This window comes from Maribacter orientalis, from assembly GCF_900109345.1.
GTDB lineage: Bacteria > Bacteroidota > Bacteroidia > Flavobacteriales > Flavobacteriaceae > Maribacter > Maribacter orientalis.
In genome coordinates, this window is the sequence record NZ_FNZN01000002.1 from 173015 (window position 1) to 288357 (window position 115343).

Annotated in this window: 105 protein-coding genes, 1 tRNA gene and 1 pseudogene (2 of these 107 running past the window's edge); 63 read left to right on the forward strand and 44 right to left on the reverse strand. The window is 35.0% G+C overall.

Annotated elements, in window-relative coordinates; all coding sequences use genetic code 11:
- Both BMY56_RS04350 and BMY56_RS04355 read right to left on the reverse strand, forming a co-directional pair.
- On the reverse strand, positions 1-378 hold the start of the coding sequence (locus tag BMY56_RS04350) for an LVIVD repeat-containing protein (protein ID WP_091620449.1). The gene continues 894 nt to the left of window position 1, outside the view; only the first 378 of its 1272 coding nucleotides appear in the window; it begins with the start codon at positions 376-378; the stop codon falls past the left edge of the window.
- A 73-nt stretch (positions 379-451) separates the two neighbouring features.
- Entirely contained in the window at positions 452-1180 is a 729-nt protein-coding gene (locus BMY56_RS04355; RefSeq protein WP_091620451.1) for a hypothetical protein, read from the reverse strand.
- A gap of 150 nt (positions 1181-1330) precedes the next feature.
- On the opposite strand from BMY56_RS04355, the gene miaB reads away from it, so the two are divergent.
- The 7 genes from miaB (at position 1331) to groL (ending at position 8109) form a co-directional block, all read left to right on the forward strand.
- On the forward strand, positions 1331-2776 hold the full coding sequence (gene miaB, locus BMY56_RS04360) for a tRNA (N6-isopentenyl adenosine(37)-C2)-methylthiotransferase MiaB (protein WP_091620454.1): 1446 nt from the start codon (positions 1331-1333) through the stop codon (positions 2774-2776).
- Between the two features lie 20 nt (positions 2777-2796).
- A complete protein-coding gene (locus BMY56_RS04365) occupies positions 2797-4083 on the forward strand; it encodes a sigma-54 interaction domain-containing protein (RefSeq protein WP_091620456.1) in 1287 nt (428 codons plus the stop codon).
- A gap of 21 nt (positions 4084-4104) precedes the next feature.
- The gene (locus tag BMY56_RS04370) at positions 4105-4626 is read left to right on the forward strand and encodes an LptE family protein (protein ID WP_091620459.1); all 522 of its coding nucleotides are present in this window, start codon (positions 4105-4107) and stop codon (positions 4624-4626) included.
- Positions 4627-4630: 4 nt separating this feature from the next.
- Positions 4631-5575, forward strand: a complete 945-nt coding sequence (locus BMY56_RS04375) for a hypothetical protein (protein ID WP_091620462.1) — start codon at positions 4631-4633, stop codon at positions 5573-5575.
- 6 nt (positions 5576-5581) lie between these two features.
- On the forward strand, positions 5582-5941 hold the full coding sequence (gene secG / locus BMY56_RS04380) for a preprotein translocase subunit SecG (RefSeq protein ID WP_091620463.1): 360 nt from the start codon (positions 5582-5584) through the stop codon (positions 5939-5941).
- Positions 5942-6083: 142 nt separating this feature from the next.
- Entirely contained in the window at positions 6084-6362 is a 279-nt protein-coding gene (locus BMY56_RS04385; RefSeq protein WP_079514159.1) for a co-chaperone GroES, read from the forward strand.
- Between the two features lie 118 nt (positions 6363-6480).
- Complete coding sequence (gene groL, locus BMY56_RS04390) at positions 6481-8109, forward strand: chaperonin GroEL (protein WP_091620466.1); 1629 nt, start codon at positions 6481-6483, stop codon at positions 8107-8109.
- A 419-nt stretch (positions 8110-8528) separates the two neighbouring features.
- Here groL and BMY56_RS04395 read toward each other — a convergent pair whose 3' ends face one another.
- From BMY56_RS04395 to BMY56_RS04425, 7 genes are all read right to left on the reverse strand, one after another.
- Positions 8529-8891 (reverse strand): heavy-metal-associated domain-containing protein, encoded by a 363-nt coding sequence (locus tag BMY56_RS04395; protein ID WP_091620469.1) that lies wholly within the window; start codon positions 8889-8891, stop codon positions 8529-8531.
- 17 nt (positions 8892-8908) lie between these two features.
- Complete coding sequence (locus tag BMY56_RS04400) at positions 8909-11149, reverse strand: TonB-dependent receptor (protein WP_091620473.1); 2241 nt, start codon at positions 11147-11149, stop codon at positions 8909-8911.
- A gap of 31 nt (positions 11150-11180) precedes the next feature.
- Entirely contained in the window at positions 11181-13676 is a 2496-nt protein-coding gene (locus BMY56_RS04405) for a heavy metal translocating P-type ATPase (protein WP_091620476.1), read from the reverse strand.
- A 60-nt stretch (positions 13677-13736) separates the two neighbouring features.
- Entirely contained in the window at positions 13737-14570 is an 834-nt protein-coding gene (locus BMY56_RS04410; protein WP_091621776.1) for an NHL repeat-containing protein, read from the reverse strand.
- Positions 14571-14572: 2 nt separating this feature from the next.
- Positions 14573-15199, reverse strand: coding sequence for a heavy-metal-associated domain-containing protein (locus BMY56_RS04415; protein WP_091620479.1), 627 nt, complete (start codon positions 15197-15199; stop codon positions 14573-14575).
- Between the two features lie 22 nt (positions 15200-15221).
- Positions 15222-15992, reverse strand: a complete 771-nt coding sequence (locus BMY56_RS04420; protein WP_091620481.1) for a hypothetical protein — start codon at positions 15990-15992, stop codon at positions 15222-15224.
- A gap of 63 nt (positions 15993-16055) precedes the next feature.
- Positions 16056-16469 carry an HYC_CC_PP family protein gene (locus BMY56_RS04425; protein WP_245737136.1) on the reverse strand — a complete coding sequence of 138 codons (414 nt, stop codon included), beginning with the start codon at positions 16467-16469 and terminating at the stop codon, positions 16056-16058.
- Between the two features lie 199 nt (positions 16470-16668).
- Between BMY56_RS04425 and BMY56_RS04430 the strand changes: the two genes are divergently transcribed.
- Positions 16669-16866, forward strand: coding sequence for a hypothetical protein (locus BMY56_RS04430; protein WP_091620484.1), 198 nt, complete (start codon positions 16669-16671; stop codon positions 16864-16866).
- 79 nt (positions 16867-16945) lie between these two features.
- Positions 16946-17188 (forward strand): hypothetical protein, encoded by a 243-nt coding sequence (locus BMY56_RS04435; protein ID WP_091620486.1) that lies wholly within the window; start codon positions 16946-16948, stop codon positions 17186-17188.
- Here BMY56_RS04435 and BMY56_RS18975 read toward each other — a convergent pair.
- Complete coding sequence (locus tag BMY56_RS18975; protein WP_262493773.1) at positions 17178-17300, reverse strand: hypothetical protein; 123 nt, start codon at positions 17298-17300, stop codon at positions 17178-17180. The genes BMY56_RS04435 and BMY56_RS18975 overlap by 11 nt on opposite strands.
- A gap of 229 nt (positions 17301-17529) precedes the next feature.
- On the opposite strand from BMY56_RS18975, the gene BMY56_RS04440 reads away from it, so the two are divergent.
- The 7 genes from BMY56_RS04440 to rodA all read left to right on the forward strand — a co-directional run bounded on the left by BMY56_RS04440 (position 17530) and on the right by rodA (position 25566).
- Positions 17530-17766: a hypothetical protein gene (locus BMY56_RS04440; protein ID WP_091620489.1), complete on the forward strand. Its 237-nt coding sequence runs from the start codon at positions 17530-17532 to the stop codon at positions 17764-17766.
- A 121-nt stretch (positions 17767-17887) separates the two neighbouring features.
- A complete protein-coding gene (locus tag BMY56_RS04445) occupies positions 17888-18337 on the forward strand; it encodes a GAF domain-containing protein (protein WP_091620490.1) in 450 nt (149 codons plus the stop codon).
- A gap of 92 nt (positions 18338-18429) precedes the next feature.
- Positions 18430-19962: a bifunctional phosphoribosylaminoimidazolecarboxamide formyltransferase/IMP cyclohydrolase gene (gene purH / locus BMY56_RS04450; protein WP_091620493.1), complete on the forward strand. Its 1533-nt coding sequence runs from the start codon at positions 18430-18432 to the stop codon at positions 19960-19962.
- A 56-nt stretch (positions 19963-20018) separates the two neighbouring features.
- Positions 20019-21047 (forward strand): rod shape-determining protein, encoded by a 1029-nt coding sequence (locus BMY56_RS04455; protein ID WP_091620496.1) that lies wholly within the window; start codon positions 20019-20021, stop codon positions 21045-21047.
- 51 nt (positions 21048-21098) lie between these two features.
- The gene (mreC, locus tag BMY56_RS04460; protein WP_091620499.1) at positions 21099-21923 is read left to right on the forward strand and encodes a rod shape-determining protein MreC; all 825 of its coding nucleotides are present in this window, start codon (positions 21099-21101) and stop codon (positions 21921-21923) included.
- A gap of 495 nt (positions 21924-22418) precedes the next feature.
- On the forward strand, positions 22419-24293 hold the full coding sequence (mrdA, locus tag BMY56_RS04470; protein WP_091620504.1) for a penicillin-binding protein 2: 1875 nt from the start codon (positions 22419-22421) through the stop codon (positions 24291-24293).
- Positions 24283-25566: a rod shape-determining protein RodA gene (gene rodA / locus BMY56_RS04475; protein WP_091620506.1), complete on the forward strand. Its 1284-nt coding sequence runs from the start codon at positions 24283-24285 to the stop codon at positions 25564-25566. Before mrdA ends, rodA begins: the two co-directional genes overlap by 11 nt.
- Here the strand turns inward: rodA and BMY56_RS04480 are convergent.
- Complete coding sequence (locus BMY56_RS04480) at positions 25563-26375, reverse strand: DNA/RNA non-specific endonuclease (protein ID WP_091620509.1); 813 nt, start codon at positions 26373-26375, stop codon at positions 25563-25565. The two genes, rodA and BMY56_RS04480, sit on opposite strands and share 4 nt — an antisense overlap.
- 90 nt (positions 26376-26465) lie before the next feature.
- Between BMY56_RS04480 and msrB the strand changes: the two genes are divergently transcribed.
- The 3 genes from msrB (at position 26466) to BMY56_RS04495 (ending at position 27986) form a co-directional block, all read left to right on the forward strand.
- A complete protein-coding gene (msrB, locus tag BMY56_RS04485; protein WP_091621782.1) occupies positions 26466-26924 on the forward strand; it encodes a peptide-methionine (R)-S-oxide reductase MsrB in 459 nt (152 codons plus the stop codon).
- Positions 26917-27459 carry a peptide-methionine (S)-S-oxide reductase MsrA gene (gene msrA / locus BMY56_RS04490; protein ID WP_091620511.1) on the forward strand — a complete coding sequence of 181 codons (543 nt, stop codon included), beginning with the start codon at positions 26917-26919 and terminating at the stop codon, positions 27457-27459. Before msrB ends, msrA begins: the two co-directional genes overlap by 8 nt.
- Positions 27460-27587: 128 nt before the next feature.
- The gene (locus BMY56_RS04495; protein ID WP_091620514.1) at positions 27588-27986 is read left to right on the forward strand and encodes a DoxX family protein; all 399 of its coding nucleotides are present in this window, start codon (positions 27588-27590) and stop codon (positions 27984-27986) included.
- A 67-nt stretch (positions 27987-28053) separates the two neighbouring features.
- On the opposite strand, the gene BMY56_RS04500 is transcribed toward BMY56_RS04495, so the two are convergent.
- Positions 28054-30192, reverse strand: a complete 2139-nt coding sequence (locus tag BMY56_RS04500; protein ID WP_091621784.1) for a carboxy terminal-processing peptidase — start codon at positions 30190-30192, stop codon at positions 28054-28056.
- Between the two features lie 189 nt (positions 30193-30381).
- Here BMY56_RS04500 and surE point away from each other — a divergent pair, with 189 nt between their 5' ends.
- From surE to BMY56_RS04525, 5 genes are all read left to right on the forward strand, one after another.
- Positions 30382-31155 (forward strand): 5'/3'-nucleotidase SurE, encoded by a 774-nt coding sequence (surE, locus tag BMY56_RS04505; RefSeq protein ID WP_091620517.1) that lies wholly within the window; start codon positions 30382-30384, stop codon positions 31153-31155.
- A 35-nt stretch (positions 31156-31190) separates the two neighbouring features.
- Positions 31191-31475, forward strand: coding sequence for a hypothetical protein (locus tag BMY56_RS04510; protein ID WP_091620519.1), 285 nt, complete (start codon positions 31191-31193; stop codon positions 31473-31475).
- A gap of 1 nt (position 31476) precedes the next feature.
- A complete protein-coding gene (lpxB, locus tag BMY56_RS04515; protein ID WP_091620522.1) occupies positions 31477-32598 on the forward strand; it encodes a lipid-A-disaccharide synthase in 1122 nt (373 codons plus the stop codon).
- Between the two features lie 68 nt (positions 32599-32666).
- Complete coding sequence (locus tag BMY56_RS04520) at positions 32667-33233, forward strand: C40 family peptidase (RefSeq protein ID WP_091620525.1); 567 nt, start codon at positions 32667-32669, stop codon at positions 33231-33233.
- A gap of 1 nt (position 33234) precedes the next feature.
- Positions 33235-35250 carry a ComEC/Rec2 family competence protein gene (locus BMY56_RS04525; RefSeq protein WP_091620527.1) on the forward strand — a complete coding sequence of 672 codons (2016 nt, stop codon included), beginning with the start codon at positions 33235-33237 and terminating at the stop codon, positions 35248-35250.
- An 11-nt stretch (positions 35251-35261) separates the two neighbouring features.
- On the opposite strand, the gene BMY56_RS04530 is transcribed toward BMY56_RS04525, so the two are convergent.
- Together BMY56_RS04530 and BMY56_RS04535 are read right to left on the reverse strand one after the other, a co-directional pair.
- Positions 35262-36794: a peptide MFS transporter gene (locus tag BMY56_RS04530; RefSeq protein ID WP_091620530.1), complete on the reverse strand. Its 1533-nt coding sequence runs from the start codon at positions 36792-36794 to the stop codon at positions 35262-35264.
- Between the two features lie 17 nt (positions 36795-36811).
- Entirely contained in the window at positions 36812-38977 is a 2166-nt protein-coding gene (locus BMY56_RS04535) for a S9 family peptidase (RefSeq protein WP_091620534.1), read from the reverse strand.
- A gap of 209 nt (positions 38978-39186) precedes the next feature.
- On the opposite strand from BMY56_RS04535, the gene BMY56_RS04540 reads away from it, so the two are divergent.
- Together BMY56_RS04540 and BMY56_RS04545 are read left to right on the forward strand one after the other, a co-directional pair.
- Positions 39187-40503 (forward strand): hydroxymethylglutaryl-CoA reductase, degradative, encoded by a 1317-nt coding sequence (locus BMY56_RS04540; protein ID WP_091620537.1) that lies wholly within the window; start codon positions 39187-39189, stop codon positions 40501-40503.
- A gap of 10 nt (positions 40504-40513) precedes the next feature.
- Positions 40514-41425, forward strand: a complete 912-nt coding sequence (locus BMY56_RS04545; protein ID WP_091620539.1) for a GYDIA family GHMP kinase — start codon at positions 40514-40516, stop codon at positions 41423-41425.
- Positions 41426-41478: 53 nt separating this feature from the next.
- On the opposite strand, the gene BMY56_RS04550 is transcribed toward BMY56_RS04545, so the two are convergent.
- The 7 genes from BMY56_RS04550 to BMY56_RS04580 form a co-directional block, all read right to left on the reverse strand.
- The gene (locus BMY56_RS04550; RefSeq protein WP_091620542.1) at positions 41479-43596 is read right to left on the reverse strand and encodes a peptidylprolyl isomerase; all 2118 of its coding nucleotides are present in this window, start codon (positions 43594-43596) and stop codon (positions 41479-41481) included.
- A gap of 110 nt (positions 43597-43706) precedes the next feature.
- Complete coding sequence (locus BMY56_RS04555; protein ID WP_091620545.1) at positions 43707-44993, reverse strand: hemolysin family protein; 1287 nt, start codon at positions 44991-44993, stop codon at positions 43707-43709.
- Positions 44993-45202: a hypothetical protein gene (locus BMY56_RS04560; RefSeq protein WP_091620548.1), complete on the reverse strand. Its 210-nt coding sequence runs from the start codon at positions 45200-45202 to the stop codon at positions 44993-44995. Before BMY56_RS04560 ends, BMY56_RS04555 begins: the two co-directional genes overlap by 1 nt.
- Positions 45195-45797 carry an LPS export ABC transporter periplasmic protein LptC gene (lptC, locus tag BMY56_RS04565; RefSeq protein ID WP_091620553.1) on the reverse strand — a complete coding sequence of 201 codons (603 nt, stop codon included), beginning with the start codon at positions 45795-45797 and terminating at the stop codon, positions 45195-45197. Before lptC ends, BMY56_RS04560 begins: the two co-directional genes overlap by 8 nt.
- A gap of 5 nt (positions 45798-45802) precedes the next feature.
- Complete coding sequence (locus BMY56_RS04570; RefSeq protein ID WP_177170919.1) at positions 45803-47176, reverse strand: hypothetical protein; 1374 nt, start codon at positions 47174-47176, stop codon at positions 45803-45805.
- Between the two features lie 39 nt (positions 47177-47215).
- Positions 47216-48502: a BamG family beta-barrel-assembly machinery protein gene (locus BMY56_RS04575; protein WP_091620555.1), complete on the reverse strand. Its 1287-nt coding sequence runs from the start codon at positions 48500-48502 to the stop codon at positions 47216-47218.
- The gene (locus BMY56_RS04580) at positions 48503-49231 is read right to left on the reverse strand and encodes a type III pantothenate kinase (RefSeq protein WP_091620558.1); all 729 of its coding nucleotides are present in this window, start codon (positions 49229-49231) and stop codon (positions 48503-48505) included.
- Positions 49232-49331: 100 nt separating this feature from the next.
- On the opposite strand from BMY56_RS04580, the gene BMY56_RS04585 reads away from it, so the two are divergent.
- The 3 genes from BMY56_RS04585 to BMY56_RS04595 all read left to right on the forward strand — a co-directional run bounded on the left by BMY56_RS04585 (position 49332) and on the right by BMY56_RS04595 (position 51723).
- Positions 49332-49404: transfer RNA gene (locus BMY56_RS04585), tRNA-Phe, on the forward strand.
- Positions 49405-49477: 73 nt separating this feature from the next.
- On the forward strand, positions 49478-50449 hold the full coding sequence (locus tag BMY56_RS04590) for a phosphotransferase (RefSeq protein WP_245737137.1): 972 nt from the start codon (positions 49478-49480) through the stop codon (positions 50447-50449).
- Positions 50446-51723 (forward strand): ADP-ribosylglycohydrolase family protein, encoded by a 1278-nt coding sequence (locus BMY56_RS04595; protein WP_091620564.1) that lies wholly within the window; start codon positions 50446-50448, stop codon positions 51721-51723. Before BMY56_RS04590 ends, BMY56_RS04595 begins: the two co-directional genes overlap by 4 nt.
- Before the next feature lie 2 nt (positions 51724-51725).
- Here BMY56_RS04595 and BMY56_RS04600 read toward each other — a convergent pair whose 3' ends face one another.
- Positions 51726-53309, reverse strand: a complete 1584-nt coding sequence (locus tag BMY56_RS04600) for a glycoside hydrolase family 32 protein (protein ID WP_091621790.1) — start codon at positions 53307-53309, stop codon at positions 51726-51728.
- Between the two features lie 49 nt (positions 53310-53358).
- On the opposite strand from BMY56_RS04600, the gene BMY56_RS04605 reads away from it, so the two are divergent.
- The 4 genes from BMY56_RS04605 to BMY56_RS04620 are packed head-to-tail and all read left to right on the forward strand — an operon-like array spanning position 53359 to position 56134.
- A complete protein-coding gene (locus BMY56_RS04605) occupies positions 53359-53871 on the forward strand; it encodes a rhodanese-like domain-containing protein (protein ID WP_245737138.1) in 513 nt (170 codons plus the stop codon).
- A gap of 30 nt (positions 53872-53901) precedes the next feature.
- Positions 53902-54573 carry a TIGR04282 family arsenosugar biosynthesis glycosyltransferase gene (locus BMY56_RS04610; protein WP_245737164.1) on the forward strand — a complete coding sequence of 224 codons (672 nt, stop codon included), beginning with the start codon at positions 53902-53904 and terminating at the stop codon, positions 54571-54573.
- Positions 54570-55385: a purine-nucleoside phosphorylase gene (locus BMY56_RS04615; RefSeq protein WP_091620570.1), complete on the forward strand. Its 816-nt coding sequence runs from the start codon at positions 54570-54572 to the stop codon at positions 55383-55385. Before BMY56_RS04610 ends, BMY56_RS04615 begins: the two co-directional genes overlap by 4 nt.
- A 44-nt stretch (positions 55386-55429) precedes the next feature.
- Positions 55430-56134 (forward strand): TIGR04283 family arsenosugar biosynthesis glycosyltransferase, encoded by a 705-nt coding sequence (locus BMY56_RS04620; RefSeq protein ID WP_091620572.1) that lies wholly within the window; start codon positions 55430-55432, stop codon positions 56132-56134.
- Positions 56135-56137: 3 nt separating this feature from the next.
- Here the strand turns inward: BMY56_RS04620 and BMY56_RS04625 are convergent, their stop codons facing one another.
- The 3 genes from BMY56_RS04625 to BMY56_RS04635 all read right to left on the reverse strand — a co-directional run bounded on the left by BMY56_RS04625 (position 56138) and on the right by BMY56_RS04635 (position 59073).
- Positions 56138-57163, reverse strand: a complete 1026-nt coding sequence (locus BMY56_RS04625) for an N-acetylmuramoyl-L-alanine amidase family protein (protein ID WP_091620575.1) — start codon at positions 57161-57163, stop codon at positions 56138-56140.
- Between the two features lie 62 nt (positions 57164-57225).
- Positions 57226-58233, reverse strand: coding sequence for a glycoside hydrolase family 113 (locus tag BMY56_RS04630; RefSeq protein WP_091620578.1), 1008 nt, complete (start codon positions 58231-58233; stop codon positions 57226-57228).
- Between the two features lie 129 nt (positions 58234-58362).
- Positions 58363-59073 (reverse strand): DUF547 domain-containing protein, encoded by a 711-nt coding sequence (locus tag BMY56_RS04635; RefSeq protein ID WP_091620580.1) that lies wholly within the window; start codon positions 59071-59073, stop codon positions 58363-58365.
- Positions 59074-59303: 230 nt separating this feature from the next.
- On the opposite strand from BMY56_RS04635, the gene BMY56_RS04640 reads away from it, so the two are divergent.
- The 5 genes from BMY56_RS04640 to BMY56_RS04660 all read left to right on the forward strand — a co-directional run bounded on the left by BMY56_RS04640 (position 59304) and on the right by BMY56_RS04660 (position 65111).
- Entirely contained in the window at positions 59304-60650 is a 1347-nt protein-coding gene (locus BMY56_RS04640; protein ID WP_091620582.1) for an NAD(P)/FAD-dependent oxidoreductase, read from the forward strand.
- Between the two features lie 11 nt (positions 60651-60661).
- Positions 60662-62242 carry a 4Fe-4S binding protein gene (locus BMY56_RS04645; protein WP_091620585.1) on the forward strand — a complete coding sequence of 527 codons (1581 nt, stop codon included), beginning with the start codon at positions 60662-60664 and terminating at the stop codon, positions 62240-62242.
- Positions 62243-62444: 202 nt separating this feature from the next.
- A complete protein-coding gene (locus tag BMY56_RS04650) occupies positions 62445-62936 on the forward strand; it encodes a toxin-antitoxin system YwqK family antitoxin (RefSeq protein ID WP_091620587.1) in 492 nt (163 codons plus the stop codon).
- Entirely contained in the window at positions 62936-63625 is a 690-nt protein-coding gene (locus BMY56_RS04655) for a glycosyltransferase family 2 protein (protein WP_091620590.1), read from the forward strand. The genes BMY56_RS04650 and BMY56_RS04655 overlap by 1 nt, the downstream gene beginning before the upstream one ends.
- Before the next feature lies 1 nt (position 63626).
- A complete protein-coding gene (locus BMY56_RS04660) occupies positions 63627-65111 on the forward strand; it encodes a cellulose synthase family protein (RefSeq protein WP_091620593.1) in 1485 nt (494 codons plus the stop codon).
- A gap of 558 nt (positions 65112-65669) precedes the next feature.
- On the opposite strand, the gene BMY56_RS04665 is transcribed toward BMY56_RS04660, so the two are convergent.
- Positions 65670-66173 (reverse strand): YqhA family protein, encoded by a 504-nt coding sequence (locus tag BMY56_RS04665; RefSeq protein WP_177170920.1) that lies wholly within the window; start codon positions 66171-66173, stop codon positions 65670-65672.
- A 229-nt stretch (positions 66174-66402) separates the two neighbouring features.
- Here BMY56_RS04665 and BMY56_RS04670 point away from each other — a divergent pair.
- From BMY56_RS04670 to BMY56_RS04685, 4 genes and pseudogenes are all read left to right on the forward strand, one after another.
- Positions 66403-66693 (forward strand): annotated as a pseudogene (locus tag BMY56_RS04670) (glycosyl transferase family 2); the annotation flags it as partial.
- A 306-nt stretch (positions 66694-66999) separates the two neighbouring features.
- Positions 67000-67179: a hypothetical protein gene (locus tag BMY56_RS04675; protein WP_091620598.1), complete on the forward strand. Its 180-nt coding sequence runs from the start codon at positions 67000-67002 to the stop codon at positions 67177-67179.
- 26 nt (positions 67180-67205) lie between these two features.
- A complete protein-coding gene (locus BMY56_RS04680) occupies positions 67206-67481 on the forward strand; it encodes a hypothetical protein (RefSeq protein WP_091620601.1) in 276 nt (91 codons plus the stop codon).
- A gap of 170 nt (positions 67482-67651) precedes the next feature.
- Complete coding sequence (locus tag BMY56_RS04685) at positions 67652-67849, forward strand: hypothetical protein (RefSeq protein WP_091620603.1); 198 nt, start codon at positions 67652-67654, stop codon at positions 67847-67849.
- Between the two features lie 120 nt (positions 67850-67969).
- On the opposite strand, the gene BMY56_RS04690 is transcribed toward BMY56_RS04685, so the two are convergent.
- The 3 genes from BMY56_RS04690 to BMY56_RS04700 all read right to left on the reverse strand — a co-directional run bounded on the left by BMY56_RS04690 (position 67970) and on the right by BMY56_RS04700 (position 71205).
- Positions 67970-68386, reverse strand: coding sequence for a hypothetical protein (locus BMY56_RS04690; protein WP_091620606.1), 417 nt, complete (start codon positions 68384-68386; stop codon positions 67970-67972).
- 227 nt (positions 68387-68613) lie between these two features.
- Positions 68614-69291, reverse strand: a complete 678-nt coding sequence (locus BMY56_RS04695) for a class I SAM-dependent methyltransferase (RefSeq protein WP_091620609.1) — start codon at positions 69289-69291, stop codon at positions 68614-68616.
- A 111-nt stretch (positions 69292-69402) separates the two neighbouring features.
- Positions 69403-71205 carry a DUF885 domain-containing protein gene (locus tag BMY56_RS04700; RefSeq protein WP_091621795.1) on the reverse strand — a complete coding sequence of 601 codons (1803 nt, stop codon included), beginning with the start codon at positions 71203-71205 and terminating at the stop codon, positions 69403-69405.
- A gap of 298 nt (positions 71206-71503) precedes the next feature.
- Here BMY56_RS04700 and BMY56_RS04705 point away from each other — a divergent pair, with 298 nt between their 5' ends.
- Positions 71504-73030: a carboxylesterase/lipase family protein gene (locus BMY56_RS04705; protein WP_091620613.1), complete on the forward strand. Its 1527-nt coding sequence runs from the start codon at positions 71504-71506 to the stop codon at positions 73028-73030.
- A 122-nt stretch (positions 73031-73152) separates the two neighbouring features.
- Entirely contained in the window at positions 73153-73869 is a 717-nt protein-coding gene (locus tag BMY56_RS04710; protein WP_091620616.1) for an SGNH/GDSL hydrolase family protein, read from the forward strand.
- Positions 73870-74060: 191 nt separating this feature from the next.
- On the opposite strand, the gene BMY56_RS04715 is transcribed toward BMY56_RS04710, so the two are convergent.
- Positions 74061-74351, reverse strand: coding sequence for a Dabb family protein (locus BMY56_RS04715; protein WP_091620618.1), 291 nt, complete (start codon positions 74349-74351; stop codon positions 74061-74063).
- Between the two features lie 50 nt (positions 74352-74401).
- Between BMY56_RS04715 and BMY56_RS04720 the strand changes: the two genes are divergently transcribed.
- The 15 genes from BMY56_RS04720 (at position 74402) to argH (ending at position 89279) form a co-directional block, all read left to right on the forward strand.
- Complete coding sequence (locus BMY56_RS04720) at positions 74402-74779, forward strand: nuclear transport factor 2 family protein (protein ID WP_091620621.1); 378 nt, start codon at positions 74402-74404, stop codon at positions 74777-74779.
- 52 nt (positions 74780-74831) lie between these two features.
- Positions 74832-75614: an agmatinase gene (gene speB / locus BMY56_RS04725; protein WP_091620624.1), complete on the forward strand. Its 783-nt coding sequence runs from the start codon at positions 74832-74834 to the stop codon at positions 75612-75614.
- A gap of 53 nt (positions 75615-75667) precedes the next feature.
- A complete protein-coding gene (locus tag BMY56_RS04730; RefSeq protein ID WP_091620627.1) occupies positions 75668-77011 on the forward strand; it encodes an MptA/MptB family glycosyltransferase in 1344 nt (447 codons plus the stop codon).
- 239 nt (positions 77012-77250) lie between these two features.
- Positions 77251-77883 (forward strand): GNAT family N-acetyltransferase, encoded by a 633-nt coding sequence (locus tag BMY56_RS04735; RefSeq protein WP_091620630.1) that lies wholly within the window; start codon positions 77251-77253, stop codon positions 77881-77883.
- Positions 77884-78027: 144 nt separating this feature from the next.
- Positions 78028-79215 (forward strand): argininosuccinate synthase, encoded by a 1188-nt coding sequence (argG, locus tag BMY56_RS04740; RefSeq protein ID WP_091620631.1) that lies wholly within the window; start codon positions 78028-78030, stop codon positions 79213-79215.
- Positions 79216-79277: 62 nt separating this feature from the next.
- Positions 79278-80252: an N-acetyl-gamma-glutamyl-phosphate reductase gene (gene argC, locus BMY56_RS04745; protein WP_091620633.1), complete on the forward strand. Its 975-nt coding sequence runs from the start codon at positions 79278-79280 to the stop codon at positions 80250-80252.
- A 148-nt stretch (positions 80253-80400) separates the two neighbouring features.
- The gene (gene proC / locus BMY56_RS04750) at positions 80401-81195 is read left to right on the forward strand and encodes a pyrroline-5-carboxylate reductase (protein WP_091620635.1); all 795 of its coding nucleotides are present in this window, start codon (positions 80401-80403) and stop codon (positions 81193-81195) included.
- A 47-nt stretch (positions 81196-81242) separates the two neighbouring features.
- Positions 81243-82370 (forward strand): aspartate aminotransferase family protein, encoded by a 1128-nt coding sequence (locus BMY56_RS04755; RefSeq protein WP_091620638.1) that lies wholly within the window; start codon positions 81243-81245, stop codon positions 82368-82370.
- Positions 82367-83563 (forward strand): glutamate-5-semialdehyde dehydrogenase, encoded by a 1197-nt coding sequence (locus BMY56_RS04760; RefSeq protein ID WP_091620641.1) that lies wholly within the window; start codon positions 82367-82369, stop codon positions 83561-83563. Before BMY56_RS04755 ends, BMY56_RS04760 begins: the two co-directional genes overlap by 4 nt.
- Positions 83564-83628: 65 nt before the next feature.
- Positions 83629-84396, forward strand: a complete 768-nt coding sequence (gene proB, locus BMY56_RS04765; RefSeq protein ID WP_091620644.1) for a glutamate 5-kinase — start codon at positions 83629-83631, stop codon at positions 84394-84396.
- A complete protein-coding gene (locus tag BMY56_RS04770) occupies positions 84393-85325 on the forward strand; it encodes a Rossmann-fold NAD(P)-binding domain-containing protein (RefSeq protein ID WP_091620647.1) in 933 nt (310 codons plus the stop codon). Before proB ends, BMY56_RS04770 begins: the two co-directional genes overlap by 4 nt.
- A 13-nt stretch (positions 85326-85338) precedes the next feature.
- Positions 85339-86091: an SDR family NAD(P)-dependent oxidoreductase gene (locus tag BMY56_RS04775; RefSeq protein WP_091621797.1), complete on the forward strand. Its 753-nt coding sequence runs from the start codon at positions 85339-85341 to the stop codon at positions 86089-86091.
- Position 86092: 1 nt separating this feature from the next.
- Positions 86093-86872 (forward strand): acetylglutamate kinase, encoded by a 780-nt coding sequence (gene argB, locus BMY56_RS04780; protein WP_091621800.1) that lies wholly within the window; start codon positions 86093-86095, stop codon positions 86870-86872.
- Position 86873: 1 nt separating this feature from the next.
- A complete protein-coding gene (locus BMY56_RS04785; protein WP_091620650.1) occupies positions 86874-87938 on the forward strand; it encodes a M20 family metallo-hydrolase in 1065 nt (354 codons plus the stop codon).
- A 63-nt stretch (positions 87939-88001) separates the two neighbouring features.
- Positions 88002-89279: an argininosuccinate lyase gene (gene argH / locus BMY56_RS04790; protein ID WP_091620653.1), complete on the forward strand. Its 1278-nt coding sequence runs from the start codon at positions 88002-88004 to the stop codon at positions 89277-89279.
- Positions 89280-89286: 7 nt separating this feature from the next.
- Here the strand turns inward: argH and BMY56_RS04795 are convergent, their stop codons facing one another.
- From BMY56_RS04795 to BMY56_RS04820, 6 genes are all read right to left on the reverse strand, one after another.
- Entirely contained in the window at positions 89287-90171 is an 885-nt protein-coding gene (locus BMY56_RS04795) for a YihY/virulence factor BrkB family protein (RefSeq protein WP_091620656.1), read from the reverse strand.
- Between the two features lie 128 nt (positions 90172-90299).
- Positions 90300-91361 (reverse strand): zinc-binding metallopeptidase family protein, encoded by a 1062-nt coding sequence (locus tag BMY56_RS04800; RefSeq protein ID WP_091620659.1) that lies wholly within the window; start codon positions 91359-91361, stop codon positions 90300-90302.
- A gap of 36 nt (positions 91362-91397) precedes the next feature.
- Positions 91398-92240 carry a pseudouridine synthase gene (locus tag BMY56_RS04805; protein ID WP_091620662.1) on the reverse strand — a complete coding sequence of 281 codons (843 nt, stop codon included), beginning with the start codon at positions 92238-92240 and terminating at the stop codon, positions 91398-91400.
- Between the two features lie 75 nt (positions 92241-92315).
- Entirely contained in the window at positions 92316-93221 is a 906-nt protein-coding gene (locus BMY56_RS04810; protein WP_091620665.1) for a geranylgeranylglycerol-phosphate geranylgeranyltransferase, read from the reverse strand.
- A 12-nt stretch (positions 93222-93233) separates the two neighbouring features.
- Positions 93234-94172, reverse strand: a complete 939-nt coding sequence (locus tag BMY56_RS04815) for a mevalonate kinase family protein (RefSeq protein ID WP_091620668.1) — start codon at positions 94170-94172, stop codon at positions 93234-93236.
- Between the two features lie 135 nt (positions 94173-94307).
- A complete protein-coding gene (locus tag BMY56_RS04820) occupies positions 94308-95390 on the reverse strand; it encodes a diphosphomevalonate decarboxylase (protein ID WP_091620671.1) in 1083 nt (360 codons plus the stop codon).
- Between the two features lie 81 nt (positions 95391-95471).
- On the opposite strand from BMY56_RS04820, the gene BMY56_RS04825 reads away from it, so the two are divergent.
- Positions 95472-95945, forward strand: coding sequence for a TspO/MBR family protein (locus BMY56_RS04825; RefSeq protein WP_091620673.1), 474 nt, complete (start codon positions 95472-95474; stop codon positions 95943-95945).
- 17 nt (positions 95946-95962) lie between these two features.
- Here BMY56_RS04825 and BMY56_RS04830 read toward each other — a convergent pair whose 3' ends face one another.
- The 7 genes from BMY56_RS04830 to BMY56_RS04860 are packed head-to-tail and all read right to left on the reverse strand — an operon-like array spanning position 95963 to position 104421.
- The gene (locus BMY56_RS04830) at positions 95963-96508 is read right to left on the reverse strand and encodes a DUF1697 domain-containing protein (protein ID WP_091620676.1); all 546 of its coding nucleotides are present in this window, start codon (positions 96506-96508) and stop codon (positions 95963-95965) included.
- Positions 96508-97785, reverse strand: a complete 1278-nt coding sequence (locus tag BMY56_RS04835; RefSeq protein WP_091620678.1) for a BaiN/RdsA family NAD(P)/FAD-dependent oxidoreductase — start codon at positions 97783-97785, stop codon at positions 96508-96510. Before BMY56_RS04835 ends, BMY56_RS04830 begins: the two co-directional genes overlap by 1 nt.
- Positions 97785-98474 (reverse strand): glycerophosphodiester phosphodiesterase, encoded by a 690-nt coding sequence (locus BMY56_RS04840; RefSeq protein ID WP_245737139.1) that lies wholly within the window; start codon positions 98472-98474, stop codon positions 97785-97787. Before BMY56_RS04840 ends, BMY56_RS04835 begins: the two co-directional genes overlap by 1 nt.
- A 58-nt stretch (positions 98475-98532) precedes the next feature.
- Entirely contained in the window at positions 98533-100308 is a 1776-nt protein-coding gene (locus BMY56_RS04845) for an alpha-amylase family glycosyl hydrolase (protein WP_091620684.1), read from the reverse strand.
- Between the two features lie 48 nt (positions 100309-100356).
- Positions 100357-102660, reverse strand: coding sequence for a glycoside hydrolase family 65 protein (locus BMY56_RS04850; RefSeq protein ID WP_091620688.1), 2304 nt, complete (start codon positions 102658-102660; stop codon positions 100357-100359).
- A gap of 56 nt (positions 102661-102716) precedes the next feature.
- Positions 102717-103385 carry a beta-phosphoglucomutase gene (gene pgmB, locus BMY56_RS04855; protein WP_091620691.1) on the reverse strand — a complete coding sequence of 223 codons (669 nt, stop codon included), beginning with the start codon at positions 103383-103385 and terminating at the stop codon, positions 102717-102719.
- A 13-nt stretch (positions 103386-103398) separates the two neighbouring features.
- Complete coding sequence (locus tag BMY56_RS04860) at positions 103399-104421, reverse strand: LacI family DNA-binding transcriptional regulator (protein ID WP_091620694.1); 1023 nt, start codon at positions 104419-104421, stop codon at positions 103399-103401.
- Between the two features lie 323 nt (positions 104422-104744).
- On the opposite strand from BMY56_RS04860, the gene BMY56_RS04865 reads away from it, so the two are divergent.
- Positions 104745-107867, forward strand: coding sequence for a SusC/RagA family TonB-linked outer membrane protein (locus BMY56_RS04865; RefSeq protein ID WP_091620697.1), 3123 nt, complete (start codon positions 104745-104747; stop codon positions 107865-107867).
- Positions 107868-107887: 20 nt separating this feature from the next.
- Positions 107888-109498: a RagB/SusD family nutrient uptake outer membrane protein gene (locus tag BMY56_RS04870; protein WP_091620700.1), complete on the forward strand. Its 1611-nt coding sequence runs from the start codon at positions 107888-107890 to the stop codon at positions 109496-109498.
- A 512-nt stretch (positions 109499-110010) separates the two neighbouring features.
- On the opposite strand, the gene BMY56_RS04875 is transcribed toward BMY56_RS04870, so the two are convergent.
- Positions 110011-111663: a solute:sodium symporter family transporter gene (locus BMY56_RS04875; protein WP_091620702.1), complete on the reverse strand. Its 1653-nt coding sequence runs from the start codon at positions 111661-111663 to the stop codon at positions 110011-110013.
- Positions 111664-112052: 389 nt separating this feature from the next.
- Here BMY56_RS04875 and BMY56_RS04880 point away from each other — a divergent pair, with 389 nt between their 5' ends.
- Positions 112053-115343: the 5' portion of a VCBS repeat-containing protein gene (locus BMY56_RS04880; protein ID WP_091621803.1), read on the forward strand. It continues 66 nt past the right edge of the window; the window shows 3291 of its 3357 coding nt (coding positions 1-3291); it begins with the start codon at positions 112053-112055; the stop codon falls past the right edge of the window.

The following is a 115343-nucleotide window of genomic DNA, read 5'->3' on the forward strand; positions in this document are numbered from 1 at the left end:
TGTAATGTCGGATATATCAAAAATCACTAAGTCACCATAACTATCAGCATACAGTTTTTTGTCTTTTATAGAAATATCATAATTACCCTCAAGCTTAATAAATGCAATACTTTCAGGTGATGATGGATTTTGATTGTTGATTACATGAAAACCCAGATTTACATCATTTATAAAAATATAATTCTGATAGGTATAAATTTTACCCGATGAAACAATTGGTGTAGGATCAACAATATCGATTGCTTCAGCTTTAAACGATATAGCGTCTTGCAATATAGGTCGCGCTACCAAATAGTCTCCATATGGCCCATCATCATCATCGCAGGAAATAAAGATGGATACTATTATAGTTAACAACAAAAAAACATTCTTTCTCATGGTTTATAATTTACTGGTTGTTGTTAATAGATGAGAGATACAACTTTTAGTTGCGTACCTTAACTAATATTGTCTATTCAATCTCATTGAAACCTATACCATCTTTATACATATAATAGGTAGGAACTTTGCTTAACATAGCCGTAAATAATACACCTACACAGCATAAAAGGAAGCCTAATTCAGCAACAATACCCGTTACCAAGACTAATCCGAAAATAACAAGCCAATTTTTATTTCCAAGTGCAAAACTTGCCTTAACCATTTCTAATGGCGAAAGTTCATTAGAAAAAGCCAAGAAAGCTGGTATTAATGAAAGAGGAACGATAACGTAAATAAGACCAACACCACAAGCAAGAAGCCCTAGTATGGATAACACGAGGGTATACAGTGCTAATATAAAAACCTTTCCTAAACGACCTTCTTTAAAAAAATAGAAATAATCATCGCTCGTTTCTTCTCCTATATCTTTTTGTCTACAAATCTTTAAGAATGCCGCATTTAAGGCCAAAGCAAAGGTTGAGACACCAATGGCAACCACTGGCGCAAGAATACCCATTGCCATAGCAACCATTGGTGGCAACTCATTATTTCGAATAGCCTCTGGATCTGTTATACCAACGGCTATCATTGGTATATAAAGAATAATATAAAATGGCAAAATAACAACGAAGGTCAACAACAATAGAATAAAGCCTTGCAGCCAGACTTTTTTAAACAATTCAATAGATTTACTGAAAATATCTCCAAAAGATAAATCTGCATTCGATTTTATACGTTCTGTAATGATTTCTAAATTCATAACTAAGGGTGGTTATATTTTAAGATAAAACTAAATAATATTTATGGTCAAAGCCTAAACATTACCTAAAAAATCATGTCATCTTGTCATATTTTTGATTATAGTAGTATCTTTGCAACCCTAATATTTTATTACAACGAATTACACAAAATGGAGAAAACCATAGACGAAAATGTGCAGGGCACCACTTTGGCGGTTGAAGGTAAAGAGACTAACAAACGTAATTTATATATAGAGAGTTATGGGTGCGCAATGAATTTCGCAGATAGTGAAATTGTTGCCTCTATATTAGCAACCGAAGGTTTTAACACCACCCAAACTTTAGAGGATGCCGATTTAATTCTTGTAAATACATGTTCTATTAGAGATAAAGCCGAACAGACGATACGAAAACGACTAACGGAGTATAATAAGGTAAAGAAATCTAGACCACATTTAAAGGTAGGAGTTTTGGGCTGTATGGCAGAACGCTTGAAGGACAAACTTTTAGACGAGGAAAAAATTGTGGATATGGTGGTAGGGCCAGATGCCTATAAAGATTTACCCAACCTAATTAAAGAAGTTGATTCTGGTCGAGATGCCGTTAATGTTATTTTATCGAAAGATGAAACGTATGGCGATATTGCTCCTGTAAGACTAAACACAAATGGCGTTACCGCCTTTGTTTCAATTACTAGAGGTTGCGATAACATGTGTACCTTTTGTGTTGTGCCGTTTACTAGAGGCCGTGAACGAAGTAGGGATCCACAGTCAATTTTGGAAGAAGTAAATGAACTTAAGAGAAATGGATTTAAAGAAATTACACTTTTAGGACAAAATGTAGATAGCTATTTATGGTATGGCGGCGGACTCAAGAAAAATTTTGAGAATGCATCTGAAATGCAGAAAGCGACAGCTACCAGTTTTTCAAAACTTTTAGAAACAGTTGCATTGGCGAATCCAAAAATGCGAATCAGATTCTCCACATCTAATCCTCAAGACATGACCTTAGATGTTATCGAGACCATGGCCAAACATAAGAATATTTGTAATCATATTCATTTACCCGTTCAAAGTGGCAGTAATCGTATCTTAAAGGAAATGAACAGATTGCACACCATTGAAGAATATTTTGAACTCATTGATAATATTAGACAGATTCTTCCTGATTGTTCAATATCACAAGATATTATTAGTGGTTTTCCAACGGAAACCGAAGAAGACCATGCTGCCACATTAAAAGCATTGGAATATGTGAAGTATGATTTTGGTTATATGTATGCCTATTCTGAAAGACCAGGCACCTTGGCCGGAAGAAAGATGGATGACGATGTTCCAGAAAAAACTAAGAAGAGACGATTATCAGAAATCATAGCTTTACAACGCCAACACTGCCAGTATAGAACAGAAAAGCACGTTGGAAAAGTTCAAGAGGTTTTAATTGAAGGAACATCTAAAAAATCTGAAAACGAATGGATGGGAAGAAACTCTCAAAGCACGGTTGTAGTATTTCCAAAAGAAAATTATAAAGTTGGTGACTTTGTAAATGTTCAAATAAACGATTGTACTTCGGCTACCTTAAAAGGTATCGCCCAAGGATATTCAGACAATAATTAATTTTATAGTACCCATTTGATATGGAAAGCATACAAAGCATAAAACAACGTTTTGAAATTATAGGACAAGATCCAAAACTTAATCGAGCTTTGGAAAAAGCCATGCAGGTTGCCCCTACCGATATTTCGGTTTTGGTAACTGGTGAAAGTGGAGTCGGTAAAGAGGCCATTCCCAAAATCATACACGCATTATCTCATAGAAAGCATGCTAAATATATTGCCGTAAACTGTGGCGCCATACCGGAAGGCACAATAGACAGCGAGCTTTTTGGTCATGAAAAAGGAGCATTTACTGGAGCTACCCAAACCAGAAGCGGTTATTTTGAAGTTGCTGATGGTGGTACTATATTTTTAGATGAGGTAGGTGAATTACCCTTAACCACACAAGTTCGACTATTGAGGGTTTTAGAAAATGGTGAATTTTTAAAAGTTGGTTCTTCTCAAGTTCAAAAAACAGATGTACGTATTGTTGCCGCTACCAATGTAAATATGTTCGAGGCGATTAAAAAAGAACGTTTTCGTGAAGACCTATATTATCGTTTAAGTACGATAGAAATTAATATTCCACCATTGAGGGAGCGTTCAGAGGATATTCATTTACTTTTTAGAAAATTCGCTTCCGATTTTAGTCAGAAATATAAAATGCCTACTATTCGATTAGATGACCAAGCGGTCTCCCTTTTAATAAAATATAGATGGCCAGGTAACATCCGTCAGCTACGAAATATAGCAGAGCAAATTTCGGTGCTTGAGGAAAATAGAACTATAACAGCAGCAACTCTTAGTGGCTATTTACCGAATAACACATCAAGGAATTTACCCGCAGTCGTATCAAATTCTAAATCCGATAGTGATTTCAGCAATGAAAGAGAGATTCTTTACAAGGTACTATTCGATATGAAAGGCGACCTCAACGACCTTAAAAAATTAACGATGGAGCTCTTGAAGAATAATGACTCCCAAAAAGTTCAAAAAGACAATGAGAATCTGATTCGTAAAATCTACGGAAACGAAGATGAAGAAGACATTGATACGGAGCAAGAAACTCAAGAAGAATCTAACATGAAACTATTGCATTTACCAGAACCTAAACAGGAAGATGCATCATACATTCAAGATTCTTACGAGGACAAATATCATTTTGCAGAAGAAATTCAAGAAGAAGAAACCCTATCTTTACAAGAGAAAGAAGTGGAATTGATAAAAAAATCACTTGAGCGTAATCGAGGTAAAAGAAAGGCCGCTGCTTCAGAATTAGGAATTTCTGAAAGAACTCTTTACCGTAAAATAAAACAGTATGATCTTTAACAAAAGATGAATTCCATTTCAATGAGATACGTTAAAAAAATAATACTTTTCATACAACCCATAATCATGCTTATGGGTTGTGGTATTTATAATTTTACCGGTGGTAATGTTGGCGATGCCAAAACTTTTCAGGTAAATTATTTCCAGAATTATGCTACCCAAAGTCCGGGTTCAACATTCGAGCCTGGTGTTGATAGAGATTTTACATTGGCATTACAAGATAGAATTTTGAATCAAACAAGCTTAGATCTCATAACCTCTGGCAATCCAGACTTATTATATGAAGGTGAGATAACAGAATATAAAATTTCACCAATGTCTGCAACGTCAAATCAAACTGCTGCGCAAAATAGATTATCAATGCGCGTAAAAGTTCGATTTTACAATCGATTAAAAGAAGATGCAGCATTTGACCAGAGTTTTTCATTCTTTTATGACTATCCTGCAGATACTCAGTTATCAGCCATAAAAAGTGAAGCTCACGAAATAATTTTTGAAAGACTCACGCAAGATATTTTCAACGCCTCATTGGCAGATTGGTAATTAAATGAACGTAAAGGAGTTTACCTATTTTCTAGAACATCCTACCAAAGTGGTAGAACCCATTCACACCAAACATCTAGAAGATATTATTGCTGAATACCCCTTTTTTCAGGCTGCTAGAGCCTTACACCTTAAAGGTCTTAAAAACCTAAATAGCTACAAATACAATAAGGCGCTTAAAACCACTGCCGCCTTTACCACAGATAGAGATGTGCTTTTTGATTTCATCACTTCAAAAGATTTTTTACAGTATAATTCTTCAAATGAAAAACCTGGTACAACGATTTTTGTAGAAGAGGAAGTTATAGAAGTAGAATCGGTTTCAGTGATTGAAGAGGCAGAAAACAAACCGCTACCCGAAAATAAAAAGGTGGAGCCCGCCCCTTTAATAGTGGTATCTGAAGATAAGCCCCTTCCTCAAGATGAGAATGATGCTGAGCATATTTTAGATCCCGAACTTTTTCAGTCAAAAAAACCAGAAGTCTCTAAAGAGGAAGAAAAATTAGATATTGGAAAGCCATTGGCTTTTGATGCCAAAGAAAAATATTCTTTTTCAGAGTGGTTGAATTTAGCTTCTAGCAAACCAGTAGAAAAAATCATCGAAAAAACTGAAGAAAAGAAAGTAGTTGTAAAAACAAAAAGAACCATCTCACTAAAAGATGATGCAATTAAAAAGAAGAAATTTGACCGCATCGATAGGTTTATTGCTAACAATCCTAAAATAGTACCTACAGAAGAAAGGAATACAAGTATCGATATTTCGAGTTCTTGGAAAATTGATAAAAATGAATTGATGACCGAAACTTTGGCCAGGGTTTATTTAGAGCAAAAACAGTATAAAAAGGCCATTCAAGCATTCAAAATTTTAAGTTTGAAATATCCGGAAAAAAGTAGTTTCTTTGCAGACCGAATTAGGGCAGTAGAAAAAATTCAAAAAGATAATAAATAATATAGAATGAGTACATTTTCAATATTCTTGATACTTATCATCGTCGTTTGCTTATTATTAGTATTGGTGATCATGGTACAAAATCCAAAAGGCGGCGGACTTTCTTCTTCTTTTGGTGGCGGAGGAACGCAAGTTGCAGGCGGAGTAAAAAAAACAGGTGACTTTTTAGATAAGAGCACATGGACCTTAGCTGGATTACTAATAGTTTTAATCTTAGCTTCTAACATTGCCCTTAAAGGTAATTTTGGTGATGCAGATTCTAAATTATTGCAAGGTGATGACATTGAAACTACGGTTCCAGAGACCTTACCAGAAGAAGTTACACCTCCGGTAACTAACGAAGCAACTCCTTCAGATAGTTTATAAAACATTTCAACATAATTCACACAAATGCCAGCTTATGACAAGCTGGCATTTTTTGTTTCCAATCTGTCATGAAATAGGCAATGGCATAATTTCTGCCTTTGTATACCCACGAAACTAAAAATCAATTTAAAAATTAATAATTATGGCTAAAGTTAATATCAAACCATTGGCAGATCGAGTTCTTATAGAGCCAATGGCAGCTGAAACTAAAACTGCGTCTGGACTTTACATTCCTGATACTGCAAAAGAAAAACCACAGAAAGGTAAAGTTGTAGCGGTAGGTCCTGGTACAAAAGATGACAAAGTTACCGTTAAGGTTGGTGATACTGTTCTATATGGTAAATATGCTGGAACTGAATTGAAACTAGAAGGTTCAGATTACTTAATGATGAGAGAAAGTGATATTCTTGCTATTATCTAGATAGCCTTTAGCTTATGGTATTTAGCCATTTGCAAAGTTCACAATCACAGAAAAATAAATAATAATTTTCTTGACCAACGCAAATAGCTCAAGGTCAAAAATCAAAACTAAATTAAAAATGGCAAAAGATATAAGATTTGATATCGATGCAAGAGACGGTCTTAAAAGAGGCGTTGATGCATTGGCAAATGCTGTAAAAGTAACATTAGGCCCAAAGGGTAGAAATGTAATCATCAGTAAATCATTTGGTGCTCCACAGGTAACTAAAGATGGTGTTACTGTTGCAAAAGAAATTGAATTAGCTGATCCATTAGAAAACATGGGCGCGCAAATGGTTAAAGAAGTTGCTTCTAAAACCAATGATTTGGCAGGTGACGGTACAACTACTGCAACTGTTCTAGCGCAAGCAATCGTTAAAGAAGGTTTGAAAAACGTTGCTGCAGGTGCAAACCCAATGGACTTAAAAAGAGGTATCGATAAAGCTGTAGAAGCAATTGTTAAAGATTTAGCAAAACAAGCTAAAAAAGTTGGTGATTCTTCTGAAAAAATTAAGCAAGTTGCTTCTATTTCAGCTAACAATGACGAAACAATTGGTGAATTAATCGCTCAAGCTTTCGGTAAAGTTGGTAAAGAAGGTGTAATTACTGTAGAAGAAGCTAAAGGAACTGATACTTACGTTGATGTTGTAGAAGGTATGCAATTCGACAGGGGTTACCTTTCTCCATATTTTGTTACCGATTCAGAAAAGATGGTAGCACAATTAGAAAATCCTTACATCTTGTTGTTTGACAAGAAGATTTCTTCAATGAAAGATTTGTTACCTGTATTGGAGCCAGTTGCTCAATCAGGAAAACCTCTTTTAATTATTGCAGAAGATGTTGATGGTGAAGCATTAGCTACTTTAGTTGTAAACAAATTAAGAGGTTCTTTAAAAATTGCTGCCGTTAAGGCACCAGGATTTGGTGACCGTAGAAAAGCAATGTTAGAAGATATCGCAATCTTAACCGGTGGTACCGTTATTTCTGAAGAAAGAGGATTCTCTTTAGATAACACTACTCTTGATATGTTAGGTACTTGTGAAAAAGTACAAATCGATAAAGACAACACTACAATTGTAAACGGTGGTGGTGTTGCAAAAGATATCAAAACAAGAGTTAATCAGATTAAATCTCAAATCGAGACTACTACTTCTGATTACGATAAAGAAAAACTTCAAGAGCGTTTAGCTAAGTTAGCTGGTGGTGTTGCCGTACTTTATGTTGGTGCTGCTTCTGAAGTTGAAATGAAAGAGAAAAAAGACCGTGTTGATGATGCTTTACATGCAACGAGAGCTGCAGTTGAAGAAGGTATTGTTGCTGGTGGTGGTGTAGCATTGGTTAGAGCAAAATCCGTTCTTTCTAAAGTAGCTACCGAAAACGAAGATGAAGCAACAGGTTTACAGATTGTTGCCCGCGCCATTGAAGCTCCTTTAAGAACTATCGTTTCTAACGCTGGTGGTGAAGGTTCTGTTGTAATCGCTAAAATACTTGAAGGTAAAGGTGATTATGGTTATGACGCTAAATCTGAAAAATATGTTGATATGATGAAAGCTGGTATTATTGATCCTGCTAAAGTAACTAGAGTAGCATTGGAAAATGCAGCATCTGTTGCTGGTATGATCCTTACTACTGAATGTGCTTTGACAGACATTAAAGAAGACAGCCCTGCTGGCCCACCAATGGGTGGCGGTATGCCAGGAATGATGTAAACCGTAACACAGTTAGGCAATTATTAGTCTGATTGCTACATCAATCATATTTAAAACCGCTCTTGAAATTTCAAGAGCGGTTTTTTTATGCTTGAATACCGGAATCAAAAAAACCACCTTCTTTTTACAAAAGGTGGTTTTTATGTCCAAGTGGTAAGCCTACCCGTAGGCCAATACCAAACTACTTCTTCTTAGGAGCAGCCTTTGGAGCAGCCTTTTTACCAGCTTTTGCTGGAGAAGGCTTCGCAGCTGGTTTCCCTGCTGATTTTGCTTGTGCCATGAGTATCGAATTTAAAATAAATCTATGCTAATGTATTTCAGATTTTGATTCGTGATAATCACGTTGGCAAAAAATTAACTAAAACTTTCTATGTATTTTTCAACAGCAAAAAGAACCCAAATAAAAGTAGTTATTCTGACTAATTTTTATGGTGTTCTCCATCATCTGAATTATCTTCTCTGTACAGACAACAAGGGTGTACACTATTATAAGCTTCATCTGTCGCCTTCAATTCTTTGGTGTCATGACCAACGGCAACAATAGCGGTTTTAATTTTCATGGCATCAGTTTTACGTTCATCCATAATAACAGCTAATTGATGAGTAGGAATATCCCAATTTGCATATTTTACTCCCTTCACATTTAATGCAGCCTCTTCAATACGCTCTTTACACATTGCGCATTTACCGTTTACATCAAAAGTCATTTTTTTGTTTTTATCCTGCGCATAGGTTACCACAGCAATCAACATCATCGCTATTGACAAAATAGTTGTTTTCATAATTATAAATTAACGTGTTACAAAATTTTATATCTAAAGCCGCCATAAAACATTCTTCCCATTATTGGCGCATACACAATGGTTGTATCAAAATTAGGACCAAAAGGATTATCTGCACCCAAAACTGGATTATTTTGTTGTTCTCCGGTTAGGTTCTCCCCTCCTACATACATTTCAAACGTATTAGAAAACACTTTTGTTATTTGAGCATTCATGAGATTATATGGCGATGAATACGCACCTAATTGATATTGTGCTGAATTAGAGCTAGTGTCAGGTAATCTCATTTTTCCTAAACTATGCAGTGTATAATCGAATTTCCATTGAGAACCATTTTCCTTAGCTTCTGTTTCATAGCCTAAATTAATGAAAAAACGATGTTGTGCTTGTAATGGCTTTTGCAGGTTTCCACTTTTATAATCGGTTGAAACGTCATAGAATTTATACGCTGTTCTAAAATTTAACCGAGTTAATAATTCATAATTCATCTCAATTTGAAAACTATGTGCACTGCTTTTTCCTTCTAAATTATAAAATGAAACTTCCTGCGGATTTTCCCAATCGACTACTATTTGATTTTTAAAATCAGTGACATAATAATCAATCGATACATCTCCTTTTTTGTTAAGGAAATTAAATCCCTGTAAAAAACTTACTCCGTAGTTCCAAGCATCCTCAGGTTCTAAACCATACACACTACCACCTATATTCAAAATCTTAATTTCTCTTGCAGATGCAAACAATTGCTGATTTTCAGCAAATATATTCGCTGCTCTTTTACCTCTTCCAAACGAACCACGTAAACTTCCTTTTTCCCATGGTGTATAGCGAATATGAAAACGTGGAGTTACAAAAGTCCCCAATCGATTATGGTTATCTACACGAAGACCCGCAGTTAAACTAACTTTCTCTAAATTTTCATAACTATATTCTATAAAAGCACCGACCGAAGAATCTTCTCGAGAATAATCTGTAGCCGTTACTACCTCATCATACCCGTCATATGCAAATGAAATTCCCGTTTTAAACTTGTTTCTTGTATCTCCAATTATAGAATTAAAAAGTAAGCTCGTAAAAATACTTTCGTGATTGATATCGTATGTTCTAAACCCAAAATAGGAATCTTGCTTATGTAGACTATACGCAGTTTGAAAACCAAAGCTTTGAAAGGGCAATTCTGGAAAAACATACCCTAATTTCAAAGAAGTATCAAAACGACGGGTATTTATCTCACTACCCCATGCGTTGGTCGTAAATCTATCAGTATTAGGATTAAAATCTATCTGCCCTACTTGTTTTTCATCATTCAAAAATCGAACATTTAAAAAACTGACCCATCCTTTTTCAGCATCTTGATATTGCCAACGGTTCATCACATTTATTTGATTACCTAAAGGAGCATCCAAAAATCCGTCTTTATTATTATCCTCTTTCTGTGCACGCATATTTCCGTGAATATAAAGTCCGGCACTCAACTTATCCGTAAGCTTTCTATTAAAATGAGTATTCATTTCATAGCGCCCATTTTCATTGGCATAACCATTTACAAAAACAGCATTATCTGTTAATGGCTTCACCAATTCAGTATTTATCTGACCCGAAATACTTTCATAACCATTGACCACACTACCAGCTCCTTTGGTGATTTGGATACTCTCTATCCAAGTACCTGGCGTAAAGGTCAACCCGTAAGCCTGTGAGGCGCCACGGACCATAGGAATATTTTCTTGAGTAATTAATAAATACGGACTGGTCAACCCCAGCATTTGAATTTGCTTGGTTCCGGTAAGACCATCGGATAGATTAACATCTATCGCCGGATTGGTTTCAAAACTTTCTGCCAGATTACAACATGCCGCCTTCAATAGTTCTGCGCTATTTACCGTTATAACATTCTGCGGACTGAAATACGTTTTCTGTATAGCATCGCGTTCTTGCTGCACCACCACCTCATCTAACTCGTTGGTCGGTTTTAAACTAAGCCGAATAGTCTTTGGCTGATTTATCGTTAGTGTATCCGATTCGTACCCAACATAACTAATAATCAGTTTGTTGAATTCCTTTAGAAAGGGTATAGAAAATTTACCATCATAATCGGTCACTACTCCCGTTTGCGAATCTTGCCAATAGACATTAGCACCCGAAAGACTTAAAGCGTTAGCACCGTCAGAATCTAGAACTACTCCTTCAACCATTTCCTGAGAATAACTGAACCAAGGCAACAGGATTAATACAATTAGCACTATAAATTTATTCATGTATATTTTATGTATTGTACGTTCAATTGCATTAACCAATTTTGGCTGCCCGCAAGCGTAATGCGTTGGCAATAACCGAAACTGAACTAAAACTCATAGCTAAAGCCGCAATCATAGGAGATAATAAAATTCCGAAATATGGAAACAATACTCCCGCAGCAACCGGAATACCAACAGTATTATAGATTAATGCAAAAAATAAATTCTGCTTGATATTTTTCATGACCGAATGACTAAGCTTATAAGCTTTTACAATACCATGTAAATCACCTTTCACCAAGGTAATTGAAGCACTCTCGATAGCAACATCGGTACCTGTGCCCATGGCGATACCAACATCACTCTTAGCCAATGCAGGCGCGTCATTAATACCATCACCAGCAACAGCTACCTTTCTACCTTCTGCCTGTAATCGCCCTACTTCTGCCAACTTATCTTGTGGGAGCATACTTGCCTTAAAGTCGGCCAAATTCAATTGACCTGCCACAGCCTTAGCCGTATCATGATTATCTCCCGTGAGCATAATGACCGCTATACCAGATTTTTGAAGCTCTTCTATTGCTTTTTTACTTGTCGCTTTTATTTTATCCCCGATAGCGACATAACCAACCGCTTTACCATTGACCGCTAGATAAGAAACCGTTCTGCCATTTTTTTGCTGAGATTCTACTTCAGATTTCAATTCATCTGAAATACTAGCGTTCTCCTCTTGCATCATTTTCTCGTTACCTAAAGAAATAGCCTTGTCATTTATTTTTCCCTTGACACCCATACCTGTCACGGAATAAAAATTATCTACTTTTAAAATACCCACCTTTTCTGCTTTTCCATATTTTACGGTAGCATCGGCCAATGGATGTTCGCTAAATTGATTTAAGGACACAATATACTGAAGCACTTTTTCTGAATCATAATCAGCAATACTACCTACTTTTTCTACGGATGGTTTTCCTTCGGTAATGGTTCCTGTTTTATCAATAATCAATGTATCGATTTTATCCATACGCTCTAAAGCTTCGGCATTTTTTATCAACACTCCAGATTGCGCACCTTTACCCACACCAACCATAACCGACATTGGGGTTGCTAACCCTAAAGCACATGGGCAAGCGATAATTAATACGGCAATGGCATTTACCAGCGCATACACATATACCGGTTCCGGGCCAAAAATGACCCAAACAATAAAAGTGATTACAGAAATAAGCACCACAGCAGGTACAAAATAACCAGAGATTTTATCAGCCAGTTTTTGAATGGGAGCCTGACTACGACTTGCCTTGTTCACCATATCAATAATCTGTGACAGCAACGTATCTGAACCGACCTTTTCTGCTTTCATTACAAAAGAACGTTTGCCATTTATGGTACCAGAACTAACATTATCACCAACAACCTTTTGCACCGGAACCGGTTCACCTGTAATCATAGATTCATCGACCGTACTTTCACCGTCTGTCAAAACCCCGTCAACCGGAATTTTGTCACCTGGTTTTACACGCAACAAATCGCCTTTTGAAATATTATCGATTGAAATGGTTTCTTCGTTTCCGTTTACAATACGAATCGCTTTATTGGGAGCAAGTTTTAAAAGTTCCTTTACAGCAGAATTGGTTTTACTGTGTGCACGAGCCTCTAACAATTGGCCAAAAAGCACTAAGGTTAAAATAACCGTAGCTGCTTCAAAATAGACATGTACAGTACCTTGATCGGTTTTAAATTGTGGTGGAAAAAAATCGGGCACCAAAATGGCAAAAACACTAAATAACCAGGCTACCCCTGCTCCAATACCTATTAAGGTAAACATGTTTAAATTCCATGATTTTACGGAACGATACGCACGCTCAAAGAACATCCATGTTGCATAAAATACTACAGGAATAGACAACACAAACTGAACCCAGTTCCAATATTTTAAGGGTAACCAATTATGAAGCGGATTGTTCGGTATCATCTCAGACATCGCAATGATAAAGATGGGCAATGTAAATGCAACGGCTATCTTAAACTTGTTCAATAGCTTATTGTAACTTTTTTCCTCTGCTGAAACATCCGCCTGTTTTGGCACTAAATCCATACCACAAATAGGACAATCACCAGGTTCATCTCGCACCACTTCTGGGTGCATGGGACATGTATACTCCTGACCTTTATGGCTAGCGACACTCGCTTCTTCCACCAAATCCATACCACAAACAGGGCAATCGCCGGGCTCAGAATAGGTTTTATCACCTTCGCAATGCATCGGACAATAGAAAACACCATTTCCGTTTTCTACTTCCTTGGACTTGACATCCGCATGATGATGATGCGACCCTAATTCATGAATGGAATAATGTCCGCCATCTACTTTCATGGCGGTTTGCAACGATTTTAATGGAATATGTTTATCCATTTCCAAAATCGCCTCAGCTTTTTGTAAATCTACTGAAGCACTAGTTACACCTTCAACATTCGCTAATGTTTTCTCAACATGGGCTCTGCATCCATTACAGGTCATACCAACTATAGTATATGTATGTTTCATACGTTGTATTATAAATATTATATGAATCTGGATAACCAATTAGACCTCCAGATAGACCTATTATTTCTTCGCAAAAATTGGCTGTTTATGAAAAAGATTGAGTTTGCCATTTCTGTAATTAATTACATACAGCGTATCATCTTTTATCATCATATCCGTAGGCTTTTCTATTTGGTCTTTTAAAACCTGTAATAGCACACCGGTCTTATCAAAAACCAAAACACGATTGTTTTCAAAATCAGTTACAAACACTTCATCCTCCGAAACAAAAATTCCTGTTGCCGCATTCATCCTTTGATCCTGGCCCATCATTTGAAGGAATGTTCCCTTTTTGTCAAAAGCCTGTACTCGATTGTTATAGGCGTCTGCTACCCAAATCTTGTCCTTTGTAATTTGAACGTCAGTTGGATAATAAAACTCCCCTTGCGCTTTTCCTTCCTTACCGAAAGAGATCCAGTTAGCTCCATCAAAATAAAGAATTCGGTTATTATAGAAATCTGCAATAGCCCTTTCATTTTCATAAACAGAAACGCCTGCAGGTGCATCTAATGAATCGGATACCTTCATGATGAACCTTCCCTTTTTATCAACCGTTTCAATGGCATCTTTTCCATATTCGGGAATAAATATCGTTTCCTTTATAGCATCAATATGCATTGGTCTGTCTAGAGAATCTATTGTTTCGGTGATTTTACCCTCTTTATCAATCTTGACTAAACGGTTATGATCACCATCAGAAAGCCAAATTGAACCATTTACTTGGGTTAAACCAATGGGATTCACCTCATCTAACTGAATAGTTTTAGACAATACCCATTCTTTAGGAACGGCTACTTTTTCCTTACAGGCCGATGCTAAAATTAAAACGACTATTATAAAAATGCTTTTTCTCATCATTAGTAGCTTAAACGTTCGTACTTACAACATGCAGGTAAATTTCCGTAATCATCAGAATGTGCTTGATGATTTTTAGTGTCATGACCTGCAACTGCTACTTCCTTTTCTATTTTCTCAAGAGAAGTTAACCCCGCATCAAATGAAACATTCATGATTTTAGTATCCTTATCCCAAGAAACTGCAGAAACACCTTTTACCGATTTTGCAGCTTTGGTGATCCTAGCTTCACACATAGCACAGTTTCCTGCTACCATTACATTTTTACTTACCGTTCCCTCTGATTTATTAGCCAATTCATTTGCTGAAGATTCTTCAACCGTACCATTGGCGCGCTCTACCTTTGCTGTTATTGGGGTATATCCTGCCTTTTCGACTTGCTTCTCCACATCAGTAAGGGTTAATGCTTTTTCCGCTGGATATGAAAAACTAAAATCACCTGTTTCTATATCTATTTTAACATTTTTTATCCCTTTAAATTCCTTGAATTTCTTCTCAAGTCCGTATGCACAAAACGGACAACCTAATCCGTCTACTTGCACCATAAATTTATCCTTACCTTCTTGTGCCACCGCACTAAAAACTACCATTAGCATTAATAACGCCGATACTATTATTGATTTTTTCATAATTATATTTTTAAAAAATTTATTAAAATGAATATCTAGAGCCTAAAAACAGGCTATATTTTAATTTACGCCCTGCTTCAATATCGTTCACTATGGGCACTTGAACTGCAAAATCGAACGTTACATTCTTTTGTGCATACTGTATGCCTTGGGCATATAATAACTGGTACCAATCGCGTTCTACTAACCATGCATTGGTATATTCAAAATATAGATTGACCTGTTTGTTAGGATACTGAGGTTTTAACAATGGTAACCCAAACCCAATTTTATGCATAAGAGCATCCATTGTACCGTCTGGCATCCAGTTATAACCAAGTTCATTTGAGATTCCATACTTTAATGATTCATAACCCGCAACAATACCGTAGTATCCAGCATATTTACCTGTGCTTAAATCCATAACATCTAAATCCTTACCCGTTGGTAGTGTCTGTAATGTTTTGGCAACCATTCTGAAAGTTTTACCCGTACCATCTTTTCTGAAGAACTGATATTTACCCATGATTTTAATATCTGCCAAACTGCTACCGCTTGGTCCGTTTTTGATATCATAGTTTATATATGGTAAATGAACTGCCACCAATGAATTAGAGGTGGGCAAATAATGTAGCATTATTGGAACATAGGTAAAATCACCTCTTTCGGTATGTCTTATTTCTGTTAAGGTTTTTACGGTAAAACTACCGCCACCAAGCATAATTGGTTTATCGGCAGTAATCGGAGGGCCTTGGGCCTCAGCAAATTGTATCCCAAAAAGGATAATGGCTAAAAGCCAAGTAGTATTTTTCATTGAATGTTAGATTTGATTAAAAAATGTGTGAACGCAAAAAAGCGACGTAAAACACGTTTTAAATCAAATCAAGAATACTTGGTGAAGTATATTCAAATCCTCATCCAGTATGGGCGGGGGATAGGAATCGAAAACAATATTCTTATCTACAGACTCTTGAAATAAGCCTAAATAAGTTGTTGTAATGGAAATTAAGAATACTTGTTGAGAAAAATCAAAATGAAAAATATCAAGATTTAAAGTGTCTTGACCTTGCAAGGTAAAAGATTCATTATCACAACAGTGCTTTTTCACTGTAGATGTTTCATCCAATAAAGCCAAGCTGGCTTCCATACCACAATCTTCTGCGTGATCAAACAACGCGATATCCATAACACGCCCCATACATAAATGTTTTTCAACCGTCCACGAAATAGTGGACAGCAACAATAGCAATGCCATTGAAACAGAAAATAATTTATGAAGCAAATTTTTCATCATTGCGAATTTACGAAATATCCAATGTTTAAGATCCTACACATCATTTCTTTAACGAAATATTGGCGCACCTAGTACTTATTCTTTTATTCTCGCCAAAAAAAACAGATTCAGAGTATAGGATTACATGTGTTTTTAAATAAAATGAGTGACACAAATTATTAACATTTTTAAACACTAATTATTTAAATTAAAAATTATGAGAAAACATTTAAAATATACCTTTTTAATATGCACTACAACCCTTTTTATTGGTAGCTGTAGCTCAGACGACGGTTCCGTTTTTGACACACCTTTACCGGATAATACTGGCGGAGAGGATGATGGCGATACTGAAGAGCCGGTAGTTGCCACCTTAATTTTCAACAAAACCGATCCATCTAGCAACCAAATTTAAGCTTCTACTAACTGCGAGGTCGGCACAAGTATTCCTGGTAGAGTTATTTTTTACTTCAGATGCAACTACCCAACGTAGAATGTACAATACACAAAATGTTTCTGGACAAGGTGAAATGCCTTTTAGCGCTTTTGACTTGTTTAGTGATGATTTAAGTAAAGTTTTAAAAGCAAATGGTGCTATTGATTTAGATGGAGCAACAAAAAAGGCAATTGACTTTACCTTTGCACTTCCTGTACCAGACATTGATAACAGTGAAATTGTCTATACTTTTTGGACTACAACTGGTAAAGGTGACTTTAGGGATATTTCTAAAAATTAGCTCTTGGAGCAGGGCAAATTACCGTAACTGTTGGCACAGGTATAAACCCTGCAGCATCAGTTAGAGAATTTACAGGAGTAAAATTGTTTGCCCCAGATGTAAATGGAAACACAGAAACTTTCTTTTCATTATTAAACGAAACCGTTTACAAGGTTAACATAGGACGTGAATTTAGAGCATTCTGGGATTCTGGATATTACTAAGGTGCTTTTGGAGTTTCAGCAGATGACAATGCCTCATTCGCTTCTACAGCGTATTATGATGCATCTTTCGAATTTCCAGTAAAAGGTCTTCAGCCAGGTACTGATGAAGAAAACGCAGAAACAGAAACATTGAACCAAATGTTTTACGCTACTTCTACTAGCATAGACGCTACCGCATTTGATGCCATTACATTATCTGGTGAATTAGATTTTTTAGCAAGTTCTGATGCTCAAAAAATCACCAACGTATGTGTAGGTGATGTTATTGAGTTCGTTGATAATTACGGTAAGAAAGGCTTAATAAAAGTCACTGCAATTCAACCAGGATTTGATAATGATGACTTTATTGAATTCGATGTTAAAATTCAACCATAATTAGTATTCATACTTTTTACCATTAAAAAAGCGGATGTATTAATAGACATCGGCTTTTTTATTTTTATAGCCCAGTTTACACCGCGCAATATCAACAATTCTTACTTTTGTAAAAAAAGTTATGTTTAGCGCACTACGCCCACTAGTAAGTACTATAATTGATTCCAATAAAACTCCTGAAGCTAAAATGCAAGCCATTTGTGAGCTTTTAAAAGCTGAAGTTCCACACTATGATTGGGTAGGATTTTATTTTAAAAATGGAGATAAACGAGAATTAAAGCTAGGTTCATACGCAGGCGCACCAACTGATCATACAATTATCCCTTATGGAAAAGGCATTTGCGGCCAAGTAGCAGAAAGCAACCAGAACTTTGTAGTACCTGATGTTCAAGCACAAGACAACTATATAGCTTGTAGCATAACGGTTAAAGCCGAAATAGTAGTTCCTTTATTCGTTGATGGTGAAAACATTGGTCAAATAGACATAGACTCTAACACTCCAGACCCATTTACCAAGGCAGATGAGCGATTTTTAGAATTCGTAAATTTTGAAGTAGCCAAAATTCTTTAAAACTTTAGGCTTTTTGTTGATAAACAAGCTCATTTAATAGCTGCAAAAAAATTACTTTTGCTTGCTTATTAAAAACATTTAAGCATCATACAATGAGTAGTGTAAAAAAAGCGTCTTCAGCCTTAATTTCAGTTTTCCATAAAGATGGTTTAGAGCCTATAGTAAAGAAATTTCAAGAATTAGGAATTACTATTTATTCTACCGGTGGTACGGAAAAATTCATCAAAGATTTAGGAATCGATGTGGTACCTGTTGAAGATGTAACCAGCTACCCTTCTATACTAGGTGGCAGAGTTAAGACATTACACCCCAAAGTATTTGGTGGAATTTTAAACAGACAAGACAATGAAAGTGATGTTGCCCAATTGGCTGAATTCGAAATTCCACAAATTGATATCGTTATTGTTGATCTGTATCCGTTCGAAAAAACGGTTGCAAGTGGTGCTTCTGAACAAGATATTATAGAAAAAATTGATATCGGCGGAATTTCATTGATTCGTGCCGCTGCCAAAAACTTCAAAGATGTTACCTGTGTGTCTTCCATGGAAGACTATGCCGACTTTCTTTCTGTAATTTCAGCAGACAACGGGAATATCAGCTTAGAGGATAGAAAGCGATTTGCCGCTAAATCATTCAACGTTTCTTCTCATTATGACACCGCTATTTTTAACTACTTTAACAAAAACCACGATCTAACAGCCCTTAAAGTAAGTGAGACTAATGGGAAGGTTTTACGTTATGGTGAAAATCCACATCAAAAAGGATTCTTTTTTGGAGATTTCGATGCTATGTTCTCTAAATTACATGGAAAGGAATTATCATACAACAACTTATTAGATGTTGATGCTGCGGTTAACTTGATGTTAGAATTTAAAAACGACGCACCTACTTTTGCGATTCTTAAACATAACAATGCTTGTGGTCTTTCGCAAAGAGACACTTTGCACCAAGCATATGTAGACGCTTTGGCAGGTGATCCTGTTTCAGCATTTGGCGGTGTTCTTATTAGCAATAAAGAAATTGACAAAGCTACTGCCGAAGAAATTCATAAACTTTTTTGTGAAGTAGTCATCGCGCCAAGTTACAATGCTGAGGCTTTAGAAGTTTTAAAAGGCAAGAAAAACAGGATTATTCTAAAACAGAATGAAGTTGAAATGCCAGAAATGTTGGTAAGAACTTGCTTAAATGGTATGCTTCTTCAAGAAAAAGACCATAAAACTGATACTATTGCCGATCTTTTATATGCAACAACCACCAAGCCTACCGAGCAAGAAATAGAAGATTTGATATTTGCATCAAAATTATGCAAGCACACAAAATCGAATACAATTGTTCTTGCTAAGAATAAACAACTTTGTGCAAGCGGAACTGGCCAGACTAGTAGAGTTGATGCATTAAACCAGGCAATTCATAAAGCACAAACCTTTAATTTCGACCTAAAAGGCGCAGTTATGGCGAGTGATGCTTTCTTCCCTTTCCCTGATTGTGTGGAGATTGCCGACAAAGCTGGCATCACCAGTGTAATACAACCAGGTGGTTCCATAAAAGACCAATTAAGTGTTGATTATTGCAACGAACACAAAATTTCAATGGTGATGACGGGCACACGTCATTTCAAGCATTAATTTCATTACTTTTGTCGGTAAAATATACCCTTTTATCTAAAATTTAAACATCACATATGGGATTTTTTGATTTCTTGACCGAGGAAATAGCTATAGATTTAGGTACAGCGAACACCCTTATTATTCATAATGACAAGGTAGTTGTCGATAGTCCATCCATCGTTGCTAGGGATAGAATTAGTGGAAAAATTATTGCAGTTGGCAAAGAAGCCAATATGATGCAAGGTAAAACCCATGAAAATATAAAAACGATTAGACCATTGAAAGATGGTGTAATTGCAGATTTTGATGCTTCTGAAAAAATGTTGATGATGTTTATTAAAAACATTCCTGCATTAAAGAAGAAATGGTTTCCACCAGCATTAAGACTGGTTATCTGTATTCCTTCTGGTATTACCGAAGTGGAAATGAGAGCTGTAAAAGAATCTGCAGAACGAGTAAATGGGAAAGAGGTATATCTAATTCACGAACCTATGGCAGCTGCAATAGGTATTGGCTTAGACATTATGCAACCTAAAGGAAATATGATCGTTGATATAGGAGGTGGCACTACCGAAATTGCTATAATTGCGTTAGGTGGAATCGTATGTGACAAATCTGTGAAAATTGCAGGCGATGTATTCACCAATGATATTATTTATTACATGCGTACCCAGCATAATCTATATGTAGGTGAAACCACAGCTGAGGCAATTAAAATTGAAATTGGATCAGCTACCGAAGATTTACAGTCACCACCAGATGAAAAATCGGTACAAGGGCGTGATTTATTGACGGGTAAGCCTAAGCAAGTACAAATTTCTTACAGGGAAATAGCAAAAGCTTTGGACAAATCGATTCTTCGTGTTGAAGATGCAGTAATGGAAACATTATCTCAGACACCACCAGAATTAGCAGCAGACATCTATAATACCGGTATTTACCTTGCTGGTGGTGGTTCTATGTTACGAGGACTGGACAGAAGATTGTCTCAAAAAACAGACTTGCCTGTTTATATTGCCGAAGACCCATTACGTGCGGTAGTGCGTGGTACAGGTATTGCATTAAAAAATCTAGAACGTTATAAGAGCATATTGATCAAGTAATAAAGCCATTTTGCTTGGCTTATTTATATGATTTTAAAAATTTAGGGGTGAATGCAGCAGATCATAAATTTTCTAATTAGGTATAAAACCTTTCTTCTATACCTATCTCTGTTATTAATATCCTTCATTTTTACATTTCAATCACACTCTTACCATCAGTCTAAATTTTTAAATTCTTCAAATTATATAACAGGAAGCATATATTCATTTTCTGATAATATTACATCGTACTTCAATCTAAGAGAAGAAAACAATAGACTAGTTGAAGAAAATAAAAAGCTAAGAGATAAGCTATTTAATAACATACAACTTTTTGGAATATCAATTGACACCTCTTCTGTTGACTATGAAGTAATAAGAGGTCGCGTAATTAATAACAGTTATGCTGACCAGCGTAATTATATTACCATTAATAAAGGTCAAAATGATAGTATCGCGCAAGATATGGGCGTGATTACCGATAAGGGAATCTTAGGAATTGTTGAAAACACATCAGCAAATTATTCTACAGTACAAAGTATATTGAGCGAGAAATCTAATATCAACGCTAAAATCAAAAACTCCAATCATTTTGGTTCTTTGGTATGGGAAAATACCACAGATTACAATGTGGTTCAACTCATTGATATACCTAGATTGGTACCGCTTACTATTGGTGATACTATTGTTACGGGAGCCATGAGTAGCATCTTTCCAGAGAATATTCCTATTGGCACAATTAAAAGATTTGATTTAGACAATTCTAAAAGTTTCTATTTTATAGATGTAGAATTATTTAACGACATGACCAATATTGGAAATGTGTACATTATTAGAAATTTAAACCGTAAAGAAGTTTTGGAACTAGAAGCAGAAACAGAAGCTAATGATCAATAGTACTTCATTTTTAATAGTGCTCCGATTTATTTTATTGGTTCTAGTGCAGGTACTAGTATTTAATAATTTGAATTTCTTCGGTTATATAAATCCGGTGGTTTATATTCTGTTTTTATATTGGTACCCAATCAAGCAAAATAGAACTACTTTTATGGTTCTATGTTTTCTCTTAGGACTTTGCGTAGATATATTTTCTGACACATTAGCCATAAACGCAGCGGCCACAGTTACGATAGCTTATTTAAGACCAACCATTATGCGTTTTGTTTTTGGCGTCAACTATGAATTTCAAAGTTTTAAGTTAAACAACAGTACTAAGGCACAACAATTTACATTTTTAGCGTTATTGATTATAATACATCACTTGGTATACTTTACTTTAGAAATTTTCAGCTTCACAAATAGCTTGTTAATTTTACAAAAAACCTTTATAGTTGGTATCGCCACATTGATATTATGCATATTGTTCAGCACATTATTCAGCAGTAAAAAAGAATGAGAAAAATTCTTTTATCATCTATTATCATTGTTATCGCAATTACTTTTTTGGGAAGGCTATCCTATTTGCAAATTTTTAGCTTTTCTACCGATCAGGTTTTAGAAGACCCTGCAATAAAAGCTATTTATGATTACCCCGAACGTGGTTATATTTATGACAGAAACGGTAAACTTTTAGTTGGGAATGATCCCGCGTACGATGTAATGGTAATTCCTAGAGAAGTAAAACCATTAGATACTCTTGAATTTTGTGGCTTATTAGGGATTGATAAAGAAAAATTCATAGAAAAACTTGGAAAAGCAAGAGTTTATTCTCCAAGACTTCCATCTGTTTTAGTACCTCAACTCTCTAAGCAAGATTATGCCAAGCTACAGGAGAAGATGCGCAAGTACAAAGGCTTTTACATTCAAAAAAGGTCTTTACGTTATTATGATACCCCTAGTGCAGCCAATGTTCTCGGATATATTAGCGAAGTAAACGAGGGAGACCTTGCCGTGAATAAATATTATGTTCAAGGTGAGCTTAAAGGGCGAACCGGGGTAGAAAGATATTACGAAGATTTGCTCAGAGGTAGAAAAGGTGTACAGTACATTCAAAAAGACAGATTCAATAGAGACATAGGCCCATATAAAAATGGCACTATTGACACTCTACCTGAACAAGGAAAGCAAATTAGTATCACTATCGACAAAACATTACAAGAGTATGGCGAGCTACTAATGCATGGAAAAAGGGGTGGCATAGTCGCATTAGAGCCTGCTACAGGTGAAATTCTCTCTATGATTTCAGGGCCCACATACGATCCTGCTCTTTTAGTTGGTAGAGAACGTTCAAAAAATTACACGAAATTATATAATGATACAATTGCGAACCCTACTTGGGATCGATCTATACATGCTCAGCAACCCCCTGGATCACCTTTCAAAACCCTTAATGCACTTATAGCATTACAGGAAGGAGTAATGGATGAATCAAGCACTATTCAATGTTTTCATGGATTTTATGTTGGCAAGACAAAAAGAGGCTGTCACTGTGGTGGTGGTATGCGAGATATGAATAAAGGTATTTACATGTCCTGTAATGCTTATTTTGCTGGTACTTTTCGTAAAATATTTGAACATTTTGATACTACTGATGAAGCCATGGATGTTTGGGAAAAGCACATGCGTAGTTTTGGTCTAGGTGACTATTTGGGTTACGATTTACCATTCGGACAAAAAGGTCGTATTCCAAGTAAAGAATATTATGACAAATGGTATGGAGACAATAGATGGAGTTCATCTTACATCATTTCAAATTCCATTGGACAAGGTGAAATATTAGCTACACCTGTACAGCTTGCTAACATGACTGCCGCCATAGCCAATAGAGGTCATTATTTTACACCACATATCCTTAAGAAAATCGAAGGTAAGAATATTACCGAACCAAAATTTACAGAAGCAAAACATACCACTATAGATCCTAAATATTTTGAACCTGTTGTTCAGGGTATGGCAGATGTATATAGAAAAAAAGGAGGTACAGCATATTGGCTTCAAATACCGGATATCGAAATAGCAGGAAAAACAGGTACTGCTGAAAATTTCACCAAAATAGATGGTGTTCGAACGCAACTAACAGATCACTCTGTTTTTGTGGCCTTTGCACCGGTGGATAACCCAAAAATAGCTATTGCCGTATACATTGAAAATGGTTATTTCGGCTCTAGATATGCTGGTCATATTGCAACTCTAATGATTGAAAAATATTTGAAAGGTGAAATTACCAGAAAGGATTTAGAAAAAAGAATGCTAGAAAAAACGTTAGAAGCAGAATATGCTAAACCCTACAGTGGGGAGGAGTTTAAAATAAACGAGCGTGTCTGGTAGAAGTATTCTTAAACGTATAGATTGGCTAAGTGTTTTCATTTATTTCGCACTTGTTTTTATTGGATGGATTAATATTTACTCCAGTACATTTACTAACGAACACAGTTCAATTTTTGATTTCGGTACCCTATATGGCAAACAACTGTTTTTCATTGGAGTTAGCCTGGTTACCATTGTTATCATACTTGCTCTGGAAGTAAACTTTTACGAAAGATTCGCAAGCCTACTCTACATAATTTCAATGATCTCTCTATTGGGCCTGTTTGTATTTGGTAAAACGATAGCTGGGGCTACCTCATGGTACGACCTAGGATTTTTCAACTTACAACCCTCTGAATTAGCGAAAGTAGCAACAGCATTGGCCCTTGCTAAATATTTAAGCGACATACAAACGGATATTAAACGAAGGAAAGACCAACTTTATGCTTTGCTGATTTTACTAATTCCTGCCTTATTAATAATTCCGCAACCGGATCCTGGTAGTGCCCTCGTATTTTTTGCACTCATTTTTGTCATATTTAGAGAGGGTCTTCCCTTATTCTATTTGGCAATCGTTCTAAGTCTTATTCTAATTTTTATTGTCACCTTAATGTTCGGTACTATTTGGCTTATAATAGGCTTGGCATTACTAGTTATTCTATTATTTGGGTTTAAACGAAAAACACTCAAAATTCCAGTTATACCCTTAACTTTAATTAGCGTAGCTGTCATTCTCTTTTCTTTATCTGTGAATTTTGTTTATAATAATGTTTTTGAACAACGCCACAGAGATCGTTTTGGATTATGGTTACGACTAGAAAAAGACCCTAATAAATTAGAACAGATTAGAAAATCAATAGGTTACAACACCTATCAATCTGAAAAAGCAATCGAATCTGGTGGATTTTTTGGAAAAGGATTTTTGGAAGGTACACGTACCAAAGGTGATTTCGTACCTGAACAACATACGGATTATATCTTTAGTACCGTGGGTGAAGAATGGGGGTTCTTTGGAACTGCCACTGTCATTATTCTATTCACGGTTCTATTTTTACGCCTCATTTCTCTCGCCGAACGACAGAAAAATGCTTTTGCCCGAATGTATGGCTACGGGGTAATATCTATACTCTTAATTCATTACTTCATAAACATTGGAATGGTAATAGGTATTCTACCCACCATTGGTATTCCGCTACCCTTTTTTAGTTACGGTGGATCCGGATTATTGTTTTTTACAATTTTGCTCTTTATCTTCCTAAGACAAGATACGAATCGATTAAAAGAAAGTTTCTAGAATTTCCATCCAGTAGTGTTTTTACTACTTTCAAAAGCACTTTGTTTATTTTCTGGTAATTCAGAAAAAAAATCTATTCCTGTTATTTTTTCAATATCATCAACAGATACCACAAAATTTCGAAGTGGTACAAACTGAGGCTTGTTCTCCATTAGAAAGGCGATTGAATAAATTTTATCACCTTTTCTACGTGCAATAATCTTATAAAATGAATCTGGTACATCAACGTCTTCTTGGCCTATCTCTTCTAATCCACTTTCCAAAACTCCTCCAGTATACACATACAAAGTTCCATACTTCTTAGCCCAACGTCTAGTTTGCTGTTCTAAATCATTCCAAATACCTGCATTAAACTCTCTATCTTGCGGACTTATGTTACTTGTATAGAAGGTCTCATTATATGCCTGCAAAGAGAACCTTCGATCTCCTGCAGGTACCAAATGGCCTTGGTCATAACCCGAGCCTTTGTAATTTCTATAATCAGCAGATTTAGTTGAGACAAAGGGATCCTCTATAAAATATGGGCGTTTTCTATCATCGTAGGTAAGGTGTTTTTTATCGAGCACATATGCTACCCATTCTGCCTGTTCAAATGGCTCATTATAGGATAATGAAAAATAGGAATGGTTAACAATTTCGCCGGTAGTTGAAGAAGGTAAAAGTTTTTTTGGAAATTCATTGATGCTCGAACTTTCATCATTATATGAATAGGTAGCTGGCGTATAAAAATTCTCGAATAACCAAAAACCTACTATGCAAACAAGAATTAAAACACTATAAACAGTTCCATTTCTTCTAGGGTATGCCATACGCCAAAATTACCGTAATTTTGTAAGATATATAGGAATTTCTCGACCAATAAACCGGGTATAAAAAGTATGAACGAAAGAAAAATTATGATGCTAACTTGGAAAGATGTGATTCATTTTTCAGTGAACGGTAACCCTGAACCTGATAAACGAGTTGAAAAGACCGAACAGGAATGGAAAGAAATTTTAACGCCCGAACAGTTTAGAATAGCTCGTAAAAAAGGAACGGAAGCCCCACATTCCGGTGCACTATGCAGTGCTCACGAGGCGGGTAAATATGAATGTATATGTTGTGGCACATCTTTGTTCGATTCAACTATTAAGTTTGAATCTGGTACTGGATGGCCTAGTTTCACCCAACCTATTAAAGAGAACGCTATTAAATACCATAAAGATGTTTCTTATGGAATGGTACGTGTAGAAGTAATGTGCAATACTTGTGATGCCCATTTAGGTCATGTATTCCCAGACGGACCCGAACCTAGTGGGTTACGCTATTGTATTAACTCTGAATCTATGCAATTAGAAAAGGAGGAATCTCATGGCTAATACTAATTTAGAAATCGCCACTATTGGCGGTGGATGTTTTTGGTGTACCGAAGCGGTCTTTCAAGAAGTGAAAGGTATTCAAAAAGTTGTTTCTGGTTATACCGGCGGCAATGCACCTGGCAGACCAACATATAGGGAAATCTGTTCTGGACTTACCGGTCATGCCGAAGTAGTGCAGGTTACTTTTGACCCTGCAATCATTTCTTATGAAGATATCCTCCTTATTTTCATGACAACACATGACCCTACTACTTTAAACCAACAAGGTGCAGATGCAGGTACACAGTATCGCTCTGTTATATATTATCATAATGATATTCAAGAGAGAAAGGCTAAGATGGTATTAAAAGAAATGTCAGCTATCTATGAAAAACCTATTGTCACTGAATTAAGCCCTCTTGGAGTTTTTTATAATGCTGAAGAACAGCATCAAGATTATTACAAGAATAATTCTGAACAGGGTTATTGTCAGGTAGTAATCAACCCTAAATTGGCAAAACTTAGAAAGTTACATGCTGATAAGCTTTTAAACTAAGTTTCATTTTTTATTTAAAAGAATAAATATATCGATTCGACTACAGCTACTTTCCATTCACCTATAGAATTTATTGAATTCCATAGGTGTATGTATTTTTGTGAGGTAATAATTTAAAACCAAAAACTATGATTTCACAAAAAAAAATATACTATATAGTTTTAGGCCTTTTCACCACTGCTGTATTAGGGTCAATATTGAATTCATTCATAAACTACGAAGCAGTTTCATTGACCTTTTTAAAACTAGGCTATCCTATTTACTTAATTCAATTATTAGGTCTATTTCAAATAATCGGCTTATCATTAATATGGTTTAATAAATCTCATTGGTCACTTGAATGGGCATTTGCGGGTTTCTTTATGAATTATTCTTTAGGTGCTATTTCACATTTGGTTATAAAAGATGGAAATGGTGCATCTGCCGTTATTTGTATTATTCTTTTATTCGTTACCTATATTCAAAGTAAAAAAATAAGAGAATCAAATAATCAAATATCCCAATTCGGAAAACCAAAATACCTATAAAATAAGAAATATAAAAAACCGCTGTACTACGTACAAGCGGTTTTTTTATGTAATAATAATTATGTTATTAATTCTTTACACTAGCCAGTTTGCCCTGCTTTATATTATTGATTTTCAAATCTTCTAATACATTTACCGCCTCTTCAACATAAACATCTTTCGCTAAATTTTTATGCCACCTGTTTCTCTTTTCACGTAATACCGAATCTTTAGTAAACAATTGCTCTTCATAGCCTAACGATTTAAAGGTAAGTTTAGAATCATAATCTGTTAACCTTTTAAAGTAATCAGATTGTTCTTTGTCCTTTTCTTTTTCTTCCTTATAGGTATCAAAATTAAGAGAGATTTCAGTTTCATCTTGCTCAGCTTTTAACCACTTAGCATTTTCTTCAATCAGTTTAATTTGCTGACTGGTTTGCATTCTTTTCTCACTATCAGCGATTGTCTTCTCATAGTTAATATAACCATCCCATGGCTTGTAATCGGCTGGTGAAATCTTATCCCATCCTAAAGGATTAGATTGATCTCTTTCACCCAAATCGATATAACTGTATCTGTCCGGAACTACAATATCACTTTTTACACCTTCTAATTGTGTTGAACCTCCATTAATTCTATAAAATTTCTGGGTAGTAATTTTAATTGCACCTAAATCTCCATGCTCGTTACTACGTAACATGTTATTTAATGGTATCACATTTTGTACGGTTCCTTTACCAAAAGTTTGCTTACTACCTATAACAATGGCTCTTTTATAATCTTGCATAGCAGCCGCTAAAATTTCAGAAGCTGATGCAGATAATTCGTTTACTAAAATTACCAGTGGACCGTCCCATTGAATTCTTTCATCCTTATCATCATATACATCTTTACCCTTATCCTTAGATTGAACCTGAACAATTGGCCCATCTTTTATGAAAAGTCCTGCCATTTCGACGACAGTTTTCAATGATCCACCACCATTATCACGTAAATCTAGAATAAGACCTTCAACACCCTCCTCTTTTAATCGCTCTACTTCTTTAGCAACATCAGTAGCTGCATTTCTCTCACTATAATCATTAAAATCAACATAGAATTTAGGAAGATTAATAATTCCGAATTTATCCTGACCTCTTATAATAGTTGCAGATTTAGCATATGACTCTTCAAGTTCAACCACATCTCTGGTTAATGAAACTACATCTAAAGAACCATCTACTTTTCTAACAGTTAAATCTACAATGGTACCTTGAGCACCTTTTATTAATTTGATGGCATCGTCTAAACGCATACCTACAATATTAATAGGCTCTTGCCCGTTTTGACCAACTTTAATGATTTCATCACCAACTTCTAATCGTTGATCTCTCCAAACGGGACCACCAGAAATAATCTCTACAATTTTTGCTCCTTCGGCCTTCTTTTGAAGTCTTGCACCGATTCCTTCAAATTTACCTGACATACTAGTATCAAATTTTTCTTTCTCTTCTGGTGCAAAATAAAATGTGTGTGGGTCAAATTCGTCAACAATCGTATTAATATATTGTACGAACCAATCTTTACGTTCCAAATCATTAATAAAATCAAAGAACTCATCTAATGTAGTTTCAGTAGATTTTCTAGATTCCGATTCAGCTTCTTTTGGTGTATGTGCAGCATGATCATGCTCATCAGTAACTTCTAAATCTTTATTGTCCATATGAACAATCTTAGAATCATATGTTCCTAAAGTGGCATACTTCAATTGCTTTCTCCATCGCTCTTTAAGCTCATCTCTATTTGCCGCAAACGGCTCTTCATCATATTTGATACTGATACTTTCGTTTTCAGAATAATCAAAAGGAGTTGCTAAAACTTCCTTATATATGTCCTTCGCATCACTCATACGTTGCATCAATCTTTCATAAACAACATTAAAGAAAGTGATATCCGTATTTTTAATTTCGTCATCAATTTGATATTTATACTTTTCAAATTCTGCAATATCAGATGCTACAAAATATCTTTTTGTTGGGTCAATTACATCAATAAAATCTTCGAATACATTTACCGAAAATTCATCATTGAGTACTTTTGGCTCGTAATGTCCTTTTTCTAGTACATAAGTAATCAAATCTAATAACAATTTATCTTTGTCATCGTTTTCAAAAGTCTTATTGGTAAAACTGCACGAAGCAACTGCAACGAGCATTAAAAGCAGTACATAAGCTAAATTTCTCTTCATAAAATTATCTTTTACCTTCTTTTTCAATATCTCTTAATTTAGTGATTCTTTGTAGCGATAAAGCTACATAAATGTCTAAGATAAAGAAAAAACCATGCCAATAATGGAGCTAGGAATTAATTTTTTGTTAAACGACGCTTCGGCCATATCACTTATAAAAACGTATTTTTACTGTAGAAAGTATATGCTATGGGAAAACCATTGATCTTAGTTACCAATGACGACGGAATTACAGCCCCAGGGCTGCGTATGCTAGTTTCAATAATGAAAACATTAGGTGAAGTTGTAGTTGTTGCTCCCGACAGTCCGCAATCTGGTATGGGCCATGCCATAACTTTAGACAGTACGCTATACTCAAAAAAACTAACTATCGATTTAGATAGTGAAGGTATTGATGAATATAGCTGTAGTGGCACACCTGCAGACTGCGTTAAATTAGCATTGCAAGAACTACTGCCCAAAAAACCAGACATCTGTGTAAGCGGTATAAATCACGGTTCTAATTCTTCAATAAATGTGATTTATTCAGGTACGATGAGTGCGGCGATAGAGGCTGGTATTGAGGGTATACCTGCCATCGGTTTTTCACTTTGTGATTATACTTGGGAAGCAGATTTTTCACAAGCAAAAGACTTCATTTTTACTATTGTCACAGAAGCTTTAAAAAATGGCATTCCTAAAGGCACTGTTTTAAATGTCAACATTCCTAAACTTAAGAAAAATAAGATAAAAGGTATTAAAATCTGTAGACAAGCAAAGGCAAATTGGAAAGAGAAATTCGATAAACGTACCAACCCAATGGGTAAGGATTATTACTGGTTAACAGGTGAATTCGAATTGCTGGATAAAGGTGAAGATACAGATGAATGGGCATTGGCAAATGGCTACATCTCTGTTGTGCCAACTCATTTCGATTTAACCGCCCATCATGTAATTTCAGAACTGAATACCTGGAAACTATAATACATAAGTTTAATTTTTAAGTTCAAATTTCATACATGAACACGAAAAAAGAAATTCTAATAGGACTAATAGTAGGCATTATAGCCAACACCATAGGCACGTTGCTCTATATACTCATATTTTCAGATTTAAGTGTCTCTGAAACGTATAAAGCTGCAGTTGCACAAGAGCATGTTGGCAGTCTTTTAGCCTTAGGAGCCGTTTTAAACCTAATCGCTTTCTTCGGATTTTTACGAATAAAAAGAGACAATAGAGCAAAAGGGGTATTGTTGGCAACCATATTAACCGCTTTTATAATTCTTTACTACAAAGTCTTTTAAAATGAAGTATTACATCATTGCTGGAGAAGCGTCGGGTGACTTACATGGATCGAATTTAATAAAAGCATTAAAAGACCAAGATAAGAATGCGGATATACAATGTTGGGGCGGCGATCTAATGCAAAAAGCTGGCGGTATTTTGGTTAAACATTACAAAGAATTGGCCTTTATGGGTTTTTTAGAAGTTGTTTTAAACCTGAACGCTATTTTTAAGAATATAAAATTCTGCAAAAAGAATATTGCAACCTTTCAACCTGACGCTATTATATTTATCGATTATTCTGGGTTTAATTTAAGAATCGCAAAATGGGCCAAAAAGCATAATTTTCGTACAAATTATTATATCTCTCCTCAAATATGGGCATCACGCGAAGGTAGAATCGAGAAAATAAAAGCGACGATAGACCACATGTATGTTATTCTTCCATTCGAGAAAGAGTTTTATGAAACGAAACATAATTTTCCTGTCAATTTTGTAGGCCACCCATTACTTGATGCGATATCCAACAGACCCGTATTAAATGAAGCTACATTTCGGTCGTCCAATAATATAGATTCAAAGAAGCCAATTATTGCACTTTTACCAGGTAGCCGCAAGCAAGAAGTTCAAAAAATGCTATCGTTGATGCTTTCGTTAACCAGTGATTTTTCGGAGTATGAATTTATAATCGCCGGTGCACCTAGTTTAGACAAAGAATTTTATGCTACGTTTCTGAAGGATGCCAATGTTAATTTTATTCAAAATAAAACTTATGATTTGCTTTCCATTTCAACCGCCGCATTAGTTACTAGTGGTACGGCCACTTTAGAAACTGCCTTATTTAAAGTACCACAAGTAGTTTGCTATAAAGCCAATTGGATCTCTTATCAAATAGCGAAACGCATTATTACTTTAGAATATATTTCTTTGGTTAATTTAATAATGCAGAAAGAGGTAGTAAAAGAATTGATTCAAGATGATTTTACGAAGCAGAATTTAAAAAAGGAATTAACTTCAATTCTTGATGGAGAAGCAAGGGCTAAACAATTGGCTCACTACGATGAACTTATTACCAAATTGGGTGGTTCTGGAGCAAGTGCAATAGCCGCTTCATTAATTATTGAAAATACCAAAAACAATTAGGTTTCTTATTTTTATAAAATAATTCTATAATTTTGAAGTTCACATACTAAAGGGTACACCTTATATTTATGCGTATACTACCATATTTTCTTATAGTCTGTTTTTTAACGAGTTGTGGCTCAAGTAAAAAAATAAGTAGTTCTGATAAGGAACGAAAAATTTCAGTGGCCGCTGCTAACAATGCGCGAACTGGTAATATTACCGAAACAAAAACACCGACAGAACCGAGAGTAGTTACAAACCACAACTTAAATATAGCCGACCAAATTATTAACACCGCACTTTCATTCTCTGGTGTTCGCTATAAATTTGGAGGAACTACCACAAAAGGCATGGACTGCTCTGGTTTACTGTACGTGTCTTTTGGAGAACATGATGTTCAACTACCAAGAACTTCTTTTCATATGGCCGAAGAAGGCCATCGCGTTACTGTGAAAAATGTAGAAAAAGGCGATCTTTTGTTTTTCAAAACAAGTAGAGGTTCTAAACGAATTAACCACGTCGGCATGGTCGTCGGAACCGACAATGATGAAATAACCTTTATACATGCATCTACGTCGCGAGGCGTAACTGTTTCTTCTTTGAGAGATGGATTCTGGAACCAAGCCTTTGTAAAGGCAACAAGAATTTTATAGCATGAAGCTCTTAGCGTTTATTCCTATAAAATTAACGCTATTACTCATTCTCGGAATTTTAATAGGTCACTTTTTCTCTTTCAATCCGGTTCATCTTCTTATAAACACTATTACCCTTTTTATTTTACTTTCCGCAGTATTTATATTAGAAAGGAAAACTAACACAAGACTATTTGGCTTTATTGCGGCCATAGCTTTCATTTCGCTAGGCATCTATTCTTACACATCTGCACAACTACAAAATCGTGCTAACCATTACACTAAGATAACCTCACAAGAAGGTGGCGCTTGGACTTTAAAAATTAATGAAGTACTAAAACCCAATCACTATTCACATCGCTATTTTGCAACGGTCAAGAGTATTGGTGATAAAAAAATTTCTGGATCTCTTTTAATTACGATTCCTAACGATTCCACTAATACCACATTACAAGTTGATGATGAATTCTTGACCTTTGCTAATATTCAAGCTATCAACGAACCTTTAAATCCTCATCAGTTTAACTATAAAAAATATTTAGAGAATATAGGTGTTTATCATCAGCTAAGAATTAGTTCAAGTCAATTTATAAAAGTAGAAAAACCAAAAACAACATTATTCGGAATTGCCTCAAAAGTTAGAAATCACATTATTGATAAACTTAAAAAAGAAAATTTCGGTACTGATGAACTTGGTGTTATACAGGCTCTATTGTTAGGTCAACGCTCTGATATTTCAGAGGAAACTTATACCAATTACCAAAAAGCAGGCGCTGTACACATATTAGCCGTTTCAGGCCTCCATATCGGTATTCTATTGCTCTTAATTCAATTCTTGTTAAGTCCACTGAGACATATTCCAAAGGGCAGAACAATCATTTTAATACTGTCTGTTCTATTTCTTTGGGGCTTCGCTTTTCTTGCGGGTTTATCTGCTAGCATTATTCGCGCAACCACAATGTTCACATTCGTAGCCTATGCCTTATACTTAAACAGGCCTAGCAACTCCTTTAATATACTGGCCTTATCGATATTATTCATTCTTCTTTTCATTAACCCTAATTTATTATTTCAGGTTGGCTTTCAAATGAGTTATGCGGCCGTATTCGCTATTCTATGGATTTTTCCATTGCTCAAAAAATTATGGTTCCCAAAGAATAAATTCGTAAGATATTTTTGGCAACTTCTATGTGTAAGCATAGCTGCTCAATTGGGCGTATTGCCAATAAGTCTTTTTTATTTTCACCAATTTCCAGGGTTATTCTTTATTTCCAATTTAATAATAGTTCCTGCTTTAGGTATTATTTTAGGTATGGGCATCTTAGTAATTTTCCTTTCATTACTAAATTGGCTTCCCACACAACTTGCTTGGTTTTACAATGGAATAATAAACGTAATGAACAATTTAATAGGTTGGGTTGCGAAACAAGAAAGTTTTATTTTCAGTTCTATTTCGTTTGATTTCGGGCAACTTATTCTGTCTATTATAATGATCGTTTTGTTTATTAAAGCCTGCTCTCTTATTTCCTACAAACGCATCGCCTTATTTTTGATCAGTTTAATTTGTTTTCAAAGCTATACTTCTTTTCAAAAACTTGAAGCTTCCAAAGCAACGGAAGCAATTGTTCTACATCAAACCAAAAATAGTATCCTATTCAATAGAAGCGGCAGGCACTTATCCATCTTATCGAATTCGACGGATATGGCTAACAATCTGATTTTAGATTATCAAACGGCTGAACGAATAAAATCGATTCGCTTCGATTCATTGAAGAATAGCTACTCTTTGAAAAATGGAACATTACTGATTTTAGATAGTACAGGTATTTATTTTAAAAGTGAATCAATAGAGAAAATTCTATTGACCCAATCACCAAGAATTAATCTCAAAAGATTTATAGACAGCATCAAACCAAAAGAAATCATTGCTGATGGCAGTAATTACAGAAGCTATATCGAACGTTGGAGATTGACCTGTCTAAAAAATAAAATCCCTTTTCATTATACTGGTGAAAAGGGAGCTTATTATTTTGAATAAAAACATATTTATTAGTGAACGTTGCCCATTAATTTTTTGATTAATGGTGATGCCAATAGTACCAAGACACCTGCAGCTATAGAATATTTTGCAATTAAATCAAAACCATCAGTATATATCAATAAGGTATCAAAACCACCAATGTTTTTATCTGTACTTTCTATGGCTAATTGCTTACCAATAAAGCCTACCACTTGAAAAGCAAATGCAGACGACAAGAACCAAACACCCATCATAAATGCTACAATACGTTTTGGTGACAAATCAGTAATTTTAGAAAGACCTACTGGAGACATAAATAGCTCACCTATTGAAAGCAAGAAGTACATCAATAGTAAATAGCCAAATGGAACTAGGCCATTGTCATTTGCACTCGCGCCACTCAATGCAAGAACATAAAAACTAATACCTGCGAATAGCAATCCGAATCCAAATTTATATGGTGTTCTTGGATTGTTATTTTTCTTGCTTAAATATGTCCACATCATTGAAATAGGAATAGCTAAAATGATAATGAACATTGAGTTTAAAGAATTTGTTTGAGAAGCGGACATGATGGTCAACTCAACATTTCTTGAAGCAAATAATGTAATTACACTTCCAGACAATTCATGAAAGCCCCAGAAAATGGTCATAAAGAAAGTAATCAATATAGCAACGAATAATTTCTTACGTTCATCTATAGTAGCCTTATACATGATGTTCCCTAAATAAACAAGAATAGAGACACCTATTAATTTAAAAATCACATTTACGATATTCTGATCTCCAAAAAATGTTCCTTCAGCGCCCAAAGATTTATAAGCGGAAAGTAAATAAGCAATTAATGGCGCAGATAAAACTGCCAGTACCGGAATTAAAACGCCTTGCTTTATCCCCATTATTTTTTTATCCATTACTTCTGTATTCGGAGGAAGTCCTTTATCTCCAAATACATTTTTTCTGATACCACTCCAGAATACAATTAGTCCTGTCAACATACCTATACCCGCTAGGGCAAAACCATAGTGCCAGCCATATTTATAAGCCAACCAACCACATAATAATGGTGCTATCCATCCACCAATATTAATTCCCATGTAGAATATGGTAAATCCCGAATCCTTTTTAGGATCTCCGTATGGATATAAGGTTCCTACAAAGGTGGATATATTAGGTTTGAAAAATCCGTTACCAACAATAATCAATGCCAATGCCAAGAAGAATGCTATATCATTCTCGATAGCTAATACGAAATGACCGATAGCCATTAAAATTCCACCTAAGAAAATAGAATTACGCATACCTAAAATCTTATCGGAAATTTGACCCCCAATAACAGTAGACGCATATACTAAAGACCCGTATGATGCATAAACTGCCGCTGTAGCAAAATCACGCTCAACTAGTTTTTCAAAAATCACATTTACCATGTAAAGCGTAAGTAACGCCCGCATGCCATAGAAGCTAAAGCGTTCCCATAGTTCTGCAAAGAATAAATAAAATAATCCTATAGGGTGCCCAAATAATTGTTTTTGGTCTGAAAATTCATTGCTTTCAGTCATAATTTAGTCTGTTTTATTTAAAGATTTTCCTTTATGAAATTGGTCATTTTAGTAAACAAATGGATTCTGGTATTACCACCAGAAATACCATGATTTTTATCTGGATAGATTCCCCAATCGAATTGCTTGTTTGCCTGAATCAAAGCTTCTATCATACGCATAGAATTTTGAACATGAACATTATCGTCACCTGAACCATGAATTAACAAATAATTTCCTTCTAACAATTCAGGATAATTAAATGGAGAATTATCATCATACCCACTTGGGTTTTCGGCTGGTGTACGCATAAAACGCTCGGTGTAAATTGTATCATAAAAACGCCATGAAGTAACTGGTGCCACCGCAATAGCGGTTTCAAAAACATCGTTACCCTTAAGAATACAATTGGTTGCCATATGACCACCAAAGCTCCATCCCCAAATTCCTGTCCTATTTTCATCAATATAATCGAGTTCGCTTAATTTTTTGGCGGCCGCTATTTGGTCTTCCGTTTCATACTTCACCAGATTCATATACGTAATCTTCTTAAAATCATTTCCTTTAAAACCAGTTCCCCGACCATCAACACAGGCAATGATATATCCTTCAGATACCAACATTTGATGCCAATAATCATTTGAACCCATCCAGCTATTCGATACATTCTGTGAACCCGGACCGCTATATTGATACATTAATAAAGGGTATTTCTTTGATGGATCAAAATCTTTCGGCTTAATCATATACATATTAAGTTCATTGCCATTAATGGAAATTGTGGAGAACTCTTTCGAACTCAACTCATAGTCTTCTAGCTTTTGAAGTAATTGCTGATTATTCTTTATGTCTTTAATCTTCTTACCATTTTCTGCTTGATGTAACGTATAAATCGGCGGCATTTCTGCGCTAGAATAGGTATTAATAAAATAGGTGAAATCTGTACTGAACGAAGCATTGTTCGTTCCTTTGGTTACTGCCAACGCTTTCTTGTCATCGCCGCCACTGCTAATGTTATACACTCCACGATTTATAGAACCATTTTCGGTAGATTGATAGTAAATCTTATCTTCATTCTGATCATACCCATAATAATTGGTCACTTCCCATTCACCTTTGGTTATTTGGTTCATCAATCTACCATCTTCATTATACAAGTAAATATGATTCCAGCCATCTTTTTCACTTGACCAGATAAAACTATCATCCTCTAAAAAAGTTAAATTGTCTGTAATATCTACGTAAGCATCATCTTTCTCTTCTAATAAGATTGAAACTTTTTCGGTTTTAGCATTTACCGAATACATGGTTAAATGATTTTGATGTCTGTTCAAAGTCTGTACACTCAACATATCTTTATTATTCTTCCACTTAATTCGAGGCACATAATAAGCATCATTTAAGTCTACCGAAGCTATTTTACCACTGGCTACATCTAAAAGATGTAAAGTCACCAATGAATTGTTCTCACCTGCCTTTGGGTATTTAAAAACATGTGGCTGTTGGTATAATCCTGTGCCATATACATCCATAGAAAATTCTGGAACATTGGTTTCATCAAAACGAAGAAAAGCTATTTTGCTTCCATCAGCATTCCATTCAAAAGCACGAACAAATGCAAATTCTTCTTCATAGACCCAATCGGTAACGCCATTTATTATTTTATTCTTTACTCCGTCCGTGGTAACTTGTTTGGTTTGACCAGTTACTATATTAAATAGGTAAATATTATTATCATTGACGTATGCAACCTGATTTCCGTCTGGTGAAAGCGTTGGCTCTTGTATTTTAGTATCACTTATTCGCAATACCTTTTTAGAGTCTACATCATACACATAAAAAACACCTAAAGTAGATCGTCTGAATATAGGTTCTACTTCAGTTGACAGTAATATCTTTTTTTCATCGGCACTAAAACTGTATGCTGAAAAATAAGGAATGTCATTTAAATCTTCCGATGATACTATTGTAGAAACCTTGTTTAAAGTTTTATAATCATATTTCTCAATCGATGTAGATCGATTCATTCTATTCATATTAAGAACCGTATACTGTTTGCCATTATTCATTGAGCGTAAAGCATCCATTCCTTCGGTACTAAAAGTGCCTTGATATATATCCGTTACCTCAATTTTTCTCTCCTGTGCCCAAGTAAATACGTTGAAAGCAATTACAATCAATGTAAATAAGAGTGTTTTTCGCATAAAAATTAGAATTTTGTTAAATCTCTCAAGTTTACCACTATTTCCTCAAAAAAACACAATTTACACGTAAAAAGAAACTGCTTTCAATGTATTAATCCACATATAAAGGTTCGTGCCAATATGCTTATATTTACTCCCATAAAAAATACAAGGCCTTTTATATAAATGCCGTATAGTTATATCAACCTTTAGAAGAAAGTTATACCTAAATGACTGAGCCGATTAGTGGTTTTTCCAAACTTACGAAAGAAGAGAAAATAGATTGGGTAACCTCCCATTACACACAAAACAAAGAACAATCAATAAATATTCTGCAAACCTATTGGAACCAGAATTCCAATATTCAGCGGTTGCATGATGAATTTATAGAAAATACCCTCACCAATTTATACCTGCCATTAGGTATTGCTCCAAATTTTTTAATTAACGGCAACCTCTACGCGATACCTATGGCGATTGAAGAAAGTTCTGTTATTGCGGCAGCAAGCAAATCAGCTAAGTTTTGGCTAAAAAGAGGTGGGTTCAAAACTGAAGTTTTGGGTACAGAAAAAGTAGGTCAAGTACACTTTTTATTTAAAGGAAGCTTTGAAAAGCTTAGTAGTTTTTTTACTTATTTAAAACCGAAATTATTTAGTGAAAGCGCTTCACTTACCATTAGTATGGAAAAAAGAGGTGGTGGTATCAGTGATATCGTTTTAAAAAATAAGACAGCTGCACTAAAAAACTATTATCAACTACATGCTACCTTTCAGACAAAGAACGCCATGGGGGCAAACTTCATAAATAGTTGTTTAGAGCAATTTGCGGCAACTCTGAAAAAAGAAGCTGTTTCTTACCATGGTTTTTCTGAAAAGGAAAAGAATGTTGAAATAATCATGAGTATTTTGTCTAACTATGTTCCTAATTGTACAGTACGTGCTCAAGTTAGTTGCCCTGTAGAAGAGCTAAACTTAAGTTCAGACTTATCTCCACAACATACGGCAGAAAAAATAATACAAGCCATTAAAATAGCCCAGATTGAACCTTACCGTGCGGTTACACACAACAAGGGTATCATGAACGGAATCGATGCCGTTGTTTTGGCGACCGGTAATGACTTTAGGGCCGTGGAAGCAGGTGTTCATGCCTATGCATGCAGAAATGGCCAATATAGCAGTCTAACACATGCTGAAATTGACAATGGCATTTTTAAATTTTGGATAGAACTACCCCTGGCATTAGGAACAGTAGGCGGACTAACCAACCTACACCCACTGGTTCAGTTAAATTTAGAAATACTTCAAAATCCTTCAGCAGAAGAACTCATGCAAATTATTGCGGTTGCAGGGCTTGCCCAGAATTTTGCAGCAGTTAGCTCATTGATAACAACAGGTATTCAAAAAGGTCATATGAAAATGCACCTATTAAACATCTTAAATCAACTTGGAGCATCAGACATTGAAAAAGGGAAGTTAGTCACCCATTTTAAAACGAATACCATTACTCATCACGAAGTTGAACTACAGTTGAATGCATTAAGGAACTAAGTATTTCGAGATGATGAAAGAACTCTATAGCAATGGAAAATTACTACTCACTGCAGAGTACGCCATTTTAGATGGCGCTAAAGGTTTGGCCTTACCTACCAAATTCGGACAGTCTTTGAAATTAGAAACATCTAACTCAAAAGCACTCTTATGGAAGAGTTTAGATTATAATGGCACTATATGGTTTAGCGCTCAATTCTCTAAAATTGATATAAAAACCATTCATACTTCAGATGCTGATATTTCTCAAAGATTAGCACAAATTTTATTAAAAGCAAAACAATTAAATCCTGCCTTTTTATCAAGAAAAACCGATTATAATTCAATAGAAGCAAGACTTAATTTTCCTAGAGATTGGGGCCTTGGCACTTCATCTACCTTAATCACTAATATCGCACAATGGGCAAATGTAAACCCTTATCAATTATTAGCAGCGACCTTTGGTGGAAGTGGTTATGATATTGCTTGTGCTCAACACAATACCCCTATTCTATACCAAAGAAATGAGTACACACCAATAGTAAGTGAAGTTCCTTTTCACCCCAACTTTTCTGACCAACTCTACTTTGTTTATCTCAACCAAAAGAAAAATAGTCGTGAAGCTATTAACAGTTATAGAAATTTAGATTTTGATAAAACTGCTTTAATCTCAAAAATTGATACTATTACAGACAAAATTTTAACATGTCTTGATTTAAAAGAATTTGCTGCACTCTTAAATAAACATGAAGCAATTATATCGGAAACTCTAAAAATACCTACTATAAAAGATATCCTATTTTCAGATTATTCGGGTACTATTAAAAGCTTAGGAGCATGGGGAGGCGACTTTGTTTTAGTTACAGGAACAGCATCTGAAATGAATTACTTTAAAGACAAAGGGTATTCAATTATTCTGCCCTACAAAGAAATGATACTATAAAAAAAAGAACACCCAAAATGGATGCTCTTTTTTATAAATATCATAACATTCTACTAGTAAAAAGTAGCTCTATTATCTTCAATTTTCGCAGCGTCTTTTAATGCGTTATATACTGAAGTATTCACACGACTTGCAGCACTAGTCTTTAATTGATTTGCGTAAACACTGTAATTATCCAGTTGTGGAGCTTCTGTTTTCTTAACGATTTCGATTTTGAAAATCCCGGTATTCCCTTCAATCAATCCTGAAGTCGCTCCTTCAGCCATACCGTAAGCTGTACCTACAACAACTGGTTCGCTACCTGCACCAGGTATAGTTGGTGACTTTACCGTAAGTGCTGAGGCATTAGAAATAGAAACGCTATTATCTGAAGCAATAGTACTCATGTCTTTCCCCTTATTAGCTGCAATAATTTTGGCTGCCTTACGCTCTTTTCTAATTATAGGTAAAACTAATACAGACGCATCTTCTGCGCTCATAACACCTTCTGCATAACTACCTGTCAATTGAACAACCGCATAACCATTGTTGATATTGAAACGTTTAACATCGCCAACTTCAGTATCTCCATTGAAAGCCCACTGAACAATATTTCTCTGATTAGTTAAACCAGGAAGGTTTTCATCCAAAGCTTTGATTTTATTCACAGGTCGTACAACAAATTCTTCTTTTTTAGCTATTGCCGAAAAAGCACTTTCATCATCAGTAGTTTCCATTTCAAATTTTGTCGCCTTTGTAAACAATGTGTTTATTGTCTGCTCGGATGCAACAATTTCTCTAGCAATAGTAGCTATCTGAACTACATCTTCCTTATCATCAACTTTAATTATATGGAATCCGAAATCAGTTTCCACCAAACCGATAGCACCTATATTATTATTAAATGCAAAATCATTGAATTCAGGAACCATAACTCCTCTTTGGAAATACCCTAAATCACCACCTTGTGGTGCTGAAGGACCATCTGAATTATCTCTTGCCAATTCTGAAAATACAACTCCAGATTTTTTTGCTTCCTTAAGTAATTCTTTAGCTTTTGCTTCTGCCTCTTCTTTAGTTCTGTTTACATCAGGATTAGCTCTAGTTGCACCTGTGTATGCTAAAAGAATATGACTTGCTTTTACAGATCCATTGGGCTTTCTAGCAATCATTTTTGAAATCTTATAAGAACCACCGTCTTTATAAGGACCATAAATTTGACCTACATTCAAGCTCATTAAAGTATCTGCAACACTAGCAGGTAAATCTTTCTTAGCCCTAAATACAGTATCAAACTTCGTATCTGAGTTTCTATCCAAAAAGGCTGAAATATCTTTCGTGTTTCTGAAACCTCTTATAGTATCGTTACGATCTGTTTGAGAGTTATACTCTATAGTGTCATCTAAAAGTTTTGTAATAGCATCTTTAATCTCATTTTCATCTGCTTCAGATGGCTTTTCTTCAAAATACACATATTGTAAATCTCTAGCTGGGTCTTGCTTATATTCCTCTTTATGATCATTAACATAATCAGCAATCTCACTTTTAGTTACCGTTATTGTACTATCTGGAATTGAAGAGTAAGGTATTCTTACATATTTAATATCCATTTTCTCGTTTGCCAACTTATAATCTAGCTCACCTTCTTTTAAAGTGGCACCAACACCAGCCTTTACCATATTAAAGTAAGTCTGTTCTTTAGCCAATTGAATGATTTCGTTTTCCGTTTGCAACCAAGCTTCATATTGTGCTGGGTTATTAACTTTCCAATCTGCTACTGTTTGCTTAAAGATATTAGGATCGAACTGACCATTTTGGTTTTGAAACTCAGGATTTTGTGCATATCCTGTAGTACGAAGAAAATCAACAATCTGATCTTGCTCAATACCGATACCTAAATCTTGAAATTGCTCTCCTAAAACATTCTTTCTAATTGTGTTCTCCCAAACTTGGTTAACAACCTGCATAGATGAAGCTGTTGGGCCAACTCTTCTTGACGCTGTCTCTACCTCTTGTCTAAACTCATCTATGGATATATCCACACCATTAATTTCCGCAATGGACGAACCTACTTTTTCACCTCCAAAATTGCTACTGGTAAAAACACCTGAAATAACAAATGCAAAAAGCGCTAAACCTATAATCAAGATCAACACTGTTGTACGTTTTCTTATATTTTCTAATACTGCCATTCTAATTAACGTTTAAAATAATCGTTTGTGGTTATTGGGAGGCAAAACTACCATTTTTAATTGAAATAATAAAAACTAAAAAGACACCTAATTTATTGGTCGATGCACTGCTATTGTTCTTCTAAAAGTTCGATAGAAACCAAATCAATTTTTGTGTTCGAAACCTCTAAAACAATAAACTTGTAAGGCTCTATGGTTAACTCTACTTCTTTTTCTGGTATTTCCCCTAAGGTATGTACCAAAAGACCTCCTAACGTTTCAAATTCATCTGAAACAGGAAGCTCTAGCTTGTAATTTTCATTTATATAATCTACCTCTAAACGAGCAGAAAAAAGGAAATGACGCTCATCCACACGTTCTTCACGCAAATCGGTAGTATCATGTTCATCTTCAATTTCACCGAAAAGCTCCTCTACAATATCTTCAACGGTAACTAAACCAGAGGTACCGCCATACTCATCTAAGACTACCGCTATACTTTTTCGCTTCTTCATTAAAGTATTCAGTATATCTTGAATGAGCATGGTTTCTGGTACGAACTCAACAGGAAGTAGAATACTTTTTAAAGTCTTGGGCTTTTTGAAAAGCTCATAAGAATGTACATATCCAATGACGTTGTCTACCGTATCATTGTAAATTAATATTTTCGAATATCCGGTTTCAGTGAAAATTTTAGCAAGATTTTTGGGAGTCTCATGCATTTCAACAGCCACAATCTCAGTTCTAGGAACCATAACTTCACGAGCCTTAACAGCTGCAAATTCTAAAGCATTCTGAAAAAATTGAATTTCTGTATCTACATCGTCTTCCGCTTCTACAGTTTCCATCTGCTCAGTAATATAATCACCGAGTTCTAATTTGCTAAATGCTAATTGCACTTCATCACCTGAAGTGCGAAAAATATATTTTAAGATTAAATCTGAAATCCAGATTATGAAATCTGAAATAAATGAAAATAATAAGTAGAAAATAAACGCTGGAATTGCTAATAATTTCAATAAGCTATTAGCATAAATCTGAAACATTACTTTCGGCAAAAACTCTGCCGTTATCAAAATAATAAAAGTGGAAATCAAAGTTTGAGTTAAAAGATTGAAATCTGTAATTAAAATCTTTAAGAAAGTATTTTCAGGGGTCATGCCCGTAAACCAATTCATGAGAATTTCTCCCATAAAAAGACCATAAATAACTAAAGCTATATTGTTGCCAATTAGCATAGTTGCAATAAACTTCGATGGTTTTTTGGTTAGCCTAGTGAGCACCATTGCTAAAAAGCCACCTTGCTTTTTCTCAATTTCGATATGTATTTTATTTGCAGAAATAAATGCAATCTCCATTCCTGAGAAAAATGCCGAAAAAACTAATGAAAGTATAATGATAATACCAGCTGTACCCACTATTCTTTAGTATTATTATCTCGCTTACGCTGTTCAAACTTTTTTCTATAGCTTCTTCTAAACAAAAACATTCCAATAGAAACTACAGCAAAAAATATGAACAAATATGCCATACTTCGGTCCGTATTCCAATCGGTAATAATTCTAAAAATAGAAAAACCCGCTACTAAAATATATAGGTATTCAGTATACCTCAAAATATTAATCATCCTTTTCTTCTTTTATCAACATTAGACCATAGGTTTTATGTGCATTCAAAAACTGAAGGTCCTTTTGAATATCCATACCCTCCCCATCCATCACCGTACCATCATCTGGGTTGGTAAATGTAAACTTCTCTTGCGTAAATGCCCATTCATTTGCACGATCATAATACAATTGAGAAGTCTCTAACTTTTTACCATCATCTCCTTTTATAACTACATTTCCACGCAAATCTACAATAGAAGTTGCAGAATACAACACTCCGTAATCTGCTTCTATTGTTGTTTTTTCATTTTTTTCATTAAATACTTCCACTAATAATCCCTCTGGAAAGGTTTGATATGGAAATGAAAGCTGATCGAAATCATTACGGATAGGACCTGATAAAATTGCAAGAACTTTAGAAGTACCCTCATCTTCAGAGTCTAATTTTTCAGGGGACTCAGTATATGTAAGTACAAAATCTTCAACAACACCTCTAGGATAGATTTTTTTAGCAGCCTCATCACCCACTCTTTTATAATTATCCGTACAAGATAAAAAAAGCATTGCCATGGTACATACCATGGCAATGCCTCTATAATTGAAAATTTGTATCATTTTTACTATAACGATGGAACCTTTACACTACCACCTGCCCAACAAGAGAAGGTCACAGTTTTGCCGGCCATTCCAGAACTAAAGATCATTTCTTTAGTTGGTGCCTTAGCTTGGTAACTATTTGTTGCTTGACTTGCAGAACCACTTAAAGAAGGATCCACTCTACCTGCTTGTCTAGCCATATCTGCAGCTTTCCAATAGATTGCTCTTTTCTCAAATGTGGTACTACCACAATCATTTGCACTTGTTGCGTATAAGTTGGCAATTAATAAATAAGCACGGCCATTAGATGGGTTCGCATCTATAGCTTTCTGAGCGTAGCTACGTGCTGTAGACTTACTACCCTTTCTCTTGTTTATCACAGCAACCTTATAAGCTATCTTAGATCTCTTATCACTATTGGTTTCTAAAGATAAAGCTTTATCAAAATCGGCAAGCGCACCTGCAGTATCGCCATTTTTCATTTTCAAAGTACCACCGTATACATATGCATCAGCAGAAGGATCTAGTTTTAATTGAGCTTCAAATAATTTCTGAAACATTGGGTCGTCAGTACATTCTTTGTTGAACATAAGACCTACCGCTCGTTTCACCCAAACAACATCTCCTTTTTTCTCTTCAAAACTCTTCTCATATAAAGGAATCAAGTTACTACAATCTGCTAAAGGACCTAATTTAGAATCGATACTACCAGCAATTTTACCGTAAACCTCAGAATATGAGTTATAAGACTTTAAACGAGACTTCTCTTTAGATGTCAACGTACCAGCTTCTTCCTTTGGTAATAACTTAGAAATTTTACCTGTTATTTGTTCGTTTTCTAATTCAATCTTCTCTGTTACAGCGTCATAAACATCAAAAACTTCTTGCAAATCTTTTCTACCAGCCTTATGCTCATCAACCAAAGTAGAAAAATAGATGTATAATGCTTTCGGATTTGTAAAATTTTCTTGATCCTTTGTAAAAGCCTCGTTCATCATTTTATACATCTCTGCATCATCGGCCATTTTATTATCATACTTCACTAATGCTTTATCGACCATGGTTTCTGCCATACTGGTCTTTGAAGCAAAATATTTCATTTTATTATCATAAAGACCCATCAAGTCATTTGCGAATTTTTCTTTATCAGCACCTGTAGCTTTCTCCAATTTATCATTTAGAATACGTTCTCCATATACATAAATTGCATTGTTTAATTGAGGGCAAGTTTCATAAACCATTTTCCATGGCTCATAAGCAGCATCATAATTTTTAACTTTTGCATGTTCAGAAAAGATAGACAGATTCGTCATACATTCAGGGTTTTGCGCCTGTGCATTACTTACCCCCATCATCCCAAGGAACATTATTGCCGTGAAGTAAAGTTTCGATTTCATTTTTTCTCTTTTTAAAGTGGTTAAAATACTAAATTTTTATTAATTGATTTTTCTTTTCTGGAACCAACGATCGTTCAATGAAAGTCCAACATTTATTTTGAAATAACTTTCTTCTATTAAATTCGCCCTAGTTGTTCCTCTTCTTCCAAATTCAAATCCTAAATTAAGATTAGAGAAACTTCTACCCAGTGGTAAGCCTAATCCAAAAGTTATGCCAAAGTTATTAATATCAACATCATTGACTATCATTCCGGTCTTATCTAAACGCAAACCTGCCCTGTAAGTTACTCGTTTTAAGTAACTTGTGAAAGAATCATAATCAGGCGTAATAAAAGCACCTAAAGCAATTGAACTTGCATCATTATACTGTACACTATCTGCCCCAAGAAAAACATTTTCAAAGGAACTCATTGCTTGTAAACTATATTCAGCACCTACAAACCATTTATAATCCTCACCATAACCAAGACCTAAAGTGGTAGTCGTAGGTATTTTTAATTCTGTGTATTTTAAATTTTGGGCATCTAAATTAACTTCAATTTCTTCAATATCACCCCCTGTAGCTACAGAAAATGAGCCTATTTGCCTATCGTTCGTAGACACCAAATTACCCTGAGTGTTTACACGTATAGATGAATGCAGCCTATATCTATCTTTTATTACAGGTGAATAATTTAAGGCATAATTGAAATCGAAACCATTTACCCTAGAACTACGTCTGTCGAATGTTCCAAATTGAATACCATCAATTTGTTGTAGCCGCGCATTTTCTAAAATACCATAGTTAAAATTAACAGTAGCCCCAATACTTACATCTTTTAAAACCTCATAACCAACGGAATAAAAAACACGATTTAAACCACCTTCACCAGTATAAATATTCGTCAACGAACCGCTTGCATTAGTTTGTTCATTTACTAGATTATACCCAACAGAAGAATAAGGCATAATACCAAACCCCATTCCTAAACCTTTACCTAGACTAAACCCCAAAGCCAAATAATCTAAACTAGTTATTGAACTTTTCTCTTCCTCTGTAAAACTTTTAAGTCGATATTGTTTATTGGAAACCCCGGCAGTATAGGTAACAAGCCCTTCTTTATCCATTACCTCTAAACCTAACTTACCGTAAGCAGCAGGGTTTTTTAAGTTTAGATGGATACTATCTGCATAAACGCCTATACCTCCCATCATTTGATTTTCTACCGTACTGGCATTCTTTAAATCACCGATTCCAAAAAAAGAATAGGGAGAAACAGTACCATCTTGAGCGTACATACCAAAAGTGAATATGTATACAATTGCAATTACAATTTTTCTGATCATTTAGTGCTTGTTGTATTCTAGCAAATAATTAAGCCCTTTCAGGAGAAATTTAGAATCCGCAAATATGGTATTTTTTAATCGTTTAGACAAAAATAGTGCATCACCCCCTGTTAAAATAATTGTTAAATCTTCAAAACGACTCTTATATAGGTTAATGACGCCGTCAATTTCGAGAGTTACACCATTTACAACCCCACTATGTATACAGTTTTCGGTAGTATTCCCAATATAATCTAAAATCTCTTTTTTCTCCAATAAAGGCAGCTTGGCCGTTTGATTATGCATAGCATTATATCTCATTTGCACTCCTGGAGATATTGCACCACCTAAATATTCATCAAAATCATTCAACATATCATAGGTAATACATGTTCCTGCATCTATTATTAAATTATTTTGGTGCGGATTAAAATAAAAAGCGGCCGTTGCAAGAGCCAAACGATCAACACCAAGAGTTTGAGGAGATGCGTAAGAGTTCTTAAATGGTACTTTTGAGGCATTCGAAAGCTCATGCACCTCGCAAAAAACAGCCAGAACGTTCATTTGTTCCTTAGAAAGTGCCCCAACACTAGAAATAATTGCAGATTGAATTTTCGGATAACTTTTGAAAATTATCTTTAAGGCCGTTACAAAATCAGAGGTAGCAACAGACTCTAAATGAATGATTTCCGTCTTTTTAAATATCGCCAACTTTACACTAGTATTGCCGGCATCAATGATTAAATTCATGTTACAAAGATTATAAATTAAAAAAACAATTCGCTTTTTTTATGAATTAGTTTGTAAATCCTAAAATTGAAATTATATTTGCAGCCGCTTATAGCGACATGGTGCCTTAGCTCAGTTGGTAGAGCAATGGACTGAAAATCCATGTGTCCCTGGTTCGATTCCTGGAGGCACCACAATAAATCCTTACTTAACGGTAAGGATTTTTTTGTTTTAATACCTATCTTCAATTGCTATAAACCTAACGATTTGATACAAATTAGCGAAGTCATCTCTTTTAATTCTTTAGAAAACTATCTAACCTCAAAAAGCTGGATAAAAAAAGAAGAACCAATCACCAAAATCACCAAGGCTGGTGAAGGCAATATGAATGTAGTACTTCGTATAACTACTAGTTCACGCTCAATAATTATAAAACAATCTAGACCATTCGTTCAGAAATACCAAAATATACCGGCCCCAATAGAAAGAATTGTAGTCGAAAATTCTTTTTATGAAGCTTTAGGTAGCGAAACTGTCAAAGAAAACATTCCCACCATAATAGGTTTCGACCCTGAATCTTACATTTTAGCGATGGAGGATTTAGGTGATTGTGATGATATGAGTTTTATTTATCACGAACGCACTATCAATACTGAACATTTTAAAAAACTAATTACCATACTCCATCAAATTCACAATACTGCGACTCAAAACGATTTTCCTGCCAATATGAAAATGAGAGAGCTTAACCACCAGCATATTTTTGTTCTACCTTTTCTTACGGATAACGGTTTCTCCTTAGACGATATTCAAATAGGGCTACAAGAACTATCGATGCCTTTTAAAGAAAATGAAGACCTTAAAAAGCAGGTATCTCTAATTGGTGAAAAATATTTATCGAAAGGAAATACGCTTTTGCATGGAGATTACTATCCAGGTAGTTGGATGTCGAAAAATGACCATCTTTATATTATTGACCCAGAATTTGGGTTTATTGGTTTTCCCGAATTTGATCTTGGGGTAATGGCAGCGCACTTAATAATGGCTACTAACGACACCTCTTATATCGAAAAAATCGAAAAAACATATCCTAGCGTTTTAGATTCAAAACTATTAAAAAAAATTACGGGCATTGAAATTATGCGAAGATTAATAGGTTTGGCACAATTACCCTTAAGCAGAACACTAGTCGAAAAAGAACAGTTATTACTCATGAGCAAAAACATGATACTATCATGAAATATGTATATCTCCTTATCTTAGTTTGTATTGTTGGATGCAAAAATGAAAATGAAAAATTTGATATTCCCTCTCCAACCAACAGCACGTATAGTAGTGAAAAATTACAATTAGCAGATTCTGTTTATTACGACAAAGTTTTAGGTGCACTGGTAGGTTCGGCAATTGGTGATGCCATGGGAGCTTCTACAGAGATGTGGCACAGAAAGGATATTCAGCTTAGTTATGGATATATAAATGGATTAACACCTGCAGTACGAGAACAATCTCCCGAAGGAACATGGGAGCATAATTTAATATCTGGAGCAACAACTGATGATACCCGTTGGAAAAGCTTGATGGTACATTATTTTAAAGCCAATAACAACAACATAAGCCCAGATAATTTCGTACAGTACATCATCGAATATTACACCAGCCTAACAAAGGCATTAGCTAATAAAGATATTCAAACAAGTACGGATGCCCTTGACTCACAAATTGAAAAAATAGATTGGATAAAGGAATGGGCCAGAGTGGCAATGGCCTACAAAAAAGACAACAAAGCATATTTGCAAGCCCTAAACCGATTCTATGGTGGTGAAATGTCGTGCGCCGGACAATTATACACCCCAATGATTGGACTCATATCTAAATCTCCACTAGATGCTTACCAAAAAGCGTATGACTTAAGTCTTTTTGATATTGGCTACGCCAAAGATATTTCAGCATTGGTTTCAACCATGACGCATATGGCATTGCGAACGGAAGATTTAGACTCGATAATGAACGCTTCAAAATTCATAGATCCTATTGGGTATGCAGATAGTAGATTAGTAGGTCGTATACCTACGGTAATTTTAGATGGTACACAAAAAAACGTTCGACGCATAAACCAACTTGTTTTAATTGATTCTCTAATTCTAAAAGATTCTCTGATATTTAAAATACCCAATGGATTTATTGGCTCAAAAAAAGATTGGGTACGTCAAGAAATGCTTTATCAAATATTAGAAAAGGATAAGCGCGGCATTGCATTTCATTCCGCAGAAATTTGGCAAATATTAGTTACGGGCCTTGAATTTGGAAAAGGTGATTTTGTGAAAACGATGCAATTTATTATCAACTATGGTCGTGATAACGACACCGTTGCAGCAGTAGCTGGTATGATTTTAGGTGCGAAATTAGGCTACAAAGCACTTCCTGAAGAATTGCGAGAAAAGGTACTTAAAGTCAATAAGGAAAATTTAGGCATAGACCTAGAAACTTTGGCAAAAGAGATGACGCAACAATAGATTTAATCCCAAATACGCTGCATCCTGCGCTCACTAAAATCGTTTATTTTCAATTCACCAATTGAATTATTCTCAAGGGTCAAAGCGGTATAGAACTCATTTGGAAATATTTGATTTGTCATTACATACTGTCCTCCGTTAATAAAAAGCTCTATAGAAGAATGATCTAAAAATATTCTTACCTCAACAGCTGATTCAGGTAAATTGGACATATCCATATTTTGTATACCCCCAGCGAATTTTTCGCTAAAATCGGTTTTACCTGATTTATCTCGTTTAAAAATTACCATTTTGTTTTTTCTGTCAATTCCTATTTCCAAGCTATCACCAACTTCGTTACTGAAATACATTTTCATCTGAGGATTCTTAACAGTGAATCTAATTTCAGATTGATTATCATATTTCAACGGAATCACTTTCTTCTGATTATCCATTAACTGAAATTGAGTTACTGAATTAACTTCATCTTCTACTCCTTTCATATTGTCTAAGGGATAATTCATCAAGAAAACCTCATCTTCAATTTCACGTAATGTTAATTTTCTAGGTACCGTCATAGCACTTCGCCATTTTTCGGTTGGCGTATCTCTCGCATAATCCCAGTTACTCATCCACCCAATAAATATTCTTTCATTGTTCGGGGTATTGTTATAGGTAACTCCTGCATAATTATCTCTTCCTAAATCTATCCAACGAGATTCCGTTTGATCTGTTGTAAATGTTGCTCCATCAAAATCACCAATAAAATACTGTGTACCACTACCTCCGTTGGGCGCACCTGGGTTAATACTTATTAAAAGCACCCATTTCTCTTCATCAGTACCTTCAATTTTTAAAGGAAATAAATCAGGACATTCCCATACGCCACCATGAGCTCCTTTGTCTTTTCCAAACTCACTTACTTTTTTCCATTCCTTTAAATTTGGCGAGTTCCATATCTGCAAATGGTCTCCCGCTACTAAAAGCATTGTCCAATTTTTCTCTATATCGTTCCAAAAAACTTTAGGATCCCGAAAATCTTTTATCCCATCATTACCGATTACGGGGTTACCTTCATACTTCGTCCAACTATCACCCTCATCTAAACTGTAAGCAATTCCTTGAGTTTGAAAATCCTTTTTACCAGACTGTTCTCCTTCCATATCATGATACGTGAAAATTGCCACCATTGCCGGCTTTTCTATTGTACCGAAACCAGATGTATTCTCTTTATCGATTACCGCGCTACCCGAAAAGATTAAACCGTGTTTATCCGGAAATAACGCTATGGGTTTGTGCTCCCACTTCACCAAGTCTTCACTAATTGCATGGCCCCAATGCATAGGGCCCCAAACTGTGCTGTCTGGATAATACTGATAGAACAAATGATATTTTCCATTACTATAAACAAGTCCGTTCGGGTCATTCATCCATTTTTCTTCTGGGGTAAAATGAAACTGCGACCGATACAATTCCGTATAATAATCAGATGGTTCTGGTTCTGTCGTGTTTTCTTGAGTTTTCACATCCTGTTTACAGCTAAAACTGAACATCATAAGCATGACAAGCACTGATTTAAAAAATACTTTTTGCAAAACTTTAACCATAAACCCGTATTTAAAATTATATACCTTGGAAACTAAAAATAGTACCTTTATGGCCATGAAGTTAATCAAATATCTGCAGGTTTTTAGTTTACTTTACCTTATGTTCTTTTCAAACGTTGTAGTTGGGCAAGATGATATTGATCGCGCTTTAAAAACCTGGAACAAAGAAAGTATACCCTATATCTATCCTGAAAGTTTATCTATGTCAGATTCAATTCTTTTTTTAGATACTCGAGAAAAGGAAGAGTATGATGTTAGCCATTTAAAAAATGCTATTTGGGTAGGTTATAAAGATTTTGACGAACAAAAAATTCTTGAAATTATCCCTAACACTTCTCAACCCATTATAGTTTATTGCTCTATTGGAGTGCGTTCAGAAAATATTGGAGAAAAGTTGAAGAAGCTTGGATACACCAAAATACTTAATTTACATGGTGGTATTTTTGAATGGAAAAATAAAGGTGGCGAAGTATTTAACGACAAAGAAATAGCGACCGATAGTGTTCATGCATTTAGCAAGCATTGGGGTAAGCTTTTACATGAAGGAATAAAGGTTTATTAGTTAGTACAAACAATAAAATTTACATTGGGAATAATACAAGACAACAAAGCTGAGCGAGATGAAAAGGTAATTGATTTTACACTGGCAAGCTCTAATAATTTACTGTTGATTTTTACAAGAAATCCTGAGTTGGGTAAAGGGAAAAGACGGTTGGCGGATACGGTTGGCGACGAGTCGGCATTGAAAATTTATCAATTTCTCCTTAATCATACTGTTAAAATCACCTGTAATTTATACGCAGAAAAGATCGTATATTACTCTGAAGAGATTTGGGAGAATGACATTTGGGACAATAAACGTTTTGGAAAGAAACTACAAACAGGTATCAATTTGGGTGCTCGTATGGCCAATGCTTTTCAAGAAGGATTTCAAAACGAATTTCAAAAAATCATCATTATTGGTAGCGATATGTTCGATTTATCACAGGAAGATATAGAACAAGCATTTAAGGCACTCGAATCTAATGATTTTGTAGTTGGGCCAGCAGAAGATGGTGGCTATTATTTACTTGGAATGAAAAATTACATGCCAGAACTTTTTAATAACAAAGATTGGGGCACCGAAACGGTTTTAAAGGATACCCTTGCCCACCTAAAAGACAAGAAAATTGCTCTTTTAGAAACAAGAAACGACGTAGATTATTACGAGGATATAAAGGATATTGAAGCTTTTCAACCCTTTTTAAAACATATAAATTCATGATTAAAGAACAATTATTAGAATCTGTAGCATACCTTAACAACAAAGGTTTTGACCAACCTGAAATAGGAATCGTTTTAGGAACTGGATTAGGGAAATTGGTAAATAGCATCGAAGACCCTATAGATGCCCATTACAACCATATTCCATTTTTTCCTCTAGCAACCGTAGAATTTCATACGGGCAAATTGGTATATGGCACCATTTCTGGTAAGAAAGTAGTGGTTATGCAAGGTCGCTTTCATTTATATGAAGGATATGATTTTTTAGATGTTACATACCCAATACGGGTTATGCACATGTTGGGCATTACCAAACTTTTCATTTCAAATGCAGCAGGTGCCGTTAACCTAAACTTCAAAAAAGGTGATATGATGTTGATCGAAGATCACATTAATCTGCAAGGTGGTTCGCCATTGGCATTTAAGAATGTAGGTGAGTATGGAGAGCGTTTCGCAGACATGTCTGAACCTTACGATTTAGACATGCGTAATAAATTATTAGCAATAGCCAAAGCGAACGACATTTCATTAAAAACTGGAGTCTATGCTTCGGTCGTAGGCCCTCAACTTGAAACGAAGGCAGAATATAAAATGATTAAATTATTAGGCGCAGATGCCGTTGGCATGAGTACCGTACCAGAAGTGATCGTAGCCAACCATTTATCATTACCGATTGTAGCTGTTTCAGTTTTAACCGACGAATGTGACCCAGATAATCTTAAGCCTGTAGACATAAGTGAAATTATTGCTATAGCTGAAAAAACTGAACCTAAAATGGTGAAATTGTTTCAAGAATTAATAAAACAACTGTAAACTAGGTTATCATTTTGCTACCATAAGAAAGCAAAAAGTTATTTATGAGTAGTTACCAGCCCACAATTAGTATTATTATTCCCGTATTGAACGAGGCGAATTATATTAAGAAGGTTCTTTTGTCCATTTCAAAAAATGCAGGTTCTAATCGCATTAAAGAAATACTGGTTGTTGATGGTGGCAGCAGTGACGAAACACCTTCTAATGCTCGTAATTATGGTGCTACCGTAATTAGCAGCAAAAAAGGAAGGGCCGCTCAAATGAATGTTGGTGCCGCAATAGCAACCGGAGAAATTCTTTATTTTTTACATGTAGATTCCATACCTCCAAAGCACTTTGACTTGGCTGTATTTCAAGCTTTAATAGAAGGTTATGAAGTAGGTTGTTTTCAAATGCGCTTTAATAGTGATAGTAATTTTTTGAAATTTTTTGCTTGGTGCACCAAAATCAACCATCAGATTTGTCGTGGCGGAGACCAATCGCTATTTATCACCAATAAGCTATTTCATGAAAATAACGGCTTTAATGAAAACTATATCATTTATGAGGATAACGAATTTATAGGCCGAATGTATAAATTAAAACCTTTCAAGATTATACCTGCAGTTGTAACAACTTCTGCTAGGCGATATGAGGAACGTGGAATGGTAATGTTACAATGGCATTTTGCAATGATTCATTTAAAGCATTATTTAGGGGCTAGACCTAATGACTTACATCAATATTATTTAAAATATATCGCTAGATAAGTTTTACTCCTCCTCAAAATCTAACAGCACGCCTTCACTAATCCATTTTGCCAACGCTTGACGATTATCGGGATCGACGATTCTAACTTGATCCTTAGCATTCCTGATATTTCCAATCTCAATAAATGTCATTGCAGGGTGCGTTTTCTTAACCAAATAAAGCGAGGTTCTATCTTCGAAAGTACCTGCATAACTTCTATTAGGTTGATATTTTTTATACTTGGCATCGAAAGTAGTATGAATACTTTCTGCCAACTTTTTACCATTCTTACTATTTTCATGATAATAGAAAAACACATCTATATTTTGCCCCACACTTCTACTATCAACATGTGTAACAATTAAACGCTGGTACTTACCCTTATTCGACTTGTAAAGGTCATTAACGATTTCTACTCGCTGTTTTAATCTTGCTACTTGGTTTAAGGGAATTGTTTTATTTGGATAGGCAACTTCATCATGGTCAATTTCAAGAACACGCTCATCTCTAATGCCGTCGTTTTCATCTTGTATAATAATGTAGACCATTGCTCCATGAGCTAATAATTCTTTCGCTAATCGTAATGTAATATCATACGCATATTCATCTTCCGATATGGTTTTACCGGCATAAACACCCATTGCACCAGGATCAGGACCACCATGACCAGAAACCAAATAATACACATTACCTTTCAGTCGTTCACTTTTGGCTATTACCGTCTTATGCTTATCACCGAAAATAGCAAAAGTAGCACTCTCTAACTTTTTAACATCAGTAGATTGTTTTTGTATCGAGTCTACAATTAGCACTGTTTCTAATTCGAACTTCGGAATCACATAGGTTTTACCTGCGATAAGATGCACACTATCTCTTAAATCGTGATTATTTAAGGCTACGAATTCATCAAAAATTTCATACGGATTAACCCCTTGCTTTCTTAAAAGGGAAAGAATACCATCGCCAGGTTCGGCCGTTACTGTTTTCAACGATTCTTGACCAATTGTGGCTTGCGTAATAAATACCAATAAAATTAAATACCTAAACATATGACAAGGGAAACAAAGTTTGTGCCATCTTTCGAAACAACTAACGGCCTGCAAAATTGAAACTATTCACCGTACTTTTTATAATTATCGCTGATTATTTTTAACGATGGTTTATTCTGAGGTGTAAATCTGTTGTCATTTACACCACCGGCCGTACCATGGTTTGGAAACCATTTCCAAACATAACCACCTGCAAACCATTTTTCTCCCCAAAACTCGGAGAAAATAGCTTCTTTACAATTCGCTTGAGACACCATATTAGGCCTTTCTTCGGTACGGTCTACAAGCCAGGGTTTCTTAGCAGAATAGTCCATACTTCTATATCCATATTCCGTGAAAAGAATTGGCTTTTGAGTTTGATTTGACAACGCTGAAATCTTAGATTTCCAAGGTTGCCAACCAGCTACTAGCTCCTTAACTGATGGTGTTTTTGATTCTGATAACGGAAAATAGGCATCTACACCTATATAATCTAGTTGCTCCCAAAAGGGTACTCGGTCAAACTCATCCCAGTTCGCTGCATAGGTAAGTTTCCCATTATATACTTGCCGTATTTCAGAAATTAATCCATTCCAATACGCTGGTCTATTCTGAACAAATTGTTCTAATTCGGTACCAATACAAAACACATCAACTTTACTATCCTCCGCTAATTGAGCGAAAGTCATGATAAATTCACAGTATGATTCTTCTAATTGCTTCCAATGGTCTTCGCTATCCATTTTTAGGACTCCCGTAAAAACGCCTTTAGAAATCCAGATTTGTGGCTTCATCATTACCGAAAGACCATTTTCATGTAGCATTTCTATATATTGTTTTGCTCCGCTCTTCGTTTCACCAAACCATTGTCGTTCGGTATTGAATGTGATTTGCGGATTATTCACTTCTCTGATGAATCCAAAAGGCATTACCGCAGCACTATTTGCATTTATCTGCACTATAGCTTCCACTTGCTCTTGAACCACCTTTTCTCTTGAAGCAACAAAACTAACCCCATTAATTTTCTTATTTACCTGACTAAAACATGAAAACTGAATGGCGAATAAAAATAAAAGACTTATTTTTTTCATTTTAAAATTCCTTAACCCCCTAAAATTATACTATTCACAGCATGTTGCAATAGTCTACACACATAACTATTTGTTAAGAAATACCAGTTAATGGTTAACAATCCATTGCTAATGCAAGAAGAAATTTAACTATTTGGAATTTAAGGTCCAATCGTAAGGGTAATAGCCCAGTTCGGCAGAAGCTGGTATTTTTGAAGTTTTAAAATTATTGATGAACGTAACTACACCTCCTGCCCTTTCGAAATCATCTTTATACCATTCAAAGATTTGCGAAACATTGACTTTATTACCTTCGACCCTAATAAAACTAGGATTGTTAATTGCTAAAACTGTTTGTCGTTGTAATTGAGTTTCTAACTTTTTAGGAATATATGCTTCATTTATTATTGGTGGACAGCCTATACCCGCACAAACCAATACAAAATGAAATCGTGGTTCTTTTGGAAATTTTGCCCGTAACAATTCATTTTCAATACCATTTAAAGTTATAATATTACCCCCCACATCGTAGTGCATCTTATCAAAAAATCCGTCTATATCTAACGGAGATTTTAAAGGGTAATTATCTACAATACCTTTTATGACCAATAAATTGTACGTATTGATCCAAAATGCTTGATATTCATTTGACTTCTCTTCAATAACATTTATATTCTTGGCCATATGCACAAGAATATTTAACTTGGAAGGTTGCTCAACTATTGCCTTGTAATCAACCCTACCATTAGATACATAGTTTTTAAAGAACGTATCTGTAGCGTTAAAAAAGACATCTGGCTGTTGTGCCTTTGCTATTAATATTCCGAAGAAAAAAACGAGTAATGCTATTTTATATTTCATTTCTATAAATTTCAATTCCCTACTGGTAAGTCGCAATGTAATATCGAAACCAACATTATACTATTATTCATGCTAATTTACAGTTTCACATACGCAGTTAACGCTTCCTAGGTTTCAATTGATCAGAAGAACTTAAAGTGTCTTAGACTAATTCTAAATTACCCTGTTTCAAAAACCTCTTGTAAAGTAACTATCTTTAGTTGCGACTAATTTTTTTAACTAACCACAATATGGAGCACATCGTAATTATTGGTAACGGAATATCTGGGGTTACTTTAGCCAGACATATACGTAAGCTATCAGATAATAAAATCACCATTATTTCTGCAGAAAGCGATTATTTTTTCTCCCGTACCGCATTAATGTATGTTTACATGGGCCACATGAAATTTGAACATACTCAGCCATATGAAAATTGGTTTTGGAAAAAAAACAGAATAGATTTAGTGAATGGCTTTGTAGAAAAAGTTGCAACTGATTCAAAAAAGCTAACCCTAAAAGATGGCTCTACCATTACTTATGATAAGTTGGTAATTGCAACAGGATCAAAACCGAATAAATTTGGTTGGCCAGGTCAAGATTTAAAAGGTGTTCAAGGACTATATTCAAAACAAGACCTAGAATTACTTGAAAAAAATGCTCCCAATAATGAGGTTTGTAACCGAGCTGTTATTGTTGGTGGTGGACTCATTGGTATTGAAATGGCAGAAATGCTTCGTTCTCGAAAAATACCGGTAACCTTTCTTGTGCGCGAAAAAAGTTTTTGGAACGGAGTCTTGCCAGAAGGCGAATCAGCTATGATTAACGAGCACATTTTAGAACATCATATCGATTTACGTTTAGACACCAATCTTAAAGAGATACTATCTGACGAAACCGGAAGGGCTAGAGCTATAGTTACCGATAAAGGTGACACTATAGAATGTAATGTTGTAGGGTTAACCGCTGGTGTCACCCCTAATATTGATTTTCTAAAAGAATCTGGTATCGCATTAGGAAGAGGTGTAAAAGTCAATCGATTTTTAGAAACCAGCGCGGAAGATGTTTATGCCATTGGTGACTGTGCTGAACAGCACGAAGGCATAGGCAGTAGAAGACCTATTGAAGCGGTGTGGTACACTGGTCGTATGATGGGGGAAGCTTTAGCCCAAACCCTATGTGACAATCCTAGAAAATACAACCCCGGACACTGGTTTAATTCTGCAAAGTTTTTAGATATAGAATACCAAACGTATGGTTGGGTATTTAGCGAACGAAGCAAAGAAGACCACGAGTATCATTTTCACTGGAGGCACGCAAAAGAAAAAATTTGTATCACCATTGCATATCATATAGACACTATGAAATTTTTAGGCATCAATACCTTCGGTATTCGTATGAGACATGAGATTTTTGACCAATGGCTTACTGCGAATAAAGATATAGACCACGTAATGACCTACCTCAAAGATGCAAATTTCGACCCTGAGTTTTACAAACTATACGAGGCAGAAATAGTAAACAAATACAATGCGGACTTTAAAAAAAATATACGACTAGAAAAGAAAAGTTGGAAACGAATTTTTAGCAAAGCTTAACGAACAAAAAAATGAAAGTACTTCAACATATAGGAATAATTATTTTTTTGGTAGGTCTAAGCACATTTGCTGCCTTACCACTTCTTGGAACGTTTAAAGTGGACAAAAACATCGTTCAAGAAATAGTTTCAGACAATTCAATTAAAAGTGAGTTATTCATTCAAGATTTAGAAACCAAAATACAAGGTAAAAAGTTTAATGGTGTTCAGAGCTTATCTCCAATAATTGTTTCTGCCTTAGATAATGCGAATGCTACACACAGAAAAAATAAAGAGTATAAAAAAATTATTTATACAAAAGGTAGAGATATGGCAGGGTCTATTGCCAAAAAATCTGGAGTAGGCTTTATTGCAGAAAACAAAGGATTAATGTGGTTTTTAACCTTTGGATTAGGCATTATCGGCGCCCTCCTCTTTATTGTTCCCCAAGTAGTTCTTTTGGGCCCTAAAGGAATTAAGAATGACGGCATCTATCATCAGAGCTCGACCAATAGAGGTTGGATCGCTTGGCTGGTCTTTATCTTCTTGGTTTCATTTTACTTGATCTTATATTTCCGCCCAGAGTATGCAACCAACTGGACCTACTTAGTAGATCCTATCAGTGAAAGTTTAAGCGGCAACCTAGCCGGTCATTGGTTCGTATATGGCTTTATGTATTGTGTTGTCATGTCGGTAATGGCCGTACGTATGTACATTAAATATCGCCATAACATTTACCAAGTAGTAAGAACTACATCTGTATTGTTCTTTCAGATTGTATTCGCCTTTCTAATTCCAGAAATTATGGTGCGTTTACAAATGCCTTACTATGATTTTAAAAATGCTTTCCCCTTAGATTATGACTTCTTTTTTCAATGGAATTTAAAAACACTTTTAAATAGTGGTGGTATCGGTATTTTCATCCTTTTTTGGGGGGTGGTTTTAACCTTGGTCATCGTTCCTGTAATGGTATATTTCTTTGGAAAAAGATGGTACTGTTCTTGGGTTTGCGGTTGTGGCGGTCTAGCAGAAACATTAGGTGATCCTTATAGGCAACATTCAGATAAATCACTCTTCGCATGGAAAGTAGAACGTTGGTTGATTCACGGAGTACTTCTTTTTGCCGTTTTAATGACAGGTATGACACTTTATAGTTTCTTCTCAGAAACGGGTACTGTTTTAGGTATTAAGACCCAAAGTGTACAAAATGTATATAGCCTAGCAATAGGATCTATTTTTGCAGGGGTTATTGGTACCGGTTTTTATCCAATTTTCGGTAATAGGGTATGGTGTAGGTTTGGTTGTCCTCTAGCTGCTTATTTAGGATTTGTACAACGATTTAAATCGCGCTTTAGAATTACCACAAATGGTGGCCAATGTATTTCATGTGGTAATTGTTCTACCTATTGCGAACAAGGTATCGATGTTAGGGCTTATGCCCAAAAGGGTGAAAATATAGTTCGTTCTAGCTGCGTAGGTTGCGGTGTATGTTCTGCTGTTTGCCCTAGAGGAGTACTTAAATTAGAAAATGGTCCTGAAGAAGGCCGTATCAATCCTACAGAAGTTTTATTAGGCAACGATATAGACCTTATGGATTTGGTCAATAAAAAATAGATGCTCAAATGAAGTTGAGCAATTTCTAAAATCAGCATTAGTGATTTAAATCAATGATCATCGACAATAATCAATCTTAATTTAGATTACAAAAAAAGCATAAAAACGATAATCAACGGTACAAATTCACTATCAAAGTATTTTAACCGATCTTTGACAACCAAGTTTAGTCCAAATTTATTAATTGGTAAAATGATTGAACATGAAGCCCTTAATATTCGTTTACGCCATTCTAATCAGCTTTGTCTTTTTAGCTTTTACAAGTTCTGAAGACAAACGCTATGAACGCACCTTTTATGAAGATGGTACTTTGGCAAGCGAAGGGTGGATGCGTTTTAATGTAAAGACCGATTACTGGTCGTTTTATCATACGAATGGTAAAATAGCTGAGAAAGGCTTTTTTACTTATGGTAAGAAAGAAAAATATTGGTTTTTCTATGATGAAAATCGAATTCGTACTAAAGAAGGTAAGTATGTCAAAAATAAGCAGGAAGGCTGGTGGCTCTTTTATGATAAGAAAGGTCAAATAAATCATAAATGTCAACTGAAAAATGGAATTGAAAATGGTTATTGTTTGAAATATATAGATTCAAAAATGATATCTGCAGAGAAATATAGCAATGGTGCAAAGATTAAAGAATGGTCGACATTCAAAGATTTTACACATGAAAACAGTTTATCCGATTTACAATAATGGCCGATATAAAAGTAATTATTCCGGCTTTTAACGAAGCAAATTCTATTGCACATGTCATCAATGAACTACCAAAATCAGTTTCTGAGGTAATTGTTGTTAATAATAATTCCACCGATGATACGGTAAAAAATGCCGAAGCCGCTGGGGCTACCGTGCTTACAGAAACGAACAAAGGGTATGGGTATGCCTGTCTTCGTGGTTTAGAATATGTGGCATCGAAATCCAAACAGCCCGATATTATCGTATTTATCGATGGAGACTATTCTGATTATCCTGAAGAGCTGGATAAGGTCGTAGCTCCTATTTTAGAAGATGATATTGATTTTGTTGTTGGGGCCAGAAGAAAAAATTTGCGTGAAGAAGGGTCAATGACTCCGCAACAAGTGTTCGGCAACTGGTTAGCGACATTTCTAATGCGATTGTTTTTTGGCGCAAAGTTTACCGATTTAGGCCCTTTTAGAGCCATTAAGTACGAAAAGCTCAAAGAATTGAACATGGAAGACAAAACCTATGGTTGGACAGTGGAAATGCAATTGAAAATTCTAAAGAAAAAAATGACATATATCGAAGTACCAGTACGTTACAAACGAAGAATAGGTATCTCAAAAGTTTCAGGAACCGTAAAAGGTAGTATATTTGCAGGCATTAAAATTTTGGGGTGGATCTTCAAATACAGTATAAAATAATATGGAATTAGCACTAGCGTATTTTATCATAGCAATTTATAGTTTATCATTACTATTGATTTTCTTTTATAGCTTGGCGCAGCTAAATCTTTTATTCAACTATTTGTCTCAAAAAAGACAGAATCAAACAGCTCCTAAATTTAATCTTCTAGATCCAAAGGAAATTCCGTTCGTTACCATTCAACTTCCTGTTTTCAATGAGGAGTATGTAATGGACCGTTTATTAGAGAATATCGCCAAAATAGAATACCCAAAAAGCAAATTGGAAATTCAGGTGTTAGATGATTCTACCGATGATACCGTAATTGCTACTGCCGCCACCATTGCTAAATTGCAAGAGACCGGTTTAGATATTCAGCATATTCGCAGAACAGATAGATCCGGCTTTAAGGCAGGGGCATTAAAAGAAGGATTAAAAATAGCAAAGGGAGAATTCATCGCTATTTTTGATGCTGATTTTCTGCCAGCTTCAGATTGGTTGAAGAAAACCGTTATTTACTTTAAAGATGAAGAAATAGGAGTAGTACAAACCCGATGGGGCCATTTAAACCGTGACTATTCAACGTTAACAAAAATACAGGCGTTTGCCTTAGACGCCCACTTTACATTAGAACAAGTAGGTCGTAATAGCAAAGGACATTTCATTAACTTTAATGGTACTGCAGGTATCTGGCGTAAAGAATGTATCATTGACGCTGGTAACTGGGAAGGCGATACGCTAACGGAAGATCTAGACCTAAGTTACCGTGCACAATTAAAGAACTGGAAATTTAAATATCTAGAGGACGTGGAAACTCCTGCAGAGCTACCTGTAGTTATCAGTGCCGCACGTTCACAACAATTTCGATGGAATAAAGGTGGCGCAGAGAACTTTAGAAAAACCGTTTGGAGTGTTGTAAGAGCCAAGAACATACCCTTTAAAACCAAGTTTCATGGGGTTATGCATTTGCTGAACAGCTCTATGTTCTTATGTGTATTCTTAGTAGCTATATTAAGCATACCCTCTTTGTATATCAAAAACACCTATGGTCATTTAGACTGGGTTTTCTCTCTACTGAGTTTATTCGCAATAAGTACCATCATTTTATTTGTATGCTATTGGTTTACCTACAAGAGCATTCAAGGTAGCGGCTTTAACAACTTTGTAGATTACATAAGAATATTCTTTACATTTTTCTCGGTAGCCTTAGGTTTCTCTTTACACAACACTATTGCTGTAATAGAAGGCCACATGGGTAAGCGAAGTGAATTTGTTCGTACCCCAAAATTCAACATCAGTACGTTGAAGCAAAGTTGGAAAGGAAATAAGTACTTGGCTAAAAAATTATCCCCAAACATGATATTGGAATTCGCCCTAATGATTTATTTCATGTTCGGTATGTACAGCGCTATACCTTTAAATGATTTTGGATTGTTTCCTTTTCATTTTATGCTATTCTTAGGTTTTGGGTTTGTTTTCTTTAAATCACTGACCTCAAGGGCATAAAACCGTATTTATAAAATATTTAAAAAAGGGATGGTTGTTGGCTATTCCTTTTTTTTTACCAATTCTACAAAATTGTTTTAATTACAGGTAAAATAGGAATAGGGGTAGATGTTCTTATTTATGGCACATTTGAGAAAATTATATTTATGGACAAAATATTGAACATTTTGGAACTTAAAAAAAGTATGAAAATTAAGTTAGATGTTTGAATAGAAGTATGTAAAAGTGAATTATTAACCAAAATTTTCAAGAAAAATCCATTATCAGGGAATGCGCTCAAGAACTTGTGGCACTTTTAAATTTAAATGATGTATTCCTGAGTAAATGGAAGTTATGATATTATTTCAAGTAACTTTCAGTTCTATCGAAAGTTTGTAAATTACATTTCTATAGACTTCCACTTGTCAGCTGTTCAAACTGCATCAATACCTTTTCCTACTTCTCAAAATGACGAGTTATAAACTCTCTTTTTATTTCTTGAACAAAGTTAGATTGGCCAAAATCGCACCAAGGTAAAATTTGTTGCTTATTTGGCATTAATTCCAATAAATCTTATTATTAATTATGGTTTTTATTTTTAAGAGTAATACTAAACCAAATTAGAACTGCCATGGTTCCAATAATTACAATCCCAAAATTTAGTATTTTATCATGTTCATCGTATTCCACTATTTTTTGCAATAAAAAAGTTGATAGAAATAATACAATCACTTTTGCGATGTGTCGCTTAAGATCGTTTAAATCGTCAATTTCCATCCAGGTATAACCTTCAAAGGGCCCAATAAACAATTTATACAAACCAATGGCTAAAATATATAAAACTATAACTAATAAATAAATATCAATAATACTTATAATTCTAGCTGACACTATGTTCATGTTAATAGCATCTAAATTCTTAATGCCGAGAACAAAAATATCTTTGATTATAATAACAAGTTTGTGTATTCCAATGAGTATGAGTATACCCATAGAAATAAAAAGTACAATAACTGAAGTAAATGAAAACCACTTTGTACTCCTTAAAAATCTCTTTAATCGGATGTCGTTAACTTTTTTCAAAATCATAGCTTCTTAAGAAATAAAGTAATGGTAAAAAACTGAATTGTAAAATGATATGGGTCACCTTCAATTCACTCTATAGTATAGTTATACTTTTGTAATAACAGTTTACTCCCGTTGATCAAACAATATAAATTATCACCAATAATTATTGCCTGTTTTAAAATCTATGTTACTAGCATAAAATTATCTCCTCATGTTCAGAAAATCCAAATTCAATCGAATTTCGATGAATATATTCTTTACATTTTTCTCGGTAGCCTTAGGTTTCTCTTTACACAACACCATTGCTGTAATAGAAGGCCACCATGGGTAAGTGAAGTGAATTTGGAAAGGAAATAAGTACTTGGCTAAAAAATTGTCCCCAAACATGATATTGGAATTAGCCCTAATGATTTACTTCATGTTCGACATGTACAGCGCTATACCTTTAAATGATTTTCGATTGTTTCCTTTTTATTTTATGTTATCCTTGGACTTTGGCTTTGTATTCTTTAAATCTTTGACTTCAAGAGCTTAGAATTACAGTTATATTGTATTTAAAAAAGGGATGGTAGTTAGCCATCCCTTTTTTAATTCAGTAACTACATGAAGGTATATTAGAAATTTTCTAAAGGACTTTTCACCTTTGATAGACATTGAGGTGTAACCTCGGTATATATTTGTGTGTTGTGAAACATTACCAAAACGAATAATAGTATTTCTAGCCAACCACGGACTCTAAAAGAATATGCATTATTTAAGGAATATTAACAAAATGAAGTTAAGGTTACGATAGAGCAGATTACACCTTTTGAAATCGTTGTTTAAACCCTATATTTAATTTATGGCTAAGAAAATAAACAATATAGAATCCATTGAATACGCTCTAGTTCACGGTGAAATAAAGGCAGGTCATGGTTTTGCATCTGGAAAAGGAAAGGATGAGAGATATCCGGAAGGAACTTTAAAACAACAATTGAAGACCAAGGAAAACTACTTCAGTTACTTGGTTATGCTTCATTAAGTGTAGTTATAAGCACCCATAAAATAATGACCAATGTCTTTGGAAGAACAAACTCACAAAAAGATAGAGTTACTCGCGATGAAAATATGGAGCTGGAAAAAGAAATCAGCACTAAGTATTCAAAGAAAACAATAGCTGAAAGTTTCGATATTATAGAAAAGAATATTGATGGTTTTCTTACGTACTGCATGTCTCAAAATGATTTTTCAGAATTATCACAAGCAGAGAATACAGTAGAGATTTGGGAATATCTAAAGGCTAGAAGTATTGAATTTAAACAGACGGAATTATTAAAAGAATAGTTCTATTTATAAAATCTGTCAGAAAAATAAAAGCTACATCACTAACAATGAACATGATCCTCAGGCTTAATAAAAAGTTTTGTGTATTCCTGCAGGCAGGCTTATGAAGACTTCAATTTCAAACGCAATAAGGAGAAGATTTTATTTGTACAGAAAAAAATAGCACCAACATGAAGAAACCAAACTTAGCGGTATATATAGCCTTAATTGTAGTGGTAATTGGATTAATTTTTCAATTTTTAGAAATGGGTCTTTTTGGTGAAAATCCTATTTCTGGAATTACTAAATATCATCAAATATTATTTTGGGGAGGAATTGCCATTTGGGCCATTGGCCATATGAAGAAAGAGTCATCAGATAAAGAATAAAAACAGTTACAAATAATTTACAAAGGTCATAAAATATAGACCGATGTAGAAAACTTGTAACTGTTTTAACAACAGACTACCATTATAATCTCTGTTATTATTAAAATAAGTTCTTACTTCTTATTTAAAAAAATGCACATAAGATTCTTTTATATTTAAGTTTGCTGGTTGCGGAAATTCTGCATGAACAATCAATGTATTCTCATGACGTTGTTCTAAATTATTCAAAACTTTTCTGTTTAATAACAGAATAGTTGAGTGACCATGATTATCCAATTTATCTAAAACTGTTTCTCCATTAAACTCACATATCCAATGAGTTTCAGCCATATTTTCTTCATAAAAAAATTCAATCGTTGGTGTTTGAAAGTAATCGTGATCACCTATTCCTTCAAAATCAAATACTAAACGAAGTAATCCGCTTTCAACATTGATATCTTCATTATTAATTCCCAATTCAGCAAAAGATAATTTACCAGAACGTGGTTCATTGAATTTTACTTTAATTTCTCCTTGGTTTACTTCTACCTTGCTCATTTAAATTTGTTTTAATTATACTATCAAAACTAGATAACGTATGTAATTAATAATATGACATTTGTCAGCAACCATGATTGATTACGAAAATCCACTAAACAGCGTTCAGAAATTCAATAATTTATTTAAAGAGCACATTTTAATTCATCGAATTCCTGATAGATTATTAGCAAGATTTCCTTTTTTTCTTAAACAAGAATTAAAACATAGCCTAAAAATAGATAGAGCTAAAAAACTTTATAAATTGTAGTTACAATAACCCCTTTTTGACCGAGTGCGACACTAGAAAGAACATGTTTTTGTTCTTTCACCTTAAAGTTAAATGGTGGAGCTAATAGGTTTACACCACTCTGTTTTTTCAATCGAATTCCCTGTCCTGAAATAATATCTTTGTTGGGTATGAATTCACCTTCGGGTAAATGTTCTGTAAGAATCACATATTCGAAAGCGGTTAACTTATGTACAATAGTTCGTATTTCTGCATTCGATATGTGTTGTAGTACTTGTCTCAACAAAACACAATTTGCAAAAGGCAAATTATCTACAGCAATATCTAAACATTGAAACTCTAAATTATCATGTTTAAACTTTTTCTTGTTATATGCTATTAGGTCTTCTACAATATCTACCGCAACATACTTCTCTGCATACTTTACGAGCTCTTTACCAACATTAAAATCTCCACACCCCAAATCGCAGACCGACATAGGCTGTTCAAACGATTTTAAAAATGATGTAACCACTTCTATATATGGTTCTATAATTTCAGGATGATGTGATCCATCACCCGAATAAAAATTTGAAGTATCATCTCCCCAAAGTTGCATGGCATACACTTGTTCCATAGCATCTTTGGTTGGCCAAGGCTTCTTTATATTTTTCTTCTCACTTACTTTCTTCTTCACAAGAAACTATTTGATTTTTGAAAACAACAATCGGAATTTAAGGGACTTCATTAAACACCAAGTGCAGTAAGATAAATATACCTTACTGCACTTTATTGTCAAAGCTATAAGTTACTTCTGTGTACTTATCCAAGTTTTTACTCTGCGCTCTAGTAATTCTAAAGGTAAAGCGCCAGCGCCAAGAACGGTATCATGAAATCCTTTAATATCGAATTTATCACCCAATTCCGTTTCGGCCATTTTACGTAATTCTTGAATCTTTAGCATACCTATTTTATACGAAGTCGCTTGACCCGGCATAACCATGTAGCGTTGCACTTCTGCCTTAATTGCTCCTTGAGAAATAGACGAATTATCTGTAAAGTACTTTATTCCATCTGCTTCGGTCCATCCTTTAGCATGTAAGCCTGTATCAACAACCAAACGAATGGCTCTCCAAATTTCATTTACCAATCTGCCAAAATCATAATACGGGTTTTGATAACCGCCCATTTCCTTTGCTAAAGCTTCTGAGTATAAGCCCCAACCTTCACTGTATACACTAAAACCTGCTTGCGTTCTAAACTTAGGTACCGATTCTAACTCTTGCGCAATAGAAATCTGCATATGGTGCCCAGGATTCCCCTCATGGTACGCTACACCTTCCATCGTGGTTTTAGGCATCGCATTCATATCGGATAAATGCACATAATATGTACCTTCTCTAGAACCATCTGGTGTGCCGGCAGAATAATGTTGCGGAGCACCATCTTGCTCACGAAATGCCTCAACTCTTTTTACTTGTAATTTCGCTTTTGGTAAAATCCCAAAATAATCTGGTAACTTCTTTGTTAAATCATCTAAATATTTAGTTGACTCATCTAAATACCCTAGCCTTCCTTCATCCGTATTCGGAAAGAAAAACTGCTTATCGGTATTTACAAATTTGAAGAACTCGTTTAAATCACCTTCAAAACCAACTTTTTCCTTAATGGCCATCATCTCGCCTTTTATTCTAGCAACCTCTTTCAATCCTATTTCATGAATCTCATCGGCAGTAAGTCCTGTTGTTGTAAATACCTTTAATCGATAATTGTAAAAATCTTTTCCATTCGCATGGCGACTAACCCCTGTTGGTGTTGCTTCAGCGTTATCTATTTCATCTTCTAACCATGATAATAGATTTTCATAGGCCGGTTTAAAGTAGTCGTTAATAGCTTTCTCTGATTGTTCTTTAAGAGATGAAGCTTCTTCAGCGGTTATTTTTTCTGAAGTTACCAGCGCATCGATTTTTCCGTTCATGTCATTTAAAACCGGCATACCATTTTTTAATGCATTAGTTTGGGTAATAACCGTCTCAAATGCAAATTTTGGAGGTAAAATACCAACAGCAGCCTGTTCTTTTGCTCTTACTACTAACTGATCTATACCTCTGGCTGTTTCCTTAATTCGAGATATATAGGCATTCATGTCTGAAAGGCTATCTACTTTATGAAAATTGATCAGGTAACTTGGTAGTCGGGCATGTAAACCGCGCATTTGATCAAACACATAGTCCATATTTTCGAAAGCTGCACCTTCTTTCATGATTTCGTGCTGATACACCCATAAATCATAAGACGTTTGGTCTGCATTATTTAGTTTATCATAGTCAAACTTTTCTTTTAACTCTTTCGTGCTTTCTTCATACCAAGCCAATTCTTTCTCCTCTGCGGCCTTACTTAAATCATCAATTTTATCATACTGGTCTTTACGCCCCTGTGCAGTTAGCCCTAAGGGACTCATTTGTAGTTGCTCTTCATATTTTTCATCGAACCATTTATTTAATTCTGCTGTTTGGTCAACTTCTGGTTTTGGTTCTTCTTTACAAGAGAAAAACAGTAAAAAAGCAATTGAAAAGGTGGTTGCAATACTAGTGGTAATAATTTTTTTCATAATCATTTAATTTGAATTGAGTCAGTTTTAGTTGTATTAGCAAAGGCTAAAGCTAGATAATTTTGGAAGAAATTTAAAGATATAGTAATTTGTTCAAAACCATTCCTTCCACAAAAAAATTCCTTGAAAACCAAAACTCTTACTTCAAACATTTTTTACGGATTGATGACTTTATACGATGTTTGATGTATTCCCATTACCTAAAAATCATTCAATAAGTAGTATCTTAGGACTACCACAAAAAAGTTGAATCTAAGTTTACAAAACGTATCAACATCTGGACTTTTAAAACCATACTATGAAATATTTGTTCATCTTAATAGGTAGTCTATTTATAGGATGTAATCAACCTAAGGAAACCGTTATTGTAACCGACAAGGGTAAAATAGAAGGTAGTTTCAATGCAGATAAAACGGTGCGTATCTTCAAAGGAATTCCCTTTGCTGTACCACCAGTGGGTGATTTGAGATGGAAAGCTCCCCAACCTGCAACCGCTTGGGATGGAATTTTGCCATGTACCGAGTTTGGACCGAGCCCCATTCAAAATGTACCTGAACCTTTTTATTGTTGGACAGAAGAATTCATTGCCAAACCCGAACCTATTAATGAAGATTGTTTATACCTCAACGTGTGGACAACCGCAAAATCAGAAAACGAAAGACAGCCAGTTATTGTTTGGATTTATGGAGGCGGATTCACCAGTGGCTCTGCCAATTGTGATATTTATGATGGTGAAGAACTGGCTAAAAAAGGTGTTGTATTTGTCAGCATGAATTACCGTGTAGGCGTTCTTGGTTTTATGGCACACCCTGAATTAAGTAAAGAATCTGGATATGACGCATCGGGCAATTATGGTTTCATGGATCAAATAGCGGCACTAAATTGGGTGCAAAAAAATATCGATGTATTTGGGGGAGACCCTAATAATGTAACAATCGCCGGGCAATCTGCAGGGGCATTCAGCGTAAATACATTAATTGCCTCTCCCCTTGCCGAAAATCTGTTTCACAAAGCCATTTTACAAAGTGGTGGGTTATTAGGAAGTAGTAGGGCGCAAACATTAGCAGAAGCTGAAGCTACAGGAATACGATTTATGGAAAAAGCAAAAGCATCCTCTATTAAAGAACTGCGGCAATTGCCTGCTGAAGAATTGCAAAGTATGAGTAATGATTCTGAAATAGGTAGAGTAGGAATTACAAAAGATGGCTATGTTGTACCAAAAGATTTAATGGCTTATTTTAAAGATGGAAAGCAGCAACAGATACCGGTAATTAGTGGTTGGGTAACCGGTGATGGAGATTTTTTAGGAGGAGATGAAATGACTGTTAAAGAATATAGGGAGGAAGCAATTGCAAATTATGGTGATAAAGCAGCATCTTTTTTAACGAATTTTCCTGCGGATACAAATGAGGATGTTAAAAAGATGAAAAGTAAATTGGGTATGCTGAATTTTGCAGGAATACCATCACATCTATTGGCAGAATACAATACACAGCCAAGCTATCTGTATCAATTCGGCCATGTACCCCCGGAAAAGCAAGATTTTCCAAACTACGGTGCTTTTCACACCTCAGAAGTACCGTATGTACTTCATACACTTCATACATGGAATCGTGATTGGAAACCTTCGGACAAATCAATTGAGGACGCTCTATCTTCGTATTGGGTAAATTTTGCAAAAACAGGAGATCCGAATGGAGATAACTTGCCTATTTGGAAAACATACAACAAACAATCTGGCAATATCATGGTCATAGAGGATAATGTGCTTGGTTCAAAAGAAGGGTTTCTGAAAAGCGAATTAGATTTTTTGAGTGAATTATAAATTTAAAGTTTAGGCATTACGGTAGCTATCAAAAACACTATAAAGTATTCGATTTAAAGACATAAGCCTATTTATTATTTCTGGCAAATAATTTGATTTTGACATTTAAAATATACACTTCTATGAAAATATATTTCAATTATTTAACCTTTCTATTTCTTTTATTATCTGGCAGTATTTTTTCACAAACCACCTTAGATTCCTTATCACTAAAAGGTTCTTTTAATTTTGGAAAATCTGTAGCCGTATTTGGCGGTTCTGTTTCTGTTATTCCAGAAAGTGATAGCGCCAAAGTTTTATGGAAAAAACATTTAGGGTTGTCCATTACCAATTTCGGCGTTCCAGGTGCTGGTTTTTCTTCTTTACAAGGAAAATCTATGCAACAACAAGTAGATGAAGCGGGTGTATTTGATATTTATATCCTTTGGGCTTCAACAAATGATTACACAAATAAAAGAGAAGTAGGTTCCTATACCGATTTTACAGAATTTGACAATTACAATACTGAAAAACTAACGACGCAGGCAGGAGGCATTAACTATTGTATAAAAAAGATTTATGAGATTAATCCGAATGCAACCATCTACTTCTTTACATCAAGTAAAGCTTTTAATGATAGAGGTGCCTATGACCCATTTTATTCAGAAGGTATGGTACAACATGTTAATATGCAAAAAATGATTTGTGCGCTCCATGGTATTCCTGTTCTTGACCAGTTTCTTTTAGGAGGTTACAACATATATAATAAGGATTTGTATTATCGTGACCCTATTCATATGAATGTTTTGGGGTACAAAAAATTAGGTGAATTACAAGTCTCATTTTTAGCTTTTCCGTAGTTAGAAACGGCAAAATTTAAAAATAAATCACTTGAGAGATTCACGTACAATAAAATTAATACCTAACGATAATGAAACATTTGCATTTACCTCCATTGTGTTTTAAATAAAAATCTATAATTACATTTACGCACATGTCATTCTAATAGGCTTTACCCACATGACTCCTAATTATGTCTAAAAGCCGATTTCTACATCAATTCATAATCCAATTCTAAAAAATCTTCTACATACGCCGCCCAGTATCGACTAACAAAAGCGGTATGTTCTGCATGCTCGCTATAGGTGTTGTATGTTTGCAAAGAATCGAAATCCATTGAAAGGGCATATTCATAATGGCTCTTTGCACTAATTTGACGTAGGCACTCAAAATTTTCAACTCCGGGTATTGAACGAAGGTCTCCAGCTGCTTTCAAAAAAACTGATTCTTCCTCAGAACCTTTTGCATACTTTAGTTTAAACGTTACTGTATGTTTAATCATATGTATATTTTTAAGTAGGCAAAGTACAGAAAACCGATATATTTATAATTATGAATCTAGAAGAAAACAAAGAGAATGCCATCGCCTTTTATAAAGCCGCATACTTGGGCCAACCTAAATTGGCCATTGAAAAATATGTCGGCAAAGAATATATTCAGCATAACCCTACAGTAGCAACCGGCACACAGGGCTTTATCGATTATTTTGAACGAATGCAAGAAGAATATCCAAACAAATCTATAGAATTTGTTCGTTGCATTGCAGAGGAAAATCTTGTTGCACTTCATACTCACCAAACATGGCCGGGTAATGACCAGTATGTCACCATGGATTTTTTTCGGTTTGATACAAATGGAAAAATTTGCGAACATTGGGATACGATTCAGCAGATTCCTGAAAAATCTAAGAATCCGAATACGATGTGTTAATTCTCCTTACGATTTAAAATATATTATCGACTATAACCAACAAATCATCCAAATGAAAAATATAATTATCCAAGGTATTAATTGGGACGCGAAATCATCTTTTCAAAAAGGACCGGCAAAAGCGCCAGATCTAATTAGAAAAGCACTTTATAGCGATTCAATGAACTTATGTACCGAATTAGGCATTTCAATTGAAAACGATGCTATTTCAGATAAAGGTGATTTTATTATCAACGAGTATTTTGACATTGCCGCAACCACAAAAAAACATCTTGACACAGGTTCAAAAGTGCTTACACTGGGTGGAGACCATTCCATAACTTTCCCGATTATAAAAGCATATCACGACCAACACCCTAAACTAGACATATTACATATAGATGCGCATGCTGACCTATACCACGACTATGAAGGCGACCCCTATTCTCATGCTTGCCCTTTTGCACGTATTATGGAAAATGGTTTTGCTGTTAAATTGGTTCAGGTCGGTATCAGAACTTTAAATCCACATCAAGCGGCACAGGCAAAAAAATACAAGGTTGATATACACGAAATGCGCAATTTAGACCTAAACAATATTCCCAAATTTAAAAATCCGCTATATATTTCTTTAGATATGGATGGTTTTGACCCAGCCTTTGCGCCTGGCGTATCGCACCATGAACCAGGCGGACTTTCATCACGACAAGTAATCAATTTAATTCAAAGTATCGACACGGAAGTTGTCGGGGCTGATATCGTAGAATATAATCCGGATCGTGATTTTCAAGATATGACCGCGTACTTAGCTGCGAAAATGATGAAAGAACTTTTAGGCAAAATGTTGGAACAGTAAAATTATATTCCGATTAAAACTACTAAATTGTATTGCTCATAAACCAACCCCCTATGTCGAATTCCATTAGTAGATTTTTGAAACTCCATAAGGTTTCTTCGATATTAGTGGCATTGAGCATAGTTTTCTATTTTACTTTTGCTTACCATTTGCAACGAACCGATTTCCCCAAACTACTGGGACTCTTTTTTGCACTTTTTCTGCTCTACTTTAAACTTATTCAGTTCGAAAAATGGAATCTTAAATTTCTATTGGTAGTAGGCATCATTTTTAGACTGGTTTTCATTTGTACGGAGCCGAATCTATCGCAAGACTTTCATCGGTTTATTTGGGATGGGCATTTGGTCGCCAATGCTATAAACCCATATTTGCATACACCCAATGATATAATTGAAAATATCGCGAATGTGATTCCTAATGCTCATGAATTGTATGAGGGCATGGGTAGTTTAAGCGCAAAACATTACAGTAATTACCCGCCATTAAATCAACTGATCTTCGGTTTGACCGCCCTTATTGGTGGTAAAAGCATGTTCGGTTCACTGGTTGTAATGCGCATAACGATACTTTTAGCCGATATAGGTATTTTCTATTTTGGAAGAAAGCTGTTGAAAAACCTCAACAAATCGCCTCAATTAATTTTCTGGTACTTTTTAAATCCATTAGTAATAATAGAGCTTACCGGCAACCTTCATTTTGAAGGTGTTATGCTATTCTTCTTTATACTTTCCATGTTTCTTATATCAATAAACAAATGGATATGGGCTGCCGTTATCATGGCCTGTTCTATCTCTATTAAGCTGGTACCTTTGTTGTTTTTACCACTCTTCCTTAGGTATTTTGGATGGAAGAAAAGCATGATGTTCTATAGTGTAATTGGAGTAACAACTCTCTTGCTATTCCTACCTTTTTACACACCAGAATTCATAGCCAACTACACCAAAACTATAAGCCTGTGGTTTTCCAATTTTGAGTTTAACGCCAGCATATACAATATCATAAAACAAACTGCGATACAATTTGATGCCAAGCCATGGGAATTTATAAAGGTCTATGGTAAAATTACGCCGCTATTAACCATACTAGTGGTAGTGTTATTTACATTTCTTCCTAAAAGAAAAGATTTAAACCAGGTACTTGCCTCTATGATGTGGGTTTTGACCATTTATTATTTTATGTCGACTACCCTGCACCCTTGGTATTGTATTTTTCTTGTGCTACTTGCCATTTTTACTTCTTACAGATATGCTATAATATGGTCTGCAGCTATTGTACTTAGCTATTACACATATTCACAGGCCGATTTCAAGGAAAACATGTGGTTACTCACTATTGAATATTGTGCAGTATATGGCTTTCTATTTTACGAAATAATCGCACATAATAACAAAAAGTAAAGTTTTTGTAAAAAATTTCTCATGGGTGTTGTCAAATAAATATAATTTGTACATTTACCCTGTAATGAACGAAGAAATCTACTTTTTATATAGTACCGTGAGCCCAGTTGCTCTTGCGCGTCCGTTCACATCTCGCCGTCGTCGCCCGTAAGGGTAATATATATTTATGGAATTAGGTGAGTCCATTTCCGCACAGAAAATCAAAATTATTTTTTTTACACTTTTAAATCTATTTGGCAATGAACTTAATTGTTGCTAACGAATCACATTTTAAATACGCCCAAGATATTTGTGACACCATAGCAGAATCTGCTAAAGTTCGTGGTACAGGTATTGCAAAAAGAACTCCTGAATATATACAGAGAAAACTATCTAACGGTAATGCCGTATTGGCACTAGACGGAGATAAATTTGCAGGCTTCTGTTATATAGAAGTATGGGGGCATGAGAAATTTGTTGCAAATTCGGGACTTATAGTACACCCAGATTATAGAGGTCAAGGACTTGCCAAGAGTATAAAAGCCAAAATTTTTGAACTCAGCAGAAAAAAGTTTCCCGATGCTAAGATATTTGGCATAACCACAGGACTAGCAGTGATGAAAATCAACTACGAATTGGGATACAAACCTGTAACCTTTTCTGAACTGACCGATGACCCAGAATTCTGGAAAGGCTGCCAAACCTGTAAGAACTTCGATATTCTTACTCGAACAGAGCAAAAAATGTGCTTATGCACCGGTATGCTCTATGACGCTAATAACAAGAAAAAAACTGTAGAAGTCAAGGAAGTAAATAGCAAAGCCTTTACAAGATTAAAAAGTATCAAGGAAAATTTGTTCTTGAGAAAAAAAGAAGAGAAGAGTAAATCATAATTCTGATATATAATAATTAGAAAATAGAGTAGAGAAAAAGGAACGTACAATAAATTGAAGGTTTATTCCCTCGAAACCAGCATCTTTTTCTATTCAAATTGAATCATATAATTACCCGGAATTACCGGAATTGAACACATTAAAATGAAGAAATTAGTACTTGCATACAGCGGCGGATTGGATACATCTTATTGCGCAAAATATTTATCAAAAGATAAAGGATTCGAAGTACACGCGGTAAGCGTTAATACGGGTGGATTCTCATCTGAAGAAATAAAAGAAATTGAGCGCAAAGCACTTGAGTTAGGGGCAACATCATATACCTCAATCGATGCTGTACAGACGTTCTATGAAAAAGTAGTGAAGTATCTAATTTTTGGCAATGTACTTAAAAACAACACCTACCCCCTTTCTGTTAGTGCCGAACGAATTGTACAGGCAATCGAGATTGTCAACTATGCTAAAAAAGTAGGTGCCAAATATATTGCGCATGGTAGTACTGGCGCTGGTAACGACCAAGTACGTTTCGATATGATTTTTCAAATCATTGCACCAGAAATTGAAATCATCACCCCTATTCGTGATCATAAATTGGCCAGAGAAGCTGAAATTGCATATTTGAAAGAAAATGGAGTTGATTACCCTTGGGAAAAAGCCAAATATTCAATCAACAGAGGATTATGGGGAACTTCGGTCGGTGGTGAAGAAACCTTAACTTCCGATAAAGCTTTGCCCGATAGTGCATACCCAAGCCAGTTACAAGAAAAAAATCCGTCCGATATCACCTTAACTTTTGAAAAGGGAGAATTGGTTGCTGTTAACGGTGAAAAAGATACTCCGGTAAAAAACATTGAAAAGGTTGAAGCCATAGCCTCTAAATATGCCATTGGTAGAGATATTCACGTTGGCGACACTATTATAGGTACTAAAGGAAGAGTAGGTTTTGAGGCTCCTGCTTCATTGATTATCATAAAAGCACACCATTTGTTAGAGAAGCATACCCTTACCAAATGGCAACAATACCAAAAAGAGCAACAAGGTAATTTCTATGGCATGCTATTGCATGAAGGCAATTATCTAGATGCGGTAATGAGAAATATAGAAACCTTTTTGACCGACACCCAAAAAACAGTTTCTGGTGATGTATTTGTTGGCTTGTACCCTTTTCAGTTTAGGTTGCATGGCATTTCATCTAAACATGATTTAATGACCGATGCTTTCGGTAAATATGGAGAGGTTAATAAAGGCTGGTCTGCAGATGATGCTAAAGGCTTTATAAAAATTCTTTCCAATTCAGGCAGAATTTATAACCATGTAAATGGAAATATTTAGAAGATTGGAAAACTAATTATACTGTCCGGTCTAGCACGGTAGATACCTAAAAAGTTTAAAAAATGATTAAAGCAGGCATTATAGGCGGATCAGGTTATACGGGGGGCGAACTTATTCGAATCCTATTAAACCATCCGGCTACGGAAATAGATTTTATATACAGTACTACAAGAGCTGGCAAAAGAGTAACCACAGCACACCCCGATTTGTTGGGAGTTACAGATTTAGAATTTACTGGAAATGTAAACCTGAATGTAGATGTTGTATTCCTATGTTTGGGCCACGGTAATTCTACAGCATTTTTAAAAGAACATGATTTTTCATCTGATACTAAAATCATTGATTTAAGTAATGACTTTAGGTTACATAAAGATGCCGATTTTGATGGTAAGCCATTCGTATACGGGCTCCCAGAATTAAACAAAACCGAAATTGAAAATGCTCAATATATTGCCAACCCAGGTTGTTTTGCAACTGCTATTCAATTAGCATTGCTTCCTTTAGCGAAGGCAAATTTTTTGGAGAACGAGGTTCATATTAATGCCGTTACGGGCAGTACTGGTGCAGGTATTAGTCCGTCAGCAACCTCGCATTTTTCATGGCGAAACAATAATGTAAGCTGGTATAAACCTTTTACCCATCAACATTTGGGTGAAATCAACGAGAGTTTACATTCGCTTCAAAACAATACCGGAAATTTATTTTTTATGCCAAATAGAGGAAATTTCACTCGTGGAATTTTAGCCACTTCGTATACCAAATTTGAAGGTGAATTGGCAGATGCAGAAAAAATCTATCAAGATTTCTATAAGAATGCTGTCTTTACGCAAATTTCTGAGCAACCTATCAACTTAAAACAAGTAGTGAATACCAATCAATGTCATGTGCATTTACATAAACACGATGATATTTTATTGGTTACATCAGCTATAGATAATTTATTAAAGGGTGCTTCGGGTCAGGCCGTTCAGAATATGAATTTAATATTCGGACTAGAGGAAGATTTGGGTCTTAATTTGAAAGCTGGGGTATTTTAATATGGTTGATGGAAAATATATTTTAATTATTATCCCAAGTATGGGATTTAGAAATTGAATATTAGCAAAACATTATAAATAATGAATTCAAAGTTGTTCTTAAAACGTACTTATTACACTGAGCTCATTACCAAACACAAATAAAATTATGAAAATAGCCATTATAGGTGCGGGCAACTTAGGACTTTCTATTGCAAACGGAATTCTAAACAGTAATGGTGCTACCACTATGTACCTTACTAAAAGAGATACAAAATCTATTCTCGATTTTGAAAAACACAACAAGGTGACTGTAACGACTGATAATCGTTTGGCTATTCAGAATTCCGATATTTTAATATTTGCCGTACAACCTGTTCATTTTGCTGGAATCTTAGAAAGTGTAAAAGATTTATTGAACGAAAATCATGTGATTATTTCTACCATAACCGGTTTTGGTATCGACAAAATAGAGGCTGTTATAGGCAAGGACAATTACATTGTTAGAAGCATGCCCAATACAGCTATTTCGGTAGGTAAGTCAATGACTTGTATTTGCAGTAACGAGAAAGGTAAAAAACGTATTGATCTAACAAAGGCTATTTTTAACAGGATGGGACATTCTATGGAAATTCCTGAAAACCAAATGCAAGCTGCTACAGTAATTTGTGCTAGTGGAGTAGCTTTTTGGATGCGATTAATTCGTGCAACAACCCAAGGTGCCATTCAGTTAGGTTTTGATGCCCAAGAGGCTCAAGAACTGGCCATGCATACGTGTAATGGTGCTGCAAGTTTACTTATAGAATCAGGTAATCATCCTGAAGAAGAAATAGATCGGGTTACTACACCTATGGGTTGTACCATAACAGGACTAAACGAAATGGAACATCAAGGTTTAAGCTCATCATTAATACAAGGTATTATTGCCTCTTATGATAAGATTACCGAATTTAAAACCAAGTAAAAACAAGCTTCCAAACCAGTTCTTTTTGAACTTGAATTTTTTGAATTATGAAATTATTCGACGTTTACCCATTATATAATGTTACCCCGGTTTCCGCCAAAGGAATAGTTGTAACTGACGACAAAGGTCAAGATTATTTAGATTTCTACGGTGGTCATGCCGTAATATCCATTGGTCATACTCACCCACATTACGTAAAGCGTTTAAAAGACCAATTAGACAAAATAGGTTTTTACAGCAATGCAGTTCAAAATCCATTACAAGAAGAACTTGCTGAAAAACTTGGCGTACTATCCAATTGCGAAGATTATAATCTTTTTATGTGTAATTCGGGGGCCGAAGCGAATGAAAATGCCTTAAAAATGGCATCATTTGTAACAGGCAAATCTAAAGTAATTGCATTTAAAAATGGTTTCCATGGTCGTACCTCCGCAGCTGTAGCTGCGACGGATAATCCTTCTATTAACGCATCGATTAACCTACAGCAAAAAGTAAACTTTTTGGAACTTAACGATATTAAAGGTTTTAAAAATGAGATTGTTAAAAAGAATATTTGTGCTGTAATTATAGAATCGATACAAGGTGTAGGTGGTTTAGATGAACCGACAACAGAATTTTTTCAAAAAGTTGCATCACTCTGTAAAGAAAATGGTGTTTTTTTAATTGCCGATGAAGTACAGTGCGGATTTGGTAGAAGTGGTAAATTCTTTGGGTTTCAGCATCACAACATACAACCAGATATCATAAGTATTGCCAAAGGCATGGGAAATGGATTTCCTGTAGGTGGTGTTTTAATTCATGAAAGTATTAGTGCTAAATTCGGGATGCTAGGCACCACATTTGGTGGTAATCATTTAGCCTGTGTAGCTACTTTAGCGGTTCTTGAAGTATTAGAAAAAGAAAATCTCATACAGAATGCTGAAGAATTAGGCATTTACTTTAACGAAAAGGCGAAGGAAATTCCGCAAGTAAAACGCGTAAAAGGTCGGGGGTTGATGCTTGGACTTGAGTTTGATTTTCAGGTAGCCGATCTACGCAAAAAATTGATATACGAACATCATTTATTTACAGGCGGTGCCAAAGACAAAACGGTGCTACGAATTTTACCTGCTTTAAATATTACAAAACAAGATTTAGATATTTTCTTTAAGGCTCTTAAGACTGCTTTAGCATGAAAAAAACTCTCAGTTTAGAAAAAAGAAATGCCGTACTATTACGCATGGCCGACTTAGTAAGACAAGAAGAATCGATATTACTATCTGCCAATGATAAAGATTTAAGTTCCTTTGAGTCTGAAGATATTGCGATGGTCGACCGATTAAAGGTGAATAAAAAGAAGGTAGGCGAAATGGTCTATTCTTTAAAACAATTGGCCTCACTTGACGACCCTTTACATGTTGAGCGCTTTCAATTTACTCATGATAACGGACTTGAAATAAGTAATAAAACCGCCCCTTTTGGAACGATAATGATTATTTACGAATCTAGACCTGATGTTACTATTGAAGCTGCAGGCATTGCTTTTAAATCTGGAAATAAAATTTTATTGAAAGGTGGAAAAGAATCGTTGAATTCAAACTTAGTTCTCGTTAATCTATGGCATAAAGCATTAGAAGCTTGTGATTGTTCTAAAGATTGGATAACCTATCTCAATTTTTCAAGAGAAGAAACTCAGAAATTCTTAGAAAAGCCGACTGAAAAATTAGACCTAATTGTACCTAGAGGTGGTGAGCGATTGATTGCATTTGTAAAACAACATGCAAAGTGCCCCGTTATCGTTAGTGGTAGAGGTAATAATTTTGTTTATGTTTCACATGAAGCCGATTTGCAAATGGCCTTAGACATTATTATCAATGCCAAGACCACTAAAATATCGGCTTGCAATGCTGTTGATAAGGTTATTATTTCGAGAGATTTACCACGTAAAATGGAATTCTTAAATCTTTTGCTACAATCTTTAAAAAAGTATAATGTAGAAATTTTAACCGATGCCAAATTAGCAGGATTAGAGGGCACTACACAAATGGATAATAAATCGGTATGGTACGAAGAGTTTTTAGATTATAAAATCGTCATTGGTCAAGTACCTGATGTTGAAGAGGCTATTCAACACATCAATACTTATGGCGGCGGACATTCGGCAGTAATTATTAGCAAAAACGAAGAAGAAGCAGATACATTTATGCAATCTGTAGATACTGCAGCCGTATACCATAATGCATCAACCCGCTTTACAGATGGCGGTCAATTTGGTCTTGGTGGTGAATTAGCGATAAGCACTGACAAGCTACACCAACGTGGCCCAATTGGCCTTCAACATTTGGTGACCAATAAGTGGTATGTAAAAGGAAATGGACAGGTAAGGTAAGAGATAATCACAATTTCTTTATTCAACAAAACTGTTGATGAAGTCTAAATGGAAAATAGGCCGTAATGTTAAAAAAAAGAATATTATTAAAAATAGGTTCTAATACCTTAACCAAAGATACCGACCATATCTCTCGAGGTAAAATTGAAGATATTGGTAGACAAATAGCAGCCTTAAAAGAAGAATACGAATTTATTATTGTAAGTTCTGGAGCAATTGCGGCCGCTAGGCAATTTGTAAAACTAGAGCATAACGGTGAGGAAATTAATATAAAACAGGCTCTAGCCTCTATTGGTCAGCCGCATCTAATGCGTATTTTTCAAGAAAATTTTCGTGAGTTAGGCTTGTTTACTTCACAATGTCTTTTATCCTATTCCGACTTTGAAAAGGAACAATCGAGAGTGAATATCAAAAACACCATAAATGTTTTGGTAGCCAATAATTTCATTCCTATTATCAATGAAAATGATACGGTTGCTACCGATGAAATAAAATTTGGTGACAACGATAAATTAGCAGGTTTAACAGCTGCTCTTTTATCTGCAGATATATTAATTATTGCCACAAATACAGATGGTATTTACACGAAGGCTTCTTTATTATCTTCAGCGCCAAAAACTATTGAAGAAGTTACAGATTTAAGTGATTTACTTCATGAAATTGGGGAATCGAAATCTACCCACGGTACTGGTGGTATGCAATCTAAAATTGACGCTGCAACCATTGCCCAACTAGCAGGTATTGAGACCTGGATCACCAATGGTTTAAATGATAATTTCATTACGGATGCTATTGAAAACAAAAGCACATTTACAAAAATTAAAGCAACATGAATTACCTTTCAATAAATGATATAGATTCTTTATCTACTTGGGTAAAAGAAGCTATTTCCCTTAAAAAACAGCCTAAAAAATATAAAGCATTAGGTAGTGATAAAACTATAGGACTTTTATTTTTCAACAACTCACTCCGTACACGATTAAGTACCCAAAAAGCAGCAATGAATTTAGGTATGGAAGTAATTGTCATGAACTTTGGTAGTGAAGGTTGGGCATTAGAGTATGCCGACGGCTCGATTATGGACCAAGGTACTTCTGAGCATATAAAAGAAGCAGCACAGGTAATATCTCAATATTGTGATATTATTGCTATACGTGCTTTTGCTGGTTTAGTTGATAAAGAGAAAGATGAAGCAGAGGAAGTATTAAACGGATTTAAAAAATACGCCAGTGTGCCAATTGTAAACATGGAAAGTTCCGTAGGTCACCCTTTACAAGCACTTACCGATGCCATAACCCTAGAGGAACATAATTTTAAAAACAATCCGAAAGTGGTATTATCATGGGCTCCACACCCAAAGGCTTTACCACATGCCGTTGCAAATTCATTTATACAGATGATGCAAAAGCAAAATGCAGAATTCGTGATTACCCATCCGAAAGGATATGAGTTGGACCCAAATATCACCAAAGATTCTAAAATTGAGTATGACCAAGAAAAAGCTTTAGAAAATGCCGATTTTGTATATGTCAAAAACTGGAGTAGCTACACCGATTATGGCAAGGTAAAATCACAAGACAAAAATTGGCAAATGACCTTAAAAAAATTGGGTAAAGCCAAATTCATGCACTGCCTTCCCGTTCGTAGAAATGTGGTCGTAGCTGATGAAGTATTAGATAATAAACAGTCATTGGTCATTGAGCAAGCGAATAATAGAACCTATGCCGCACAATTGGTATTGAAAAAAATACTTGAAGACTAAAAATAATCATACAGTGAAGAAACTCGAAAATAAAGTAGCAATAATTACAGGGGCAACTAGTGGCATGGGCAAGGCTATAGCCATTACATTTGTAGCCAACGGTGCTAAGGTTATCTTATCGGGTAGAGATGAAACTCGAGGAAATGAACTATCAAATGAATTGGGTGAGAATGCTATTTTTATTGCCGGTGATATTACAAATGCAGCTTACAACAAAGAACTGATTACAGCTGCAATTGACCATTTTGGTAAGCTTGACATTCTTTCGCTCAACGCTGGCATTTTAGGTTTAGGAAGCGTTACCGAACTACCAGGTGAGGTGTGGAAAAATACAATAGACACTAATCTATCTTCCATTTTCTACCTTTCAAAATATGGCATCCCCGAATTACAAAAGAACGAAGGTTCTTCTATTTTAATCAATGCTTCGATAGCGGCATATAAAAGTTTCCCTAATCATCCAGCCTATTGCGCCTCAAAGGCAGGTTCACTTGCATTAATGAGACAAATGGCGGTTGAATACGCTCCAGAAATCAGGGTAAATGCTATGTGTCCAGGTCCGGTCGACACACCGCTTCTTTGGGATTCTGCCAAGGCATTTGAACATCCGAAAAAGGCAGTTGAAAACGCAGCGAACAAAACCTTATTAAAACGATTAGGCCAACCAAAAGACATCGCAAATCTTGCTTTATTCCTAGTTTCCGATGATGCTTCATGGATAACCGGTTCAGCAATGACGATTGATGGCGGAATCTTAAATGCATAAAATGAAAGACAAGTTATCGGTAGTGAAAATTGGTGGAAACGTCATAGAAGATGAAAAGGCCCTAGATATATTCTTAACAGCATTTGCTAAATTGGGAGGACTGAAAATTTTGGTACATGGTGGCGGAAAATTAGCAACTCAATTAGCAACAAGGCTCGGTATTGAATCTAAATTGATAGATGGAAGGCGCATAACCGATAAAGATACCGTTGACATCATAACTATGGTTTATGGTGGTTTGGTCAACAAGAAGATTGTCGCCCAACTTCAGGCAAAAAATACAAATGCCATAGGATTAAGCGGTGCTGACGGCAATAGTATACATGCACACAAAAGACCTGTGAAGGATATTGATTACGGATTTGTAGGTGATGTTGACGGTATTAATTCCGAATTATTAACAAGCCTTTTATCCATAAACCTCACTCCTATTTTTTGCGCTATTTCGCATGATGGCAATGGTCAGTTATTAAATACAAATGCCGACACCATTGCTTCTGAAATCGCTATAGGGATGGCACAGCATTTCGAAACAACCCTTTATTATTGTTTTGAAAAGAAAGGTGTTCTATTAGATATTGCTGACGATAATAGCGTAGTGAAACACATAAACACTATTAAATACAATGAACTATTATCCGACGGAATAATTGCTGATGGCATGCTACCTAAACTGCATAATTGCTTTCATGCGTTACAAAATAATGTTGAAAAAGTATGTTTAGGCGATGTTAGCATGCTCGACAAAAAAACCGAACTGTTCACGACATTAAAACTCTAAGATGAACCAAACAGAACTTACAGAAAGTGCAATAAAATTATTGAAAGAATTAATTTCAATAGAATCTTTTTCTAAGGAAGAGGATAAAACTGCAGATGCAATTCAAGCTTGGTTGGCTCAATATGACATACCAACTGAACGTGACCTCAACAATATAATCGCGAAAAACAAATTTTGGGATGACGATAAGCCAACCCTTCTCTTAAATTCACATCATGATACGGTAAAACCGAATACCGCATATACGAAAGATCCATTTCATCCACATATTGAAGATGGTAAGTTATTTGGATTGGGGAGTAATGATGCAGGCGGTCCGTTAGTGTCGTTACTAGCAACATTTGTGAACTATTACGATTCTGAAGACCTCAACCACAACATTTTAATGGTAGCATCAGCCGAAGAAGAAAATGCCGGCGAAAATAGTTTACGCGGATTATTACCAAAACTACCGCATATAGATTTAGCTATTGTAGGCGAACCTACTTTGATGCAACTTGCCATAGCCGAAAAAGGCTTGGTTGTATTTGATGCCGTGGTAAAAGGTACTCCTTCTCACGCAGCACACCCTAATGATGACAATTCCATCTATAACTCCATTAAAGTATTAGAATGGTTTAAAAACTACACATTCGACAAAACTTCTGAAGCATTGGGTGATGTAAAAATGACGGTTACCCAAATTAGGGCAGGATCTCAGCACAACGTTGTTCCCGCACAAGTAGATATGGTGGTTGACGTTCGTGTAAATGATGCCTATAGTAATAAAGAAATTGCAGATTTACTAAAGAAGGATGCCCCATGCGAATTAAAGGAGCGATCTTTACGCCTCAATTCATCGAAAATAGATAAAGACCATCCGTTAGTGAAATCTGGTATTGCATTAGGTAGAACAACCTACGGCTCACCTACCCTTTCGGATCAAGCAGCATTAAGTTGTCAGTCACTAAAATTAGGTCCTGGTGACAGTACACGTTCGCATTCTGCCAACGAATTTATCTATGTTCACGAAATTGAAGAAGGCATAGATTTGTATATTAAAATATTAAAAGGCTACTTGCAATAAACAATAATCATTTAGCTATGCGCAATTGATAATTGTTCATTGATAATTGTAAACTGACTTAAAATGAAACTCTGGGATAAAGGATTTAGCACTGATAAAAAGATTGACCATTTCACCGTCGGTAATGATAGGGAATTGGATTTGGTTTTAGCCAAGTACGATGTAATCGCATCTAAAGCACATGCTAAAATGCTAGGTGAAATTGGTTTATTAACTCCCAAAGAAACCAAAGAACTTGTTAATGAGCTTAATAATATAGCCGCAAGAATAGAAAAGGGAACATTTTCAATTGAAAAGTCTTTTGAGGACATGCATTCTAAAATAGAATACATGCTTACCCTTAGTTTAGGAGATACAGGTAAAAAAATTCACACGGCACGTTCTAGAAACGACCAAGTTTTAGTGGCGATGCATCTATATTTAAAAGATGAACTGACAGAAATAAAATCGATGACCAAGTCGCTTTTCAATCTTCTGTTGGTAAAAGCGCAAGAGCATAAAGATGTTATGTTGCCTGGGTATACGCATTTACAAATTGCAATGCCTTCCTCTTTCGGATTGTGGTTTTCTGCCTATGCAGAAAGCCTAATCGATGATTTATATTTTATTGATGCTGCGTATAAAGTGGTAGACCAAAATCCTTTAGGTAGTGCTGCAGGTTACGGAAGTTCATTTGCTATTGACCGAAGTTTCACTACTAAAGAAATGGGATTCAGCACCTTAAAATACAATGTTGTTGCTGCTCAAATGAGTAGAGGAAAAGCTGAAAAAGCTACTGCATTCGGTATTGCCAATATCGCTGCAACACTTTCTAAAATGGCTATGGATATATGTTTGTACATGAGCCAGAACTTTAACTTTATTTCTTTCCCCGACGAGTTGACAACTGGTTCGAGTATTATGCCACATAAGAAAAATCCTGATGTATTTGAGTTGGTACGTGGCAAGTGTAATAAATTACAGTCTATACCAAATCAATTGACCTTAATTATCAATAATCTACCTAGTGGGTATCATAGAGATTTACAACTGGTAAAGGAAATAATCGTTCCAGCGATACAAGACATGAAGGCCTGTTTGGAAATATTGACTTTTAGTCTTAAGGAAATAAGAGTGAACGACCATATTTTGGAAGACCCCAAGTATGATTATTTATTCAGTGTAGATACACTAAATGAACTTGTACAAAATGGCATGCCATTTAGGGATGCTTACAAGAAAATGGGTAAAGAAATCAATGAAGGAACATTCATACCTAAAAGAGATATTCATCACACACATGAAGGTAGTTTAGGGAATTTATGTTTAAAGGAGATTAATGATAAAATGAAAAAGGTTTAATCAAGGTTTAATCAAGGTTTAAATATCTGTTCGCATAAATCTTTGTAAACTGTGCACCAAACGTGACTATTAAACTAGAATAGGAAACCCAAAGCATCACTAGTATAATACTTCCAGCAGCACCGTATGTTGAACCTGGTTCTGCTTTTCCAAAATAGAACGCCAAAGCATATTTACCTATTAAAAATAACAGTGCTGTAAGGGCAGCACCCACTTTTACCGCTTTCCACCGTACATGAGTACTTGGCAAGTATTTGAACATGGCCCCGAACAACAAATAAATGAAGGTTAGGGAAATTACAATATCCAACACAAAACCTAGTTCTAACATACCCTCTGGTAAAAGTCTAGAAAGTTGCTTTGAAAATGCAGATAAAAATGAAGTCAGCACAAAACTTATTAGTAGTAGAAATCCGAAAATAAGAATAAACCCAAATCCTTTTAAACGCATGAAAAGTGTAGATAATATTTCGTTAGAGTATTTTGGTTTCGCATTCCATATATCATTTAATGCATTCTGTAATTGATAAAAAACTCCCGTAGCACCATAAATTAATACACCTACACCTAATATCGTAGCTACTATCGAAGTATTCTCACTTCCTCTATCAGCTATCATTTCTTGAATCGAATGGGCTGTTTCTGGACCCATAGCAGATGAAATTTCAGCAAACAATTCTCCACGTACTATTTCCTTACCCCAAATACCCCCTACCAATTCCAATATTAAAATTAATAAACCTGGTAAAGATAGAATTGCATAATAAGCGATAACCGCACTTATTTGAAATGGTTCTTTTTCCATCCAAGCGCAATACGTTTTTATCAATAATTTAGGAAGGTGTTGTAACCTGAACTTTAAGATTTGGGTCTGACCATTTTTTTTCTTCATACATAACTTCCTTTAATGACATTCAATAAAGCTACGTTATGTAATTTTTAGTGATTAATGTTATTAGTCAAAATACTATCTCAACTGCTCCTAAATAAAAAATTACGCTTGACTGCCTTTAGTAGAGATTAAATACCTTTTAATAAATTATGAATAAATTCTAATTTTTTCTTTACTGGTTCTGAAATAATAAATGGGTAAGGATCATCTTCTCCCATTGACCTATTCATACTATTTAAGGCATATAAAAGTGGAATACCGGTATCCATAAATTTATTAAAACTAGTTTCTTTATAAGGGTTAAAACTTGCATTCATTTTTAAACTTTCTGGCGAAGTGATTTTTGGGTCAGTTTGTATTCCAAAATTATATGCAGTCTCTAAAACATCGGTTAAATGAAGATAATGAGACCATGTTTCCGCCCAATCTTCCCAAGGGTGAGAAGTTGCATATTTGCTTATAAAACTCTGCTGCCAATTAGATTTAGGCCCATTATCATAATGTCTTTGTAAAGCATCAACATATGATACAGATTCATCACCAAATACACTTCTAAAATTCTTTAAAATCTGCTCATTATCACGAATTAATTGATCCCAATAATAATGACCAACTTCATGTCTAAAATGACCCAACAAGGTTCTATAGCGTTCAGCCATCTGTTTTTTAACTTGCTCACGCACTACAGGATCAGCTTCTGAAATAAGTAGGGTTATGACACCATTCGCATGCCCAGTTTTAATATCTTTTGATGCTTTTGCAAGGTCATCTTTGGATAAAAAATCAAAACATAGTCCATTTTGTTCATCCTCCATTTTACTAATGACCGGTAACCTGAATTGTAATAATTGATATACTAATCTATGTTTGGCAAGTTCAATATGCTTCCATTTTTCTGAATTTTCCTTATCTAATAATTGAGGAATTGTTCTGTTTAAAGAGCAAGCCAGGCAAAATTCTGCTTTTTGAGAAGTTTCAACCAACCAATTGCAAACATCATGTTTATGGTTTTCACAATAAACATATGTTTTATTCTCAAGATTAGTTAATTGCCATTGAGACACATTGGCATCTAATGAAACAATGGTATTGAAATAGGAAGAGTATCCTAAAAAATAGCCGCAATTTATACAAGTATGATTTTCGAAAACAACTGTATTCTTACAGTTGGTACATTGAAATAGTTTCATATATCCTTTTGTCCTTCATTAGACTAGGACAATGTATTATTTTATCATTTTAAGGTTTATTACCTCTTGGGCGGTCAAATATCGCCAATGCCCTCTTGGTAAATCTTTTTTAGTAAGACCCCCATAAACAACTCTATCAGATTTTTGAACTTTGTAACCTAAGGTTTCAAATAAACGTTCTACAATTTTATTCCTAGAACTAAAAATTTCAATACCTACTTCTCGCTTGGGAGAATCAGCTATAAAACTTATATCTTGAACACGTACTACCTTTTCATCTACAATCACTCCTTCTTGAATTTTCTTCAAATCGGCACTACGTAATTCCATATCCAATACTAAATGATATATTTTACGCAAACCGTTTATAGGGCTTTTCAAGGTCTTGGTCATGCTGCCATCGTTCGTAAACAAAAGTAAACCAGTATGTTCTTTTTCCAATTTATCAACTGGCAATAATTTTGACTTTGATGCACTTGAAATTAATCCAGATACATGTCTTCTACCTTTTTCATCACGAATAGTAGTTACAAAATCTTTTGGCTTATTAAGCAAAACATATTCTTTCTTAACAGGGTTCAATAATTGTCCGTCGAACTTTACCTCATCGGTCAACTTTACTTTATAACCCATCTCAATGATTGGCTTACCATTAACGGTCACATTACCTGCGGCAATATAAATATCAGCATCTCTACGTGAACAAACACCAGAATTGGCTACATATTTATTAAGTCGAATAGAATTTGGGTCTGACGGTTTGCTTGGAGCCACATTTTTCTTCACAGGAGCATTGCCACGTGCATAGCTCTTCTTTTTGAAATTACCCCCTTGTCTTCCTGAAGATTTTTTCTCTCTACTAGAATCGTCCCTACTCATAACTATACCAATTTTACACAAAGGTAGCAAATTGCATTGCCGTTCAAATAGTTATATTGAACATATTCACATGAACTATAGTATTCTATTTAATACTAAGTCTACATCAATTAGTAATATACTAAAAACACCCACTACAATTATCAGTTTTAAAATATTATGCAGCCAAACATAGTCTCTTTTAGTTTCTGCCCTCGACAATAGAAAAATGAATAGTATCAATAATAATACACATATGGCGAAATAAAAATTCATATAGCCTACATCGAACTTAAAAATAAGAAGTAGTGACGGCAATAATGTTAGCAATATTAAAAGCGATATGATAGTTTTAGAAGTTTTTGACCCGTAAATAATTGGAATGGTTCTATAATTTTGGGCGATATCACCTGAAAGATTTTCCAAATCTTTAATCATTTCACGGGCTAGAATTAAGAGAAATAAGAAAATTGCGTGTACAAAAATGACGGTTTCAAAATTTCGATAGTACACAAAGACCACAAAGAAAGGCGTAATGGCCAAAGTTGCTGATATGAAATTCCCTAATAAAGGAATTCTTTTCAACTTATGGGAATAGAACCATATACCGAATATATAAGAAGAAAAGAAGAATACTGCCCTAAACGACACATAACTAGCTGCAATTACAGCCATAAAATTCAATACAAAGTAGGTAGTTAACTTAAATCGTTGGCTCACCAGGCGATCAAGCATACTTTTTCTAGGTTTATTTATTAAATCTTTTTCAGCATCATAAAAATTATTGATAATGTAGCCCCCAGCAATTACCATTATGGAAGCGATAACGATTACAAAAAGGTTAACATCTAAAACTACTTTACGTAATGGCAGGTTTGGCGACAAAATATAAATAGATGCCAAATATTGCGCTAAGGCGATAACAAGAATATTATACCCTCTAACTACCGAAAAAAGACTCAATACCTTTAAAAGTAAGAGTTTGTTTTTTCTATTAAGCATTTTCGAAATTTCCTAGAAATTATAAACCACTTCAAGCTTGTAGTCTTTAAGCGAAGTCTTTGCCTTTTCAAAATCTTCTGTAAAACCAAGAATATACCCACCACCACCAGAGCCACAAAGCTTTAAGTAATAATCATTCGTATCGATACCATTTTTCCATAACTCATGAAATTTAGCTGGTATCATTGGTTTAAAGTTATCTAAAACAACATGAGACAATTGTTTTAAATTTCCAAACAAAGATTGAATATTGCCATTAACAAAATCTTCAACACAAGCATCGGTATGTTTTATGAATTGATTCTTTAGCATCTTTCGAAAACCATCATTCTTCATCTGCTCCATAAAAATTTGAACCATCGGTGCAGTTTCACCTACTATGCCACTATCCAATAAAAACACAGCTCCTTTTCCTTCCGCATTTTGAGAAGGAATACTGGTAAATTCAATATTGTCTTTTGAATTAATAAGAATTGGTAAACTTAAATAACTGTTCAAAGGATCAAGACCTGACGATTTACCATGAAAAAAAGATTCCATTTTACCGAAAATAACCTTCAATTTCAACAATTTCTCCCTAGTCAAATTCTCTAAGACCGTTATTTTATCATGCGCATATTTATCATAGATCGCTGCTACTAATGCACCACTACTACCCACACCATAACCCTGCGGTATTGAGCTATCAAAATACATGCCGGCCGATACATCTGCTTTCAGTAGATCTAAATCAAAAGAAACCAAATTAGGCTCTTTCTGAGTTAGCTTTTTAAGATAGACAGTAAAAGCTTCTAAACTTTCGTTTGATTTTATAGCTTCTTTTGAAGCATTTGCATCTGATTTTAGAGCTCCTTTATAAAAATTATAGGGTATAGATAATCCTTTTGAATCTTTTATGATACCGTACTCTCCGAAGAGAAGAATTTTGGAATAAAACAGTGGTCCTTTCATTTTAAAAACAGAGCAATTATCAAATGTTACTTATAAATATACACAAAGTTGAACGTTTCCTCTTTTTTTGTTAAACAAAATAGTTGAATCGCTCTTTTAGTAACGGAATTTTGGAAGCAATCGTACACACACAACCTACAACTTCTTAGCTCCCAGACCTATTCGGTCACAAATATACTGCCCATTTTGACAAAATGGAACCAACTTTTCTTTTATAAATGGAAAAACCACATCTTTTTCACCCTCAGGATACAACACATGTACATTTGCCCCTGCATCGAGCGTAAAACAAATATGGGTTTTAGAATGCTCTCTAAATTTCCAAATACTATTTATTATTGTAAGCGTATTTGGCTTCATGAGAATAAAGTACGGACTACTCGTCATCATCATGGCGTGTAACGTAAGTGCTTCACTTTCAACAATACTTATAAAATCTTCTAAATTTCCGTTAGAAAAAACCGTCTTCAACTTATCTAGATTTATATCTGCTTGAGCAAATCTGTTTACTGCATACGGGTGGCCATGCATTAATTCATGCCCAACAGTGCTACTCACTTGTTTTTCACCTTTATCAACTAATAATATGGTGTCGTGATAATTATTGAATATTGGATGAACATCATAAGGATACTTAATTCCGAAAAGATTTGAACTACCTTCTATTACTTTGCTTTCTCCCCATTGTACCAAAGGCCCTTCGATACTTCGACATGCACTACCAGAACCTAATCGAGATAAAAATGAGACTTTTCTATTAAAAAACTCCGCTGTCATATTTTCAACAAATGACCTTTCCATTTCCATAAAACAAAGTGCCAATGCAGACATTCCGCTTGCAGATGATGCAATACCGCTACTGTGTGGAAACGTATTTGATGTGTTTATGACAAAATGATAATCTTTCAGAAAAGGTAAGTACACTTCAATTCTCTTTAAAAATGTAATGATTTTTGGCTTAAACCCTTCTTTTTCTTCTCCTTCAAATAAAAAATCAAAAGAAAATTTACCATTGTTATTTTCCCTTTTTTTATAATGAACTTTAGTTTTTGTAGCACAAGCGGCCAACGTAAAACTGATAGAGGGATTTGCCGGAATTTGATTTTCCCTTTTTCCCCAATACTTCACTAAGGCAATATTACTAGGTGAAGAATAAGCCACTTCCCCTTCATCTTTCAATGTTGTGTAGGAAACTGAACTAAAATCTTTTTCTGTCATTGAAATTTTAATTTGTGCAAAGATAGTTTTTAGGGCTATCAATTAAAATTAATCCTTATTTTAGAGCTAAACACCAACCAATTGAAAAGAAAACTCACCTACATTATTATCGGAATTATCATATGTTCTACCATAGGGTTTCTAAGCAGCGTTGTTACACAAAGTTCTGTGAATGGTTGGTATATGACTCTGAACAAACCGAGTTTTAATCCACCAAATTGGATATTCGCTCCTGTATGGACCGCCCTTTACATTTTAATGGGTATTTCCGCTGGATGGGTCTGGGCAAAAGGATTTCATCACAAATGGGTAAAAACAGGACTGTACCATTTTGGTTTCCAATTATTATTAAATGGTTTATGGAGCATCGTATTCTTTGGATTAAAACAACCATTTTGGGGTCTTTTGGTGATTTTAACCTTGTTGGTGGTGCTTATATTAACGATTAAATGGTTTAAGGTGGTAAGCAAAGTAGCTGCCAATTTATTGATTCCCTATTTAATTTGGATATGTTTTGCTACCGTATTGAACTATAAAATATGGGAGTTGAATTAAAAAAATATCTTCTACAATTAATTACACAATTCCTGCAATTTATTCATAGTCCTATAATTTCTGGTTGTCGCCATAACTTTCAACTTACGCTCAATTAAATTGTTATTCAATTTGGCCTTACCATAGCCTAAAGCACACTTTAAATACAAACAATTATCAATCACTACGTATTCTTCGTTCTCAAATGTTTCTTCGCTTAAATTTTCAAGCAATTCAATAGCAGGAAGGCTATTCAGTAGCACAAAATATATTCTATTCGCCGTAATATCTTCTTGAGAAACAAACGGATTTTTCTCTATAATTTGACTTAACTCATTTACAGTTTTTACAATTACCGGAACATTAAAATTAAAGTGCTTTTGAATTTCATTATGCAATAAAATAGCTATCTCATTTGTTTGAACCATCGAACTTTTAAACACAATATTTCCACTTTGAATATAGGTTTTAACATTTTGTAAATTCAATCTTTCGCACATAGCCCTAAGTTCTGCCATAGGAACTTTTCTTTTTCCACTAACATTTATTCCACGTAAAAAGGCAACATAAGTGATTAGTTTCATTATTGAACTTTATTTAGCTCTTCAACTACACCTTTAGCGGCTATATAACCACCTGTCCATGCATTTTGAAAATTGAAACCACCTGTAATGGCATCAATATTTATAATTTCGCCTGCGAAATATAAGTTTGGCAAAACTTTGCTTTGATAGGTCTTAAAATTAATTTCTTTTAAATCTATACCGCCTGCAGTCACGAATTCTTCCTTAAACGTACTTTTACCATTTACTTGAAAAACGCTCGCGGTTAATTGTTCTGCCAACGCCGATAGTTGTTGCTTAGAAACCTCAGGCCAAGTTATACTATCTTCAATATGTGAAGCTCTAATCAAATTTACCCACAATCGCTTGGGAATATCTAATACCTTAGTTCTAAGAAGGGTCTTTTTCTCATCTTGTTTCACTTTTAGAAACAGTTCTAAAAGTCCGTCTTTATGATATTCTGTCACCCAATTCACTTTAATCTTGAATTGATAATTGTATTGTTCTAAAACTCTTGCTCCCCATGCTGATAGTTTTAAAATAGCCGGGCCACTAACGCCCCAATGTGTAATTAAAAGAGGCCCGTCTGAGATAAGGTTAGCCGATTCTAATTTTACCTTTTTAGAATTAGTACCAAGTTTTTTTTTCGGTATAACGGTAACCTCGGCATGCGTTGACAAACCAGGTATACCCGAAATACGGTCATCTTTAATATTAAAAGTGAAAAGTGAAGGTACAGGCGGTACAATGGTGTGACCTAATTCTTCAATATACTTCCAGATTTTTGGATTGCTGCCCGTGGCTACAATTAAGTATTTTGCTAAAAGAAAATTTTCTGCGATTTTAACTCTCCATAAAGTATCATCCTTATGTTGCATTTGTTCTATCCCACTTACAGGACAAAGTATTTTAACCTCTATTCCTAACCGTTCTGTTTCAGATACAAAACAATCGATAATAGTTTGTGAAGAATTACTTACCGGAAACATTCTGCCGTCTTCTTCGATTTTTAAAGAAACGCCTCGTTCTTCAAAAAAACCTACTGTATCACCACTAGCATAGGTATGAAATGGCCCTAAAAGCTCCTTTTCACCTCTAGGATAGTTCTTATTTAATTCCTTTGGGTCGAATTCTGCGTGGGTTACATTACAACGACCTCCGCCAGATATTTTTACTTTGGTAAGTACTTCTTTACCGCGTTCTAGAATAGCAATTTTGGTGTTCGGCCTAGCCTCTGCAATATGAATTGCAGCATAAAAACCTGCAGCACCGCCACCAATTACCAGAACATCATACATTAATTTACGCGTTCAGGAAAATTAGTAATGATACCATCAACTGCTATTTTTTTCATAGCATCGATATCTTCAGGTTCATTCACCGTCCATGTATATATTTTAAAGCCAGCATCATGTAGTTGATTGGCTACTTCTAAATCTAATTTTTTGAAATATGGATTAATGGCAACTGCTTTCAATTCCTTTGCTATTGGAATGGCGTCTATAGGATTTTCTTCTGTTAAAACTGCTATTGCCACATCTGGATTTAATCTTCTCATTTCCTTTAACTCATCCCAATTAAAACTAGAAATAATAAAATTCTCAGGTGACCAATTTTTTTTATTTATATAATAGTCCATTATAAAATTAACCCTATCTGCAGTGCCCGCACCTTTTAACTCTATATTTAAAGCTACCTTATTATCGATTAGTTTTAATACGTCTTGTAACATTGGTATTTGATGCCCACCATTTACAATCAATTTTTTCAACTCAAGGATATTATATTCTTCAATACTTCCAGGACCATTGGTAAGTCTATCGACAGTATCATCATGAAAAACGACGATCTCTCCACTTTTAATTTTAAACACATCTATTTCAATCATGTCGACGCCTAAATCCATCGCTTTTTGAATTGATGGTAAGGTGTTCTCCGTTTCATGACCCATGGCTCCTCTATGACCAATAATTAAAGGTTTTTTCATATTGCACGATAATAAAGAGAGGCAAATAAATAAAAATGTTATTCTACTAAACATGTATTTAAGATTTTAATTCAAAAATAAAGGATTCTAACGGATTTAGCTCGATTGATATATGACCTTCACCGTTCTCAATTTTTAGTGAATTTGTATGATCATAAAGTACATCTTTCAACTTATAAGTACCTTGGTTCAATTGCCATTGATTAATAATATCTACAGGAATTTTCAAGTCAAACGAGCAATGAACATTTGTATCAAAATTAGAGACTATAATTAATTTTTGATTCTCTGACCACCGTACATATGATAAAACCCTATGATTATAATTCTCTGTAATTTCTTTATTGTAAAAATGTATTTCTCGATAGGCGCCAATCAACGCTTCACTAGTGATTGTGAAATTTAAAAGTCTTTTATAAAAATCGCGTAATGCTACTTCTTCTGGTTTTAATTGCCCACCGTCAAATTTCTTGTCATTCACCCAACGTTGATGATTAGGCACGCCAACATAGTCAAATATAGAAGTTCGTGAAGCACTTCCAAAACCTGCATTCTCTGCCGCTGGCTCACCTACTTCTTGTCCGAAATAAATCATAGTTGGTGAGGTACTTATGGTAGCCGAAACTACCATTGCGGGTTTCCCTATTTCTGGGTTGCCAACGAATTCAGGACTGGAAATTCGCTGTTCATCATGGTTCTCTAGAAAATGTAGCATGTTATGCTCAATATCTTGTAATCCATTTTGTACCACTGGTATATGGTCTGACCAACCATAGCCTTTCATAATATGTTTCAATCCATCATAGAAATCAACCTTATCATATAAATAGTCCATTTTACCCTTATGAATGTAGGTTCTATATAAATCTGGATTGTATACCTCGGCCATAATAAAGGCATCAGGATTTTCCATTTTTATAGATGAATTCATAAAGCTCCAAAATTCTACAGGGACCATTTCGGCCATGTCGTATCTAAAACCATCAACACCCATTTTCAACCAATACAAGGCTACATCCCTAAATTTTCTCCAAGAGCTAGGCACCACTTTATTCTTCCAATAGTTGTAATGTTCTTTGTAATCGCGTTCACCGAAGTCATTAGGAAGCATGTCAAAATCTAATCCACCATCTGGTCTAACCCCATAATTAATACGAACGGTCTCGTACCAATCGTTCATATCAGGCTGCGGACTTCGTGAACCATTACCTGTCCATTTTGCTGGCACTTCAATCAATTTCGAATCCGGTAAATTTATAGGGTTACCACCTAAAGGCAAATAACCATCTCTCCATTCAGGAGTTTGAAATTCCGTTCCCGGTATATAATAGTAATTGTTATCTTTTTGGTATTCCATAGATGTATCGTCACCAAAACCAAAATCAGACACTCCTTTTGGGTTGGTCCTTCCTTCATATCGTCTTGCAACGTGATTGGGTACAATATCTATAATGACTTTCATGCCGGCCTGATGGGTACGTGTAATCAAAGCCTTAAACTCTTTCAGTCTATTCTTCGGATCAATTGCTAAATCAGGATTTACATTATAGTAATCTTTAACCGCGTAAGGCGAACCTGCCCTGCCCTTTACTACATTTGGATCGTCATTAGAAATACCATATTCGGTATAATCATTTATTACTGCATGATGCGGAATACCAGTATACCAAATATGCGTTATTCCTAAATCCTTAATTTCGTTTAATGCCTTTTTTGTGAAATCGGAAAATTTACCAACCCCGTTTTCTTCAATAGTACCCCAAGGTTTATTGTTGGTATTGGTATTTCCAAAAAGTCTAGTGAACACTTGATAAATAACAATCTTCTTATTCATTCGCCTAATTTGGTATTCAAATATTTATGTTAGATAATTTCTTCACAATTATACAGTAACTATCTCATCTGGAAACAACTCTACTTTCTTGCCATTCACCCGGATTGATACTTCTTTAGAACCTGACAATTCGAATGATGCGGTTTTAGCCGTAACAGTCACTTTAATAATACGATTACGGAAATTCACCTTAAATGAATATGCTTTCCACTGATTCGGTATCTGAGGCTTAAATGATAGTTTGTCATCAATTACACGCATACCACCAAAACCTTCAACAATACTCATCCAAGTACCAGCCATTGAGGTAATATGCAGACCTTCTTCTACTTCTTTATTGTAGTCATCTAAATCTAACCTCGATGTTCTCAAATAGAAATTATACGCTTGTTCCATTCTACCTAATTTGGCAGCTTGAATACTATGCACACAAGGTGACAAAGAAGATTCATGAACTGTGAACGGTTCGTAAAAATCAAAATGTTTTTCAAGGTCTTCTAATGAAAAGTCTTCCTCAAAAAAGTAAAAACCCTGCAAAACATCTGCTTGTTTTATATAAGGAGATCTTAAAATTCTATCCCAACTCCATTTTTGATTGATAGGCCTATCTGTTTTTGGTAATTCATCAACCTTGACCAAATCTTTATCTAAAAATCCGTCTTGTTGTAAAAACACGCCAAATTCCTTCGAATATGGAAAATACATATTGTCAGCAACATTCCTCCATTTATCACATTCCCTATCCGTAAGTTTTGTCTTCCCCATAATTCTATGGTAATCATCAGGATAGCCATTCTTAACCTTTGTCAATTGGGTCAACGTATAATTAATACACCATTTGGCCAAGTAATTTGTATACCAATTATTGTGTACATTATTCTCATATTCATTTGGTCCGGTAACACCTAACATTACGTACTTATTCTTGTCTTTAGAAAAGTTTACCCGTTGATGCCAAAATCTAGAAATCCCAATTAACACCTCTAATCCCATTTCGGGTATATAACTGTAATCACCTGTATATCTATAATAGTTATGTATTGCAAAAGCAATAGCTCCATTTCTGTGAATTTCCTCAAAAGTGATTTCCCACTCATTGTGACATTCTTCGCCGTTCATGGTTACCATTGGGTATAATGCAGCACCATTAGAAAACCCAAGTTTGGTAGCATTCGCTATGGCTTTTTCTAAATGGTTATACCGGTATTTCAATAATTTTCTTGCTACTTTATCGTCTTTGGTAGCCATATAAAAAGGAATACAGTATGCTTCGGTATCCCAATAGGTACTACCACCATATTTTTCTCCGGTAAATCCTTTTGGGCCAATATTTAATCTCGAATCTGTACCCAAGTAGGTTTGGTTCAATTGAAAAATATTGAATCGAATACCTTGCTGCGCCTTCACATCTCCTTCAATGACTATATCACTCATTTCCCAAATGGAAGCCCAAGCTTCTTTTTGCGTTTGCATTAAGCCTTCAAATCCTAATGAAGAAGCTTTATCTAAAGCATCATTGGCTGCAGTTACCAATTCATTTGCAACATGATTTCTTGTAACAGTATAACCGCCAAATTTGGTTAAAGTCAAAGTTTCATTTGCTTTTACTTTTTGTTCAAATTTTAAGGAAACGTATGTCTCGGTCTTTTCACTTTGTACGCCAGGTAATTCTTTACCATTATAATTAAGAGATGCCTGCATAAATGTACAGGTCTCAAAATTTGTTTTCATGGTGTGTGCTTCTATAAAAGCACGATTGTGTGATGTACTGACCTTGGTAGTGTTCCAGAATTTATCGTCCCAATTACTATCTTCATTAGTAATACCACTATCCAAAAAGGGTTCGAAAGCAATTTTAGCATCTGCCTTTAGAACTTTTAATGCATAGGAAATAGCGCCGACTTCGTCAATATCTAAACTTAAAAAACGCTTTATGTTTACTTCTATTTCAACATTGTTCGAAGAAACCGCCTGAAACGTTCTGGTATAAATACCTTCTTTCATATTCAGCTCCCTTTTGAAGCCTGATACCTTTTTACATGTTGCCAAATCAAACTCTGTATCGTCTATATAGATTTTGATACCAATCCAATTTGGTGCGTTCAATACTTTAGCGAAATATTCCGGATAGCCGTTTTTCCACCAACCTACTCGGGTTTTATCTGGATAATATACTCCCGCAATATAACTTCCTTGAAAAGTTTCGCCAGAATAACTTTCTTCAAAATTAGCTCTCTGACCCATTGCACCATTACCGATACTAAAAATGCTCTCAGAAGATTTTACATTTTCTTTATCAAAACCTTCCTCAATGATGCACCACTTATCTGCTTTTATATAATCTTGATTCATTAATTTAATGTTGAATTGAAATCAAAAATAATAGAACTATTTATAGATAGCCTAAATTATTTATTTTGATTATTGTTTAGAAGTGATTCCAAAAAACTATCACTTATTTCTGTGAAATCTTTAAAATTATAGTCAGCTTCATCAAGTATATTAGAATCACCAATACCTATACTAGTCATTTTTGCGCTATTTGCCGCCTGTATACCTGCAACGGCATCTTCAAAAACAACACATGAACTCGCATTTACGCCTAAATTATTAGCCGCAATCAAAAATACCTCAGGATCAGGTTTTGCCTTTGTTACACTATTGCCATCTACAATAGTATCGAAATATGATAATAAATTTACTTTCTCTAAAATTGGTCTAGCATTCTTACTTGCAGATCCTAACGCGATTGGGATGTTTTTTTTCTTTAAATATTCAAGCACTCTAGGTACATCAGGAAGTATTTCTTTGGAATCCATCTTATCTATGTAAGCCAAATAATCTATATTCTTATTTATCATCCAAGTATCAAATTGCTCTTGTGTCGCTTTAATTTTACCAATATCCAATAAAATTTCTAAGCACCTTTTTCTACTTACCCCTTTAAAGAGTTCGTTTTGTTCCTTTGAAAATTCAAAACCTAATTCATTGGCTAATTTTCTCCAAGCCAAGTAATGGTATTTAGCCGTATCTACAATAACACCATCTAAATCAAAAATAAATCCCACTTTTTCCATAATCACAAAAGTATTAATTGATTGATGAACCTCGCTTTATTAATGTGGCATTTATTACTTCTGTTTTAAAAGGTTCTTCAACTTCATCTAACCACTCCATACGATCAATTAGTAATTTAGCAGCTGTTTCACCCATTAATTCACCGTGTTGAGCAACTGTACTTAATCTAGGGACGGAAAATCTTGACAATATGCCATCAGTAAAACCGATTATCGAAATATCATTAGGCACATTGAAACCTAATTCCTGTATGATACTCATACATTGAATGGCAAATATCTCATTGACGCATAAAACAGCATCTACCTTATTATTTTGAAAAAATTCTGTTATGAGCATATCATTTTCCATATCATGGGATAGCGTCAGTATCAAATTTTCGTCAACTTTAAAATTATGGACTTTTAGAGCATCTAAATATCCTATTCGCCTATTTTCGCTTACATTAAAATATTTCTCTGTAGTTACTAATGCGATTCTTTTCGATCCTGCCTTAATAAAATGACCAACAGCCTCACAAGCAATTTCTGCATCGTTCAATACAACCTTATCACATTCAATTTCTGAAGTTACACGGTCAAAAAGGACAATAGGAATACCTTGATCTAATAACTCTTTCAAATGAGTGTATTCATTTTTTAATTGGGTTTCTGCACTTAAGGAAAGAATAAAACCATCTATACTACCATTTGCTAACATCTCCATGTTAATGACTTCCTTCTCGTTAGATTCATCTGAAATACAAACGATAACATTATACCCTTTTTCATTTGCATATTTTTCTATTCCCCTAAAAACTGTGGTAAAAAAATGATGAACAATATCTGGAATAATAACACCAATATTTTTTGTTCTTTTATTTTTGAGACTAAGCGCTATATTATTAGGACGATAATTATAGAATTTCGCAAAAGCTTTTATTTTATCCTTTGTATCCTTACTTATCTCCGCACTGTTTTTGAGAGCCTTAGAAACAGTTGAAATCGAAACATCCAACTCTCTAGCAATATCTTTTAACGTAATCTTTGGTTTCAAGTAATATTATTTTAAAATTTTAAGATAAGAACTTAAAATTTTCTAAAAGTCAAAAACAAAATTAAGTTCAAAATAATTAGGTTAATATACAAAATGTAATTTTTATATATTTGACAAACATTGTATATTCTCAGTAAGTAGTGCCAATATTTAACAATATTACAAATTTGACTGTTATCTTTCTGTATACTCGTAATATTTAAAAGTTATCAACACGAAACCGTTTTCGTAATAATTAAACCTTGCCTATATTCTTATCAACTCATCATTTTACATATTTTTAACAATTGAAATTAAATTAACTCAACTTAAATTAACAATTTATGAAGATTACATTCCTTAAAAGCCTGTTGGTGCTAAGTACATTTTTGTGCTTTGGACTTTCTCAGGCACAAGAAGTATCTGGAACTGTTTCAGATGCAAGTGGACCTTTACCAGGAGCAAGTGTTCTTGAAAAGGGTACTACAAATGGTACGCAAACAGATTTTGACGGTAATTACACATTGACCGCTCAAGATGGTGCAGTACTTATTGTTAGTTATATTGGCTACAAAACTCAAGAGGTAGCTATTAATGGAAGAAGTTCTATAAACTTTACTTTAGAAGAAGATGCCGAAGCTCTTGAAGAGGTAGTAATCATAGGTTATGGTACTACTACTGTAAAAGATGCTACTGGGTCTGTTACAGCTGTTACAGCAAAAGATTTTAATGGAGGTAATATTGCTTCGCCAGAACAATTGATTCAAGGTAAAACTGCTGGTGTAAACATACAAGAGACAAGTGGTGAGCCAGGAGCAGGTATCCAAATTAACATTAGAGGTTCTAATTCTGTTCGTGCGAACAACAATCCTCTATTTGTTGTTGATGGTGTTCCATTAGGTGGGGGAGATACATCTCCACAAGGTGAAACCGGTTTTGGGCAAAGTGCCGTAAAAAACCCTTTGAACTTTATTAACCCGAACGATATTGAAAGCATGAGTATCTTAAAAGATGCCTCTGCAACTGCAATCTACGGTTCTCGTGGTGCCAACGGTGTTGTTATCATTACTACCAAAAGTGGAAAAGGCAGCAGTAAAGGAGTTTTCGATTTCTCTAGTTCATTAAGTATAGCAACTGCAGCAAATACTTATGACCTTCTAGATGGCCCTGAATTTTTAGCTGGTGTTGCAGCTGTAGGTGGTGATGCCAATGCCGTTAATTTTGGCTCAAATACAGATTGGCAACAAGTTGTATTGAGATCAACAGCTTCTCAAAATCAAAACCTTTCTTATTCTAAAAATTATGGTAGTGGTAACGTAAGAGCTACTTTTGGTTACGGTAAGCAATTTGGTATCGTTGAAAATTCTGACTTAGAAAGAATTACAGGTAGAATTAATTTTAATCAACGATTTTTAGATGACAAATTGGTTCTTGGCCTTCAAATGTCTGTTGCTAGAATAAATGACTCTCAAGCGCCTATCAGTGCACAAGCGGGTGCAGCAGGAGATGTTTTAGGTGGTGCCTATGCAGCAAACCCAACATGGCCAGCTAGTTCTAGTTTTAATGCGGGTGGTTTAAATGTAAACCCACAAAACGCTTTAGACAATACACAGAATTTAACTAATACAGATAGGTATTTATTAAATGGTTCTGTACAGTATAATTTTACCCCAGAAATTTCAGCTAAGTTAAATGCTGGTTTAGATAAAGCAGAAGCTTCTAACACATCTGTTATCTCTAAAAATATTAATAACATAAATGGTGTATCAGGCGTTGGTCGTGGTAACTACAGTGTTTTAGAAAGAAATAATAAAACTTTTGAAGCTACTGTAAACTACAACAAAGAATTCGAAAATTCTAGTTTAGAAGCTTTAGTAGGTTTTGGTTACCAAGACTTTCAAACTTTCGGTTTCAATGCAGGAGGTAGAGGCTATAACACAGGAGATCTTAATGCAATGGGTTCTGATCTAAGAAGTGCTGTAAGTGATTTGCAAAATTCAGTAACAGGTTCTTACCAACAGGCCTATTACGCTACAAATTCTAATGGAGTTTTAATCAATAGATTATTTCCTAATGTAGTACCGCAAGAAGAATTAGGCAGAAGCCTATCAAGTTCGGTAACTTCAGTTTACACCGATGCTTTTGACAATACCGATGAGTTACAATCATTCTTCGCAAGACTTAACTACACTTTAAACAACAAATATTTGTTTACAGGTACCATGAGAGCTGATGGTTCATCTAGATTCGGACCAGAAAATCAATATGGTTATTTCCCTTCTGGAGCTTTTGCTTGGAAAATTAATGAAGAAGATTTTGTAGGCGAGAATGTTTCTACGTTAAAACTTAGATTGAGTACAGGTATCACTGGTAACCAAGATGGATTAGGATATGGAAATTTTGTTGCTAGACAACGCTTTTCTGGTTTAACAATTCAACAAAATCTTGAAATTACTCCTAATGGTACTGAAATTGTAGCAACGGATAGACCAGATTTAAAATGGGAATCTTCATTTAATATTAACGCCGGTATTGATTTTGGTTTTAATAACGATCGTTTTAGCGGTAGTTTTGATGTGTATAGAACAAAAACAACCGATGTGCTTTTACAAACGCCACCAGCGTCACCTGCTGTTGACCCTTTCCAATTCAGCAATGTTGATGCAAGTATTATCAACCAAGGGGTTGAACTTGCTTTAGCTTATGATTTCGTGCAATCGGATGATACAACTTTTTCTGCAGATTTCAACATAGCTTATAACAATAATGAAGTTCAGGATTTTGCTGGATTAATTGATACTGGAGCCGTTAACGGTCCAGGATTAACTGGAGCTTTCGCGCAACGTTTTGCTTCTGGACAATCATTATACTCATACTACCTACCTGTTTTTGAAGGTTTTGACAATGCTGGAAATCCAATCTACCAAGATGTTGATGGAAACGGTGTAGGAGACCCTTTTGGAGATAAAAAATTCGTAGGTGAAGATGCCTTACCAGATATTACGACTGGTTTAAGCTTAAATTTAAGAGTTAAAGATTTTGATGCTTCTGTATTTTTTCAAGGTCAATTTGGTTTTTCTGTTTACAATAACACAGACAATGCTTACTTCAATGCAGGCGCACTTTCAAACTCTAGAAACGTAACTCAAAATGTAATAGGTAACGGTGAAAATCCTGGAGCTTCTGCTGATGCTTCAACACGCTTTTTAGAAAAAGGAGATTTTGTACGTTTCCAAAATGCAAGTGTTGGGTATAACTTCCCATTATCTGGTGAAGGTGCTTTAGATGCTTTACGTTTCTCACTTACTGGTCAGAACTTATTTTTGATAACTGACTATAGTGGTTTAGACCCAGAGGTTACTGCTAATACAGGTGACTTAGGTTCTGGTGTTCCATCTAGGGGACTTGATTATGGTTCATACCCAAGACCAAGAACAATTACTTTTGGTATAAACGCATCATTTTAATTAAAAAAAAATTGAATATCATGAAAAATAATTTTAAAATCTTAACGCTTTCTATTCTATCGTTGGTAGGGGTTACCTCCTGTACCGACTTAGAAATAGAAGAAACAGATTCGATAATTTCTGATGGCTTTCAAGGCTTAGCCGATCCATCATCTACCGTTACGAATCTATACGGTACTCTTGCTGGACAATACGCTGTGCAAGAAGATTACTTTGCCCTTCAAGAAGTTACGACAGATGAACATTTAATTCCTACCCGTGGAGGAGATTGGGGAGATAATGGCTTATGGAGAGTTATGCATACCCATGATTGGAATGGGCAACACCAATTTATAGTAAATCTATTCCAAAGATGGAATGGAAATCAACTACAAGCATCACAAATATTAGATGCTAGAAGTAATCCTAGTGCTACCAATATTGGAGATGCTAGCTTTATTAGAGCCTATAGTATGTGGGTAATTTTAGATAACTATGGCCAAGTACCTTTTAGAGATACTTCGTTACCATCATCATCGATTCCCGAAGTATTAACAGGGCAGGCTGCAGTTGATTTTATCCTAGCTGACATAGAGACAGCTATTGCTAATGCTCCTGGTACACCAGCAGCGAGCGGTGTCGCAAATGGCAGAGCTAGTAAAGCAGCTGCTAGATACTTGAAAGCTAAAGTTCTTTTAAACAAACATATTTATGTTGGTGGAGAACCACAATCAAGTGATATGGCTGAAGTTATTTCTTTAGTTGATGCAATTACCGCTGATGGTTATGCTTTGCAAGAAGGATACTTTGACCTTTTCTTACCAGATGCTGATAATGAAACTATATGGTCTTTAGAGGCTAACACTATTAACAAAATAGTTATGGGTCTTCATTACAACAACACTAGCATACAAGGTGGTGGATGGAATGGTTTCAGCACATTAGCTGAATTTTACGACCTTTTTGAAGGAGATTCAGAATTTAATGAATTAGATGCAAACCAAGAACCAGCAAATGGCCAAGAAGAGCGTAGAGGTGGTGTACCAACAAAAGGTGTTGCTTTTGCTGACCAACCTTATGCCGCTGAATTAAATGGCTATGTTAATGGTTCAAATGTTGGGTATGGCTTTCTTATCAACCAACAATATGCTCTTGACGGAACACCATTAAAAGATAGACAAGGTGCTCCTTTAACTTTCAAAAGAGAGTTTAAGGACAATTCTGGTGCAGTTAATTTCATCAACAATGATGAAACCACAGGTATTAGAGTTCAAAAATATGCAGCTAGAAACGGTGATGCTTCAATAAGTCATCAAATTGTATTTAGATATTCAGATGCACACTTAATGAAAGCTGAAGCTATGTTTAGAAGTGGTGGTGACCCTACTTCAATGATAAATGACTTAAGAACGATACGTAATACTCAACAATTGTTAGGTACTGTTTCAGCTCAAGACATTTTAGATGAAAGAGGTAGAGAATTGTATCAAGAAGCTTGGAGACGTAACGATTTAATTCGTTTCGGTCAATTTGGTAGAGACTGGTTATTTAAAGCTGAAGGCACTATTAATAATGATGATTATAATGTGTTCCCAATTCCACCAGCACAATTGCTTGCAAACCCTAATTTGGTTCAGAACCCAGGGTATTAAGAATAAATTTTGTTTAAGTTCGAAAAGGCCTCCAATAATTGGAGGCTTTTTTGTTTCCTATCTTATTTGTAACAAAATAAAAATATGGCTTTATAAATCAATGTTTTGAAAAGGATAAAAAATTGGTGCTTTACCTTTGCTTAAAAAGAATCCATAATAGCCAATCATATAAAGAATATTCAGAAAATGTATAAGACCTGAGTTCATTGCACGCTTCGATTATATTTTTAAAATAGTAATTAATAATACACAATAAAGTAAATCCTTATTCACAATCTAACTTTAGCATAGAACTAAACTGTTACGAATAGAAAACTAGATTATCTATATTAATTAGCAAATTAAGAACACTACTTTAAGTATTTAATCGCTTATGGTACATCTGAAAATCAAAATACCCTTCAATTATTGGTAATAATTGAAGGGTATTTTGATTGCGGATAAGTCGAAATATAAGCTAAACGTTTAACAAATATGGTTAAGCTTTTTACCTTTGAATAATAGAAATATCCCTATTTAGCAAAATAGACATAAATTCCTATTACTATACAGCAAATCAATATTCCAACTTGATTCACATACTTATAAGGAGTAATCGAAACTTGATTTGTATACTCCAACACAAATGGTTCTTTACGTGGCCTAATCGCACCAATAATTAGCATAATTATAATGTTTGTTACGAATAATATGGCCATAATATGTAAATAATGAGGATATGCCTCAGCCTCTATTAATTTAAGTTGAGCTGGATCAGTAATTCCCGATACATTAGCTTGGGCAAGTGCCTCATCCACAAATTTATTCTTAAGCCAAAATTGACTGATTATATATAGTACTGACCCTGATAAAATTCCGATTTTTGCTGCAATAGCTGGTACTCTTTTTGTCAAGTACCCAACAACTATAATTGTAAATATTGGAATACTGTATATACCATTTATTTCCTGTAAGTAATTAAACAAACTACCTGCATTAGCAATTAATGGAGCTATAAACATAGCGGCTAATGCCAAACAGATACCGAAAATTTTTCCATATTTCACTACGGTAGATTCCGATGCTTGTTTATTTATATGTTGCTTGTATATATCTATACCAAATAGCGTTACAGAACTATTTAAAACACTATTAAATGAACTTAAAATAGCCCCGAATAAAACGGCAGCAAAAAATCCTACTAATGGTTTAGGTAATACCGCTCGCACCAATTCTGGATAAGCCAAATCACTTGTATCTAAATTACCATCAAAATAATGGTAGGCAATCATACCTGGTAAAACCAAAATTAAAGGACCCAATATTTTCAAAAATGAAGCCAAGAGTAAACCTTTTTGACCTTCAGCTAAATTTTTAGCCCCCAAAGCTCTTTGTATTATTTGTTGATTGGTTCCCCAATAAAAAAGTTGAACCAACATCATACCCGTGAAAATGGTGCTGAAAGGAACTTCTTGACCAGCGTTACCAGTAGAATCGAATCGTTCTGGATTAGTATTCACTAAAGTTTCAAGTCCGGTAAAAACGCTACCATCACCAATAGCCATTAATCCGAATATTGGAATTAACAATCCACCTATTAACAAACCTATTGCATTAATAGAATCAGATACTGCAACAGCTTTTAAACCTCCAAAAACAGCATAAATAGAACCTATGATTCCAATTCCCCAAATACAAATAACCAACGCAGTACTATCAGAAACACCTAACAGCGTCGGCACATCGAACATACCACTTATAGCTACTGAACCAGAGTACAAAATAACCGGGAGTAAAACCACGACGTAACCCGTAAGAAATAATCCGGAAGTAAGCGTTTTTGTGGCTACATCGAATCTTTTTGCCAAAAACTGGGGCACTGTGGTAAGACCACCTTTAAGATATCTCGGCAATAAGAATATTGCAGCGACGATTATTGCTATTGCGGCCAAGGTTTCCCAGGCCATAACTGATAATCCGTCTGTATATGCGCTACCATTTAGACCAACAATTTGCTCTGTAGATAAATTCGTAAGCAACAATGACCCAGCGATAACCCCGGCCGTTAAACTTCTTCCTCCTAGAAAATAGCCATCGGATGTTTGTTCATCGGTACTTCTTGTTGCAAAATATGAAATAACAGCTACTAAAACTGTAAAGCCTATAAAAGATAAAATCCCTATCATATGGTCTGTTGTTGGTTAATTAGTCAAGCCTAAATATATTGGATTATTTTCATTACTTCTAAATTCAGGCTATGAAAAACTGATTATTCACAATATTCCACAAAATCTATAACGTTTTCGACAAATATTAACATCGACTTATGTAAATAAAGCCTAGCAAATAATAGGTATTTGGCTATCTTGCAATCTAATTTTTAAGATACTGTTTTAGGGGTGATTCATTCAACTTAGATAGTTTATAAAATTTTTAAGGAATCAAAGATATAGAGCACTTTTTGTGATGATTGTCGAAATATCCTAAAAGCATGATTGCTCTAAATATTCTTTTGTCAATGTACCATTTCCTAATTCACGATGAAATCGAATTGTTATTTCAAAAATATTTAAGAATGAAATCGAATTTACTTAGGCTAGCCTATTTTAGCTTACTTTTTTCACTTTTGTACTCTTGTCACTCTAAAAAAGATTCTAGCGAATCAATTGAAAAGTCAGAACCAACTTTGTTTACCCTTTTACCTTCAGAAGAGACTGGTATTAACTTTATAAACAAGGTTCAAAATTCAAAAGAATTTAACATTTTCAAATACAGAAATTTTTATAATGGTGGTGGTGTTGCCATCGGCGATATTAACAATGATGGACTTTCTGATGTTTTTCTTACCGGAAATATGGAACCGAATAAATTGTATCTAAATAAAGGGGGTTTAAAATTTGAAGATATTTCTGAAGCTGCCGGAATTGCGGGAAACAAACCTTGGTCTACCGGTGTGGTTATGGCAGATATTAATAATGACGGGCTACTAGACATTTATGTAAGCAATGCTGGGAACATGGAAGGCAATAACCATGACAATGACCTTTTCATTAATAATGGAAATGGAACTTTTACCGAGCGTGCGCATGAATTTAATTTGGCGGAAACAGGATTTTCTACACATGCCTCTTTCTTTGATTATGACAAGGATGGTGACTTAGATGCTTACATTCTAAACAACAGTAATATTCCCGTAAGTAGTCTTGGGTATGCTGAACAACGTGACGTTAGGGCTCAAGATTGGGAAGGTGTACCAAAAATTTTTAGAGGTGTTGGCGACATGTTATTAAGAAACGATAACGGTAAGTTCGTAGATGTAAGCGAAAAAGCAGGTATTTATGGGAGTCTAATTGGCTTTGGTCTCGGTGTTATGGTCATTGATATCAATAACGATTTATATCCAGATATTTACGTATCCAATGACTTTTATGAAAGGGATTATTTATACATCAATAACCAAGATGGTACTTTTAGCGAGGAAATTCAAAAATGGACAAATCATCTTAGTTTGTCGGCTATGGGTGTTGATATGGCTGATATTAACAATGACGGCTTAACCGACATATTCATTACCGACATGCTTCCTGAACCTGACCAACGCGTAAAATCAGTTATGGAGTTCGAAGGCTACAATGTCTTCAAATTAAAGCAAAGTAAAGACTTTCACCAGCAGTATATTCAAAACACTTTACAACTAAATAACGGCAATGGTTCATTTTCTGAAATCGCATATTATAGCGGTGTTGAAGCAACCGATTGGAGTTGGTCTGGGTTGTTATTCGATATGGATAATGATGGCTTAAAAGATATTTATATTACAAACGGCATTAACCATGATTTAACCGATTTGGATTTTGTAGATTTCTTTGCCAATGAGATAATTCAGAAAATGGCTTTAACAGGAAGAAAGGAATCTATAGATTCTATCATCAATAAAATGCCTGTAACTCCTTTACCCAATTATGCTTATCGAAATAATGGAGATATCACTTTTAGCAACTATAATAAACAATGGGGTTTCGAAATTCCGAGTCGTTCTAATGGATCTGCCTATGGAGATTTAGATAATGACGGAGATTTAGATTTAGTGGTCAATAACGTAAACATGGAAACATTCGTTTACAGAAATAATTCGGAAACCGAATCTAGCAATAATTATATCAAATTAAAATTTGAAGGTTCTGATGGGAATAGATTTGGAATAGGTACCATAGCGCGTTTATATTACCCTAACAACATTATCGACCAAACTTTAATGCCTTCAAGAGGTTTTCAGTCTTCTGTAGATTACCCGATGACCATTGGTCTTGGAGCGACTACGACTTTAGATTCCATTAGAATTATATGGCCAAACGATGCAACGGTAAAGCTTACAAATGTAAAAGCAAATCAATCGATAACCTTCGTTCAAAATGAAGCTGAAGAAATCTACAAGACTAAAAAAGAAAACAAACCCACTATCTTAAATCAAATAGAAAATAACACCTTGTTGACCCACAAGGAAAACAATTATATGGATTTTGATAATGAAGGATTAATTTCTAGATCATTAGCGGAAGAAGGACCGGGTTTAACTGTAGGCGATGTAAATGGTGATGGCAATGATGACATTTTTATTGGTGGTGGCAAAGAACAATCTGGCGCTTTGTATTTGCATTCTGGCGACGGCACGTTATCAAAACCTATAATAAAATATTTCGAAACAGAAGCTCCACTTGAAGATACCGCTGCATCATTTTTTGATTCGGATAATGATGGAGACTTAGATCTTATGGTAGGTACTGGCGGCAATGAAATAGGCATGCAAGGCACTTATGGCATTCGTCTATATCTTAATGACGGTAAAGGAAATTTTACTTTAAGCACCAATAAATTACCCACAACTAATAAAAATGTTGCCGTTATAGCGCCTTCAGATTTTGATGACGATGGCGACATCGATGTTTTTGTAGGTTCAAGAAGTGTAGTTGGCACTTATGGTATAAATCCTGACCATTTATTTCTACTTAATAACGGAGATGGCACCTTCACCAATGTTACTGAACGCTCAGCATACGACCTAAAGGATGCCGGAATGGTTACTGACGCCAAATGGCTAGATATGGATGGTGATGGCAAAAAAGATTTAGTCACGGTATCCGATTGGGGCAGCCCTAAAATCTATAAGAATTCTGGTAGAAGACTTAGCGACTCCAAGAGTTCTCTCGATAGCCTTAATGGTTGGTGGGGAGCTGTCGAAGGATACGATTTAGATAACGACGGTGATCAAGATTTAATACTAGGTAACATGGGAAGTAATCTACATTACAAACCTGCACCTGGCCAACCAATGAAAATGTGGGTAAATGATTTTGATAACGATGGTACTATAGAACAGATAACCACACAAAATTATAATAATGGTGATTATCCTTTACACCAAAAAAAGGAGTTGACCTCTCAAATATTGGCCTTAAAGAAAAAGAATATAAAGGCTTCAGAATATGCAAAAAAAACCATTGATGAACTCTTTCCTAAAAATATTATAGAAAATACAATACAAAAACAGGCTAGTATCTCAGAATCAGTAATTGCTATTAATGATGGCAATGGTAATTTTACTATTAAAATTTTACCACCGCAAGTTCAATTCTCTTGTATCTGCGGTATTCAATGTATAGATGTTAACAAAGATGGTAATCTTGACTTGGTAATGGCTGGCAATAATTTTGAATTTAAACCGCAATACTCAAGGTTAGATGCAAACTACGGAAATGTTTTACTTGGCGATGGCAAACTTGGGTTTGAATGGCAAAACTATTCAGATAGTGGCTTCTTCATTCGAAACGAAGTAAAACACATCGAAGTAATTAAGGATAAAAAGGGA

Bases quoted from the DNA above. Each gene is read 5' to 3' on its own strand.
- BMY56_RS04605 (WP_245737138.1), top strand. From the start codon at position 53,359: ATGGCCATGAAGTTAATCAAATATCTGCAGGTTTTTAGTTTACTTTAC.
- proC (WP_091620635.1), top strand. From the start codon at position 80,401: ATGAAAATAGCCATTATAGGTGCGGGCAACTTAGGACTTTCTATTGCA.
- BMY56_RS04655 (WP_091620590.1), top strand. From the start codon at position 62,936: ATGGCCGATATAAAAGTAATTATTCCGGCTTTTAACGAAGCAAATTCT.
- BMY56_RS04770 (WP_091620647.1), top strand. From the start codon at position 84,393: ATGAATTACCTTTCAATAAATGATATAGATTCTTTATCTACTTGGGTA.
- BMY56_RS04675 (WP_091620598.1), top strand. From the start codon at position 67,000: ATGGCTAAGAAAATAAACAATATAGAATCCATTGAATACGCTCTAGTT.
- BMY56_RS04730 (WP_091620627.1), top strand. From the start codon at position 75,668: ATGTCGAATTCCATTAGTAGATTTTTGAAACTCCATAAGGTTTCTTCG.
- BMY56_RS04760 (WP_091620641.1), top strand. From the start codon at position 82,367: ATGAAAAAAACTCTCAGTTTAGAAAAAAGAAATGCCGTACTATTACGC.
- BMY56_RS04690 (WP_091620606.1), bottom strand. From the start codon at position 68,386: ATGAGCAAGGTAGAAGTAAACCAAGGAGAAATTAAAGTAAAATTCAAT.
- BMY56_RS04755 (WP_091620638.1), top strand. From the start codon at position 81,243: ATGAAATTATTCGACGTTTACCCATTATATAATGTTACCCCGGTTTCC.
- BMY56_RS04680 (WP_091620601.1), top strand. From the start codon at position 67,206: ATGACCAATGTCTTTGGAAGAACAAACTCACAAAAAGATAGAGTTACT.
- BMY56_RS04805 (WP_091620662.1), bottom strand. From the start codon at position 92,240: ATGAGTAGGGACGATTCTAGTAGAGAGAAAAAATCTTCAGGAAGACAA.
- BMY56_RS04510 (WP_091620519.1), top strand. From the start codon at position 31,191: ATGAACACGAAAAAAGAAATTCTAATAGGACTAATAGTAGGCATTATA.
- mreC (WP_091620499.1), top strand. From the start codon at position 21,099: ATGCAGCAGATCATAAATTTTCTAATTAGGTATAAAACCTTTCTTCTA.
- BMY56_RS04800 (WP_091620659.1), bottom strand. From the start codon at position 91,361: ATGAAACTATTTCAATGTACCAACTGTAAGAATACAGTTGTTTTCGAA.
- BMY56_RS04635 (WP_091620580.1), bottom strand. From the start codon at position 59,073: ATGAAATATAAAATAGCATTACTCGTTTTTTTCTTCGGAATATTAATA.
- argG (WP_091620631.1), top strand. From the start codon at position 78,028: ATGAAGAAATTAGTACTTGCATACAGCGGCGGATTGGATACATCTTAT.
- BMY56_RS04820 (WP_091620671.1), bottom strand. From the start codon at position 95,390: ATGACAGAAAAAGATTTTAGTTCAGTTTCCTACACAACATTGAAAGAT.
- lpxB (WP_091620522.1), top strand. From the start codon at position 31,477: ATGAAGTATTACATCATTGCTGGAGAAGCGTCGGGTGACTTACATGGA.
- BMY56_RS04445 (WP_091620490.1), top strand. From the start codon at position 17,888: ATGTTTAGCGCACTACGCCCACTAGTAAGTACTATAATTGATTCCAAT.
- argB (WP_091621800.1), top strand. From the start codon at position 86,093: ATGAAAGACAAGTTATCGGTAGTGAAAATTGGTGGAAACGTCATAGAA.
- BMY56_RS04615 (WP_091620570.1), top strand. From the start codon at position 54,570: ATGATTAAAGAACAATTATTAGAATCTGTAGCATACCTTAACAACAAA.
- BMY56_RS04525 (WP_091620527.1), top strand. From the start codon at position 33,235: ATGAAGCTCTTAGCGTTTATTCCTATAAAATTAACGCTATTACTCATT.
- secG (WP_091620463.1), top strand. From the start codon at position 5,582: ATGAGTACATTTTCAATATTCTTGATACTTATCATCGTCGTTTGCTTA.
- surE (WP_091620517.1), top strand. From the start codon at position 30,382: ATGGGAAAACCATTGATCTTAGTTACCAATGACGACGGAATTACAGCC.
- BMY56_RS04815 (WP_091620668.1), bottom strand. From the start codon at position 94,172: ATGAAAGGACCACTGTTTTATTCCAAAATTCTTCTCTTCGGAGAGTAC.
- BMY56_RS04385 (WP_079514159.1), top strand. From the start codon at position 6,084: ATGGCTAAAGTTAATATCAAACCATTGGCAGATCGAGTTCTTATAGAG.
- mrdA (WP_091620504.1), top strand. From the start codon at position 22,419: ATGAGAAAAATTCTTTTATCATCTATTATCATTGTTATCGCAATTACT.
- BMY56_RS04535 (WP_091620534.1), bottom strand. From the start codon at position 38,977: ATGCGAAAAACACTCTTATTTACATTGATTGTAATTGCTTTCAACGTA.
- BMY56_RS04705 (WP_091620613.1), top strand. From the start codon at position 71,504: ATGAAATATTTGTTCATCTTAATAGGTAGTCTATTTATAGGATGTAAT.
- BMY56_RS04435 (WP_091620486.1), top strand. From the start codon at position 16,946: ATGTACAATACACAAAATGTTTCTGGACAAGGTGAAATGCCTTTTAGC.
- BMY56_RS04715 (WP_091620618.1), bottom strand. From the start codon at position 74,351: ATGATTAAACATACAGTAACGTTTAAACTAAAGTATGCAAAAGGTTCT.
- BMY56_RS04720 (WP_091620621.1), top strand. From the start codon at position 74,402: ATGAATCTAGAAGAAAACAAAGAGAATGCCATCGCCTTTTATAAAGCC.
- BMY56_RS04600 (WP_091621790.1), bottom strand. From the start codon at position 53,309: ATGGTTAAAGTTTTGCAAAAAGTATTTTTTAAATCAGTGCTTGTCATG.
- BMY56_RS04810 (WP_091620665.1), bottom strand. From the start codon at position 93,221: ATGCTTAATAGAAAAAACAAACTCTTACTTTTAAAGGTATTGAGTCTT.
- argC (WP_091620633.1), top strand. From the start codon at position 79,278: ATGATTAAAGCAGGCATTATAGGCGGATCAGGTTATACGGGGGGCGAA.
- BMY56_RS04425 (WP_245737136.1), bottom strand. From the start codon at position 16,469: ATGAAAAATTTGCTTCATAAATTATTTTCTGTTTCAATGGCATTGCTA.
- BMY56_RS04420 (WP_091620481.1), bottom strand. From the start codon at position 15,992: ATGAAAAATACTACTTGGCTTTTAGCCATTATCCTTTTTGGGATACAA.
- BMY56_RS04560 (WP_091620548.1), bottom strand. From the start codon at position 45,202: ATGATTAATATTTTGAGGTATACTGAATACCTATATATTTTAGTAGCG.
- BMY56_RS04795 (WP_091620656.1), bottom strand. From the start codon at position 90,171: ATGAAGAAAAAAAATGGTCAGACCCAAATCTTAAAGTTCAGGTTACAA.
- BMY56_RS04395 (WP_091620469.1), bottom strand. From the start codon at position 8,891: ATGAAAACAACTATTTTGTCAATAGCGATGATGTTGATTGCTGTGGTA.
- BMY56_RS04630 (WP_091620578.1), bottom strand. From the start codon at position 58,233: ATGAAAAAAATAAGTCTTTTATTTTTATTCGCCATTCAGTTTTCATGT.
- BMY56_RS04520 (WP_091620525.1), top strand. From the start codon at position 32,667: ATGCGTATACTACCATATTTTCTTATAGTCTGTTTTTTAACGAGTTGT.
- BMY56_RS04870 (WP_091620700.1), top strand. From the start codon at position 107,888: ATGAAAAATAATTTTAAAATCTTAACGCTTTCTATTCTATCGTTGGTA.
- BMY56_RS04785 (WP_091620650.1), top strand. From the start codon at position 86,874: ATGAACCAAACAGAACTTACAGAAAGTGCAATAAAATTATTGAAAGAA.
- BMY56_RS04415 (WP_091620479.1), bottom strand. From the start codon at position 15,199: ATGAAAAAATCAATAATAGTATCGGCGTTATTAATGCTAATGGTAGTT.
- BMY56_RS04530 (WP_091620530.1), bottom strand. From the start codon at position 36,794: ATGACTGAAAGCAATGAATTTTCAGACCAAAAACAATTATTTGGGCAC.
- BMY56_RS04430 (WP_091620484.1), top strand. From the start codon at position 16,669: ATGAGAAAACATTTAAAATATACCTTTTTAATATGCACTACAACCCTT.
- BMY56_RS04735 (WP_091620630.1), top strand. From the start codon at position 77,251: ATGAACTTAATTGTTGCTAACGAATCACATTTTAAATACGCCCAAGAT.
- BMY56_RS04850 (WP_091620688.1), bottom strand. From the start codon at position 102,660: ATGAATCAAGATTATATAAAAGCAGATAAGTGGTGCATCATTGAGGAA.
- BMY56_RS04575 (WP_091620555.1), bottom strand. From the start codon at position 48,502: ATGATCAGAAAAATTGTAATTGCAATTGTATACATATTCACTTTTGGT.
- BMY56_RS04650 (WP_091620587.1), top strand. From the start codon at position 62,445: ATGAAGCCCTTAATATTCGTTTACGCCATTCTAATCAGCTTTGTCTTT.
- BMY56_RS04710 (WP_091620616.1), top strand. From the start codon at position 73,153: ATGAAAATATATTTCAATTATTTAACCTTTCTATTTCTTTTATTATCT.
- groL (WP_091620466.1), top strand. From the start codon at position 6,481: ATGGCAAAAGATATAAGATTTGATATCGATGCAAGAGACGGTCTTAAA.
- BMY56_RS04405 (WP_091620476.1), bottom strand. From the start codon at position 13,676: ATGAAACATACATATACTATAGTTGGTATGACCTGTAATGGATGCAGA.
- BMY56_RS04480 (WP_091620509.1), bottom strand. From the start codon at position 26,375: ATGGCATACCCTAGAAGAAATGGAACTGTTTATAGTGTTTTAATTCTT.
- BMY56_RS04700 (WP_091621795.1), bottom strand. From the start codon at position 71,205: ATGAAAAAAATTATTACCACTAGTATTGCAACCACCTTTTCAATTGCT.
- BMY56_RS04500 (WP_091621784.1), bottom strand. From the start codon at position 30,192: ATGAAGAGAAATTTAGCTTATGTACTGCTTTTAATGCTCGTTGCAGTT.
- proB (WP_091620644.1), top strand. From the start codon at position 83,629: ATGTTAAAAAAAAGAATATTATTAAAAATAGGTTCTAATACCTTAACC.
- purH (WP_091620493.1), top strand. From the start codon at position 18,430: ATGAGTAGTGTAAAAAAAGCGTCTTCAGCCTTAATTTCAGTTTTCCAT.
- BMY56_RS04355 (WP_091620451.1), bottom strand. From the start codon at position 1,180: ATGAATTTAGAAATCATTACAGAACGTATAAAATCGAATGCAGATTTA.
- msrA (WP_091620511.1), top strand. From the start codon at position 26,917: ATGGCTAATACTAATTTAGAAATCGCCACTATTGGCGGTGGATGTTTT.
- BMY56_RS04835 (WP_091620678.1), bottom strand. From the start codon at position 97,785: ATGTATGATGTTCTGGTAATTGGTGGCGGTGCTGCAGGTTTTTATGCT.
- BMY56_RS04865 (WP_091620697.1), top strand. From the start codon at position 104,745: ATGAAGATTACATTCCTTAAAAGCCTGTTGGTGCTAAGTACATTTTTG.
- argH (WP_091620653.1), top strand. From the start codon at position 88,002: ATGAAACTCTGGGATAAAGGATTTAGCACTGATAAAAAGATTGACCAT.
- BMY56_RS04440 (WP_091620489.1), top strand. From the start codon at position 17,530: ATGTTTTACGCTACTTCTACTAGCATAGACGCTACCGCATTTGATGCC.
- BMY56_RS04645 (WP_091620585.1), top strand. From the start codon at position 60,662: ATGAAAGTACTTCAACATATAGGAATAATTATTTTTTTGGTAGGTCTA.
- BMY56_RS04455 (WP_091620496.1), top strand. From the start codon at position 20,019: ATGGGATTTTTTGATTTCTTGACCGAGGAAATAGCTATAGATTTAGGT.
- BMY56_RS04875 (WP_091620702.1), bottom strand. From the start codon at position 111,663: ATGATAGGGATTTTATCTTTTATAGGCTTTACAGTTTTAGTAGCTGTT.
- BMY56_RS04375 (WP_091620462.1), top strand. From the start codon at position 4,631: ATGAACGTAAAGGAGTTTACCTATTTTCTAGAACATCCTACCAAAGTG.
- BMY56_RS04545 (WP_091620539.1), top strand. From the start codon at position 40,514: ATGATGAAAGAACTCTATAGCAATGGAAAATTACTACTCACTGCAGAG.
- BMY56_RS04845 (WP_091620684.1), bottom strand. From the start codon at position 100,308: ATGAATAAGAAGATTGTTATTTATCAAGTGTTCACTAGACTTTTTGGA.
- msrB (WP_091621782.1), top strand. From the start codon at position 26,466: ATGCTAACTTGGAAAGATGTGATTCATTTTTCAGTGAACGGTAACCCT.
- BMY56_RS04830 (WP_091620676.1), bottom strand. From the start codon at position 96,508: ATGAAACTAATCACTTATGTTGCCTTTTTACGTGGAATAAATGTTAGT.
- BMY56_RS04595 (WP_091620564.1), top strand. From the start codon at position 50,446: ATGAAATATGTATATCTCCTTATCTTAGTTTGTATTGTTGGATGCAAA.
- BMY56_RS04570 (WP_177170919.1), bottom strand. From the start codon at position 47,176: ATGAAATCGAAACTTTACTTCACGGCAATAATGTTCCTTGGGATGATG.
- BMY56_RS04410 (WP_091621776.1), bottom strand. From the start codon at position 14,570: ATGAGAAAAAGCATTTTTATAATAGTCGTTTTAATTTTAGCATCGGCC.
- lptC (WP_091620553.1), bottom strand. From the start codon at position 45,797: ATGATACAAATTTTCAATTATAGAGGCATTGCCATGGTATGTACCATG.
- BMY56_RS04685 (WP_091620603.1), top strand. From the start codon at position 67,652: ATGAAGAAACCAAACTTAGCGGTATATATAGCCTTAATTGTAGTGGTA.
- speB (WP_091620624.1), top strand. From the start codon at position 74,832: ATGAAAAATATAATTATCCAAGGTATTAATTGGGACGCGAAATCATCT.
- BMY56_RS04660 (WP_091620593.1), top strand. From the start codon at position 63,627: ATGGAATTAGCACTAGCGTATTTTATCATAGCAATTTATAGTTTATCA.
- BMY56_RS04840 (WP_245737139.1), bottom strand. From the start codon at position 98,474: ATGAAAAAACCTTTAATTATTGGTCATAGAGGAGCCATGGGTCATGAA.
- BMY56_RS04400 (WP_091620473.1), bottom strand. From the start codon at position 11,149: ATGAATAAATTTATAGTGCTAATTGTATTAATCCTGTTGCCTTGGTTC.
- pgmB (WP_091620691.1), bottom strand. From the start codon at position 103,385: ATGGAAAAAGTGGGATTTATTTTTGATTTAGATGGTGTTATTGTAGAT.
- BMY56_RS04620 (WP_091620572.1), top strand. From the start codon at position 55,430: ATGAGTAGTTACCAGCCCACAATTAGTATTATTATTCCCGTATTGAAC.
- BMY56_RS04550 (WP_091620542.1), bottom strand. From the start codon at position 43,596: ATGGCAGTATTAGAAAATATAAGAAAACGTACAACAGTGTTGATCTTG.
- BMY56_RS04495 (WP_091620514.1), top strand. From the start codon at position 27,588: ATGATTTCACAAAAAAAAATATACTATATAGTTTTAGGCCTTTTCACC.
- BMY56_RS04540 (WP_091620537.1), top strand. From the start codon at position 39,187: ATGACTGAGCCGATTAGTGGTTTTTCCAAACTTACGAAAGAAGAGAAA.
- BMY56_RS04625 (WP_091620575.1), bottom strand. From the start codon at position 57,163: ATGTTTAGGTATTTAATTTTATTGGTATTTATTACGCAAGCCACAATT.
- BMY56_RS04370 (WP_091620459.1), top strand. From the start codon at position 4,105: ATGAGATACGTTAAAAAAATAATACTTTTCATACAACCCATAATCATG.
- BMY56_RS04580 (WP_091620558.1), bottom strand. From the start codon at position 49,231: ATGAATTTAATCATTGATGCCGGCAATACTAGTGTAAAGTTGGCGATA.
- BMY56_RS04365 (WP_091620456.1), top strand. From the start codon at position 2,797: ATGGAAAGCATACAAAGCATAAAACAACGTTTTGAAATTATAGGACAA.
- BMY56_RS04640 (WP_091620582.1), top strand. From the start codon at position 59,304: ATGGAGCACATCGTAATTATTGGTAACGGAATATCTGGGGTTACTTTA.
- miaB (WP_091620454.1), top strand. From the start codon at position 1,331: ATGGAGAAAACCATAGACGAAAATGTGCAGGGCACCACTTTGGCGGTT.